This window comes from Propioniciclava soli (genome assembly GCF_014858005.1).
GTDB lineage: Bacteria > Actinomycetota > Actinomycetes > Propionibacteriales > Propionibacteriaceae > Propioniciclava > Propioniciclava soli.
In genome coordinates this window covers 113878-228044 of record NZ_JACYOT010000004.1, presented here as the reverse complement: position 1 = coordinate 228044, position 114167 = coordinate 113878, and the positions used below count along the sequence as shown (strand labels likewise).

Sequence of the window (114167 nt, the reverse complement as noted above, 5' to 3'; positions counted from 1 at the left end):
CGCGAACCGCGCCGCGCGGTCCTCGCACACGTCCCGCAGCCAGGTGACGAGGCGCTGCACCCGCTCCTCGTCGGAGCCGACGATGATGCTGCCCACGTGTGGCAGGTCCTCCAGCATCGCCAGGCCGCGCGAACCGAAGTCGAGCCCGTAGACGTGGCAGGGCCCACCCCGCACGGTGTATCCCGCCGCGATGGCCAGCGTCCGCAGCAGCGTCGACTTGCCGGAGCCCGACGCCCCGAACACCGCCATGTTGCCCTCCACGTCGGGGTGGAAGGCGATCGTCGGCTGGGCCTGGGCGTCCGCGTCGTCGGCGATGCCGAACACCAGGGCGTCGTCCCGGCGCCGGCTCGGCAGGGAGCCCAGCGCGTAGTGCGGCAGCAGATCGGGCAGCCACGGCTTGCGGGGCGCCGGCAGCTCGGCGCGCTCGTGGGCAGCGGTGATGGTGTCGACGATGCGCGCGATGTCGTTGGGCCCCAGGTCGTGGGTGCCCGGCTCGTCGAGGGGTTCGTCCGCGCTGAACGGCCGCTCCCACGGCACGGACCGGGAGAACCCCAGCTCACGCACCGCGATGTCGGGGGCCGCGACCACCTGGCCGGTGTGCCCACCCACGTAGCCGGTCTGGAACGTGATGAAGCGGCCCGGCCCTGTCTTCGAGATGGCCCGGCCGGGGGTGTCCTGGTCGAAGTAGGCGGCATTGGGGATGCCGAGGACGTCGGTGGAGTCGTCGATGTCCGCCACCCGCAGCGCCACGCGCAGGTTGGTGTTGGCCAGCAGGTTGCCCTTGATGACGCCCGCGGGGCGCTGCGTCGCGAGAATCAGGTGCAACCCCAGGGAGCGCCCCCGCTGGGCCACGTTGACGACGCCGTCCACGAAATCGGGCACCTCCTGCACCAGCGCGGCGAACTCGTCGACGATGATCACCAGGCTGGGCGGGGCCGCCGCCGGGTGGGTCTTCTCGAGGGTGACCAGATCCTTCGCCGCGTACCGGTGCAGCACCTCCTCGCGGTGGCGCAGCTCAGCGGCCAGCGAGGTGAGCGCCCGGCGGACGCCGTTGGAGTTCAGGTCGGTCACCAACCCCACGGTGTGCGGCAGGTCGTTGCACTCGGCGAAGGCCGAGCCGCCCTTGTAGTCCACGAGCAGGAACGTCAGTCGCTCGGGGCTGTTGGACGCCGCCATGCCCAGGATCCACGTCTGCAGCAGCTCCGACTTGCCCGAACCGGTGGTGCCGCCCACCAGGGCGTGCGGCCCGTCGGCGCGCAGGTCGAGCTGGTGCAACCCGCCGGCGTTGACGCCGAGCGTGGCCCGCAGCTGCGCTGGCTTGCGCGGCAGGACGGCGGGGGCGTACGGCCCCGAGAACACCGACCGGTTCTCCAGCCACCGCTCGACGACGAACGACGGTTCGTCCCCCAGACCGGTGCCGACCAAGTTCAGCCACGCCGTGCTGCGCGGCAGGTCGGAGCTGTCCTCCGACAGCCCCGTGATGTCCTCCACCGGCGCCAGCCCCCGCGCGAAGGACGCGGCGGCGTCCGCCTCGACGGTCTCCAGCCGCACCGGCGCCACCAGGTCCCCGGTCCGCAGGTAGCCGACGTCGCCGCTCGGGGCGTCGGTGACGTCCACGAACGTCCGGCACGCCGCCGGCAGCTGCGCGACCTCGGGCGCGACCCACACCACGTGGACGCCCTGCTGCCACCCCTTCTCGGCGAGCTCGGTCAACCGGGCGAACTCCACGGGGGCGTCGTGCTCGACGACGAGCACGAACACCGGCGTCTTGATCGCGACCGAGCGGAGGTTCTTGTCGGTCGCCCGGCCGGCGGCGAGCTCGGTCAGGGCCGACACGAGCTGCGTGGCCCCGCCGTCGGTGGCCGCCAGGTGGGGAACGTCGACCGGGCTGCGCGGGCCGTCGGTGTGCGGCAGCCACTTCAGCCAGTCCCAGTCGGGCGCGGTGCGCGCCGACGCCACCACGCCGATCGCCAGTTCCTCCGGGGAGTGCAGCGCCGCGGCCTGGACGACGAGCGCGCGGGCCAGCGCCGCCGCGACCGGCCGGGGGCCGGCGACGCCGACGCCGCCTTCCTGGGCGGGCTGGACGATGACCGGCACGTCGTGGACCTCGCGCACCGGTTCGAGCGCCGCGCCCAGCTCGTTGAACAGCTCGCGCGGCGCCTTCTTCGCGCTCGGCATCTCGATGACGCTGCGGTGCGGCACCGTCCCTGTACCCACGCGCAGTTCGGCCCAGCCGGGTGAGTCGGTCCGGCGCGACCACAGCAGCGGGCTGCGGTCGGACGCCGCCGCGACGCATTCGCCGGCCGAGGGATTCTCCAGCCGCCGGCTCATGATCTCGCGCTGGTTCGCCTGCCCGACGTCGTGACGCAGGGTGGCGATGTCGAAGCGGAAGAGCCGCAGCGCCTCCCGGTGGTCCCGCCGCCCGGAGGCGCGCGTCTCCAGCCAGTGCGCGATCATCATCAGCGGCATCATCATGATGAAGATGACGGTGATCCACGTCTGGGTCACGGCGAAGAGCACGGCACCCATCAGCAGCGGCACGAGCACCATCGCGAGGGGGAAGTGGTCCGGACGCGGCCGCTCGGGTGGCTCGGGGGCCTCGAACTTGTCCCCCGGAAAGATCTTCACCAGGCGCGGGGAGCGGATGAACGGCACGGCGCTGCCCTCGGCCCGCCCCTCGGCTGCCTCGTTGCGCAGCAGGCGCACCACGAAGTCGGTGTCGCCGACGCTCACCCGATCACCCGTGCGCAGGTGTTCCCGGACGGCGGGGGCGTCGTTGACGGCCATGCCGTTCGCCGAGCCGAGATCGGCGACCTCGACGACGTCGCTGACGTTCAGCCGCACGTGCTGGCGTGACACCATCGGGTCCGACAACCGCACCTGGCAGCCCCGTCCGCGACCCACGACGTTGGATCCGGTGTGGAGCGGGTGGTCGCGGCCGGCGTCCGGCCCCGCCACCACCCGGAGCACCGCCGCCGGCGCGCTGCGCTCGGCGACGAACTGGTCCCCCGCCCGGGTCAGCGACACCCGTTGGCCGGAAAGCAGGCCACTGTCGACGATGGGCAGGCTCGGGTCGAGGCCACGCCCCCGGGCACCGCCCAGCGAGAGCGTCAGGTCCGCGGGTGGCACGGCACCCTCGGGGGTCGCCGGATCGGCCACGGCCAGGAACTCGGCGACATCGTGCACCGTGGCGGTGCTGTCGCAGGTGAGGGCCACGTCGACGGGGTCGGTGGTGCCGCGGTCGAGCTGCAGGCGGAGCTTCACGGACGCCTCCCGGTGGGCGGGGTCTCAGGGGCAGGAGCGGACGGGGACGTGCGAACGCGGCGGGCCCGCGCCTCCTGGGCGAGCGGGACGAGCGAGCGGGGGTTGAGCGCGGTGGCCCACCGGCGCCACCAGGGCAGCCCGGCCACGGCGGCGGCGCGGGAGGCCATCACATCCTCCCAGTAGCCCGCCGTCGCGTCGGCGTCCGGTTCGGCCGAGCCGAACACGACCCGGTCCGCACCCTGCGCCAGGGCGACGGCCTCCGGCGAGCCCACGGCGCTGGCTTGCTGCAGCCGCGTGGCCTGCGCCGGCACGGTGGCGCCGAGATCGCGCGCCCGGTCGACGTACTCCATCCAGCCGCCGACGACGCGGGTCGACTCGGCGCCCCGGGTGCGGCGGCGGTGCCGCCGCCAGGCCTTCAACCCGAGGACGGCGATCGCGAACGCCAGGATCACCGCGAGCGGTGGCCCGACGACCCGGAGCACCGCGACGACCAACCCGAGCCAGTCGTAGGGCAGGTCGGGTCGCTCCAGCAGGTCGCCCGGCGCGCCGGTGTTGAACAGCGAGTCGAACGAACCGGGCGGCTGCACCGGCGCCGGCGGCGGCACGTTGACGGCCGGGCTCTGGTCGGTGGTGCGGGGCGGTGTGGTGTTCGGCTGCTTGTCGCGGCTCGGCGTGAACGTCTCGGTGGGTACCGTCACCCAGCCGCGGCCGGCGAGGCTGACCTCCACCCACGCGCGGACGTCGCGGCCGCGGATGATCTCGTCCTCGCCCACCGCGCCGCCCAGCACGACGCGGGCGGGGTAGCCCAGGGCGTTGAGCATGAGGGCGTAGCTGGCGGCGTAGTGCTCGTCGCTGCCCACCAACTCGGTGGTGAAGGTGCCGAGCCGCCCGAGCCCGTGGCCCGGCAGGTACTGCTGCTCCCCCGCCCGGGTGCCGTTGCTCCAGAAGCCGTCGGTGCGCAGCACCCGGGCGATCTCGGTGGCCCGAGACCAGGGGTCGCCGGCGGCCGCCCCGATCCGGTCCGCCGCCGGGGCCATCGCGTCGGTGAAGGCCGGTGGGACGACGACGGGCCCCTCGGGGGCGGGCAGGCCGTCCAGATCGGTGGGCAGGGCGACCGACGTGACCGAGATCTCGTCGCCCTCCTTCAACCGGTCGGGCACGACCCCCTGGCCGGTGCCGATGTTGTAGCGCACCGAGGCCCGGTGGTCGCGCGCGTTCTCTCCGGCGAACTGGATGTCGGTGGCCGGGCCGGCGGCGGGCAGCCACACGTTGAGGTCGCTCGTGGCGGCGTACCCGGCCAGCACCGTGATGAGCACGGTGTTCGTCGGCCGGTCCGGTGCGCCCGGGATCACCGAGCCGATGCGACGGAACCCGCTGCGCGGGTCGCCCGGCGCGCCGCCCGAGGCGCTCCACACCGTGCCGGCGTAGTCGTCCAGCACCGCCATGCGCACCAGCGAGCCCGGCGCCGCACCCGCCACCCGGAGCAGCGGCTCGTCGTACAGGCGCTGCCCGTCGGAGGAATACTTGCGGAAGCCGGCGAGCGGGGAGGGGAACTTCTCGACGTCCAACGGCGGCTGCACGTAGGTCCGCAGCACCACGCGCGGCGTCTGGTGCGGCCCGGGCAGCAGCGCCGCGACGCCGACGCCACCGGCGACCGCCACCGCCAGCAGCAGCGCCGCGCTCACCCACCGGGTGGTGCGCGCCATGCCGGTGCTGGCCAACGTGCGGCGCCGGCGCTCGCGCACGACGAGCCAGGCGAAGCCGAGCACGGTCGCGCCCACGCCCACGAGGCCGCGGTTCGCGCCCTCGAACGTGCCGACGAGAATGACCAGTGCCAGCAGGGCGACCGGCACCACCAGCGCGGCCCCGGGGGCGCTGGAACGCCGCGCCAGCAGATACCCGGCCACGCCGGCAACCAGCCCGCTCACCCACACCAGCACGACGTACGGCCCGTCGCCAGCCACGGGCGGCACCGTGGTGAGCAGGTCCTTCCAGCCGGTGACAGGCAGCGTGGTCAGGCCGGCGATCGTGGCCGGTGACGGCAGGACGCCGGCCACCAGATCCTCACGCAGCGCCACCGCCCCACCCAGCAGGTAGTTCGTGACCAGGGCCAGGCCGAACGCGACGGGCCACGGCCACCGCAGCCGGTTCGTGAGGTGGGCGAGGGCGGTGCCGAGCAGCAACGCGAGCGCGGCGACGGCGAGGTAGCGGCCCGAGCTGAACGTGGTGGCCAGCCCCAGGAAGGCGACGAGCCCCAGGGCGAGGCCGAACGCGGCGTCCACGAGGTCGTCCACGCCGGGCCGCAACAGCGTGAGCGTCTGCGACAGGGTGCGGCCGGACGTCGTGCTCGCGGCCGCACGCTCGCCGCCCGGGCGGATGACCTGCATCACTGTGTCACCCCGCCCAGCAGGACGAGCGGCAGGTCGGCCAGGTCGGCCAGGGTCACGACCGTGATGCCACCGGTGTCGCGCAGGGCCGGCTCCGCGGCGGCGTCCACCCGGACGACGACCATGCGCACCTCGGGCGCCAGGTGGGCCCGGGCGCGCTGCAGCGTCTCGAAGGGGGTGTGGGGGCCGGTGACGAGGACGACGGCGCTGACGTCGGGCGCGAGGGTGTTGAGCCGTGCGGTGGACGCCTGGAGCGTGGGCAGGCCGAAGTCGGCTCGGCTGTAGGTGTCGAGGGCGAGGTGGGGCGCCGGCGCGATGGCGGCGTGCTCGCCGCACACCACGGTGGTGTCCATCTCGTCGGCCAGCGCGCGGAGCGTCACGGACGCGCCGACCGACAGTGCGATCTCGAACTCCTCGGGGTCGGCGTAGGACGCCTCGGCGACGTCCACGACGATGGCGAGATGGGTGCGCCGCGTGTCGAGGAACTGGCGGACGAGGAAGGCGCTCGTTCCGGTCGCTCCGGAACGCTTCGCCGAGCTCCGCCAGTGGATGTAGCGGCGGTCGTCGCCCGGCACGTACTCGCGCAGGGTGTGGAAGGCGAGGTCGCTCATCGAGACGTCATTGGTGGTCTGGCCCTCGAGGTCGCGCAGCAGCCCGGCACCCAGCGAACCGAGCGCCACCGTGCGGGGGTGGACGAACAGCTCGATCCGCTCCGTCCACGCCAGCTCGCGGCGCAGAAGGCCGAAGGGGTCACCACGCTGGGTGCGGACGGGCCCGACGTCGATCACCCCGCGGCGCGAGGTGGGGATGACGACGAGGTCGTCGAACGCGCCACCGGGCCGCAGCGCCGGCAGGGTGAACCGGGCCGCGGACAGGCCGACCGGCACCTCGAGTCCGACGGGCAGCAGCGGCGTCCGGGCGACGTTCACCACGTGCAGGCGCCCGGCGGCCGACTCCCCCACCCCGAGCCGCACGGGGTCGAGCTCGAAACCGACCTCCAGCTGGGTGCGTCCGAGGGTGAACAGCACCGCCAGGCCGAGCAGGACGAGCAGGCTCGCGCCGAGGATGCGGAACTCCTGCCAGCCCAGCGCCCACCCCGCCACCAGGGCCCCGACGCCGAGGGCCAGGCAGGCCCAGCCCAGGCCCGACACGATCGTCAGGCCGCGGCGCAGCGCGGCGACCCCCGGCCGGGCGGCCTCGGCCGCGCGCGTGGCGCCCGTCGCGACGCGACGGGCCAGGGGCGCGAGCCGGGGCGGCAGGAGTGTGGCGGGCACGGGCTTCCTCAGTGGACGCGGTCGGCCGGGGCGGCGACGGCGGCGAACAGGTCGTCGATGACGCTCTCCGGGCTCACCCCGGAGAACTGCGCCTCGGCGTTCAGCAGGAGGCGGTGGCTCATGATCGGCACCGCCAGGTCGGCGATGTCGTCGGGGATGACGTAAGAGCGTCCCTGCGAGAGCGCCCACGTCTTCGCCGCGCGGACGTAGGCCAGGCAGCCGCGCACCGAGATGCCGAGTTTCACGTGGGTGTGGCGGCGGGACTCCTCCGCCAGGTGCCCGACGTAGGCGAGGATCGCCTCCTCCACGTGCACCTGGTTGGCGAACGCGGCCATCTGCGACACGGCGTTGGCGGCGATGACCGGCGCGACGTCGGCCGCCCTGTCACGGTTCGCGGCCTGGGCGAGCAGCTCCACGGTGACGTCGAGATCGGGGTAGCCGACCGAGCTCTTCATGAGGAAACGGTCCAGCTGCGCCTCGGGCAGCCGGTAGGTGCCGGCCTGCTCGATCGGGTTCTGCGTCGCGATCACCATGAACGGACGCCCCACGGCGTGGGTCTCTCCGTCGACGCTGACCCGGGACTCCTCCATCACCTCCAGCAGCGCCGACTGCGTCTTCGGCGAAGCGCGGTTGATCTCGTCGGCCAGCACGATGGTGGCGAACACCGGCCCCTGGTGGAACTCGAAGGTTTGTTCCTTCTGGTCGTACACCGTGACGCCAATGAGGTCACTCGGCAGCAGGTCGGGGGTGAACTGGATGCGGGTGTGCGTCCCGTCCACGGTCGCGGCGAGCGACTTGGCGAGCACCGTCTTGCCCGTGCCCGGGTTGTCCTCGAGCAACAGGTGCCCCTCGGACAGCAGACACGTCACGGCGAGCCGGATGACCCGTTCCTTGCCGCGGATCGCCACGCCCACGTTGCCGACCAGCTGGTCGAACGTCTGCGCGAACCACGTCGCCTGCTCGGCGGTGATGCTCATGAGTCCTCACTCCGTCTCCTCGATCAAGATTTACCACTTGACGCTGCCGATGACGCCGCCGCAGTTTGCGTAGACGTAGGTGTCGTAACCCGTGTACGGCGCGGGGGTACCGTCGTAGTTCCCCGTGAAGGTGTATCGCCAGCCAGTTCCCCCGCTGGCCAGATAGATGTGGCACTGATAGCTCTGGCCCTCGAACCCCGTCGTGGTGATGCCGATCCTCCGGCAGCCGCCTCCTAGGTAGTACCCGTTCGGGCACCCGTCAGGGAAGCCGACGTCAGGGCCCTGCCACACCCGGACCGTCTTGGGCGGGGGCGGAGGCGACCCGGTCGTGACCCGCTGCGTGACGGTGCGCGACTCGCGTCCGCCGGCGGGGTCGGACAGCGTCGCGGTCACCGTCACGGTGCGGTCGTACCCGACCTCGCGGGAGCCGACGCCGGCCCGCAGCGACCCGGCGCCCTGATCGCGCGCCGAGCCCCCCGCGTCGTCGGAGACGGTGAGCACGGCGGTGCGTCCGTTCCCGCTGCCGGTGGCCGACCAGGTGACGGTGTTGCCGCTGGCGCTGGCCTGCAGCGTGGGGGCACCGAGGGGGCCGTACGGCGTCGCCGAGACCGGGGCCGACTGGCTGCAGGCGTTGTTCTCGTTGCAGACCTTCAGGTACATCGAGTAGCCGGTGCCGTTGGTCAGCCCGCCGACGGTGATGCCGTTGAAGGAGGTCGACGAGGTCGCGCTCCCCGAGGCCATCGTGCGTGGACCGCCCGCGCCGTGGAGCGTCACGGTCGAGGTGGAGCCCCGCGAGGGGGGCACGGTGTAGGAGACGCGCAGGGTGCCATCGGCGCCCGTGGGCGTCGCCGTCCACCCCGCCCAGGCGGCCGGCTTGCCGGTGGCCCGGAACTGGGTGCTGACCGGCGCGGACGTGTGCGCCGCCCCCCCGGTGGCGTTCGTCGCGGTGACCGCATAGGTGTAGACCGAGCCATCGTAGGCCACCTGGTCTCCCAGCGAGGTGCCGGTGACGCCCGTCCACGTCCGCGCCCCGGCGCTGCCGCCCGAGCGCGTCACCGTGTACGTCACCGGACGCGGGCCCTGCGGGTCGGCCCCCGGCCACGACACCGTCACCTGCGCGCTCGACCCGAGGTCGCTCGAGCCCACACTCACCCCGGACATCACGGGACGCCCCGAGCTCTGTCCCGTCGTCGAGGTGGGCTCCTGGCTCGTCCCCGCGTTGTTCTGCGCCACGATCGTGAAGGTGTAGACGGCGTTGTTGTTCAGCCCGCTCACGACGGTGCTGGTCGACCCGCCGGGCACCGGCTGGCTCTGCCCGCCGTAGGTGATGACGTACCGCGTCACCGGGGAGCCGCGGTTGAGCGCCGGCTGCCAGGCGAGCGTCACCGAGCCGTCGGTGGGGTTGGACGCGGTGAAGCTCGGCACGCGCCCCGGCGCCTCGTCCGGAGTCACCGACGGCCCCGGGTCGCTCGGCTCCGACCAGCCGGCCCGATTCCGGGCCCGTACCTGGAAGCTGACGGGAACCCCGTTGGCCAGCCCGGTGATGTCGCAGCGCGTGGCGCGGCCGCAGTTCACCGTCTTGCCCCCGCCGGTCACCTCGTACTCCAGGATCGGCGCCCCGTTGTCGGCGGGCGGGCTGAACGTCACCGAGGCGGCCTCGCTGCGCAGTTGCATCGAGGGTTGCGGCGGAGCCATCTTGTCCGGCACGCCGAACACGGTGACGCGCAGGGTCGCCTCCACGTGGCGGTCGGTCCGGCCACGGTCGGCGAGGTCGCTCGCCACCACCCGGAACACCATGACGCCGTGCGAGCTCTCCCGCGGTGTGACGGTGAAGCGACTGCCCTGGAACGACGTGTCGGCCTCCATGCCGCCCACCCGCTCGAACGAGACGATCGTCGGCTCGGGCTCGGCCAGCGGCGAGGAGAGCTGAATGGTCTGGCTCACGGCCGTGCCGGCCTGCACGTCGGTGATGTCGGAGACCACCAGCCGCGGGCGCGGGGCGGCCACCACCTCGATGCCCATCTCCTTGGCGGTGTCGGGGAAGCCGTCGACCGCCACCCGCAGCACCCCCAGGTCCCCCGGACGCGCGTTCGAGCCGGCCACCACGGTGACGACCTGGCCCTGCGCCGTCGCGGTGACGTCGCGGACGCCCTCGGCCCAGTCCGCGGTGAACGCCAGGCCGGCCGCCTGGGCCGGGTCCGGCGTCCACACGCTGCAGATCGCCGCGATACGCAGGTCGACCGCCGGGCCACCCTGCACGAGCCGCTGCTGGAACGGCGGGCAGCGGAGCACCGGCGTGGCGGAGCCGACCTGGACGGGAATCGAGATCACCGCCGTCTGCGTGAGCGGGTCGTCGGGGCCGCCGTCGCGCACCTCGAAGGTGACCGCCGCGGGGCCGGAGTAGTCCTCCACCGTGGTGAGCGTCAGCCGCGTGTCGCTGTCGGGCGTCACCGTGACCTGCCCCGGTGAGGACGCGAGCGACTCGGCCACCGTGATCGTCACCGGGGTGCCGCGCGGGGCGCGGACGTAGTCGTTCACGTCGAAGGAGAAGGTGCTGTTGGGCGCCACCTCGATCTGGCTGCCGTCGACCAGGTGCGGGACGCCGCTGCCGCCGGCCGGCACGAACAGCACCGACGCCGACGACGCGCCCGTCGCGTCCGTGACCACGTAGGTCACCGCCTGGGGCCGTTCCCGCAACGGGATCGTCACCGTGCCCCCGTCCACCGTCGCCTCGGGGTTGCTCACCGCGCTGATGCGCATCGCCGACTTGGGCCCGTCGGGGTCCCACGTGCGGCGCAGGGCGTCCACGGTGGCGTTGACGCCGTCGGCCTCCGCGACCTCGTCGTAGGTGCGCGGCGGGTTGAGGTAGCCGTCCTGCGCGCGCACCGTCACCTGCGCCGCGGGCCCCACCCCGCCCGAGTTGCGCAGCGCGTAGGCGAACTGGGTGGGGGCGTCCGCACCGCGGGGCGTCCGGGCCAGGATCGGCCCGGCCGGACCACCCAGGGACACGCCCTCGGGCACCTCGTTGCCCATGTCCTCGAACGGGACGACCGTCGGCGGATCGACCTCGTCGAACATGTCATTGCTGAGCGCGTGCAACTGCACCTCGGTGTCGGGCGCGGCGATCACCGTGTCGGCCACGGCCACGGGCGCCTGGACGGCCCCGGGCTCGGTGATCGCGACGCGCACGAGGCCCGTCTCGGTGGCCCCGTGGGCGTCGGTCACGCGGTAGCGGAAGACGTCGGTGCCGCCGTTGCCCTCGCCCGGATAGGCCTGGTAGGTGAGCGCGTTGGGGCTGAACCCGAGCACGCGGCCCTTCGTGGGCGCGCTCGCCAGGCCGAGGACCGTCACCGTGTCGCCGTCGGCGTCCTGCCGCCACGGCTCGATCGGGATCTCGATGGTCTGCCCCGCGCTGACGCGGGCCTCGAGGTTCTGCGGCTGCGGGGCGGTGTTGGGGTTCTCCTCCGACGGAGCCGGGGTGACGGTGACATGCAGCACCCCCGTCTCCGGGGTGCCGGCGGGCGCCTGGGCCTGATACTCGACGCGCACCTGCCGCTCGGCCGCGAGCTCGGCCGGCGCCACATAGCGCACCTGGTCGTTGACGACGTAGGCGCGGCCGACGTCGCCCTGCTCCTGGCCCTGGGGCACGTTGGGGTCGATGACGCGCAGTTCGCCGCCCGGCAGGTCGGGCACGTTGCGATCCAGCTCCAGCGGCTCCCCCGACGTCGAGGAGTCGTTCTCGAGCACCGGCACGAGCACCGAATCCCCCACCCGGACCGTCGTGAAGTCGTCGTTCACCACCGCGGCGTCCTGCGGCGGGCGGGGCAGTTGGGTGACGACCACGCTGCCGGTCACCGGCTCCGAGAGGCCGTTCGTCATCGTGTACGTCACCACCTGGGTGGCGGGTGACAGCGTCTCGACGCGCGGCATGATCCGCAGCCATCGGCCCTTCAGAACGGCCACCTGCAGCTGCCCGCCGTCGGCCCCCGTGTCCTCCGGCACCGCGGCCAGCACCGTGAGCACCGAGCCGGTCGGGTCGGTGTCGTTGGCCAGCACGTCCACCATGACGCCCGCCTGGCCGCGCACCGTCACGTGGTCGGGGGCGGCGGTCGGCCGGCTCGGGCCGGGCTCGGCCATGTCGACGCGGATCTGGCCCTGCGCGAACTGGGCCGAGCCGAACTTCGCCGTGTAGTCGAGGAAGTAGGTGCGGGCCGCGGCGGCGGTCACCGTCACCTCGCCGGAACGCAGGTCGGTGTCGACGGTCAGGCCGTCGGCCCCCTGCACCGGCGCGGCCAGCTCGAGGACGGCCCGCGGGTTCAGCGGGTCGGCTCCGGGCAGGTCGTTGCCGAGCGGCGAGATGACCAGTGGCTTGCCCACCTCGCCGCGGACGGCGTCCGGCTGGGGGACGGGGGCGTCGCCCTCCGTCGCGCGATGGCCGAGCACCTTGACCTGCGCGACGCTCGGCACCAGCTCACCGCGTCCGTCGGACAGGTTGACCGCGAGCGGCACGAGGGTGGTGTCATCGGCGCGGTCGGCCGTGAACGTCACGCGGCCGTCGGTCGTGATGCCCGCCACACCGAGCGAGGGCGCCTCGACGCTGTGCACCGCCACGGGGTCGCCGTCGGGGTCGCGCCAGTCGGCCGTCACCGGCATGACGAGGGTGCCCCACGAGGCAACCGGATGGGTGCGCTCGGGCGCGCCGGGCCGCAGGTGGGGCTCACCGTTCTCGGCCTCGGAGCGCACGTCGACGGTCACGGTGGCGCTCGCCGACGTGCTGCCGTTGTCGATGCTGTACTGGAAGCTCGTGGCCGTGGCGTCGGACGGCAGGGTCACCAGCACCGTCTGGCCGTCGGGTGCCACCTGCGCGGACGCCCCCGACGACGGCTGGGTCACGCCCGTCACCGTCAGGATGCGGCCCAGCGCATCGGTGTCGTTGTCGAGCACGTGCGCGACGGTGGTGCGGCCGGGGCGGGCGCCGATCGTGTCCGGGTTGGCCGTGGGCGGCTCGTCCTCGTTGGGGCGCGCCTCCTGCTCCGGATCCCCGTCGTCGGTAGCGGGCAGCGGTTGGGCGTCGGTCCAGTTCTGGACGAAGCGCTGCTCCTCGAAGCTGTAGACCTTGCCGTCGGAGGTGTCGTTCAGCAGGATCAGCCCGTGGTTGGTGCGGAAGACCGGTGCCACGAGGGGTACCCCCTCCAGCCCGCCCTGCGCGACACCGGGCTCGCCGTCGCAGGAGCGGACGACGACGCCCGGCTCCCCCGCCCACGCGGCGAACGTGCAGCCGCCGAGCACCACGGGCACCGCCGGTGCGTTGCCGTTGCCGTCGGCCAGCGGGGCCAGCCCCGAGCGGTCGGCGGCGAACAGCCCGGACGCCGTCGCCACCGCCACCGTGTCGGCGGCCTCCGAGGCCCGCTGCAGCCGGGAGCGGGGGTCGGCGTCCACCGCGACGACGGCGCCATCGGGCAACGTCAGGGCGCCGGCCTCGGCGTCCAGCACCGCGACACCCTCGCCGACGGCCGCCACCTGCACCGCTGCGCGCGGCGCACCCTCGGCGTACTGGGGCTCGGCGAACGCGAGCCCGTCGGGCCGGAGGGTCACCGACCGGCCGTTGCTCGACACGGCGTGCACGACGCCGTCGACGCCGATGCTCAGCCCACCCTCCTGGCCCTGCACCGCCCCGGGGGCGGCCTCCCCCAGCTCGGCGACGACCTTCTGGTTTGCGTCCACGGCACCGAGGTCGACGGTGGTGTCGTCCTCACCGAAGCGCCCCGCCCACACGTTGCCGGTCACCGGGTCGAGCACCGCCACCGACCCGGCGCGCAGGTCCAGCAGCGAGGTCGGCGCCAGCGTGATGCCCCGCTCGATCTGGTGGGCGACCCCCGCGGCGTCCACGGGCGTCACCCGCCCCGAGAGCAGGTCGCGGGCCACCACGCGCGACTCGTCCTGCACCACGTCCAGGGCGAACGAACCCGCCCCCTGCGTGCCGCCCGCCGGCCCCAGCAGCCCATCGAGGGACTCCACTGACTTGTTGAGCCGGCCGTAGAGCGCCTCGGCGTTGTTGGTCACCCAGATGCCGGAGTCGTTGAGGTTGAGTTTGCGGACGGGGTAGCCCGGGGAGAGCAGCGCGAACGTCGCCAGCACCACCAGCACGGTGACGAAGGCGGCGGCGGGCAACCAGCGCGTTGGGGATTTCACGGTTCAGGTCCTCGGTCGGGCTCGGTCACTGTAACCCAGGCAGCAGGTCGAGGTCGTCGGCCGTCACGATCCGGGCCGCCATCGCGTATTCGACGAGCCGCGCCTTGCGCGAGGAGGCAAGCTTCGTCGGGCCGCCGTGGAGTCCGCGGACGCCGAGATCGGCCAGCTTGCTGCACACGTTGTCGAGCTTGCGGTTGAATTTCGTCACCGGCCACCCCAGCCGGGCCGCGGCGGCCGCCGACTGGGGCACCGCCCCCGCCCCGCGGTCGCCCCGGCGCAGCACGTCCTCGCACAGGGCGACGATCAGCAGCTTCTGGTCGGGCGTCAGGCTGACGCGTCCGATGGTCGTCGAGCCGTCGTCGGCCGGCTCGGGCTCGGGCCCGGTCGGCGTCAGCACGGCCTCGTCCAGGTGCAGCTCGAACTCATACGTCGTCGAGCCCGCCGTGAACCACACCACCGTGTCGCGGAACACGATCGGCATGGACGCCCCCGGCGCCAGCCAGGCCTGCACCCGGCCCTCGTCGTGGCTCACCGTCGCCGTCAACTGGGAGCCCACGTTGGTGAGCCACCACAGCTGGTGGCTGTGCACGAGCGACAGGAACAGGCGGTGCAGGAACGGGTTGTCGTCGTCGATGACGACGTCGGCCTCACGGCCGATCGTGAACGGCACCTCGGGGTCGGGGGTGTAGAGCTCGCCGCAGAAGTCGAGGGTGATCGTGGTCATGCGCAGGTCTCCTCGGGCCAGTCGCGGGTGAAGTGGCTGCCGTCGACGCGCAGCACCTTGACGGCGATGCAGGTCTCGGTGGGGGCGTCCAGGGTGATCTCGGGCACCTCGACGTCGCGGGGGGCGTCCTCGCCGCGCACCTGCACCAGAAAGGTGTCGCTGTCGAGGGGGTTGTCGTAGGTCCAGGCGAAGTGGACGCTCTGGTCGGCCCGCTGCCCGCTGACCACCGGCATCCCCGGCCGGGCCACCTGCCCCAGATCGGGACGCGGCGCGCTCGGGGTCGCCGTCGGCTCGCCCACCGCCTCGAGGCGGTTGCCCCCCACCGCCCAGAAGGCCACGACGGCCACCACCATCAGAGCCATCGCCCCCAGCGCCGCCAGCCCCCACCGGAATCCTGCGGCGCGGCGGCCCGCGCCGTCGTCCGCCGGGTCGGGCAGGGCGGCGTGGTCGTGGCTGGCCGGGCGGCGGTACGCCGTGTCCGGGTCGGGCTCGGGCGCGCGTTGGGCCGACCGGACGACGCCGCCACGCAGCAGCGTCGCGGGGTCGTCGTCCGGCGCGGTTCCCCCGCCAAGGGTTTCAGCGCGCTGGGTGGCAACGCGTTGCGCTGCGCCCTGCTGGGTGGCAACGCGCTGGGATTCGACACGCTGGGGTTCGACGCGCTGGGGTTCGACACGCTGGGGCTGGCGCAGGCGGGTGGCGTCGTCGCCGGGCCGCGGCGGCCGTTCCGGCGAGGTGACGCGCGTCGTGCCGTCGTCGGGTGCGGGCACGGCGGCGGCGTCCTCGGCCAGGACGATCTCGGTGCGGGCCAGGCGCAGCTCCTGCTCGATGGCCTGCAGCGAGCGCGCCAACGCCAACGCGGATGCCGGCCGCACGTGGGCGTCCTTGGCCAACGCGGTGCGCAGCAGCCGTTCCAGCGAGGTGGGGACGTCGGAGCGTCCGGTGGAGGGGGCGGGCACGTCGCGGATCCGCTTCATCAGCGCGTAGGTGGAGTTGTCCCCGCCCGGCACCTCGAACGGGGAGCGCCCCACCAACAGGTGCCACAGCGTCGCCGCCAGCGAATAGACGTCGGAGCGCACGGTGGCGGGCCCGGTCACGTAGAGCGTCTCGACGGGCGACCACGGCACGGACACCCCTGCGTCGTCGTCCACCTCGCTCACCTGCGCGGCAATGCCGAAGTCGGTGAGGCCGGGCGTGCCGTACTGGCTGGTCAGGATGTTGGCGGGCTTGATGTCACGGTGGAGGAGCCCGGAGCGGTGGGCGGTCTCCACCGCGGAGCTGATCTGGATGCCGATGCGCAGCACCTCGGCGACGGAGAACCGCTCCTTGCGGGCCCGCTCGGCCAGGCTCGCCTGCGGGTAGAACATCATGACGAGGTAGGGGTGCCCGTCGCCGGTCGTGCCGGCCGCGTACACCGGCACGATGTGGGGGTGCTCGAGCTGGGCCATGGCGTTCGCCTCGGCGGCGAAGCGGGCGGCGCGTCCCGCCGACAGCCCGGCCTCGCGCAGCACCTTGACCGCCACCTTGCGGGCCGGCATCGCCTGGGAATAGAGGTAGACGTCGGCATAGCCGCCCGAACCGAGTTTGTCGAGGAACGCGAGGCCGGGGATCTCGGGGGGCGGCAGGGTGGCGCTCACGGTTCCACCTCGAAGGTGAGGTCGAACACGCCCGCCAGGATCACCCGCGTCCCCGGCTCGATGGCCATCGCGTCGTGCGCCCGCAGCGTGACGGGCTCGGCACCGGGTAGCACGACCTCGGTGCCGTTCGTGCTGCCCAGGTCCGTGACCAGGACGTGCCAGTAGTCGAGCCGGATCGCGACGTGCTGGCCGGAGATGTCCCGCTCCGGGTCGGGGATCTTGACCAGGTTGGGCTGCTCGTCGCTCCACCCCTGCGGCAGACGCGGGTGCCGGCCGAGAATCGCGCCGCGGTCGAGTCGAACGGTGTCGCCGTTCGCCAGGCGCAGGACGCCGAGCGGCGGGCGGGGCACCTCGAACGGCTCCTGCGCCGCGAGCGCCTGCCCGCAGACGCGGCAGTTGCCGGCGTGAGCCGGGCTGAGGTGGCCTCGCGGACACCGCGCCGCGACGACGAGCGGGCCGGTCGCAGCGTGGTCCGGCAACTGGTCGCGGTCGACGGTGAGTTCCGGCGACGCCGCCGCCTCCGGTTCGACCGGCCCCGACCCCGAGGGTGGGGCGCCGACCGGCGCGGCGGGTGGGGCACCGACCGCCCGGTCGGGCGGCGCGGCGACCGGGGCGGCACCCATCTCCCACGGCAGGCCGGCGATGAAATCGGGCCGGCTCGGCACTCCCGAGGAACGGTTCGCGCTCTGCGGTGGGTCGGCGTCGGGGTCGTCCCCGACCGGAGTGGGAGTCGCGGGGGCGGGAGTCCCAGGGGCGGGAGTCGCGGGAGGGGGGAGCGGTGCCTGGTTCTCCGGCAGGTTGCCGGTGTGCGGGCTCGCCATGGTCTGCCCGGCGTGCTCGCCCCTGGCGGGCACACCCTTTACCGCACCGACGGACGCCGCCTCCCCCGGTTCGGTCCCGGGCACCTGGGTGGCGCCGAAGAGGTGGTCGAAGTCCGGAACCGGGCCGGAGGCGTCCTCGACCCCGGCCTCGTCCTGGCCTTCCGAGGCGTCCTCGACCTCCGACCCGTCCTCAACCTCCGGCCCGTCCTCAACCTCCGGCCCGTCCTCGCCGCCCGACGCCTCCTCGGCCCCCGATCCGTCCTCGACCCCTGATCCGTGCGGGGACTCGAGTCCGTCCTGGAGCTCGCTCGGGGAATCGGGGGCATCGGGCGCGTCCGCCGGTTCGACCGGCGGGGGCGCGGCGGGTAGGGAGGCGGCGGTGGCGACGGTGACGGACGCCGCCAGGACGACCCCACCGATCAACGGCAGGGTGGGGCCGTCGTGGTCCGCCACGGTGACGGTCGCGGAGTCGGCGCCGTCGAGAAAGCGGTTCTCCCACAACCCCACGGGGGTCACGACCCCCGCACCGGGGACGTCACCGCGGGCGCGGCCGCGCACGACGACGCGCACCCCGGCCGGCGTGGCCTCGGCGACGGCGAAGGTCGCGACGGTCCGCAGCCCGAGGCTGACGAGCACGTCGAGCACATCGTCGACGGTCGCCTCGGGGCGGGCGAGCGCGGCATGCACGGCTGGCACCAGCTCGTGGCCCGGGGCCAGCCCCAGCAGCGCCACGATGCGGCCGGCGCACACCGCCGTCGCGGTGCCCGGGACGTAGGTGAAGGACGCCATCAGCGCTCCTCCCCGTCCGACGCGCTGGTGGCCGGTCCGCGATCCCGCGGCTGGGTGTCGTCGTCGGCGGTGTCCCATTCCCCCTCGACGTTGACGACGATGGCGGTCACGTTGTCGCGTCCGCCATGCCGGACGGCCGCGTCGACGAGGGCGCGGGCCGCAGGCTCGGCGTCGGGGTGGGTGGCGAGGACGTCGGCGATCACCAGGTCGTCCAGCTCGGAGTTGAGCCCGTCGGAGCACACCAGGAAGCGTTCCCCGGGCGTCTGGGGCAGCAGCCACAGGTCGACCTGGGGCTCACCGGGCATGCCGAGGCTGCGCGTGATGACGTTGCGCGCCCGGTGGGTGCGGGCCTCCTCGGGCGTGATGACGCCCTCGAGCACGAGCTCTTCGGTCTCGGAGTGGTCGATGGTCGCGCGGGCGAGCTGCCCGGCGGCGGCGCGGTACACGCGGCTGTCGCCCACGTTGAAGATCGCCCAGTGCGGCTCGCCCGCCACCGTGACGACGGCGACGCCGGTCACGGTCGTGCCCAACCCGCGGGCGTCGTCGTGGCGGCGTCCGTGGGCCACGACCGCCCCGTTGGCGCGGGTGATTCCGGCCACGAGATCGGCCGGGCGCAGGTCGCCCTGCGCGTCCAGGGTGCGGAGCTCCTCGATGACCAAGCGGCTGGCGACATCGCCCGCGGCATGGCCCCCCATGCCGTCGGCGACGACCCACAACCGCTGCCCGGCGAACGCATTGTCCTCGTTCAGGCGTCGCACGCGCCCCACGTCGGTCGCGTGCGCACTCCGGATCGTGAGCATCGATCGTCCCTCTCCACCGCCCGGCGGCCCTGCCCTGGCCCGTCTTCGCCCCGAGGCTATCAACAGCCACCGACGAATTCGGCCTCCGCGCATGGGGAGGACTCCCCATGGGGCATTTGGACCCGAGGAAATGGCGCCATGGCGCCATTTCCTCGGGTCCAAATGCACCAACAGCGCTGCCGCCCCCAACAACTGCTGCCCGCGGCGTCGGGGATCCGCTAGCGGCGTCGGGCGAACCAGCGGCCCAGGAACTCCGTGCGGTAGGCGTCGAACTCGCCTCGGCCCAGCGCGTCCCGGATCGCGTCGACCAGGCGCACCGTGAACCGTTCGTTGTGGATCGTCGCCAGCGTCGAGGCGAGCATCTCCTTGGCCTTGAACAGGTGGTGCAGGTACGCCCGGGTGTAGTGGGCGCACGTGTAGCAGTCGCACCCCTCCTCGATCGGGCCGAACGCCCGCCTGCTCGCCGCCGTCAGGAGGTTGTACCGGCCGTCCGCGGTGTAGACCGCCGAGTTGCGCGCCACGCGGCTCGGGTTGACGCAGTCGAACGTGTCGGCCCCGTTTTCGATCGCGGTGAAGAAATCCTCCGGCTCGGAGATGCCCAGCAGGTGCCGGGGACGCTCGGGCCCCAGCTCGTCGGCGCACCAGCCGACGATCGTGCCCAGGTTCTCCTTCTCCAACGCGCCACCGATGCCGAAACCGTCGAACCCGCGCCCGTCCACCTCCAACTCGGCGAGACCGCGGGAGGCCCGGCGCCGCAGGTCTTCGTACTGCGCTCCCTGCACCACGCCGAACAGCGCCTGGTACGGCCGGTCGGCGCGGGCGTCGGTCAGCTCCCCGTGGGCCCGCAGGCAGCGCTCGGCCCAGCGGTGCGTCCGCTCCACCGAGCTCTCCTGATAGGCGCGGGTGTTCTTCAAGGTGGTGAGTTCGTCGAAGGCGAAGATGATGTCGGCCCCCAGCTCGTGCTGGACGCGCATGCTCACCTCGGGCGTGAAGCGGTGCCGGTCGCCGTTGAGGTGGGAGGTGAACGTCACCCCGTCCTCGTCAACCCGCGCCAGGCGCTCCTTGCCTGCGGCGATCACGTCGTCGTCGGCCACGCCGGCGGCGTCCATCGCGAGCACCTTGCGGAACCCCACGCCGAGGCTCATCACCTGGAAGCCACCCGAGTCGGTGAACGTCGGGCCGGGCCAGTTCATGAAGGCCCCCAGGCCGCCGGCGGCGTCCACGATGTCGGCGCCCGGCTGCAGGTAGAGGTGGTAGGCGTTCGCCAACACGGCCTGGGCCCCCAGCTCGGCGACCGACTCCGGCAGGACGGCCTTCACCGTCGCCTTGGTGCCCACCACGACGAAGGCCGGGGTGCGGATCGTGCCGTGGGGGGTGGTGATGACGCCGGTGCGGCCGCGCCCGTTGGGCAGCTCCGCTCCGCGGGTGAAGCCGAAGGCTGCGCTCACTTCGCCTTGCCCACGCGGCGCTGCAACGCCTGCAGCTGCGCGACGGCCACGACGCCGGCGCTGGAGGTGCGCAGCACGGCGTCGCTGATCAGCACCTGCCGCCCGCCCGCGGCCTCGAAGGTGGCGATCTCCGCGTCGGTCAGCCCACCCTCGGGCCCGACGATCACGAGCACGTCACCCTCCTCGGGCACCGCGACGCGCGGAAGCGGCGCGCTGGCACCCTCGTGCAGGATCAGCGTGAGGGCCACCTCGCGTGCCAGCTCGGCCAGCTCGCGGGTGGTCATGGGGGCGGCGATGATCGGGACGCGGAGGCGCCGGCTCTGCTTGGTGGCCTCGCGCGCCGTCGAACGCCACCGGCCGGCCTGGCGCTCCTCGCGGTCGGGCGACCACTTCACGACGGAGCGGGACGCCTGCCACGGGATGATGCGGTCGACGCCCACCTCGGTGAGCATCTCGACGGCCAGCTCGGCGCGGTCGCCCTTGGCCAGGGCCTGGGCGACGATGTAGCGCACCGTCGGTGCCTGGGCGGTGAGCACCTCGGCGACCTCCAGGGTGACGGACGCCTTGTCGGTCGCGGTCACGGGGCCGCGAATCGCGGTGCCCGCCCCGTCGGAGACGACGATCGTCTCCCCCACGCGGATGCGACGGACGGCCGCCGCGTGACGCCCCTCGTCGCCACCCAGGGTGAACGTGTCACCGACCCGGCAACGGGTGAGATCGGCGAGGAACAGCGCCTCGGTCATCGTCTCGGGTTCCTCTCGCGTCGGTGTCTGGGTTCGTTGGGTTCGACCTCAGCCGTCGAAGGCGTCCTTCAGGCGGCTGAAGAAGCCCTTGGGGCCGCGGTCCACCGTCGCCTCGGGCCGGTTCTCGTCGCGGGCCGTCGCCAGTTGGCGCAACAGCTCGCGCTGGTGCTCGTCCAGCGACGTCGGGGTCTGCACCAACAGGGTAACCCCGAGGTCGCCGCGGCCGGCGCCACGCAGGCGCGGCACGCCGCGGCCGTCCAGCACCAGCCGGGTGCCCGACTGGGTGCCGTGCGGCACCTCCAGCTTCACCCGCGCGTCGGCGGCATCGGCACCCTCTACCTCGGCGTCGATCGTGTCGATCCACACCTCGGTGCCCAGCGCCGCCGCCGTCATGGGCAGCTTCGCGACCATCTCGAGGTTGTCGCCGTCCCGACGGAACACCGGGTGCTGGCTCACCGCCAGCTCCACGTACAGGTCGCCGGCCGGTCCGCCGCCGGGCCCGACCTCACCCTGGGAGTCGAGGTGCACCCGGTTGCCGGTGCTCACCCCGGCGGGAATCTTCACGTTGATCGTCCGCGTGCTGCGGACGCGGCCCTCCCCGGAGCACTCGCCGCACGGGTTGGGGATGACCGTGCCGTAACCCCGGCACGTCGGGCACGGCTGCACCGTGCGGATGTCGCCGAGGAAGCTGCGCTGGACGCTCTGCACGTCGCCCTGCCCGTGGCAGGTGCTGCAGGTGACCGGCTCGCCGCCGTCCGCCGCACCGCGGCCGCTGCACGAGGGGCAGACCACCGCCGTCTCGACCCGGACCGGCTTGGTCACCCCGAACGCGGCCTCGGCCAACGACAGCGAGAGGCGGACGAGGGCGTCCTGGCCCTTGCGGACGCGGCTGCGCGGGCCGCGCTGACCCTGCGCGCCGAACATGGCGTCGAACAACCCGCCGACGTCGAAGCCGCCCGCGCCACCGGGGAAGCCGAAACCACCCATGCCGCCGGCCCCGCCCCCGCCGCCCGAGCGCAACGGGTCGCCGCCCAGGTCGTACATCTGGCGCTTGGAGGAGTCCGACAGCACGGCGTACGCCTCGCCGATCTGCTTGAACGTCTCCGCGCTCGCCGGGTCGTCGGCCACGTCCGGGTGGTACTTCATGGCGAGCTTGCGGTACGCCTTCTTGATCTGCTCGCTCGATGCGTCCCGGGGCACACCCAGGACCTCGTAGTAGTCGCTCAACGTCGTCCTTCTCGGGTATCAGCCTTCGGCCAGGAAGCGGCCCACGTACCGCGCGACGGCGCGCACGGACGCGATGGTGGACGGGTAGTCCATGCGGGTGGGGCCCACGATGCCGAGGGTCGCCCACACGTCGGAGTCCGCACCATACGCCGACGCCACCACGGACGTCGACTGCAGGGGTGCGTAGGCGTTCTCGTGACCGATGCGCACGGTCACGTCGTTCGGGGTGCTGGTCTCCCCCAGCAGGCGCAGCAGGACGACCTGCTCCTCCAGCGCCTCCAGCACCGGCTTCACGGTGGTCTCGAACTGGTCGCCGAACCGGGTCAGGTTGGGGACGCCGCCGACCACGACGCGCGTGCTCGCGTCGGCGCTCACCATCTCCAGCGCGGCGGCCGTGACGGTGGCCGCCAGTGGCCCGAGCGTCGGCGGTAGGGCGTCGGCGAAGGTCGCGAGGCGTTCTACGGCCTCCCGCGGGGACGCGCCCAGCAACAGCTCGACGAGTCGCGCCCGGACGAGCGCCAGGTCGGCGTCGTCCACGTCGCCCAGCAGGATCGGCCGCTGCTCGATGCTGCCCGTGCTGGTGACCACCATGGCCAGCCCGCGGTCGGGCCCGAGCCGCACGATCTCGACGTGGCGGATGGTCGAGGTCGTCAGCACCGGGTACTGCACGATCGCGACCTGCCGCGTCACCTGCGCCAGCAGCGCCACCGTGCGGCGCACCACGTCGTCCACGTCGAGCGCGCCCGAGAGGAACGTCGTGATGGCCCGCTTCTCCGCCAGCGTCAGCGGCTTGACCGCGGCCAGCCGGTCGACGAAGAGGCGATAGCCCTTGTCGGTGGGGATGCGGCCTGCCGAGGTGTGGGGCTGGGTGATGTAGCCCTCGTCCTCCAGCACGGCCATGTCGTTGCGGACGGTCGCCGGGCTCACGTTGAGGCTGTGGCGCTCGACGATGGCCTTCGAGCCCACGGGCTCCTGGGAGGAGACGTAGTCGGTGACGATGGCACGCAGGATCGCCAGCTTGCGGTCGTCCAGCATGTCGCCCCCTCTCGTGACCCCTCGCGGTGTCCGTGCCGCAGGCCCGCCCCGGGTCGGGGCTGGCACTCGCGCGCAGTGAGTGCCAAGCTTACGCCACCCTCGCGGTGGCGCCGGTTACGCTGGCCGCCGTGCCTGCGTCCACCCCGTCCCCCGCCGCGCTCCTGGGGGCCACGACCGCCGTCTTCGGCGCCCCCGTGGCCGCCGCCGCGTTCGGACGCCTCAGCTACGGCGACGCGTTCTGGTGGGTGTGGCTGGTCGCGGTCGTGACCGGCGGGTGGGCCCTCGTCACACTGACCGCCCGGCGCGCTGCCGGCGTCACCCGCATCTTCCTCGTGGCCCACCTGCTCATGTTCCTCGGCATCCCGGCCGTGCTGTACGGCTGGCTGCTGGGGCGGCAACTGCCCCCCGTGCAGGCGCCGGTCCTGCTCGTGGCACTCGGGGTCGCGTGGGTGGTGCTCCACGGCTGGGCCACGCGGCCCGACCGGCTCGGCCCGCCGGGTTTCGCCGGCACCCCGATGACCACGGGTGCCCTGGTCGCCCTCCATCTGCGGCCCTACCCGCGCGTCGTGGTCGTCTACGCGGCCGTCTTTCTCGCCCTCGCCGTCCCCGGCGTGGCGCACTTCGACGCCGCGGCCGCCGACCCGGACGCCGCGCGGCCCGCCACGCTGGCCCTGCTGGTGGGGTCGGGACTGCTCGAGCTCCTCCTCGCGTCCGTTCGGATCGGACGCGGCCGCCGGCTGTCCGGGCGGCCGGGGCCGGACGCCACCTCGGTAGGCTGAGCGGATGCTGTTCAGCCTGGGCCCCTTCATCCCGGTCGCCGACCGGGTGTTCGTCGCGGTCGCCGAACCCGAGGCCGTGAACATCGGCCTGGTGGTGGGCACCACGGGCGCCCTCGTGATCGACACGGGCAGCACCCCTGCCCAGGGTGCCGCGATCCTCGCCGCCGCGCGGGCCGTCGCCGGCGACGTCCCCGTCACCCACGTCGTGGTCACCCACGCCCACGTCGACCACCACGGGGGCCTGGGCGGTTTCGCGAGCGTGTCGTCCCATGCGCATCGCGGCCTGGCCAGCGCCATCGCTCGCACCGGTGAACAGCACGACCTACTGCGCGATCTCGGCCTCACCGCGGACGACCTCGTCGCACCCACCCACACGTTCTCCCTCGCCACCACCCTCGATCTGGGCGACGCCCACGCCGAGGTCGTCCACTTCGGGCGCGGGCACACCGACCACGACGCGGTCGTGATCGTGCCCGCCCGCAAGGTCGTGTTCGCCGGCGACCTGCTGGAGCAGTCGGCGTTTCCGTCCGTCGGGGAGGATTCCTTCCTGGCCGAGTGGCCCCGCACGCTGGACGGCACGCTCGGCACCCTGCGCCGCGACACCGTCATCGTGCCCGGGCACGGCAGCGTGATGGACCAGAGCGGGGCCTTCATCCAGCGCGCCGAGCTGGCGTGGCTGGAGTCCCAGGCCGGCACGCTGTGGGACGCCGGCACCGCCGCCGCGGACGCCTGGCCCACCACCGACGAGTGGCCGCTCACCCGCCAGGAGGCCGAGGCGGCCCTGACGGTTCGGTTCGCCCAGTACGCCGCGGCCGGACGCCCCCGCGCCCGCACGCTGCCCCTGCTGGGCCGCTGACGCGGAAGCCGCCCCTGGTGGGCCGCTGACGCGGAAGCCGCTCCTGCCGGGTCGCTCAGGTGCCGGCCGTCAGCGCGTCGCCGCGTGCTCCTGCAGGGCAGCGAGCACGTCGTCGCCAGCAGCGGCCAGGAGGTATCGGCCGTCCTGCCCGGGACGCCACGGCGGCTCGGCACCGGACGAGGCCGCCACACCGCCCAGCTCGGTGAGCATGAGCGTGCCGGGCAGGTGGTCCCACGCGTGCTGGCTGGTGTAGACCAGCGCGTCCACGTCCCCCTCCAGCAGGCGCGGGTAGTCCACCGCACAGGCGCCGCGTGTGCCCGTGAACTGCAGGTCGGGGTGGCCGTCGCCACGGAAGCGCTTGCGCGTCGCCACGCGCCACGGCCGGTCGGGGGGCGTCAGGGCGGGCAGGGCCACGCCGTTGCGCGTCACTCCGGCCCCCTTCTCCACGGCGTACATCTGTTGGTGCACGGGCTGCCAGATCCAGGCTCGCGTGGCCTCACCGTGGCGGGTCTCGGCGAGCATGACGCCGAAGTCGGCGTGCCCGTGGGCGAAGTTGCGCGTGCCGTCGACGGGGTCGATGACGAAGGCGTGCGCCGCGCCCGGGAGGCCCGCGGGGAGGTCGGCGTCGGCGAAGGTGGCCTCTTCGCCGATGATGACAGCGTCGGGGAAGGCCTCCGCCAGGGTGCGGGCGATCTCGACCTCGGCCTCGCGGTCGGCGATCGTCACGAGGTCGCCGGGGCGCTTCTGGTCGATCTCGTGCTCGGCGAGCGTCCGGAAGCGGGGCAGGATCACCCGTTCGGCGACGTCGACGAGCAGGTTCTCGATCGCGGTGGCGTCCATCAGGAGTCCTCATCGATGTGGTCGGCGGTGACGAAGTCGATGAGTTTCTCGACCTCGGTGAGCAGGCGCGGGTCCAGGTCTTGCCAACCCCGCACCTGGCGGAGGATCGCTTGCCACGCGGCCGCGATGTCGGCCTGGGTGGCGTGCGGCATCCCGAGCGCGTCGCAGATGCCGTGCTTCCACTCCATCGTGCGCGGGATGTCGGGCCAGCGCGCCAGGCCGACGCGCTCAGGCTTGACCGCCGCCCAGATGTCGACGTATTCGTGACCGGTGACGAACACGTGCTCACCGCTGACCTGCGCGACGATGCGAGATTCCTTGCTGCCGGGCACGAGATGGTCCACCAGAACGCCGAGGCGCCGGCCCTGCGCGGGGGCGAACTCGCGGACGATGGCGGTCAGGTCGTCGATGCCGCCGAGGTACTCCACGACGACGCCGACGTGGCGCAGGTCCGCGCCCCACACCTTCTCGATCAGCTCCGCGTCGTGGCGTCCCTCGACGTAGATGCGGCTGGGCAGCGCCACCTTCGCGCTGGCCGTGGGCCCGACGCGCGAGCCGGACGCCGTGTGCGTCCGCGCGTGTTCCTGGGCACGATCGCGCGCCGTCGGCGTCCGCACCGGCGGCGTCAGGTCAATGGGCTTCCCGTCCAGCCAGAAGTTGGGGCCGAACGGGAAGCTGCGGCGCTTGCCCTTGCGGTCCTCCAACACGACGACGCCGTTCTCCCAGGTCACCACCGCGCCGACGAAGCCGGAGGTGGGCTCCTCGAGCACCATGTTCCTCTCCACGGGGGTGCGCGCCGCCGTCGGACGGTTCGCGCGCTGCCAGCCCTTGGCAAGCACGTCGGAGGAGTATCGGTTCACGATCCACCAGCCTACGGCGCGCCACCGACACTCCGGCCGGGGACCCACCGGGCGAGCCGCGATGCTCGGGCCACCGCAGGGGCGCGGTTCGCCAGCGCCCGTGCTGGAGTAGGGTGCGGCCCATGGGTTCTGGCCCTGATGACACCCCCGCGCTGGTCGCCCGGCGCTCGTCAACGAAAGGTGAATTCTGGTGCTCGCTGTCGAGTGGTGGTGGCTCACTGCCCTGATCTTCGGTCTGGACCTGCTGCTCGCCCTCGCCGAGGGCACGTCCGCTGCTGAGCGCCCCGGTTTCCGCGTGCTGCGGTGGGCGGGAAGGTTCGCGGCCGCCGCAGTGATCCTGGGGATCGGCCTGGTTCTCCAGCCCACCGGGCTGTGGTGGTTCGTCATGGTTGCCTTCGTCTTGGCGGAGGGAACGATCCACTGGTTCCTCCGCCGACGCCAACCGCTCGTGACCCCCGCGGCGGGCTGACCAGCCCTCAGTCCAGCAGCTCGCGCACGACCGCGTCGGCCAGCAACCGGCCGCGCGGGGTGAGCGTGAGGCGTCCGCTCTCGCTGGCGCGCAGCAAGCCGCGCGCTTGCAGCCCCGGCACCCGCCGGCGCTCGGACGCGGTGAGCACAGCGGCGTCCAGCCCGTCGGCGATGCGGATCTCCAACAGGACGCGCTCCTCACGCCGCTCCTCGGCGGTGAGCACCTCCCGGGCCGCGGCCGGGCTTTCGCCGGCGGCCAGCCGGCTCGCGTAGGTGGCCGGGTGCTTCACGTTCCACCACCGGACGCCGCCCGCGTGGCTGTGCGCGCCCGGACCCACGCCCCACCACGTGTGACCCCGCCAGTAGGCGAGGTTGTGCCGGCACGCGTGCCCGGGTCGCGCCCAGTTGCTGATCTCGTAGGGCTCCAGTCCGGCGGCGGTCAGGCGGTCGTCGACGAGTTCGTAGCAGTCGGCCTGGGTGTCCAGGTCGATCTCCTGGAGCCGGCCGCGGCGGATGTCGGCGGCCATCTTGGTGCCCGGCTCCAGCGCGAGCGCGTAGGCGCTGATGTGGTCGGGCTCGGCGGCGAGCGCCGCAGCGACGGACGCCTCCCAGTCGGCCAGGGTCTCCCCCGGCGTCCCGTAGATGAGGTCGAGGCTGACGGACGCGAAGCCGGCCTCCCGCGCCCAGCCGACGACCGCGGGCACGCGCCCCGGCGTGTGCCGACGGTCGAGCTTCGTCAGCACCGACGGCACGGCCGACTGCATGCCGAACGAGATGCGGTTGAACCCACCCTCGCGCAGCTCCCGCAGGTAGGCGGCGTCCACCGACTCGGGGTTGGACTCGGTGGTCACCTCGGCTCCGTCGGCCAGCGGCCACACCGCACGCACGGCGTCCAACAGGCCCACGAGCTCGGACGCCGCCAGGAGCGTCGGCGTTCCGCCCCCGAAGAACACGGTCTCCACAGGCGGTACGTCCGGCCCCAGCAGGCGACCGGCCAGCGCGAGTTCGGCGCGCACGGCGTCCAGGTAGGCGGCGCGGGACGCCCCGGGGGCGGCGCCCAGCTCGGCGGCGGTGTAGGTGTTGAAATCGCAGTAGCCGCAGCGCGTCGCGCAGAAGGGCACGTGGACATAGACGCTGAGCGGCGAGGTGGCGACCTCGGCGAGCGCGTCGACGGGTAGTGCGCCATCGATCGGCGCGGGCTCCCCGTCGGGGAGGCTCGGTGTCACGGCAGGGCGAACGGCAGGTCGAGGCCGTCCAGGGCGTGCTGGCAGGCGCAGTCGCCGTCCGGCATCGCCGCGAGGGTGCGCAACAGCAGCCGCTTGAGGCGCTCGATGTTGCCGGCGAAGACCTTGAGCACGTCGGCGTGGGTGACGCCCTCCTCGCCCTCCAGGCCAGCGTCGGCGTCGGTCACGCAGCAGACGGTCGAGAAGCAGAGGGCCAGCTCGCGCGCGACGGACGCCTCGGGCATCCCGGTCATGCCGACGACGGACCAGCCGGCCGCCGAGTGCCACTGCGATTCCGCTCGGGAGCTGAACCGCGGGCCGTTGATGACCACGAGCGTGCCGCCGTCCACCAGCGGGGTGTCGTCGGAAGCGGATGCGAGCAGCGCCTGGCGGCCGCGCGGGCAGTACGGATCGGCGAACGGCACGTGGACGACCGGCCCCTCGGCCTCCCAGACGGTGTGGCCGGGGCGGTAGGTGCGGTCGACGACCTGGTCGGGCACGACGAAGGCGCCCGGTGCCAGGTGGCGCTGCAGCGCCCCGACGGCACACGGGGCCAGCACCTGGCGGACGCCCACCGCCCGCAGCGCCCAGAGGTTGGCGCGATAGTTGACCTTGTGCGGCGCGAACTGGTGCCGCTCGCCATGGCGGGGCAGGAAGGCGACTCGGCGCCCCTCGACCTCACCGATCGTCAGCGGCGCCGACGGCGGCCCGAACGGTGTGTCGACCTCGACGCGCTCGGCGTCGTCGAAGAACGAGTAGAAGCCGGAGCCACCGACGATGCCGATCTCGGCCGTGGCGCTCACAGCTGCCCGGCCAGCGCGCCGTCGCGCCACGCACCGAGCACGGCGTTCCAGCTCGACACGGTGATCTCGCTGACCAGACCCGCCTGCTGGAAGGGGTCGTGCGCGAGGGCCGCGGCGGCATCGTCCGCGCTGCCGGCGCGGAGCAGGATCAGAGCGTCGAACGGACCGTCCCCCTGCGTGGGCCCAGACAGCAGAATGATGCCCTCGGCGGCCAGCCCGCCGAGGAACTCCCGGTGGCGGGGCCGGATCTCGTCGAGGGCAGCGGCGTCGTCGACGTAGGTGTAGGTCACGGCATACAGGCTCATGGATTCCATCCTACGGGCGGACGCCGACCCGCTTGAGCCGGCCTCGCACACTGGAGGCATGAGCCACCCCGTCCCGACGCACCCCCCGCTCGCCGCCCGGCCGACGAGGGAGGGGGCAAGCCTGTTCATGCTCGGCTGGGTCGCATTGCTGTGGGTGCTGGAGATCGTCGACCAGCTGTTCCCCTTCCTGGGCCTGGACGCCGCGGGCATCACCCCGCGGGACCCGGGTGACCTCTACTCGGTGTTCACCGCCCCGTTCGTGCACTACGGATTCAGCCACCTGATCGCCAACACCGTGCCGTTCTTCGTGCTCGGCCTGCTGATCCTGCTGTCAGGCGTGCGGACGTTCGTGGTGGCCACGGGGGCGTCCGTGCTGGCCTCCGGGCTGGCCGTCTGGCTGCTGTCCGCCCCGGGCACGCTGACGGCGGGGGCGTCCGGCGTCGTGTTCGGCTGGTTGGCGTTCGTGCTGGCCCGCGGCCTGTTCACGGCCAACCTGAATCACCTGCTCATCGGCGTGGTGGTGTTCGCGATCTACGGCGGCGTGCTGTGGGGCGTCTTCCCGACCGCGCCGGGGGTGTCCTGGTTGGGCCACCTCGGCGGCGCGATCGGTGGCGTCCTGGCGGCGTGGTGGCTCTCACGCCGAGGCAACGACCAGTCGGCGATCCCCCAGGCCTGAGGCGCCGGCCCGGGTCCTCAACGTCCACCCTGCGGGGGGATCAGCCGCGGAGGGCCTCGATGTCGGGCGGCAGGGTTGTCCACTCCCAGTCCTTGACCCACACCCCATTGCTCTGCACCACCCGGGCGGTCCCGATGTCGCTGGAGAGCAGCCACAAGACGTCCTCGTCGGACTGCCATGCCACGCCGAGCGGATGCGCACGCACAAGGTAACGCTCGTCGTCGGCCCAGACAATGGTGCCCCCCGCGTCCTTGATGACCGGGTGCACCCTTGCGTCCGATCCCGCCCCCTCGGACGCGAACTCCGCCGTGAACTGGCCCGACGGCGAGACGCGCTCTCCGTCCTCGGGCACCAGGGTCGAAGCGTTGCTCTGGCACCCGCTCAGTGTCAGCCCCAGCACCGCCGCCCCCAGCGACGCGGCGCCGACGAACACGGCCCGGCGGGAGACGGGGCGGGGCACTACTTCTTCTCCCGCGACTCGCCCGTGCTGAGCGCGGCCACGAAGGCCTCTTGGGGCACCTCGACGCGTCCGACCATCTTCATGCGCTTCTTGCCCTCCTTCTGCTTCTCGAGCAGCTTGCGCTTGCGGGTGATGTCACCGCCGTAGCACTTGGCGAGCACGTCCTTGCGGATGGCGCGGATGGTCTCCCGGGCGATCACGCGCGCCCCGATCGCGGCCTGCACCGGCACCTCGAACTGCTGGCGCGGGATGAGCTCGCGGAGCTTCTTGGCCATGGCCACGCCGTAGGCGTAGGCCGCGTCGGTGTGCACGATGGCGCTGAAGGCGTCCACTGGGTCGCCGTGCAGCAGGATGTCGACCTTGACGAGTTTCGCCGACTGCTCGCCGGCCGCCTCATAGTCGAGGCTCGCGTAGCCCTTGGTGCGGCTCTTGAGCTGGTCGAAGAAGTCGAAGACGATCTCGGCGAGCGGCAGGGTGTAGCGGAGCTCCACCCGGTCCGACGACAGGTAGTCCATGCCGGTCTGCGTGCCGCGGCGCTGCTGGCACAGCTCCATGATCGTGCCGATGTAGTCGCTGGGCGTCAGGATGGTCGCGTTCACGACCGGCTCCCACACCTCGGCGATCTTGCCCTCGGGATACTCCGAGGGGTTGGTGACGGTGTGCTCGGTGCCGTCCTCCATGACGACGCGGTACACGACGTTCGGCGCCGTGGAGATGAGGTCGAGGTTGAACTCGCGCTCCAGCCGCTCGCGGACGATCTCCATGTGCAGCAGCCCGAGGAAGCCGATGCGGAACCCGAAGCCCAGCGCCCCGGAGGTCTCGGGCTCATACGTCAGCGCCGCGTCGTTCAGCTGCAGCTTGTCCAGCGCCTCGCGCAGCTCGGGGAAGTCGGCCCCGTCGATGGGGTAGAGCCCCGCGTAGACCATGGGGTTGGGGTGTTTGTAGCCGCCAAGTGCCTGGCTCGCCGGGCGCTGCGCCAGCGTCACCGTGTCGCCGACGCGGGACTGGCGGACGTCCTTCACCCCGGTGATCAGGTAGCCGACCTCACCCACGCCCAAGCCCGAGGACGGCAGCGGCTCGGGGCTGATGACGCCGACCTCCAGCACCTCGTGGGACGCCTTGGTGCTCATCATCGTGATGCGGTCGCGGTGCTGGAGCGCGCCGTCGACCACGCGGACGTAGGTGACGACGCCGCGATAGGTGTCGTACACGGAGTCGAAGATGAGGGCGCGCGCGGGGGCGTCCACCTCACCGGTCGGGGCGGGCACGGTGGCGACGATGGCGTCCAGCAACTCGCGGACGCCCTCCCCCGTCTTGCCCGACACGCGGAACACCTCCGACGGGTCGCAACCGACGAGGTTGGCCAGTTCCTCGGCGTACTTCTCGGGCTGCGCGCTCGGCAGGTCGATCTTGTTGAGCACCGGGATGATGTGCAGATCGGCACCCATCGCCAGGTACAGGTTCGCCAGCGTCTGGGCTTCGATGCCCTGCGCGGCGTCGACGAGCAGAATGGCGCCCTCGCACGCCTCCAGCGAGCGGGACACCTCGTAGGTGAAGTCGACGTGGCCGGGGGTGTCGATCATGTTCAGCACGTGGTCGGTCTCAGCGACCCGCCACGGCATCCGCACGGCCTGGCTCTTGATCGTGATGCCGCGCTCGCGCTCGATGTCCATCCGATCGAGGTACTGCGCACGCATGGACCGCTCGTCAACCACGCCGGTGAGCTGGAGCATGCGGTCCGCCAGCGTCGACTTGCCGTGATCGATGTGCGCGATGATGCAGAAGTTGCGCAGGATCGCGTTCGGCGTCGCCCCGGGCTGCGGGCTCATGCGGCCTCCCTCTCGAGCTCGTCGTGCTTCGCTGGCATCGCGTCGGCCGGCGGGCGGCCGGCCTTGGACAACACGACGCCGCCCCGACCGGTCAGTCGGAGCGACGTCGGGAAGCTGCGATCAGAGCGACGCGGCCGTCGTGGCGATGGCCGACTTGCGGTTCGCCGCCTGGTTCTTGTGGATGACGCCCTTGCTGGCCGCCTTGTCGAGCTGGCGGCACGCCACCTTGGCGTACTCCTGCGCCTTCTCGGTCTCGCCGGCGGCAGCAGCCTCGCGGAACTTGCGAATGTGCGTCTTGAGGGACGACTTCACGGCCTTGTTGCGCAGGCGCGCCTTCTCGTTCGTGAGAATCCGCTTCTTCTGGGACTTGATGTTCGCCACAGGGCTTGCCTTCGTTTCTGCTGATGGTCGAGGGTTGCGCCCACAATGGGCGCGATGACCCAGCCTAGCAGCGCCCCCGGCGGCCCCCAAATCGCCGGGTCAGCGGCCCATGCCTGCCTCGGGACGCCTCCCCCGCTGCGCCGCCACCCCGATCACGAGCTGCTCCAGTGCGAAGGCGGGGTCGGACGCGGCGCCCTTCACGGCGGCGTCCGCCCGCGCCACGAGTTGCAGGGCGGACGCCAGCCCGCGCGGCGTCCAGTCGCGGGAGTGCCGCGCCAGGTCCTTGACCTTCCACGGCGGCACCCCGACCTGCTGGGCCACCTCGGCGTCGCGGACGCGCGCACCGGCGAGATCGCTGTAGCGCCCCTGGCTGCGCAATGAGGACGCCAACGCGCTCGTCACGAGCACCGGCGGCACGCCGGTCTCCAACGCCCAGCGCAGCGCACCGAGCGCCTCGTCGCGCCGCCCGGACATGACGTGGTCGGCCACGGTGAAGCTCGTCACGTCGGCCCGACCGGCGAAGTAGCGGTGAACGTCGGTCTCGCTGATGTGTCGGTCGTCGGAGTCGGCGATCAGCTGGCGCACCGCCGCGGCCACGCCCCGGGTGTCGCCGCCGATCGCCTCCACCAGCGTGGCCGCGGTGGGGGCTTCGAGGCGTCCGCCGAGCGCCCGGGCTTCGGCGACCGCGAACTGGGGCAGCTCCCAGGCCTTGATCGTCGGGCAGTCGCGGGTGGCGACCTTGGCCTTCTTCAATCGATCGAGCAGTCCCTTGCCCTTGTTCCCGCCCGGGTGGACGAGCACCAGGGCGAGCTCATCACTCGGCTGCGTGGCGAAGGAGGCAACGGTGTCGACGAGGTCGTGGGCGAGGTCGGCAAGGTCGGTGACCACCACGATGGTGTCGCTGGCGAACAGCGACCCCCCGGTCACCTCGGCGAGGCGTCCGGCGTCCAGGTCAACCGCCGACACCCGGTTCACCGAGGCACCCGGCCGCTCGACCAGCGCGTCGCGGACGAGGGCGTCCACCGCCCGCTCGGCGAGCAACGACTCCGGCCCGACGACCAGCACGACCCGGCCGAACACGTTCGTCACCTCCACCGCACCCACCTCCTGCGCCTGCGCATCTGCTGGGAGCCAGCATGCCAGCCGCCACCGACAACGCCCGCGTCGGAACGGCCCACGCCGACTCCCCTGCCGCAGTGTCGGGGGCCGGCGTTAGGGTGGGTGTCACCGAACGAAGGAGACCCCCCATGGCCAGCAAGGACGACATTCGCCGCATCGCCGAGGAGAACGACCTCAGCGAGGCGGCCGTCGCGGAGCTCGACCGGGCGCTGGGGCGCGGCAACCGGCGCCAGGCCCAGTTCAGCCACCCCGATCTCGGCGGATCCGGGCAGTGGATGGCCGGCGGCATGACGCAGGTCGGCGACATGTTCAACAACGAGCTGAAGGCCAAGGTGGACGCCGCGTGCTCCGCCCTGTCCTCCCTCGGCACGGGCAAGAACTCGGACTCCGACAACGGTGCCGAGGCCCACCCCGACCAGCACGACGACCAGAACGACGACGAGAAGGAAGGCACGGAGATGGACATGAACATGGACATGGACATGAACATGGACATGGACATGGACATGGGCGGCTCGGACTGGTGGCCGGAGGACCTGGGGAGCCCCGCGTCCAGCGGCGGCCAGAACGACTCGGGCTACGCCGTGTTCCCGGAAAAGAAGCGGCTCGCGGTCAAGTCGGGTGACGACGTCAAGGTCTACGACACGGCCGATCACGACATCACCGGCGTCTCCCAGCAGCAGGGCTCGATCGAGGACACGACGTTCTCCACCTCCGGCGGCGACACCGTCCGCGCCGGCGATCTGGACGAGGTCTGACGCGCCGACCCCCGGCGCCCGATCCTGGGAGCCGGGGCCCGGGGCGGCCAGCACCCGCTGCTAGCATGAGCGGGTAAACGCATTCCCACCGGAGGTCACTGATGTCCCCGCTCCCCCTCGCGCAGGTCGGCGTCCGCGGTTTCGGCCGCATCCACCTGGAGCGCATCGCCCGGCTCGAGGAGCAGGGGCGGGTGGAGCTGGTGGCCACGGCCGACCCGGGTGGCCCGCTGGTCGGCAGTGACCTTCACTGGTACGCGAGCCTGACCGATCTGCTGGCCGAGCACAGCCCGGCCATCGCGAGCCTGGCGACGCCCATCGGCACGCACGCGCCGCTGGCCACCGAGGCCATGCGCGCCGGGGCGCACGTCATGCTCGAAAAGCCACCGGTGGCATCGCTCACGGAGTTCTGGCAGCTGCTGCGCGCCTGCAAGGAGAACCAGCGCGTCGTGCAGATCGGGTTCCAGAGCCTGGGGTCGGCAGGCATCGCGCGGATGCAGCATCTGCTCGCCGGGGACGCGCTCGGCGAGGTCACCGCGATTGCCGTTCGCGGCGCCTGGGTGCGTGACCGGGCCTACTACGCCCGCTCGCCGTGGGCCGGCAAGCGCACCGTGGACGGCCGGCGCATCGCCGACGGCGTGGTCACCAACCCGCTGGCCCACTCGATCGCCACGGCATTGAAGATTGCCGACGCCACCCGCCTGGATGACATCGTCGCCATCACGACCGAGATGTACCACGCGCACGCCATCGATGCCGACGACACCTCCTTCGTCCGGCTCGACCTGGCCGACGCACCCCCCATCTGCGCCGCGCTGACGCTGTGCGCCACCGAGCAGGTGCCGCCCACCGTCACGCTGGTCGGGACGCGTGGCGCGGCGCGCTACTCCTACACCACCGACGAGCTGTGGCTGACGGTGGACGGGGAAGAGACCCACGAGACCTTCGAGCGCACCGACCTGCTCGAGAACCTCGTCGATCACCTGACCGCCGACGCCGATCTGCTCGTGCCGCTCGCCGACACCGTCGGGTTCATGTGCGTGCTCGAGGCGACGCAGGACCGGCCGGCGCCCGTGCAGATTGCCGAGGAGCACCTCACCTGGGTCGGTGACGGCGCCGAAGGGCACCCCGTCATCACCGACATCGAACGCTGGCTCGACACGGTGTTGGCGTCGGGCGTCGGGTTCGCCGAGGCGGGCGCGCCGTGGGGCGACCCGGCCGCGGTGGCGCGGTGGCAGCACCGGACGCCGCTGGCGGAGCTGAGACTGGGCGACGCCGTGGTGGCCGAGTACGCGGACGGCTCCGACATCATGGACCTCTCCTCCCCGCGGCCCTACCTGCACCCGATCCGGACGCTGGGCGGGGTGATTGTCAGCGACACCCACCCCGTCGACCACGACTGGCACTGCGGCCTGTCGCTCACGATGCAGGACGTCAACGGCGTCAACTTCTGGGGCGGGCGCACCTATGTGCGGGGCCGGGGCTACACGTGGCTGGGCGACCAGGGCCGCATCGAGCACCGCGCGTGGCTCGAGCGGACCCCCGGCCGGTTGCGCGAGGAGCTCGCCTGGGTCGGGCCGATCCTCGAGCCGCTGGAGGACGCCATCGACCCGGTCGAGGTCCGCGAGACGCGCGAGCTCACCTGGACGCAGGCCGACGATCGCACGTGGCTGCTGGACGCCGACCTTGCGCTGGACGCCGTGACCCCGGATCGCATCACCCTGGGCGGGCCAGGCACGAACGGGCGCACCGACGCGGGCTACGGCGGCTGGCAACTCCGCCTGCGCCGCAGTGACGACGTCCGCATCACCAGCCCGCTGGGCGAGGGCGCGGAGGCCGTGTACGGGCAGGCGGCCGCCTGGGTGGCGTGGCGCTCGACCTTCATCGGGCGGCCTGTGACGCTCGCGATGGCCCACCTGGACGCCGACGCGGCGGCCTCGGACCGCTGGTTCGTGCGCCACGGTGCGTTCGACGGCATCGGAACGGCGCTGGCGTGGTCCGACGAGCTGACGCTGCCGGTGCGGCGTCGCTACCGCCTCGTCGTCGCCGACGGCCACCTCACCGAGGACGCACTGGCCGCCTGGCTGCCGCGATCCCTAGGGTGAACGCATGAAGCGCGTGTATCTCATCCGCCACGGCGAGGCCGAGTTCACCGGCCACGGCCGCGGCGACCACGGCCGGCGGCTCACCGAGGAGGGTCACGAGCAGGCCCGGACGCTCGGCGAACTGCTGGCGGAATCCGGCATCCAGGTGGTGCTCACCTCCACCGCCGACCGGGCCGCGGCGACGGCGTCCGGCCTGGGGTTGGGCGAGGTGCGCCCGATCGAGGAGCTCTACAACGCCTTCACCCCAGCCCTACTGCGCAGCCTCGCCACGTTGGACGACGACGTGCACACCGCCGCGGTGGTGGCCCACGCCCCCGGCATCCCCGCGCTCGTCGACGAGCTCAGCGGCGATGATCCCGACCCCCAGGCCGCCGACCTCATCCGCCACCACTTCGGCACCGCCACCTGTGCCGGGATCGAGTTCTCCGGCTCGTGGGCCCACCTCGACCGGCCCCGCCTGTTCTGGGCCGCCCGAGGCTGAGCCACACGGGGGTGAGCGCTGGCCGAACCCTCGCCGCGCCAGCACCGTTCTGCTAGCATGCAGGAAAGCGCTTCCCACTGTTGAGAGGTCACCATGGACGCCCGCCTGTCCCCCCTCGTCGAGCACGTTCTCGTCCCCGTCGTCGTCATGGATGATGCCGCCCGGGCCCCTGGCCTGGCGCAGGCCCTCGTGGCCGGCGGGTTGCCCGTCGCCGAGGTCACGTTCCGCACGGCCGCGGCCCGCGACGCCATCGCCGCCATGGCGCAGGTGCCCGGCATGATCGTCGGCGCCGGCACCGTCCGGACCCCGGAGCAGGCCGAGCAGGCGGTGGCCGCCGGCGCGACGTTCATCGTCTCGGCCGGCCTCAGCGAGAAGGTGGTGCGCCGCTGCCAGGAACTCGACGTGCCCGTCCTGCCCGGCACCGCCACGGCCACCGAGATCCAGCAGGCCACCGAGCTGGGCCTCGACACGGTCAAGTTCTTCCCCGCCGAGACCGCAGGGGGCGCGGCCGCGGTGAAGGCGCTCGCGGCGCCCTACCCCGACATCAGCTTCGTCCCGACCGGCGGCATCGGCCCGAAGAACCTCGCCGACTACCTCGCAGTGACGTCCATCGTGGCTTGCGGTGGCTCGTGGATGTGCCCGCGGGACGCCGTCGCCGATGGCCGGTTCGACGAGGTGGAGCGCCTCACCGCCGAAGCCGTCCAACTCGTCCGTTCGATCAAGGAGGCCTGAGCCATGGCCCTCACCCTGCGTCCCGTGGAGGACTGCACGTACGACGTCGTCGCCCTCGGCGAGGTCATGCTCCGCCTCGATCCCGGGGCCGGCCGCATCCGCACCGCGCGCTCCTTCGACGCGTGGGAGGGCGGCGGGGAGTACAACGTGGCCCGGGGGCTCTCGCGCTGCTTCGGCCTGCGGGCCGGCGTCGTGACCGCGCTGGTCGACAACGAGGTCGGACGCCTCGTCGAGAACCTGATCCTGGCCGGCGGCGTCGATGCCCGCCACATCGTGTGGCGCGACTCCGACGGCATCGGCCGCACCGTCCGCAACGGCCTGAACTTCACCGAGCGTGGCTTCGGCGTCCGCGGCGCGGTCGGCGTCTCCGACCGGGGCAACACCGCGGCCAGTCAGCTCGCCGCCGGCGACGTGGACTGGGACCACCTGTTCGGCGAGCTCGGCGTCCGCTGGCTGCACACCGGCGGCATCTACGCCGCCCTGAGCGAGACCTCGGCTGACACCGTCATCGCCGCGGTCAAGGCTGCGAAGAGGCACGGCACCGTCATCAGCTACGACCTCAACTACCGCCCGAGCCTGTGGAAGTCGATCGGCGGCCAGGCGAAGGCGCAGGAGGTCAACACCGAGATCGCGCAGTACATCGACGTCATGATCGGCAACGAGGAGGACTTCACGGCCAGCCTCGGCCTGGAGATCGAGGGTGTGGACGAGCACCTCACCGACCTGGAGATCGACAGCTTCGCCGCCATGATCACCGACGCGGCGCAGGCCTACCCGAACTTCCAGGTGATCGCGACCACGCTGCGCGGGGTGCGCTCGGCCACCGTGAACGACTGGTCCGCCATCGCCTGGTCGGCCGACACGGGCGTGCTGGAGTCGACCAAGCGGCCCGGCCTGGAGATCTTCGACCGCGTGGGCGGCGGCGACTCCTTCGCGTCCGGCCTCGCGTTCGGCCTGCTGGACGGCCAGCCGCTGCAGACCGCGTTGGAGTACGGCGCCGCGCACGGCGCGCTCGCCATGACCACGCCCGGTGACACGACCATGGCCTCCAAGGCCGAGGTGCTCAAGCTCGCCGGCGGCGGCTCGGCGCGCGTCGACCGCTGACCGTCACCAGCCCCCCGAAAGGACTCACCCATGAGCAAGGCCATGAGCAAGGTGGCCCTCGTCACCGGCGGCAACCGCGGCATCGGCCGCGGCGTCACCGAATCGCTGCTGCAGGCCGGCTACCGCGTGTCCATCATGGCCACCCGCCCGGCGCCCGTCGACGTGCTCGCCGAGCTGGGTGAGACCGGCGAGGTCCGCTACACCCAGGGCAGTGTCGCCGAGCTGGCCTCCCACGAGCGCTACGTCGAGGACACGCTGGCCGACTGGGGCCGCATCGACGTCCTGGTCAACAACGCGGGCGTCGCCCCCTCCGAGCGCAACGACATCCTCGTCGCCACCCCGGAGAGCTACGACCGCGTCATGGAGATCAACCTGCGCGGTCCCTATTTCCTCACCCAGCGGGTCGCGAACGTGCTGGTCAACCAGCCCAAGGAGGGCGAGGGAGTCCGCGGGACGATCATCAACGTCAGCTCGATCTCGGCCGAGGTGGTCAGCACCAACCGGGGCGAGTACTGCCTCTCCAAGGCCGGGGTGGCGATGGCGACGCGCCTGTGGGCCGTCCGGCTGGCGCCCGAGGACGTTCTGGTCTACGAGGTGCGCCCGGGCGTGATCGCCACCGACATGACGGCCGGCGTCACCGAGAAGTACAACGCGTTCTTCGCCTCGGGAGCGGTGCCGATGCCCCGCTGGGGGCAGGCGTCCGACGTGGGGGGCGCGGTCGTCCAGCTGGCCGCCGGCGCGATGCCGTACACCACCGGCGACGTCATCAACGTCGATGGCGGCATGCACCTGCCGACCCTCTGAGCGAAGGAGCCACCGATGGACCAGTCCGCCTGGATCGACGAGCACGCCACCGGGCACGTCGCGGTCGACGGCCAGCAGATCCCGGTCGTCAGCGCCAACACCGTCGTCGTCGGCACCGGCGCGGCGGGGTTCTGCGCCGCCGACCGGCTGGTGATGCTGGGCCAGCGCGACGTCGTCATGGTCACCGACAAGCGGCGCGCCGGGGCGTCCCGCAACGCCGGCTCCGACAAGCAGACCTACTACAAGTTGACCCTGTCGGGCGCCGAGCCGGACTCGGTGCGGGAGATGGCCGACACGCTGTTCTCCGGTGGCTCGATGGACGGCGACATCGCCCTCGCCGAGGCCGCGTGGAGCCCGCGGGCGTTCTTCCACCTCGTGGAGTCGGGCGTGCCGTTTCCGCACAACGCGTCGGGTGAGTACGTCGGCTACAAGACCGACCACGACCCTCGCCAGCGCGCGACGTCGGTCGGGCCCTACACGTCGCGGACGATGGTCGAGCGCCTGGAGGCGAAGGTCGACTCCGCCGGGGTGCCGGTGCTGGATCTGTGCCGGGTGGTGGATCTCGTCGTCGAGGACGGCCGCGCCGTCGGGCTGTTGTGCGTCCGGCTGGACGTGAACGAGGACGCCCCCAGCCGCTTCCTGCTGCTGCGCTGCACGAACCTGGTGTACGCCACGGGCGGCCCGGCCGGCATGTACGCCGACTCGGTGTACCCCAACGGCCAGTGGGGCGCGAACGGCGCCGCGCTGCGCGCCGGCGTCCACGGCAAGAACCTGACGGAGTGGCAGTTCGGGCTGGCGTCGGTTCGCCCGCGGTGGAACGTATCGGGCACGTACATGCAGGCGTTGCCACGGTTCGTGAGCACGGACGCGGACGGCAACGACCCGCGGGAATTCCTCACCGACTTCCTGCCCGACTACGGCGATCAGCTCACCCGCATCTTCCTCAAGGGCTACCAGTGGCCCTTCGACGTGCGCAAGGCGCCCGAGGGCAGCTCCTTGGTCGACCTGCTGGTCTACCAGGAGACGAAGCTGCGCGGACGCCGCGTGTGGCTCGACTTCCGCTCCAACCCGGTGCAGTCGGACTTCGATGCAACGCAGCTCTCCGAAGAGGCCTACCGGTACCTGGACGCCACCGGCGTCGTGGGGCTGGGCAATTCGACGCCCATCCAGCGCCTTCAGCACATGAACCGGCCCGCGTACACCTTCTACCTGGAGCGCAACCCGGGTGTGGACCTGGAGACCGACATGCTCGAGGTCGCCGTGTGCGCGCAGCACAACAACGGCGGCCTCGAGATCGACCAGTGGTGGCACTCCAACGTCGAGGGGTTCTTCCCCGTCGGGGAGGCAGCCGGGGCGCACGGCGTCTACCGGCCGGGCGGGGCGGCGCTCAACTCGGGCCAGGTCGGCGCGACGCGGGCGGCGTCCTACATCGCGCAGGCCCGCCGCGACGACCCGATCGGGTCGGACGCCTTCGCCGCGGCCGCCCAGGGGGTGGCCGAGCGGGCGGTGGCGCTGCTGGCGTCGGCGAGCCAGCGGGCCGCGGACGACGAGGACACCACCGACGCGGTGTTGACCCACATCCGCCGCGTCATGAGCGACAAGGCGGGCGTGGTGCGCTCGAAGGCGTCGGTCGCCGAGGCGCGCGAGGAGCTGTCGGCGCTGTGGCGCGACTACGAATCGACTATCGCCGCGGACGCCGGGAGCCGCCGGTCGGTGAGCCGGCTGTTCCTGATCCGCGACATCCTGACGAGCCAGTACGTCTACCTCCACGCGATGGAGCACTACGTCGCCACCGGTGGGCTGTCGCGCGGATCGGTGCTGTACTCCGACCCGGACGGCGACCTGCCCCGCCTGGACGCGCGCGTCACCGAGCCGTTGCCCGAGCTGTTCCGGCTGCAGCTGGACGTCGGCGCCCTCGACGACGTCATCCAGGTGACGCGCTGGGACGGCGCGGGTGAACCGACCTTCGATTGGCGCGCGCGGCGCCCGATCCCGGAGCAGACCGAGGCCTTCGAGAACACCTGGCGCAGTTACCGGGAGAACAAGAACATCGGCTGAGCCGGGCGCCCCGGGCGTCGGAAAATGTCAGACCCGCCTGCGAGGCTGGAGCCATGAACGCACCGGTCCTTCGCAGCGTCGCCGACGCCGCCGCTGCGCTCGCCCACGCCCAGGCCCAGGTGCGGGCCGGCGAGGTGGCGACGTGCCTGGCGATTGCCGCCCTGTGCGACCTGCACCGGGTCGACGAGACCGTGCTGGTCGCGGGGGCCGAGCGGTGGGTGCCGGGCGGCGCGGACGGCACGCCCCGGATCGGGGAGTTCGTCGCGGCGGAGATCGCCGGGCTGGTGGGGGTGAGCGTGGGTTCGGCGTTCGGCCAGATCGCCCGGGTGCTCAACCTGCGGCACCGCCACCCCACCCTGTGGGCGCTGGTCCTGCAGGGCGACGCGCGGCCCCATGAGGCGTTCCGGGTGGCGGACGCCGCCGCGGACGCCGGCCTGGACGCCGCCGCCTGCGCGCGGTTCGACGCGATGTGCGCCCACGCGCTGGTGTTGCAGCCCTGGCCGCGCATCAAGGGCCGGGTCGACCAGTGGATCCTGCGCGCCGATCCCGCCCAGGCCGCGCGTCGCGAGCGCGCCGCTGCGAAGCGTCGGCATGTGTCCGTGGGCACGATCGAGGCCGGGCACGTCGCGCTGTGGGGTCAGTTGGACGCCGCCGACGGCATCGCCCTGGACGACGCCCTCACCCGCATCGCCGGCACCCTGCCCGGCGACGACCTGAACCACCGCCGAGCCGACGCCCTGGGCGTCCTGGCGCGTGGTGTCCTGGGACAGGATCCGCTGCCGCCGCGCAAGGCCGACCTGGTGGTCCGGCTGGACGCCGCGGACATCGCCGAGGGCGGCGTGGCGGCCGTCGAGCGCTGGGGCCACGTCCTGCTCCCCCGCCTCACGCGGATCTTGGCGGGCTGCACCGTGCGCGTCCGCCCGGTGGTGGTGCCGGGCGATGGGGCCGTGGACTCCTACCAGGTTCCCGAGGCCATGCGCCTCACCCTGGCGACGCGCAACCCGGTCGACGTGTTCCCCTGGGGCACCCGGCGCGCCGACGCCTGCCAGGTGGATCACACCGTCCCCTACGAGGCGGGCCGGCCCGGCCAGACGCACCTCGCCAATCTCGGGCCGCTGTCGTCCTACACCCACCGGGTGAAGACCCACGGCGGCTGGAAGCTCGACCAACCCCGCCCCGGTGAATACCGCTGGCGCTCTCCGCTGGGGTACGAGTACGCGGTGACGGCGGCCGGCACGATCCGGATCGGCCGGCCACCGCCGGCCCAGGTGGAGTGGTGGTACCGGGAGTCCCCCTTCGAGGACCCGCCCGAGTCGCCCAGCAATTTGGTGTCGGCGTCAACGGACGCAAGAGACCTGACCTCTGCGCAGGCGATCGTCAGCCCCTTGGGTCCACCCATGAACGGTGCGACGGGTTCAGTCAGCGCGCCGCCCGGCGCGGTCAAGTCCGACGCACCCTCACCGCAGATTCCCTTGCCGCTCGGCGGCTGAGCCGACCTCAGCGCCTTGCCGCAGCCCCACCTCGCGGGCCATGATCGACCCATGACCCTGCTCACCGCGCCCACCCAACGGGGTGGAGCGTCCGTCAGGACGGCGACGCTGCCCGGTGCGCTGCGCGCGCTCGGCCAGGCGTTGGCGATGGTGCTGACCCTGGCGCCGTCGGCCTGGGCGGTGGTGCTGCTGGCCGGCGGACACGCGGTGCGCGAGTTCTGCGCGGGCCGGTCGTGCACGCCCGCCGAGTTGGCCCCGTCCGGATTCGTGGCGTGGCAGAACCAGACGTTGGCAGCGCTGTCCGGGCCGTTCGAGCGGGTGTGGTGGCTGTACGCGACCTCCCTCATGATCGGCGCGCTGATCACGGCCGCCGCCGGGTGGCTGGCCATCGGTTTGGCCATCACCCTGGGCGGGCTGCGCACCCGGCGTTGGGTCGCCATCATGGGCGCCCTCGGCCTGCTGGCGCTCCTCGGCGCGTTCTGGCTGACCACCCCCCAGATCGCCTGGGTCAACCTGTACCTCGAGTGAAACCCCTGGCTCACCAGGGCACCTGAGCACCTGAGCACCTGGCCACCTGGGCACCTGGGCACACCCTCAGGCATTTGGACCCGAGCAAATGGCGCCATGGCGCCACAATCTCGGGTCCAAATGCCCGGTGGTGGGCCCAAATCCCCCTCACCTCGCCAGCCGCATCAGGGCAGGCACCCTGCAGGCGGCACCCCGGACGCAGCACCGCCCCACCGGGATCCGACGGGGCGGTGCTGTTGGCCGTCACGGCGAGGGTCAGCGCACGTAGGGCTCCAGGTGGCGGATGAAGTGCGTCCGCATCACCTCGTACAGCTCGTCCTCGTGGGCGCGGAGGACGTCCTTGATCTCGTCGCCGTACTTCTCCAGCGTCGCGCCGTAGCCGACGTGGAGCACCTGGCGGGAGTCCAGCGCGGTGACGAGCTCGTCGGCGTCCTCGCGCTTCGGGTTGGACGGGATCTTGGTGACGTCGCAGCTCAGGTGGTAGCTGTGCCGGTTCTCCTCGAGGGACTCCAGCGAGAGCTGCAGCATCTCCAGCAGCAGGTTCGGGTCGTGCCGGGCGATGACGCGCAGCGCCTCGACCCAGCTCGTCCCGGCCGTCTTCATGTGCGACGCCCCGGCCGTGGCCTCGGCGAACAGCGGGTAGATCGAAAACTTGTCCGACCCGGAGTGCAGCGACAGCTTGTACGGGCCGAGCGCGCGGGCGATCTCGGCGTGCTTGTCGAAGTTCTCCTTCAGCTTGTCCAGCGGCCCGATGTACTCCACGCCCTTCTCGAACTGCCCCACCCAGCGCGGCGCGAAGCTCACGAGCTCCACCCCGAGGCGCTGCAGCTCCATGACCAGCACGACGTGCTCGACGTACGTGGTCGGCTTGTCGGTCTCGTCGATGGCGAACTCGAACTCGTGCGGCACGTCGAGACCCTTGACGTGCGTGATGAGCTCCATGCCCCGCGTGAGCGCGGGCCCGGCCTTGACCGCCGCGCGGACGACCTCCGCCTCGTCGAGCACCAGCGGGCCCGACTCCAGCTCCACCGTCGTGCCGGCGTAGCGCTTCACCAGATCCTCGACCGAGGTGTCCACGGCGGACAGGTCGAGCGACTCGGCCTTGCTGCGCAGGGTGGCCTCGTCATCGTCGTGGGCGGCCATGTCCATCTCGTCACCCGGGTCGACCGTGAAGAACACGAAGCCCGCCTCGGCGCACGCCGTGAGGGACTCCTCGATCTTCTGGTGGTCGGCGTCCGCGCCGACCGGCCCCGTCCAGCCCGCCTGGAAGGCACCCCAGGTGGCGTCGTCGATCACGTTGCGCGGCGTCCGGCCGCAGCGACCCATCTCGCGGGTCGACTGCTGGGCGAACACCGGGTTGATGGTGCCCACCTCCTTGAACGCCAGCACGTGACCGGGCGTGCAGAGGCCGAGCCGGTCGCCGGTGCCGGCCGTCATCTCCAGGCCGAACAGCTGCGGCGTCAGCCACGGCAGCGCGGCGCGAACCGCCTTGGCGTTGTCCGGGGTCACCGGTGCGCGGAACGCACCCGCGTCGGCCGAGCCTTCGAACGTCTCCAGGACGTCCGCCTCGGCCCCTTCGATCACCAGTTCCTTCGTGCCGTCGGCGTCCTTCTCGAGCCAGAAGGTCGCGCCTTCGTGCTCGACCCGGGAGTCGGGGTATGCGGTGCTCATGGGTTCCTCTCTTCGGTGCTGTCCATGGTGCGGGAAATCGTGGGGGGCAGTGTGGCGTGCAGGTGCTCGGTGGCGTCCCGCTGCAGCGCCCGCGTGAAGACGTGGTCGGTGTCGGCCCACACGGGCGTGTACGACCCCGGCCCCGCCGCGAACGCTTGGTGCAGCGCGGCATCCGCGTCCCGCTGCCCCTGCAGCGGGAACAGGCGGTCACGGGCACAGTAACCCACCAGGACGTGGCGCGCCGGGTTCGTGGCGAGCAGACCCACGAGATCAGGCCCGGACGCCAACCCGCGCGTGTGCAGCAGCCAGGAATGCCCCACGTGGTCGGGGTAGAGCGACGCCAGCGTGCACATCATCGCGACGACGACGACGCTGGCGATCCCGTCGTCGAGAGCGGCCAGCAGCGCCGCCCGCCCACCCCCGCCGGAGAACCCCAGCACTCCGACCGGCCCGGGTGCGCACAGCGTGCGCAGCACGGCCAGCGACGTGAGGTCGTCGTGGGCCACCATGCCCGCCCAGGATGTGTCGAACAGCGCGCACGCCTTGGCCACGAGGTGCTCGTGCTCACGGGCGGCCGCGTCATAGGCCTGCGGGTCTCCGACGCCGAGGTCGAAGCGGCGCGCCCCCCACCCGAACGCGTCGGGCGCCAGCACGGTGAACCCGGAGCGAGCCAGGTCGGACGCCACCGCGGCCCCCTCCTCGGCCTGCTCGCGGTAGGCCAGGACGTGCGCGGGCACACCGGGCAGGTCGACCATCCGCTCCGCCCCGAGGCTCTTGATGCCGCCATGGCTGTGCAGGGCGAGCACCCCCGGCCGGGTCGCGGGGTCGGCGTCCACGGGGTGGAGCAGCCAGGCCGCCAGATCGGGCCCGAAGCCGACCGACCAGCGCAGCCGCACGGCCCGGACGCCGTCGCGCACGTGCACCTCGCGGGAGCGGACGCCGCCCCCCTCGGGGGCACCGCCAACCACCACGTCCGGCGGCGTCGGGATGCCGAACAGCGCGCCGAACTGGCCCGGGAGGTGCGGCGTCCGGCCCGCGTGGTCGGGCCAGTCGTCATACCCCCCGAACGCCGCGGGTGAACTCATCGATTCGGCGCCCGGCTCAGCGGGACAGGTCGAGCCCGAGTTCCGCCGGGGTGACGGCGCGGCCGCTGGCCAGCGACTCGTTGCCGCAGATCCCGACGGCGATGGCGCGCAGCCCGTCGATGTAGTCCGAGGGGCGGCCGAGCGGGTCGTCGCCGGGGCCGTTGAACACGTCGGAGAGCAACAGGGCGTCGCCACCCCCGTGGCCACCGGTGCGCCGCGGGATCTCGACCTCCTCCGAACCCTCGAAGTGCAGCTGCACGGTCAGGTGTTCACCCTTGTCGCGGCCGCCGATCTCCTCGGCCATCGCGGACGGGTCGACGACCACCTTGCCGCCCTCGTCGATCTTGATGCGGGCGCGCTCGACCACCTCGAGTTCGGCCCGGCCCAGGGTGCCGTTGACGGCGACCCGGTAGCCCTCCCACGGGCTGTGGGCGTTGAGGGCGTAGCTGAGCGTCGGCCCGCCGGCGTAGTCGACGATGACGGCGAGGTTGTCCTCGGTCGTGACGCCGGGGCCGAAGACGTCCTGGTCGCGCAGATAGCCGTCGTGGTGCTCGTTGTCGAGGTAGAGCGCCTTGAGCCGAGGATCGTCGCGCAGGTCGAGTTCGAACGGGCCGTGCTCCCCGTCGTGGGTGCCGCGCTCGGGGCGCGGGGCCAGGCCGCGGGCGTCCGCGTTCTCGGCGCCATAGAACTTGACGCCACCCGAGGCGTAGACGCGGGCCGGCACGTCGGCCAGCCACCAGTTGACGAGGTCGAAGTGGTGGGAGCTCTTGTGGATGAGCAGGCCGCCGGAGTTCTCCTTGGCCCGGTGCCAGCGGCGGAAGTAGTCGGCGCCGTGCGCCGTGTCGAGCACCCACTCGAACGTGACGCTCAGCACGTCACCGATCCGGCCGGACGCGATGACCTCCTTGAGCGCGGAGTTGCGGGGGCTGTAGCGATAGTTGAACGTGACGACGACCTGCCGGCCCGTCTCGCGCACCGCGTCCGCAATGGCGTTGGCGGAGTCAGCGTTGATGGTGAGCGGCTTCTCGACCACGACGTCGACGCCAGCGTGCAGGCAGCGCACGATCATGTCGGCGTGGGTGTGGTCGGGGCTCGTCACGATGACCCGGTCGAGTTGCTGCTCGGCGATCATCTGCTCGACGGCGTCCGGGGTGTAGGTCGCCAGCGCGTCCGTGGCGTAGCCGTACTCCTGCGTCATGCGCTGGGCGTGGAACGCCATGCGGCCGGGGTTGATGTCGGCGAGCGCCACGAGCACGGCGGCGTCGCTGTGGTCACCCCCGATCGCGTCGGTGTACATCTGGGCGCGGTGACCGGCTCCGATGAGGCCGTAGCGCTGCATGGGGAATCCAACTCCTAGGGCAAGAGGGTGATGGGTGAACGATGTGGGGGGACGGAGCGGGGCCGGGGCGGCCGCGGGGGCCGCCCCGGCTCCGAACTCACTTGATGCCGGTCGTGGCGATGCCGCGGATGAGGAACCGCTGACCGAACAGGAAGGCGAAGAAGACGGGCAGCAACGACACCAGGCTCATGGCGAACATGGCTCCCCAGTTCGAGCCTCCGGTCGAATCCAGGAAGCCCTTCAGTGCCACCGGCACCGTGAACATCTGGGGCGACGTGAGGTAGATCAGGGCGGAGAAGAAGTCGTTCCAGCTCCAGATGAAGGTGAAGATCGTCGTCGTCGCGATGGCCGGCACCATGAGGGGCAGGATCACGTTGAAGAAGATTCGGAAGTGGCCGCACCCGTCGATCAGGGCCGCCTCGTCGAGTTCCTTCGGCAGGCCACGGATGAACTGCACCATGAGGAAGACGAAGAACGCCTCGGTCGCCAGGAACTTCGGCAGGATCAGCGGCCAGAAGGTGTTGATCCAGCCGAACTGGGCGAAGACGATGTACTGCGGCACGATCAACACGTGAATCGGCAGCATCAAGGTGAGCAGCATGATCGAGAAAAGGATGCTGCGGCCCTTGAACTTCAGCCGTGCGAAGGCGTAGGCCGCCAGGGAACAGCTGACCACGTTGCCGATGATCGACCCCAGGGCGATGATCGTCGAGTTCCACAGGTAGCGCGAGAACGGGTGGTTCAGCGCATTCCAGCCCTCGGCATAGTTTTCGACCCGGAACGTGGTCAACCACAGGCTCGTGTCACGGAAGATCTCCGCGGTCGGGCGGAAGGAGCTGACCACCATCCACAGCAGCGGGTAGATCATGACGATCGCCGCGAGCACCAGCAGGATGTGCTTGATGACGCTGCGCGCCGTGCTGGAGCCGCTGCGTGTCCGGCGCTCCGTCACCGTGTTCTCATCGGACGCCGCCGCGGCGGCGAGCTGGACGTCGGGGGTATTGGTCTCAGTCATCGTAGAACACCCAGTACTTGGAGACGGCGAAGTTGATGGCGGTGAAAATCCCAATGATGATCACCAGGAGCCACGCCATGGCGGAGGCGTAGCCCATCTGGAAGTTCGTGAAGCCCTGCTGGTAGAGGTACAGGGTGAAGAACATCGTCGAGTCCGCCGGGCCACCCGTGCCACCCGAGACGATGAACGCCTGGGTGAATGCCTGGAAGGCGCCGATGATCTGCAGCACGAGGTTGAAGAACACGATCGGGCTGAGCAGCGGCAACGTGATGGTGCGGAACTGGGTCCACTTCGACGCGCCGTCCACCGACGCCGCCTCGTAGTACATCGTCGGAATCTGCCGCAGGCCCGCCAGGAAGATGATCATGGGCGAGCCGAAGGTCCACACGTGCAGCAGGATGATCGTGCCCAGCGCGGTGCTCGGGTCGGCGATCCACCCCGGGGGGTTCTCCACAACGAGACTCTGCAGGAGCTGGTTGACCAGGCCGGTCGTGCCGAACATCTGGCGCCACAGCAGGGCAATGGCCACCGAGGAACCCATCAGGGAGGGCAAGTAGAAGACCGAGCGGTAGAAGGCCAGGCCCTTCATGCCCGTGTTCAGCAGCACGGCGATGGCGAGCGCGAGGATGAGCTGCAGCGGCACACCCACGACGACGTAGGTGAAGGTGACCACGAGGGAGTTCAGCAACCGGGGGTCGTTGAACATCCGGATGTAGTTGGTGAGGCCCGTCCAGGTGGGTCCGGCGAGCAGCGGATAGCTGGTGAAGGAGAGGTAGAGGGACGCGAGCATCGGGCCGATGGTGATGACCACCAGACCGATGAGCCATGGCGTCAGGAAGATGTAGCCGGCTTTGTTGTCGCGGCTCTCGTCCTTCTGACGCTCCCCGTGGGCGAGTTCGCCGATGGCACTCATGGATGGGACTCCCGGGCTTCAGGGGGTTGCAGGGGCGGGGGCGGGGGCGGCCCGGCGTGCGGGCCGCCCCCGTCGTGGCTCAGGCTCCGGCCTGGACCTTCGAGGTCAGCTCGGTGGTGAGCCCCTCGGCTGCAGCTTGCGGTGTCATGCGCTCGAGGATGACTTCGGTGCCCCAGCGGCCGAGCTCGATGTCGGCGCCGCCGACCGGCGTGACCGTCATCGGGTCGCCCAGCTCGGATTCGATGGATTCGAGGTACTCGACGATCTTGGCGTCGGACGCCTGGAGATCGGGGCGGACCGCCTCACGCACATCAAGGTTGGCGGGGACGCCGCGCTCGACGCCGAGGATCTTGCCGGCGTCCACGTCATTGGCGAGGAAGTTGATGAACTTGACGACGGCCTCCTGGTTGCCGGTGCGCCCCGAGGCGGACCACAGCATCGATGCCTTGTACCACAGCTCGTGGTCGCCGTCACCGTTCATCGACGGCGGCCGCAGGATCTGCAGGTCCTGGCCCGAGGCGTTGTCGAACGCCTTGACCTGGTTGGACCAGTAGTAGAACAGGCCGAGGCGGTTGGTCGCACCCATGGTCTGGTCGACCGGCTTGGTGAGTTCCTCCGACGCGACGGACGCCGACGGGAACGCCCCGCTCTGCTGCAGGTCGAGCCCCTGCTGGAAGAACTGGCCGAGGGTCTCGGCGTCGAAGGCGACGCCATCCTCGTTGAACTCATCCTGGCCCTGCTGGCGCAGCCAGACGCGCATGATCGGCTCGACCATCATGTAGTTCTGCGAGCCGACGGCGCCGTCGGACGAGCCCTCGGTGATCGCCTGCGCGGTCTGGGCCAGGTCGTCCCACGTCCACGTGGTGTCGTCGGGGATCGCGACGCCCGCAGCCTCGAAGACCGCCGGGTTGGCGATGACCGTGGGAGAGTTGATGCCGGCGTTGATGCCGAACAGGCCGGAGCTGAGGCGTCCAGTGTCCACCGTGCCGGGCGCGAAGCGGCTGACGTCCACCCCGGCCGCCTCCAGGTCGAGCAGCGCGCCGCGCTCGCCGTATTCCGCGATGTACTTCTCGTCCATCTGGATGACGTCGGGGGCATCACCGGCGGCCATCTGCGTCGCCAGACGATCCCAGTAACCGCTCCACTCGCCCGGTTCACCCTGCACGTCGATGTCGGGGTTCTGCTCCTCGAAGAGCGCGATGACCTCTTCGGTGAGCCGGTTGCGGGTGTCGTTGCCCCACCAGCTGAACCGGATCACGGTCTGGCCCTGATCGTTCGTGGTCGGGGCCCCGCCGCCGGCGGCACAGCCCGTCAGGGCGAGGCCGATGGTCACGACACCTGCCGCGACCTTGTTCATCATCTTCATGCGGCCCTCCTTGGCCTCTCGTGGATCCCAACCACCACGGGCGGGAAGCGCTTACCGAGAGCGTAAGACGTGGCTGGCGCCAGGTCAAACACCGTGACCTTATCGTTACGCGGCGTCGCCCGGGGAGGATTCGGCCGGCCCCTGCCCGCCGAGGGCTCCACCCCACGCCCGCCCGGGAAAGCGCTACCATCACCCTCGTCCGCGCCCGTTCGCCCCGACCGGCGCGCACCACGGTGAGGAAGGACGGCGCAGCGATGGGACGACGCACCCCCGGATCGGCCCCGACGCTGAGCGACGTCGCCCAGCACGCGGGCGTGTCGCTCGCAACCGCCTCGCGCGCCATCAACGGCAGCCAGACCCGCGTGGTCGGCGAGGAGTTGCGCGAGCGCGTCCTCGCCTCGGCCCGCGCCCTGGGCTACGCCCCGGACGCCAACGCCCAGGCCATGGCGCGGGGCACGACCCGCGCGGTCGGCGTCATCGTGCACGACCTGACGGACCCCTACTTCGCGGCCGTCGCGGACGCCATGAGCCGCGCCGCGACCGAGCGCGACCTGTTCCTGACGCTGGCCACCACCGGTAACCACGTCGAGCACCTCGCCGAGGTCGTCGCCCAGCTGGACACGCTGCGCGTCCGCGCGATCGTGCTGGTGGGTGGCCGCTGGAAGGCCAACCAGCCCACCGCCGACCTGCTGAGCGCGGTCGACCGCTACGTGAGCCGCGGTGGACGCGTGGTGACGATCGGCATGGAGGTGCCGGGGGTCGACTCGGTAAACGTCGACAGCGAGGACGGTGCGCGCCAGCTCGCCCGCCACCTGCACCGGTTGGGCTACCGCAGCCCGCTCATCCTGAGCGGCCCCGAGCTGCACTCCACCGCGGTGACGCGCAGCGCCGCGTTCGTGCGCGCATTGGCCGACGAGGGCATCGCCGTGCACCCCGATCACCTCATCTCCAGCGACTTCACGCGCACCGGGGGCGCCATCGCCATGCGCATGGCGCTCGAGGCCGGCGTCGACGTCGACGTGGCCATTGCGATGAACGACGTGATGGCACTCGGGGCGATGGCCGAGGCGCGGGCGAACGGGGTCGCGGTGCCGCAGGAGTTGGCCTTCACCGGGTTCGGTGACATCCCGTCGCTGCAGGACGTCATCCCCTCGCTGACCACCGTCCACATTCCCAGCTCCAGTCTGGCCACCCTGGCGTTGAACCTCGCCCTGGACGGCCCCGGCGACGGAACGGGGGACGTCACCGTGCCGGTCATGCTCGTCGCCCGCGATTCGACACCCGAGCGGGCGGGCTGACGCGGCGGGGACGGGCGACACCGCGGCGTCCCTGTGGTAGTCAAGGACGTATGCGCGATTCCCGGCACGGGACCGCATCGGAACAGAGGAGATCTCCCATGCGACGTCGCACCTTCCTCGGCGCTCTCGGTGGGCTGGGGCTTACCGGGGCCCTCGCGGCCTGCGGAACTGGCACCACCGAGCAGGTCACCGAACCGATCGACGAGAACACCGAGGCCGAGCTCGAGCTGGCCTACTGGGATCGCAACCAGTCGGTGACCGTCGAGGCCCTGATCGCGAGCTTCACCGAGCAGCACCCCGGCATCACCGTGACCCCGGCCCTCACCGGGCCCACCGACTACTGGACGCGGCTGCGCACCCAGGCCGAGGGCGGCAACCTCCCCGACGTGTTCTGGATGAGCGGCCTCCACGTGCAGCTCTACGCCTCCAACGGCATGCTCGCCCCCGTGCCGGACGACGTGGACTTCGGCGTCTTCCCGCAGGCGATGACCGATCTGTACACGATGGACGGCGTCCGCTACGGCATCCCGAAGGACTACGACACCATCGCGTGTTGGGTCAATCAGCGACTGGTCGAGGAGGCCGGCGTCACGCTGCCCGACCCCGAAACGTGGACGTGGGAGGAGTTCGGCGAGACCACCCGGGCGATCGCCGCGGGGCTCGGCGACCGCGCCCGCGCCGTCGTCACCGATCTCAACATCGGCGGCCAGCAGAACTGGTACAACACCGTCGCCCAGGCGGGCGGCTACATCATCCGTGACGGCCGGTCGGGCTACGCCGAGCCCGACACGATCCGCGGGCTGGAGTTCTGGTCCAACCTGGTGGCGGACGGCGTCGTGCCGCACCCTCGGGAGATCGCCGACAACCCGCCGCAGACCGCGTTCATGTCCGGGTTGGCCGCCATCCACCACACCGGCTCCTGGGAGACGCCCGCGCTGCTGGCGGACTACCCCGACCCCGGCGAGTTGGTCGTCGTGCCGCTGCCGCGGGACCGCGAGCGGGCCTCCACCATCCACGGCCTGGCCTACGTGGTGGCGGCGAACTCGGCGAACCTCTCCGCGGCGTCGGCGTTGCAACGGCACATGACCTCCGAGGAGGCGGGGCGCACCGACGCCGCCAACGGCACCGCGATCCCCGCCTGGGCCGGCACCGCGGAGTCGTGGCACGAGGTCAAGCCGGAGTGGAACCTCAGCGTGTTCACCGACGCCGCGGAGAACTACGCCGTCCCCTACCCCGTCTCGCGCAACACCGCCGCCTGGAACCAGCTGGAGGCCGATCTGCTGACGCCCGCCTTCGCCGGCGATGTGCCCATGGCGCAGGCGGCCGAGCAGTTGGCCCAGCAGATGGACGAGTTGCTCGCCGCGGAGCGCTGATGGCGCGGCGCCGGGGCCCCCACCGCGCCGGGGCATGGCCGTGGGTCTTCATCGGCCCGCTGCTCGCCGGGGTGGCCGTGTTCTACTACTATCCCATCGTCTCCAACGCCTGGACCTCACTGACCCAGTCGGGGGCGTTCGGCACCAACCAGCGGTTCGTCGGCCTGGACAACTACGCCGGCCTCGTCGATCGGGGCGACCTCGGGACCGCGGTGCTCAACACCCTCGGCTACACCCTCATCGTCCTGCTGGGGGTGCCGCTGTCGGTGATGGTGGCCGCCATGATCGAGCTGCCCGGGCTGCGGTTCGCGCCGCTCTACCGGGCCCTGTTCTTCATGCCGTACCTGGCGATGCCCATGGCGATCGCGCAGGTGTTCCGCCTGGTGTTCAACGGCGACTTCGGCCTGGTCAACCAGGGGTTGCGGGCCCTGGGAGTGAACGCGTCGCCCTACTGGCTCACCACGCCGGGCTTCGCGCTGGTGGCGGTGGCGCTGTTCGGGTTGTGGTCGTCGATCGGCTTCAACGTCATCATCTGCTGCGCCGGCCTGAAGGGCGTGCCGCGCGAGCTGTACGAGGCGGCGTCCCTTGATGGGGCCGGGCCCGTGCGACAGTTCTGGGCCGTGACCGTGCCGATGCTGACGCCGTCGATCTTCTTCCTGACCGTGATGCAGACCATCGCCGGCTTCCAGCTCTTCGACGCGCTCTTCGCCCTGATGGGTGCGAACAACCCCGCCATGCCGCAGACGAGGTCGCTGGTGTACCTCTTCTACCAACTGGGCTTCGTGGTCAACGACCGGGGCTCGGCCGCCGCGGTGGCCATGGTGATCCTCGTGTTCGTCGCGGCGGTCACCGCCGTCCAGTTCTGGGGCCAACGACGGTGGGTGACCTATGCCTGAGACCACACCGAAGCGTTCTGGACGCCGGCGGCGTCCGCGCCACCTGCTGGTCCATGCCGTGCTGCTGACCGGCGGGCTGGTGATGGCGTTCCCGTTCGCGTGGCAGCTGCTGATGTCCCTGGCGACGAACGCGGAGATCCAATCCGTACCTCCCCAGCCCATCCCCTCACGGCTGCACGTCGAGAACTACGCCGCGGTGTTCGACCGGCTGCCGTTCCTGCACCAGTTCGGCGTCTCCGTGTTCATCACGGTGGTGCGCACCGCCGGCCAGCTCGTGCTGTGCTCGATGGCCGGCTACGCGTTCGCCCGGATGCGGTTCCCGCTGCGCGGAGTGCTGTTTGGGCTGCTCCTGGCGATCCTGATGATCCCCTCGCAGGCCTACATCATTCCCCAGTACGGCATCGTGCAGGCGTGGGGCCTGCTGGAGACCCCGTGGGCGATCGTGCTGCCTGGGATGTTCTCCGCGTTCGGGACGTTCCTGATGCGCCAGCAGTTCCTGAGCCTGCCGGTGGAGCTCGAGGAGGCCGCCCGGCTGGACGGCTGCAACCCGTTCCAGACCTTCTGGCGCGTCATGCTGCCGCTGGCGTCGCCCGGGCTGTTCGCCGTCGGCATCACGACGGTGTTGTACTCGTGGAACGACCTGCTGTGGCCGCTCATCGTCACGACGCGGGAGACCTCCATGCCGCTCAGCGTCGGCATCGCCACCCTGCAGGGCCAGCACACCACGGACTACGCCGTGCTCATGGCAGCGTCCGTCATGGCCATGGCGCCGATCTTCCTGCTGTTCCTGGCGATGCAGCGCCGGGTCATCGAGGGGCTCGCGACGTCCGGGCTCAAGGGCTGACGCCGGACGCCTCCGCGTCCGTCGGGGCGTCGCCCGGTCAGCCGACGAAGAGGCAGAACGGATGGCCGGCGGGATCGGTCATGACGTACAGCGGCTCCTCGGCGTCATTGGAGCGATCGAGGCGGACAGCCGCACCCAGGGCGACGGCACGGTCGCGCTGCTGGACGAGGGCGTCGGCATCGGGAACCGTCATGTCGAGGTGGAGCTGCATCGGGACGCGCGCGTCCGGCCACGTTGTGGGCTCGACCGCGGCCAGCTGGAAGGCGAGCTGCGGCCCCCCAGCAGGGTCGCGCAGCACGAGCCAGTCGGCATCGTCGGGCTGGCCGTGCGCTGGCGGTTCGTCACCGGCGCGGTACTCATAGCCGAGCAGGGCGCGGTAGAACTCGGCCAGCTCACGCGGGCGCGGAGTGTCGAGCACCGTCTGGACGAGCCTCGGATGGTCACTCATGGGGGCAGCCTACGCAGTCAACGGGGCCTGGGGCCGCTGTGACGTTCGGGGACTCGCCATCCTGACCATCAAAAGCGGCCACCAACCCATCACCGAACCGCTGCCCTAGGCCCACGGTGGGCTTCGATCCCACGTCAAATGCATCCCGAGTTGGGATTCACTCGGTAGCATGTTGGAGATGAGTACCCAGATCGCCATCCGCCTCCCCAACGACATGGTCGCCTTCCTCGACAAGGCAGTGGCCCAAGGCAAGGCACCCAGCCGCGCTGCGCTGGTCAGCTCCGCGCTGGAACGCGAAATGCGCCGCCAAGCCGCCGAACAGGACGCCGCCATCCTTCGCGAGCGGGGCAGCGCCCACGACCTCGACGACCTGGTCAACTGGTCCACCAGCCGGCTTGACCTCCCCGACTGATGTGCGCGAACTCTGCTTGGCGCGCCTCGACAAGACCCGACCCGTCGTGATCCTGACCCGCGAAGCCGCACGACCGGCCATGACGAATGTGACCGTCGCCCCGATCACCTCAACCATCAAAGGCCTGAGCAGCGAGGTACCCATCGGTGCACACAACGGCTTGGACCACGACAGTGTGATCTCCTTGGACAACACCCTCACCATCCCCACCAAGCTCCTCGGACGCACCATCGGCTTCCTGACCTCCGAGCAAGAAGCACTCCTCGCTCGGGCCGTGGTCCTCGCCTACGATCTCGACCTGCCCGTGCACGACGCTTGATCGACCTCCAACGCGACATCGACGCCAAGGCCACCGTCACGAAACAGTAAACGCGCTCGGTGCTGCAGGCCGGAAAGTTCAAGGCCCCGGTCGGCGAGACTGGTAGCCACCCACCATGCGGGAGCGCCGAGGACGCGGAACCTCTGACGCCTCATCGTCAAGCCACGAACCATCACATCCAGGGAGCAGGCGCAAAGTCGGGCTCTGAACGACTGCTTCACCCCTCATCGCCCCAGCCGAGCGCTCTGGCCGGTGTGGCAGCCGTGGCCGTGACAGGCACCAATTGCGGCGGGATCGCCCACGCTGCCTGCGGCATGTGCGGTTACTGACACCTAGGGAGTGAGCCGTGAGCGACGTCCCACGTATATCGGTCACCCACCCACCCGCCCGGCTCGGAGATCGAGCCCAGATAACGGAACCCCAGCCGGCGGGCCACCGACGACGACGCCTTGTTGGCAGGATCGCACCGAATGATGAAGCGAACAGCAGGAACTTGGGACAGCGCGAGCCGCATCGCTTCGACAACCGCGGCCGTGGCGTAACCATGCCCCCACCGCAGGTATGAAGAGCCCTCAAACGCGCCCACCCCGGCTGGTCCCAAGCAGAGCTGGCCGCCAGGATCGCTCCGACGCCCGCCAGGTCTCCGCTACGAGAACTCCAAGGTCGCCCCCGGCCTCGAAGCCGTCATCCGCATAGCCCAAGTCCTCAACGTCTCCGTCGACTACCTGCTCATCGACGACGCCGAGCGCCGGCCCCTCAACGCTCCCAGCAGCCACGTCGACGCCCGCCTGGCCCAATCTCGACCAACTCACCGACGAAGAGCGCGCCACCATCACCAACGTCATCGACGCCCTCGTCACGAAAGCCAAGCTCCTACTCATCACCGGCGAGCCGGCTGACCTACGGCAGGACGACTCCCTCGCCGACCGTTTGGTCGTACCAGACCTCGAACGTGGCACCAGGCGTCACGTGAACCCGGGCGAGGTCGTTCCAGAACAGCAGGTCGTCACGAAGCTGGCCGTCGGACTGCTCGTCGAGCTCCTCAATGATCGCGCCGAACATGTCGCCGTCCTCGTGCTCGCCCGCCTCGGGGAAGCGAAACATCGCGCTGCGCGACCCCTCGCGGAACACGCCCGCCACCACCCGAGTCCGGCCCGGCTCATCGAGCCGGACCTGGACATCGGCCCGATGGCCGGCCGTCACGTCACTGCGAGCCATGTGAAGCTCAGGTTGATCTGTCACGCAGGATCTTCACGAAGTACTCGACGCGTTCGTTGGGGCGCACGGAGTTGAGACGTGCGGCTTCGGCGTCAGCAGCCGTCGGATCTTCGTGCCAGCTCATCAGGGCTACACACTGCTCAGGCGATGCGCCCTCGTGGTCGGTGTAGCGCACGACAACGGCCACCTCTCGCGAATCATGGGCCATGGACGAGGCCCCCGATCAACTCGCCAGTTCGCGGGGTCCACACATTGCCGTTCGGACCGAAGGAGAGGTTGAAGTCGGCCGGCAGGTTCTCGTCGCGCTTGATCATGCGGATCTGCTCGCGGAACTCGATCCGCGTGACCCCATGGTTCTGGCTCAACCCCGAGAAGGCGTAGTTCGCGTCCTCGGTGAAGTTCCGAACCGCGCTCGTCGGTAGGTCGGAGATGTTCGTGCAGCCCGTGTTGTGGACCAGCACCGAGTCGTCACCGGCGAAGTACGTGTGCAGCCCCGCGATCGTGAGGTTGTACGCGGTCAGGTCCTGCTCGCTGACGCCCATGCTCGCGACCGTCCGGCGCGAGCCCTCGGCCGCGACCATGACGTCGCCGGACTGCAGTTCGATCGCGTCGACCCATTCGTCCCGGCTCTTGACCCAGAACGGGTGATGGTCGGTGGCATCGATCGTGGTGCCGTCGGCGAGCGGGACCGCGACCATGCTGTGCAGTCCGCCGTGGCGGATCAGGTCGACGGCCCTCCGCGGCCCGCGCTCTCCGGTGAGCGGGTCACTTGCCATCACCTTGTCGCCGAGCTTGACATCCTTGATTGGCTTCTTCGAACCGTCGGCCATGAGCACCAGCGTCTCGCCGCTGAAGCTGTTGGGCAGACAACTCTGCGCAGCTCGGCGTCCGCTGTTTGCGGCAACTTTGCTCGGCTCCAACGGCGAAAGAAGCCCCGCCGTGGCCCCGTCCCGCGCCAGGCTCATCGATGTCCCACTCTCAGCCTGCTCAGGCAGCACGGGGTGGTCGTAGGTGTAGATCACGGAACGCAATGTCCCGGCCGGACGCGCCAAAGCGCCGTACGACCTACGATCGACGGCGTGATGGGTGGAGTCAGCGTGGCCCGCTGCGGACGGGCCACGTTCGCTGGCGCTCGCGGTGCCGGGTGCGTTGGAAACGGCGCGTCGTAGCTGTAGCTCCCCACACTCACGTCAGGCCTTGTGACAGCGCCAGCGACAGACGCACCGCTGAGCCACGCAAGAAGCATGGAGGCCAGCGCCCCCGCGCAAGCACTGGCGCACGTCCAAAGCGAACGGGTCATAGGTTCCGCAACCATCCCTCGCTGTAATAGGTGACATTGGCCGGCGCCAGAGCCCGCTCGATCTCGTCCGCAAGCGCGATGCCTCTGGCGTCCAACCTTTCGATCGATCGGGCGAGCGACCGTCGCTGCCTGAGGTCGAGCGGAACGATGACTTGGTACTCGGAGTTCCATGCGATGAGGCGCGCGACCAAGTCATCGGACAATCCAGCGAGGTCGATCACCATCTGCCCGACAGCGTGATCACGGAGCGACGGCTGCATGTAGTCCGCGCTTAGCGTGAGATACCTCCTCACCGAACGACCACTCGATCCGGAGGCGGCCAACTAGTTGGCGGCGAATCCGTGTACCAGGCTTGCTCCAGCCCGAACAGCCGTCCCGCACGCAACCACACGAGCAATTCACCAACCAGCTGGTCGCCGTCGTAGACGAGGGCCTCAACGGGGGTCGGGCCATCTGGCAGATCGACCGCTGGGATACCGGGCGGCACCTCGACATCCAGCATTGTCGCCGAGTAGCGAACAACAGTTGCGTCTTCGGCCTGCTCCAACAGCTTGCTCGAGCTCTCGGCGAGTGGCGAAATCACGTGCTCGATCAACCGCACCATGTCCGTGGGGAGGCGGTCTCCTTGCATCAGCTCGTTCATGGCGTGAAGGCCGTTCCGATACGCGGAATGCCATCGACGATTGCGCCACGGATGACGACGGTCTGGCCTCCGATGGGATCGAGGCCTAGCTTCTCCAGGTCCACCTTGACTCTTGCCACCAAGCTCTGGCAGCACCGATCGACTTCGGCCCGGTCGGCTGTCGCGCTGACGGCGTCCGGAGCAAAGATTGAGCTAAACGTCCAGCCCGAAGAGGCACGACGGATGGCGAGCGAGCCGACCTCGTCGTAGGACATCGAGTCGAACTCGAAGTCGCCGAGGTTCGGGTCCCGAAGCCAGATCAGCAAGCTCCGGGCAAGTTCGACAACAGGGAAGCCTGGCTCGTCGTAGATGCTCACGTCGTACTCCAGCAGGCGGAAGTGAGCGTCGAGAGCCACCAGGTAGTCAGTCTGAGTGGCCCCCCTCAGCTCGTCGCTGTTCAGGTGGTCGTAGGTCATCTCCATGGTGGTCACCTCTCGGCACGTCGATAGTAGAGGCCGAGATCGACGTCCGAACCTCCATGGTGGGTTCCCCGCGCTCGGCTGCCACCCAGCACGACCGCCTCAAAACCGGGCACACCAACCAGCGCATCCACCATGTCCTGGAGCCGCTGGTGCGTGATCACCCAGACAGTCTTGGCCAACCACCGTCGGTCGACAACTGCACTGGGACATGGCCGACTGCACGCTCATCGGTAGCTGAGGATGTACGCCACCGCACCAGCGGACATCCGGTCAAGCCCGCAGCGTGGTACTCCCACATCCCGACGGGAAAGGTCCCAACTCCCTGCGAGATGCTCCGAACTGGTAGCGCCTCGTCGCGACCAGCAGGACGGGTCTGGACCAACCCAGCATGAGCCCTGATACCACGGTGGTAGCGTGGAGGGCATGGCCATGACCCTGCGTTTGGAACCCGGCGACGACGAAGCGCTCACCCTGCTCGCCCGAACCGACGGCGTGAGCAAGCACGAAGCGACCGTGCGCGCCATCCGCGAGGCAGCCGCCCGCCACGTGCGGGAGGACAAGGTGCGGCAGCTCTCCTCAGCCGCCAGGACCCGCTACGCCGACCTTCTGGATCGCCTCGGACAGTGATCGAATACCTCACCCTTGAAGACCTCCTCACACTTGTCGAAGACCTTAACGTAGGACCTATCCGCGACATCGGCCTCCTCGACTCCGCAGCCCACCGACCCCAGGTCACCGTGTTAGGCCGCGAGGCCTACCCCGATATCGACACCAAGGCCGCTGTGCTGTTGGAATCCATCGTCAATAACCACGCCCTCGTCGACGGAAACAAACGCTTGGGCTGGCTGGCAGCGGTCATCTTCTACGGCCTCAACGACATCACCCTGGACGCCCCCGATCACGGCGCCTACAACCTCGTCATCGCCATCGCTGCGGGACAGACCACCCACGCCGACGCAGCGCTTGCGTTGAAATCCTGGCACTGATTCCCGAGCCTGCGGACACGAATGAAGCCCGCTGGATGGTGGGAGGCGAGATGGTTGAGCACCTACCTCAACGGTCTACACATGTACGCCGACGAGATGGGACGCCAAGTGGAAGCATCGCACTTCTGCATCCATCTGCGCCACGCGCCGGATCCCGAGGTGCTCTCGGGAGCCAACTCGTGGGAGAGTGGTCGCGCTGTGCAGACCCGGCTGCAGGAGCTGGACTTCACGAGGTAAACCTGGCAGGCCCCAGGTGCCGCGTACCACAGACCTCAAGCAGTGGCGCAAGGAGCTATCCCGGCGTCCTAGCCATGGGCGACCGAGCAAGCCCTCAGCCGCCCGCACGTTGGGTGGTGAGTTCAAGGCGTCCCTCCACCCGGGCCACCCCCAACGACCCCTGCAGATCAGTCCGCGCCACCACCGCCCCCGTCCCAGCCACCGCGTCCAAGGTGCGTGCAGCCGGATGGCCGTAACCGTTGCCCTCCCCCACACTCACCAACGCCACATCCGGCGACGCCGCCGCCAAGAACGCCGGATCCTGCCGCCCACTCCCATGGTGCGGCACCAACAACACATCCACATCCAACCGCTCACCCAACCCCAACCGTGCCCCCTGCCCACCCGTCTCCGCGTCCCCCGCCAACAACACACTCACCCCACCCACCTCCACCCGCACCAGCAACGACGCATCGTTCTCCCCCGACGACTCCCCCTCACCCGCCTGCACCAACCCCACCGCGTCCAGCCCCGGCGACGCCAACACCTCCACGCGCGCCTCACCCACCAGCCACGACTCCCCCGCCCGCGCCGTGTGACGCTCCACCCCCAAGGACTCCACCAACGCATCACCCGACGCAGGCGTCCGCACCGCCGACGTCACCACTACCTGCGGCCCCAAACCCGACAGCGCCGACACCCCACCCACATGGTCAGCGTGCAGATGCGTGATCACCACCAACGGCACCGACCTCACCCCCAAACCCGCCAAACACGTGCCCAACGCCGCCGGATCCGGCCCGGCATCCACCACCACCGCCGCACCCCCGCCCGCATTCACCACCGTCGCATCACCCTGACCCACATCACACACCACCACCGCCCACTCCTCCGCCGGCCACCCCGGCGTCACCGGCGTCCACGCCAACGACACCACCACCAACGCACCCAACGGCACCGCCAACCACCACCGCGCCAACACTCGCGGCGCCACCACCACGACCAGCACGCAGATCACCAACACACAGCCGAGCGCCACCGGAGTCGCCGGAAACGGCAGCGCCGCCCCCGGCAACACTGCCCCCAACCGCGCCACCCACGCGATCGCCTGCGCACACCAGCCCGCCAACCACGCCGCCCCCACCGCCACCCCAGGCACGAGCGGCGCCGTCACCGCCGCGACCACCCCCAACACCGTCGCCGGACCCACCAACGGCGCCACCACCACATTCGCCAACACGCCCACCACGCTCACCCGACCCGCCAACCACACCACCACCGGCTCGGTCGCCACCTGCGCCGCCAACGCCACCGCGACCGCCTCCCCCGCCCACCGCGGCAACCACACCCCCAGAGCGTCGGTGAACCGACGCCCCCACCACAACAACCCGAACGTCGCCAGCACCGACAGCCAAAACCCCACCGACCGTGACAACCACGGATCCACCAACACCACCACCAACACCGCCGACGCCAGATACCGCACCCCCCGCCCCTCCGCAGCACCCCGCCCCAACCCCGCCAAACCCACCAACCCCATCGCCGCCGCCCGCACCACACTCGGCTCCCCCAAACACACCGCCACAAACGCCACCACCCCCGCCACCATCACCCCCGTCAACACCCGACCCCGCGCCCCCACCCACACCGCCACCGCACGCACGAACACCAACAACAGCGTGAGATTGGCGCCGGACACGGCGGTCAGGTGCGTCAGACCGGTGACGCGAAACGGCTCGGTCAGCTCCTCGGTCATCCCCGACACGTCGCCGACCACCAAGGCTGGCACCAGAGCGCGGGCGTCCGGGGAGAGCGAGGCACACGCCTCCCGCAAGCCTGCCCGGATGCGGTTCACGCCGGCATCCACCGGGCCGGGAGGTGCTGTGAGCCGCGGAGGCTCGCGAGCGCGCACGACGACAAGGGCGGCCTCTCCCGGGGTTCCGGGAGCGAGCCGAGCCTCGGCGGCGACGAGTGAACCCACCGCCAGTCCCTCCCACTGCGCGGCCAGATCCCCCGAGGCCACGACCTCCACCGGCAGACCCGTCGCCCACGCCCCGCCGCGGGCCTCCACCGCGATCAGGGTCGCGGACCCCACCCACAGCGGGGGGCGGACGCCGCGCTGCGGCCAGGAGCGCGCGGAACCCACCAGCCGAACCTGGACCGCCGCGGTGGCCTCCTGCTGGGCCAGTTCCAGGACCGGCCCGTGAGTCAGCCCGCCCACCCGCAACGCCCCCACCGCTCCGAACAGCAACGCCACCAGGCCCAGCCCCACCCAGAACCAGGCGTGCCGCGCCGCCCCGACGAGCACCACGGCGGTGGCGACTCCGGCCGCAGCGATCCACCACCACGCATCGGCCGACGTCGCCACGCCCATGGCGGCCCACCCCGCGGCGGCGAGCGCCAGAGGGCGGACGTCGCGGCGTCCGCGGGCGGGGGCGGCGTCGCGGCGCGCCTGATCAGACGCCGAGCGCAGTTCAGACACGGACATGGGGCGCAATCCGCGCGTAGGTCTTCTCGCCGATGCCGTCCACCTCGCGCAGCTCCTCGATGCGGGTGAAGCGACCCCGCTCCTCGCGCCACGCCAGAATCGCCGCCGCGGTCACCGGCCCGACCCCCGGCAGCGTCTCCAACTGCGCGGCCGTCGCGGTGTTCAGGTCCACGGTGGCCGACGCCCCCGCCCCACCCGCAGCCCCGGACGCCCCACCCGCAGCCCCGCCGCCGGTGGCGTCCCCGCCCCGCACCTCACCGCCCGGGTCGTCCCGGTCGCCGACGACGACCTGGGCGCCGTCCACCACGACGGCCGCCAGGTTCAGCTCGCCGGGCCGTGCACCCTCCGCGAGGCCGCCCGCCGCGGCGAGTGCATCCTCCACACGGGACCCGACGGGGAGGGAGACCACCCCGGGCGTGACCACCGCGCCCACGACATGGACGCGGATGGTCTGCTGGGGTGTCGGTGCGGCATCGGGCGAGGAGGCGGCGTCCGCACTCGGAGCGGGGGTGGGCGCTTCACTCACCACCGGCGAGGGCACGGCCGTCGCGATCGGCACCGTGCGCGCGCCGAAGAGCACCCAGACCGCCCAGATCATCCCGATGAGGCCGACGGCTGCCACGACGGCCACGTGCTCGCGTCCGAAGGTGAGCCACCGGGGCACACCGCCGCCGGCCTGCTGCGCGGGGTTCGTGCCTTCGGTCGACCCGGCAGCCCCCTCCGACCCTCGCCGCGGCGGCGGCTCCGCGGCCTCACGCCGGGGCGGTCCCGCTCCCGTCGCGGCGTCCATCCGCGCGGCGGCTCGGTGTGCCCGGGGTGGGGCGGTCGCTTCCCCAGCGGCGGGTGCTGGGCCGCGCGCGGATTCCACCCCCTCCCCGTCCGCATCCGCATCCGCAGCGGACCAGCCCGCCAGCTCGGCGAGCCGTGCGCTCACGACGTCACTGAGAACCGGCCGGTGCTGCGAGGGTCGAGGGGTCACACCCTCACATTCGGCCGCGCCACCCCGGATCGGTCACCGGGTCTCGAACCTGTGGACAGTTCACGTCCGGTCTCCACAGGGCGGGTCCGCCGACGTCCCCGTTCGGGTGGCGAGACCCGGCAACCGGCGCCCACAATTGTGCGCACCGTGACGGCGCTGGCACACTGGCCGGGTGCTGCGTCGACTGGCCCTGGTGATTGCTGTGGCGTCCGCCGTGGTGGGCGCCGCGTTCGTCGTGCTGCAGCTGTTTCCCACCGCGCAGTACCTGCACCGGGGGTTGGCCATGCTCGCCGCCTTCACGCCCTACGGCGTGTTGGTGTGGCTGCTGGTCATCGCGTTGGTGCTGGCCGCGGCGCGCGGACGCGCCAGGCTCTGGGCGATCCCTGCCGCGCTCGGGGCGCTGCTGCAGCTGGTGTGGGCGTGGGGCTACCTGCCGGGGCCGGCACCGGCAGCGGAGGGCTCGCCGCTGCGGGTCGCGTCCTTCAACACCTACTTCGGCCAGGCCGACCCGGACGCCACGGCCGCCCAACTGTCCGCGAGCGACCCGGACATCATCGTGCTGCTCGAGGTGGGCGAGGAATTCATCGAGACCCCGGCCATGGCCGCGCTGCTGGACGGCTACCCCCACCGGGGCGGGTTGCCCACCCCCCGCAGAGCCACGCCCATCAACACCCTTGTGGCCGCCCGAGAGCCCCTGGAGCTGATTGGCCGCTCGGCCTGGACGGCGAACCACCTCGTGCTCGGCACCACCACCGCGGACGGCGAACCGGTCACCTTGATCGCCGCTCACCCCTCCAACATGATGCAGGGCGTGGCGAAGTGGCGGCGCGAGGCGTCGCAGCTCACCGACGACGTGGCCGCCCACGTCGACGACCCCCTGCTCGTCATCGGCGACCTGAACACCACCCGCGAGGGCGCCACCTACCGCGAGATCACCGCACCGGGCCTCGTCAACGCCGCCCAGCAGGCCGGGGCGGGGTGGCAGCCGACGTTCTCCGGATCCCGCCGCCTCCCGGCGCTCATCGCCATCGACCACGCGTTGGTCAACGACCAGGTGGCGGCAAGCCACTTCGAGACCTTCGCGGTGCCGGGCTCGGATCACCGGGGCATCATCGTGGACGTGACCGTCCGCCCGGCCGGGTGACCCTGCGAACCACCCGACCGCAACGATCTCACGCACCCGGGACGATGCTCACCATCTTCGGCGCCCGGACGATGACCTTGGCCACCGAGCGTCCGTCCAGCGCCCGCTGGACGCCGGCGTCCGCCAGCGCGGCCGCCTCGGCGTCGGCGTCCGAGATGTCCGGGGCGACATCGAGCTTCGCCCGCACCTTGCCCTGCACCTGGACGACCATCGTGACCGACTCCTGCACCAGCAGCGCGGGGTCGGCGTCCGGCCAGGTCGACCGGGCCACGGAGGGCTCCTGGCCCAGCAGCTCCCACATCTCCTCGGCCAGGTAGGGCGCGACCAGGCTGAGCGCCTGCGCCACGAACTCGGCCGCCTCGCGCACCGCCGGGTCGGCCGGGCCGCAGCCGGTGTCGATGGCCTTGCGGGTGGCGTTGACCAGCTCCATGATGCGGGCCACGACCACGTTGTAGCGCTGCGACTCCACCGCCTCGGTGATCTCCGCGATCGAGCGGTGCGTCTGCCGGCGCACCGCGGCGTCGCCGGACGCGGCGTCCACCCCCGGTTCGGACGCGACGTCGGCCGCCAACCGGTACGCGCGCTGCAGGAACTTGCCGGTCGAGCTGGGCGACATGGCCGCCCAGTCGATGTCGTCCTCCGGCGGGCCGGCGAAGACGATCGCGGTGCGGATGGTGTCGACGCCGTGGATGTCGATCTGCTGGCCGAGATCGACGCCGTTGCCCAGCGACTTGCTCATGGCCTTGCCGCCGTTGATCACCTGGCCCTGGTTCATCAGCCGCGTGAACGGCTCGGTGAACTCGATCAGGCCGGCGTCGAACAGCACCTTCGTGAAGAACCGGCTGTACAGCAGGTGCAAGATGGCGTGCTCGACCCCGCCGACGTACTGGTCGACCGGCGCCCAGCGCCGCGTGGCAGCCACGTCGAAGGCCGCGGCGTCGTCGTTCGGCGAGCAGTAGCGGAAGTAGTACCACGACGAGTCGACGAAGGTGTCCATCGTGTCGGTGTCCCGCTCGGCCGGCCCGCCACACGTGGGGCAGGCGACCTCGCGCCACGCGCGCGCCGCCTCGGACGCCAGCGGGCTGGTTCCCTTGGGCGCCAGATCCGCACCGCGCAGATCCGGCAACCGCACCGGCAGGTCGGCCTCCGGCACCGGCACCTCACCGCAGGCCGGGCAGTGGATGATCGGGATCGGGCAGCCCCAGAACCGCTGGCGGCTCAGCAACCAGTCGCGCAGACGGAACGTCACCGCGGCCCGGCCCGTGCCGTCGGCCTCCAGCTTGGCGTTCATGGCGGCGACGCCGGACGCCTTGTCCGTCAGCCCGTCCAGCAGCTCGGAGTTCACGTAGCGGCCGTCACCGGCGGTCGCGATGCCGGATGCGGCCGGATCGTCCTCGCCGGTGTCGATCACCTGGCGCACGTCCAAGCCGAACGCGCGGGCGAAGTCGAGGTCGCGCTGGTCGTGGGCCGGCACGGCCATGATGGCGCCGGTGCCGTAGTCGGCCAGCACGTAGTCCGCAGCCCAGATGGGCAGCTTGGTGCCGTTCACCGGGTTCACCGCGTAGGCGCCGGTGAAGACGCCCGACTTGGGCCGGTCGGTCGACTGCCGCTCGATCTCGGTGGCGGCCTTCGTCTGCTCCAGGTACGCCTCGAAATCGGCCCGGTACTCCTCGGTCACCAGCTCGGCGGCCAGGGGGGCGTCCGGGGCGACGACGAAGAAGGTCGCGCCGTACAGCGTGTCCGGTCGCGTGGTGAAGACGGTCAGCGGCTCGTCGCGTCCCTCGACGGCGAAGTCGACGTAGGCGCCCTCGGAGCGGCCGATCCAGTTGCGCTGCATGGCGAGCACCCGGTCGGGCCAGTGGCCCTCCAGCGGCGCCATGTCGTCCAGCAACCGCTGGGCATAATCGGTGATCTTGAAGTACCACTGCGTCAGCTGACGCTTGGTCACGGCCGCGCCGCAGCGCTCGCAGGCGCCGGCGACGACCTGCTCGTTGGCCAGCACCGTCTGGTCGGCCGGGCACCAGTTGACGTAGGACGCCTTGCGGTACGCCAGCCCGCGCTGGTGGAACTGGGTGAACAGCCACTGCGTCCACCGGTAGTACTCCGGGTCGGACGTGTGCAGCCGCCGCGTCCAGTCGAAGCTCAGGCCGTACCGCTTGAAGGACGCCGCCTGGGTCTCGATGTTCGCGTAGGTCCACTCCGCCGGGTGCGCGTTGCGTGCGATGGCGGCGTTCTCGGCGGGCAGCCCGAAGCTGTCCCAGCCGATCGGGTGCATGACGTCATAACCGCGCAGCAGCCAATAGCGCGCCGCGATGTCGCCCATGACGAACGCCTCGGCGTGCCCCATGTGGAGGTCGCCCGACGGGTAGGGGAACATGTCGAGCACGTACTTCCGCTCGGCGGACCCGTCGTCGCGTGCGACGAACGTGCGGTCGGACTCCCAGAACTTCTGCCAGCGCTCCTGCGCGGCAGCAGCGTCATAGCTGCGGGCGGACTCCATGGTGCGTGCTCTCCTAGCGGTGGGTTCGGTGCGTGGCCGGCCGGACATGAAAAAACCCCCGGCTGCCGAGGCAGGTCAGGGGCGCCGCGACACCTGCGGGTGTGCGCGGCTAGCCGAGAAGTCGCGAGCGGCTCACTGCGTGATCCATGCGGGTCAGCATAGCCCACGCGGGCCCGGCAGCCTCGCCACCCGTCCCCCGTCGATCAGGTGCGGTCCGGACGCCCGCGCCCGGCCCCTCACCCCTGCGGCCCCCTCCTCACCGTCGCCCCGCGGCCCGGGGACGCCGCCGGCCCGCCCGCGGCGTGGCAAGCCGCGTGACCGTGGCCATCGGCACCGCACCGGTGCCGTCTCCCACGACCTGGGCGAGCAGATCGACGCGCTGCCAGCCCTGGCGGGCCTCGGGGGCGCGCGCCACGGCCGAGCGCACCCGCTGACGCACCGCCGGCCATTCCGAGGGTGGCCAGGCTTCGGCGTTCGCCTGGTCCAGCACCCCCATCCACAGCGGGTCTGCGCGGATGTTGGTCATGCGCTCCAGACACACGACCTGGAGGGCACCCTGGCCCGTCACCCACGCGGCGATCCCGAGCGCCGCCAGGGCGAAGCCGTCGCAGCGGGGAGCCGAGCCCCGCACGACGGCCGCCCACAGGTCGCGCCGGGCTGCGGCGTTGGCGCGCGTCGTGGAGAGGATGGCCTCGTCGAGGAATCCCGGTGCGTGGCTGGCCATCGTCAGCACCACCGCCTCCTCCAGCGTCGGCGAACCGCCCTCGGTGTCGAAGCGGGCCAGCAGTTCGCGTCCCCGGGCGACCATGTCGACACCGTTCGCGATCGCCGCGCCCACCGCGTCCAGGGCTGCCGCGAGGGCCTCCTCGCTCCAAGTGGGGTCCAGCTGCGCGTGGAGTTCCTCGCGCGAGCCGAGCACGGCCATGCCCGCGAGGGCCCCCTGCACCGCCGCGCGACCCGCGACGGCGTCGTACGGCTCCCCCTCATCCCCGGGGAACAGATAACAACGCTCCCCGTCGGCGAGGACGAGCGTCCGCGGCAGCTCGGGGAAGGCCGCGTCCATCGTGAGCAGCGCCTCCCAGCCGGCCCGGGCCTCGGGGGTGTAGGCGACCACCACGTAGGTCGCCGTGGGGAACCGGGCGAACACCGGCACGAGTTGCCACCGGGGAGCCTGGTCGGCAGCGGCCAGGTCGAAACGGACCGTCACCTCCACGCGGTCGCGCTCCAGCACGACCAGGACGAGGGATTCGACGGGTTGGAAGCCGAGGAGGCTGGGGACGATCTCGACGAGGTCGCCCACGGAGTGCAAGGAGAGCAGTTCGGGTGTCGTGGTCACAGCTGTCACATTCGGACGCGCCCGCACCGATCCGTCACCGTCCACACCCTTGACGCAGTTGTCCACAGGGATGGCCGTCGCCACTGGTGCGGCGGTGCCCTCGGGTACCGTGACGCCATGACGCAGCAATGGCGAGACCCGAACGCGCGGCGTCCGGTTGACATCAACGCCTACGCCCCGCCGCGACGCAGCGGGGCCACGCTGTGGCTGTTGCTCGTGGGGGCCGTCGCCGTCGGCGTGGTGCTGGCCGCGCTGCTGTGGCGCCCCGCCCCGCCGGAGGCCGCACCCACCGCCTCGCCCACGGCGCAGGCGTCCAGCAACCTGCCCGGCATGCCGTTCACCATGCCCGCCTCGCCGGACGACCAGGGCCGCTGGGAGGTCCTGGGTCACACCTGGACCGGGAATGCGGTCGACATCCGGGTGCGTGTGACCTGCGATGCAGGCTCGATCAGCTACGGGTTCGTGGCCTTCAGCAATGCGGGCACCGACGTGTACGAGCCGGCCGCCGGCGCTCCTGACCCCGAGATCGGCTCGGGGAGCCTGGCCGCCGGCGGCTCCGTGGAGGGCAACATCCGCATCCTGCTGCCGCGCGGTGATGCCACGTTGATCCTCACCACCAGCGGCGGGCAGCAGATCTCCGCGCTCCCCGTCCCCGGCTGACCGCCGCGACGATCCGCGGCACCACGACGAACCGTGCGCCGCGATTTCGCACTGCACCCCGGGTTGGGGTAACGTTCTTCTTCGTTCCGCACCGGAACATTGGGGCTATGGCGCAGTTGGTAGCGCGCTTCCATGGCATGGAAGAGGTCAGGGGTTCGAATCCCCTTAGCTCCACCGTCAGTGACGAGCTGAGCCCCCAACACGCGCTAGCGGGTTGGGGGCGAGTGTGTTCTCGGGGCTCCTCATCGTCGCAGGGCCCACCCACGCGACCTCCGATGGGGACTGCGGCGGATGCCGGGGGGGTACCAGCAGGGTCTGCCACCGAGCGCGGGAACGACCTAGCGTGGCAGCACGAGCGTCGACCGCTGAGGAGAAACCGCATGAGCATCCTGGACGAGACCTACACCCTGGGCAACGGTGTGAAGATCCCCAAGCTGGGGCTGGGCACCTGGTTCATCGACGACGACCGGGCCGCCGAAGCGGTGCGCGCCGCGATCGACATCGGCTATCGCAACATCGACACCGCCCAGGCCTACGGCAACGAGCGCGGCGTGGGCGAGGGCGTCCGGACCGCCGGAGTCCCCCGCGAGGAGCTGTTCGTGTCCACGAAGCTGGCCGCGGAGATCAAGGATCACGACGGTGCGGCCGCCGCCATCGAGGAGTCGCTGCGGACGCTTGGCCTGGATCACATCGACCTCATGCTCATCCACGCCCCCCAGCCCTGGAACGACTTCCGGGGCGGCGACTACGCCGAGGGCAACCGGCAGGCGTGGCGCGCCCTGGAGGAGGCACACCGGGCGGGCACGATCCGTGCGATCGGCGTGTCCAACTTCCTGCAATCCGATCTGGAGTCCTTGCTGGACGGCGCGACGGTCACTCCCCACGTGAACCAACTGCTCGTGCACGCGGGCAACACCCCGAGCGCCTTGCTCGCGCACTGCGAGGACGCGGGCATCCTCGTCGAGGCGTACTCACCGATCGCCCACGGCGAGATCCTGGAGAACGCCGAGGTGAAGGCCCTGGCTGAGCAGTACGGCGTCACCCTGCCGCAGCTGTGCATTCGCTACACACTGCAGCTGGGCACGGTGTCGTTGCCGAAGACCGCAAACCCAGAGCACATGCGCTCCAATGCGGAGGTTGACTTCGAGATCTCCGAGGAGGACATGGCGACGCTGGAGGGGTTGCACGCCCGGGACTACGGCGACTCCAGAGCGTTCCCGGTCTACAGCGGGAAGTGACAGGAACGGGCCGTCGACTGATTCGGTCGACCCTGGGCGTCCGACTGCGCCCACTGGCACGATGGACGCATGCCCGACACCGATGACGCGCGTCCCCCGCAGGCGAAGGCGCCAGCCACCCAGTTCTTCGGCGCCGAGGCCTTCGCGCCCACCGACCACACCGAGCTGCGTTGGCTGGGCATGGCCGGTTGGCTGATGAACAGCCGGGGCACGACCCTGATGCTCGACGCGCTGCTCGGCGGTTTCGACATGCCCGTCATGATCGACTTCCCGATCCGCCCCGAACAGGTGCCCCACCTCGACGCCTTCCTCGCGACCCACTCCGACGCAGACCACTACAGCGTCTGGACCGCCGAACGCGTCGCCGACGTGACGGCGTCCTACCACGGCACCCGCCACGTGGGATCCCTGATGACCGACGCGGGCCTGCCCGCCCAGGGCCACGACGTGGGTGACACCTTCAGCGTCGGCGACCTCCGCGTCACCCTCACCCCGGCCGACCACGCGTGGCAGAACGAATTCCCCGGCAGGTACGACCGCGTCTTCGCTCCCGAGGACTGCTGCGGGTTCTGGATCGAGACTCCCGATGGCAACCTGTGGGCTCCGGGCGACTCACGCCTCATTCGCGAGCACCATCTGACGATGCCCGCACCGGACGCACTGTTGTTCGACTTCTCCGACTCGAGCTTTCACTTCACGCTGGCCGGCGCCGTCGAGATGGCCAACGCCTACCCCGACGTGCCGCTCCTGCTGCACCACTGGGGGTCGGTGGACGCGCCCACATGGTCACCCTTCAACGGCGACCCAGCATCGCTGCAGGGCCGCGTCGTCAACGAGGACCGCATCCAGGTGCTGGCACCCGGCGAACCGTTCCGCCTCACGCGCCGCTGAGCAGCCGCCCCCTCCGCGTGGGGCTCAGGCGTCCACGAGCGCGCGGGCGGGCAGGGACGCGACCCCGTTCACCGGACGCCGCAGGTCTTCGAGCGCCTCGAAGCCGCGCCACGCCATGAGACTGACGACGACCATCTCGCCGAAGTCCTCCAACGTGCCGAAGACGGCCGCCGAGCCGGTCAGCCCGAGCCCGTCGGCCATCGCGTGCACCAGATCGAAGCCCACACCGACGACGCCGAGGGCGACGATCAGGATCGCGAACTCGCGCGACACCGCCCGCCAGTGCGCCGGGGCGCCCCGCCACGCCAGCACGAGGCCACCCACCACGACGAGCCCGGCGAGCGCGAAGAACAGCAGCTCGCCCAAGTCCTGGCCACGGAGCCCCAGCACGTCGGGCAGGCCCAGCCCGTCGGTGAGGGCCGTGCCCATCTTCTCGTGGACGCCGAACGCGTCGTCGAGCAGGAAGTAGCCGAACAGCACCGCCCAGGGCAGGTACCGCAGCGAACGGGTGAGCCAGGTGCAGCCGAGCATGGCCGCCCCCAGCCAGACGTACTTGATGTAGTTGAAGAACTCGGCGTGACTCCGGTCCTCACTCAGGTTGAACATGATGTCGTCGACGCCGGGGACGGTCTCCTGGGCCACGTGGATGGCGAGGAACACGAGATCCGCCAAAACCAGGGCCCCCAGCAGCAGCACGAAGCGATCGGTGGGGCGGCTCAGGGCCAGGCGCGGCATCGCTGCACGCGTCGGGCCGGGGGCGGCGATGGAGGTTGCGGTGGGGAACGGGGTGCGGTGGCGACGCTGCTCGGGCATGAGGAGTCCTTCGACGGGAGGTCGTGATCGAGGACGATCGCCACCGGCCGGGCCGTTGACGTCGGGGGCGTCCGACCCCCACCCTACGACAGCGTTCACCCGTTGTTCACCTTGTGGAAACCCGGTTGCCACCTCCGGACCCGCCTGCACGCGCCCTCCTTTTTCATCATTGGGCGCCGCGGTGAGCGAGGCCGGAGGCGCGTGCTAGCGTCGGGCCGGACGCGCCGGGAGCGCGCGCCCCCACCACCACCGAAGCGAAGGGGCTCCATGGGCTGGCTCGTCCTCATCGCCTCCGGGGCGCTGGAAGCCGTCTGGGCGGTGGCGCTCTCGGCCTCGCGTGGGCTGACGCGGCGGCGTCCGACCCTGCTCTTCCTCGGGGCGATGACGCTCTCCATGGCGGGCCTCGCGTATGCCATGCGCGAGATCCCCACCGGCACGGCGTACGCCGTCTGGGTCGGCATCGGCGCCACCCTCACCGTGCTCGTCGGTCTCGCGCAGGGCCTCGAACGCCTGACACTCGCGCGCGTCCTGCTGCTGGGCCTGCTGGTCGGCTGCGTCGTCGGGCTCAAGGTGGTGAGTTGAATTGCCGTGGCTCGTGCTGCTGCTCAGCGCCGTCTGTGAGGCGGTGTGGGCCACCGCGCTGGGGGCGTCCGACGGCTTCAGCTCCCCGGCGCCGACCGCCGTGTTCGCCGTCTTCGTGACGCTGAGCATGCTGGGCCTCGCATGGTCGCTGCGGCACATCGGCGTCGGCACGGCGTATGCGGTCTGGACCGGGGTGGGCGCCGCGCTGACCGTCACCTGGGCGATGGTCACCGGCGCCGAACCCGCCGACCCCCTCCGCATCGCCTTCATCGCCGGCATCGTCGGGGCGGTGATCGGGCTCAAGTTCCTGGCCGGTCACGACTCCCGCGACGAGGCCACCGCGTTGTAGGTCACGATCCGCCAGCGGTCACCCGGCTCCACGATCGTCCACGAGCAGTTCCACAGCCCGGCCAGCGCGAACGAACCGGCGAACCCCAGCCCCGTGGCCAGGGCCAGCCCCACGCGCAGGCTGAGCCCGTGGCCGACCACCACGGTGGTCTCGCCCGGGTGGGCGTGCGCCAGCTCGGCGAGGACGCCGGCGACCCGTTCCCCCGCCTCCGTCGCGGTCTCGCCGTCATCCGATCGCCGGAAGTCCTCCCCAGCGGCCAGCTTGTCGTGGAACCACGGGTGCGCCGCGGCGATCTCGGCGATCGTGCGGCCCGACCAGGTGCCGACATCGATCTCCCGCAGCCGCGGGTCGGTCGTGACCTCCACGCCGGACGCCGCCGCGACGGCCCTGGCCGTCTGCTGGGCTCGCCCGAGGTCGGAGGCCACGATGCGGGCGGGCCGCAGAGCGGCGACGCGCGACGCCATCGCCTCGGCCTGGGACCGACCCACCCGGTTGAGCGGAATGTCCTGATGCCCCTGGAACCGCCCGGCGGCGTTGGAATCGGTCTGCCCGTGCCGGACGAGCACGAGACGGGTGGGCGCGGCGTCCACGAGTCAGGCGGGCGCGGCGTCCAGCTCGAGCGCGATCGCCGGGCAGTCACGCCACAGCCGCTCGAGGGAGTACAGCTCGCGCTCCTCGGCGTGCTGGACGTGGACGATGACGTCGCCGAAGTCGAGCAGCACCCACCGGCCCTCCAGCGCGCCCTCGCGCCGGATCGCCTTGGTGCCGGCCCGGAACAGCGCCTCCTCGACACCGTCCACGACGGCACCGACCTGGCGCTCGTTGCTCGCCGTCGCGATCAGGAAGACGTCGGTGATCGCCAGCCGGTCGGTGACGTCGAAGGCCACGATGTCGGTCGCCAACTTGTCCGCCGCCGCCTGCGCGGCACGTCGGGTGAGCTGGAGGGCCTCGTCGGTCGCCGCCATGGAACTCCTTGTGGATCTACGGGTGGGACACCGCGTCGCGGTACAGCCCGCGCTTGGTGATGTACTGAACGATACCGTCCGGCACGAGGTACCACAGGGGCAGCCCGGACGCCTGCCGCTCCCGGCACGCGGTGGAGCTGATGGCCATGGCGGGAATCTCGAGCAGCGTCACCTTGTCGGCCGGCAGGTGGGAGATGTCCCGCTGGTCCAGGTCGACGCCGGGGCGGGAGACCCCGACGAAGTGGGCCAGGTCGAACAGTTCCTCGCTCCCCCGCCACGTGAGGATCTGGCTGAGGGCGTCCGCACCCGTGATGAAGAACAGCGACGTCTCCGGCCCGCGCAGCCGGCGCAGGTCGCGCAGCGTGTCGACGGTGTAGGTGTCGCCGGGCCGGTCGATGTCGACCCGGCTCACGGAGAACCGGGGGTTCGAGGCGGTCGCGATGACCGTCATCAGGTAGCGGTCCTCCGCCTCGGAGACCTGCTTGTCGGCCTTCTGCCATGGCCGCCCGGTGGGCACGAACACCACTTCGTCGAGGTCGAACCGCGCCCCGACCTCGGAGGCCGCCACCAGGTGGCCGTGATGGATGGGGTCGAACGTGCCGCCCATGACGCCGAGGCGCCACCGGCCCTGGTGCTCGCCCGCAGCGAGGCGGGGGCTCACTGGGTGTGCGGGCGCCCGGAGCCGTACCCGACCGTGATGGCCATCAGCGTCAGCAGGATGCCGAACGCGACGAGCGCGATGATGATCGGCTCGGTGTGGTCGGCCGCGTGGGCCGCAGTCTCCAGCAGCGTCATGCGCGGGAGCATACCGGGTCGGACGCCCTCACCCGCGCACCTGACCCGATCCGATGAGCACGTACTTCGTCGAGGTCATCTCAGGCAGGGCCATCGGGCCGCGGGCGTGGAGCTTCTGGGTGCTGATGCCGATCTCGGCGCCGAACCCGAACTCACCGCCGTCCACGTACCGGCTGGAGGCGTTGACGAGCACTGCGGCGGCGTCGACCTCGGCGGTGAAGCGCTCGGCGACGGCGAGGTTGGTGGTGACGACCGTCTCGGAGTGCCCCGTGGAGTGGGCGCGAATGTGGCGAAGCGCCGCGTCGAGGTCGGGCACGACGTCACAGGCCAGGTCGAGGGTCAGGTACTCGGCGTCGAACTCCCCCTCGGTGGCCGGCACGACCGCCGCGGAGAACTCCTGCACCGCGGGCGTCCCGTGCACGGTGACGCCCGCCTCGGCGAGTGCCTGCAACGCCCGCGGCAGGAAGGTGGGGGCGGCGTCGGCATGGACGAGGAGGGTCTCCAGGGCGTTGCAGACACTCGGGCGCTGCGTCTTGGCGTTGAGGAGGAGGGCGAGGGCGACATCATGGTCAGCCGCCGCGTCGACGTAGAGGTGGCAGTTGCCGGTGCCGGTCTCGATCACGGGCACCTTCGCGCCCTCGACGACGGCGTTGATCAGCCCCGCCCCGCCGCGCGGGATGAGGACGTCGACGAGCCCACGGGCGGCCATCATGGCAGCGGTCACCTCGCGGCCGCCCTCGACGAGCTGCACGGCGTCGGCGGGCAGGCCGGCGCGGGTCACCCCGGCGCGCAGCGCGGTCACGAGGGCCCGGTTGGACTCCAGCGCCGAGCTGGAGCCGCGCAGCAGCGCCGCGTTGCCCGACTTGAGGCAGATGCCGGCCGCGTCGGCGGTCACGTTCGGCCGGGCCTCGTAGATGATGCCCACGACGCCGAACGGCACCCGCACCTGGCGCACCTGCACCCCGTTGGGGTTGGTCCAGCCGCGCACCACGTCGCCCACCGGGTCGGCCAGCCCCGCGAGCTGGCGCAGGCCGTCGGCCATCGCGGCGATGCGCTGGGCGTCGAGGCGCAGGCGGTCGACCAGCGCCGGCGCGGTGCCTGCCTCTTGGGCGCGGGCGACATCGGCGGCGTTCGCGGCGAGCACCTCGGTGCGCGCGTCGAGCAGGGCCTCAGCCATGGCGTGCAGCGAGGCGTCCTTGAGGGCGCGCGAAGCGGTGGCGAGGCTGCGCGCGGCGTCCTGGGCGGCGGTGGCCTGGTCGGCGAAGCTCATGGGGCTCATGCTAGGCCCGCCCCAGCCCGGCCGGGTCACCGCGCCCACGTGACGAAAACTCGACACTCGGTGGCATCTGGTGGTTCCGAATCTTCAGTGGGACTGATGTTGGTGACCATCGAGTGTCACTTTTTCATCGGAACCCCACCCAGCAGCAGCGCGCCACGGCCCCGAGCTCCCGCTCAGCGCACCGTGATGTCCTGCCAGGCCGCCCGGCCGCCGAACGCATTCACGCCCACCCGCCCGCTCCCGTAGGCGGCGTCGGTCATGGTCAGCACCTCCCGGCCGTCCACCCACGCGGTCAGCCGGTCGCCGCGCGCCTCGACCTCCACCCGGTGGCTCACCCCCGGTGCGAGCAGGACGCTGGCCTGCGCCAGCACCCCGGTCTCCTCGTCCACCCGGCCCCCCTCGAGCTTCATGACCCGCACGGCGTGTAGGTTGGGGTCGAAGTTCACCAGGTAGCCCGACCGCAACGCCGCGTCGGCGCGCACGACGACCGACCCGGCGCCGCTGACCCCGAGGTCGGCGCGGTCGCGGCGCGTGAGCTGCCCCGGCCACGGTGGGGTGCCGAACCGGACGGTGGCGCCGACGCGCACATCGGCGTAAACGCTGCGGCCGAGAGCCGTCGAGTCGCGGTCGAACGTCGTCGAAAGCCCCGCCCCGCTGGGCCCCCAGACGCCGCCCCCCACCACGTCGAAGGCCCCCAGTTCGGAGCGGTCGAGGCCCGGGAACTCCGGCTCGGCCACGCTGACGCCGCTCCGCGGCACGGTCGCGCTCACCGGGGCCACCTCCATGCGCACCAGGCGCGCCGAGCCTCCCGTGACATCGAAGGTGAGCCCGTCGGAGGCCGCATCGGGGAACACCTGCGCGGTCATGGCGACCGTGCCGTCGGCGCTGAACACCTCCACGGAGGCGGTGTCGACCCACCCCGTGATCCGCACCCGCCGCTCCGCGCCGACGCGCTCCACCGGCCACGCGGCCTGCGCGGTGCCCTCCACCGGGTCGGCGAACCACCGGGTGAAGGACGCCTCCCCCGCCATGGTCCGGTCCAACCGCAGGCTGGCGTCCGAGGCCCGCCACAGCAGCTTGGTTGCCTGCCCGGCGCCCGTACGGACGCCCAGGGTGAACTCGCTCGCACCGTCGGCGTCGGGCACGGCGATCTCCGCCGTGAAGCGATGGGCCGTCCCCGACCAGTTGGCGAGCGGGTTGGGCTGCCCGGGAGCGACCCACGTGTCGGACAGGGTCGTGGCGGGGCCGAGCAGGGCCGACACCTCTGCGACCGGGCGCTGCGTCAACCGCAACCCGACGCCGGGGACGTCGGTGAGGCCCACCTCCCGGGGCAGACTCAACTGACCGCGCCAGCGCCCGGTGGGCTCGCCGAAGGCGTAGTCCCAGTTGCTCATCCAGCCGATCATCACCACCCGGCCGGCCAGGCCGGCGAAACTGACGGCCGCGTAGTAGTCGCGGCCCTCGTCGGCACGCAACACCACCTCCGCCGGCGTGTCGGGGTGGAACGACCCGTCGAACGTCCCGGTCACATAGCGCGCCGCCGAGCCGTGGGTCTCCCGCACCGCGCCGGTGCTCCACCACAGCACCCACCGGCCCCCGCCCGGCTGCCCCGGGGCCGCCACCCACATCAGGTCGGGGCACTCCATGACGCCGCCGTCGAGCCAGGAGCCGTAACCGAAATTCGACAGGTGATCCCAATGGAGCAGATCTGTCGACCCGTAGAACCGCAGATGGTCACCCCCGCTCACCACCATCACCCAGCGGCCGCCCGCCGCGTCCCAGCGCACCTTCGGGTCCCGGAAGTCCCAGTCACCGTCCGGCCCGCCGGGGTTCGGCACGATGACGCCGTCCACCAGCTGCCAGGTGCGCCCCCGGTCGACACTCGTGGCCGCGCGGATCTCCTGGTTGCCCCCGGGTGCGTCGGTGTCGAAGCTGGTGTAGAACGCCACCAGGCCGCGTCCGCCGCCGAACAGGCCCGTCACGTCGTGCTCGTCGACGACGGCCGAGCCCGACCACGCGTCCCCGAAGTCGTTCTGGTCGAGCGCGATCGGGAGCGGCCGCCAGTGCACCAGGTCGGTGCTCACGGCGTGGGCCCACCGGCCGGCGTCCTGGTGGAAGAGGTGGTACTCCCCGTCGAGGAACACCAGGCCGTTCGGGTCGGAGGTGCCCGAGGCGGCCTGGGAGTAGTGGTAACTCGGACGGAACGGCTGCGCCCACGCCTGGTCCGCCCGATCCAGACGGAGCTGGGCCAGCCGCCCCTGACCGCCGACGACCTCGAGACGCACCCGGCCCCCGGACGCCGCCACAGCGGGCTCGTCGCGCACCACCCGGCCGTCCACCTGGAGCTCCAGCCGCCCTGCGGCCCGCCGCAGCTGCACGCGCACCACCCGGCCGGTCGGCACCTCGGGCCGCACCACCTCCTCCCCCACCCCGATCACCAGGCGCGCGCCTGCGTCCAGCGTGGCGTCGAGGGCCAGCTCGACGTCGGCCCCGACGTCCTCGGATGTGAGGGCGCCCTGGCCGGCGATGCCGTCGATCACCGTGCGCCAGTGCCCCTCGGTGGGCGTCCAATCGACGTTGCTGACCAGCCCCCGCAGGGTCACCCCGCTGAAGCCGACCGACCCGCTCCAAGCGCCCACGCCGACGAACCCGTCCGCCACGCTGGCGTCTCGCGCCACGATCACGGGCACGCGACCATCCGGTTCGATGAAATCCGTCTGCCACCGGACGCTGATCTCATCCCCCACGGCCCGCAGTGTCACCCCGTAGGCCCGGCCCACCTCGATGGCCGTGCGACGGACGCCGAGCGTCGCGTTGTCCGACACCCGGTAGAGCCGCAGCCGACCACCGTTCGGATCGATGTCGACCGCGTACCCCCTGGTGGCATCCGGATCGGTGCGCACGAGCAGGGTTGCCACGGCAAACCTGTCGCGCACCTGGACGGTGGCGGAGGCCTCGCTCTCTGAGGCGAGCTCGTCGGTCGCGATCAACCGTGTGTTCGTGCCGGGCGCCGCCGTGCCGCTCAGCCCCGTGCTGGTGGCCCGCCACCCGGCACCGCCGTGCCACCCGGCCAGCGAGGAATGCACGCTGCGGGCGCCGACGTCGCGGAACGTCGCCCGGCCGTTCCAGACGTGGAGCCCGACGTGGCCGGCCCGATGGGCCGTGTCGCTCGCCCGGAGCAGGGTCACCCCGTCCAACACCACCTCCAGGCGGGGTCCGTCGGTGCGCACCGCGAGCCGGTGATCGACCCCCAGGGACACCGCGGCGTCCGTCACCGCCAGGTCGCGCCCCCCGTCGAGGTCGAACAGCCGCACCCGGTGGGAGTGGGGATCCACGGTCGCCGCATACCCGGTCGTTCCGTCCGCCGACGCCCGCACCACCAGGGCGGCCGCGGTCAGGGGCGCGTCCGGCTCGATGCGGATGGTCGCGACGGCCTGGGCGGTCGGCGCCAGACGCTGCTCCGAGATCGCGATGGCGTTGGCGTCCACCCCGGACGCGCCGCGCCAGGCCCCGTCGTCCAGCCGCTCCCACACGCCCGTGCGACGCGCCGGATCCGGCACCGGGCTCACGTCCGCGAGGTCGAACAGGTCACCGGGAGGCCCGGCGACCGCCGGCGCCGTCCAGACAGTCGTGACCAGACATCCGAGCACCAGGGCCAGGGTGAAGCGTCGCACAGGGACCTCCGCAGCAGTGGGGAGTGGGTGGGGAGTGAGTGGGGCGGGAGCAGTGGGAGCGGCAGGATCAGGGCAACAGCACGCGCTCCCCGGGCAGGGCGTCGCCCAGACGCCAGGCCTGCGCCCGGTGCACGTGGGCCCCGCGGGACGCCCACCGCACGCGTCCGGCCGTCCGGGTCGGGTACACGCGCGCCGCGAGGGCACTGCCGGCGACGAACACCTCGATCGCCGAGGCGTCCACCAGCACGCGCAGCGTCACGCGGCCGGACGCCGCCACCTCCCCGCCGAGCACCGTCGCCTCGACATCGGCGTCGCGCGACGAGCGGGACCGGTCGAGGAGCAGCTGCGTCGGTGTGAGCCGGATGACCGTCTCCTCGTCCCCGGCGCCCAGAACGCCGAGCTCCACCTCGCCGTCGGCGTCGAGCGTCAGGTCGATCTCGAGGTCCAGCCGGTCACCGGCCACCGCGTCGAAGGCGCACTCCTCGGCGCGCAGGTGGGCGATCTCGGGGGCCGGGCCCACCCACAGCCGCTCGTCGCGCCACTCGAGGACGCGGGGCAGCGACATGACGCCGGCCCAGCCGACCCGCTCGCACGCCCCGTCCGAGCGTGCCTCCTGCATCCAGCCGAACTGGACGCGGCGCCCGGCCTCGTCGGTGAACGACTGGGGCGCGTAGAAGAAGCGGCCCCCCAGGTCGAGCCGGATCAACGTCTCGGGCTCGAAGCGCTCCCCGGTGTAGCGGCCCACCCACGCCAGCGGGTGCAGGGTCAGCCCGTTCTCCCAGGCGGAGAACGCCAACACGTCGCGTCCGGTGTCGGACCCGAGCTCGCCCGGGCCGACGTGGAAGAGGTCCACGCACTCCCACATGCTGGCGGTGAACCAGGGGTCCTCGGGGGTGCCGTGGGGTGGGGCCGTGAGCACCGGCCCCACCTCGTGCCACGTCACCAGGTCGTCCGAGACGTACTGCCACGCGGCGCCGTGGCCCTCGGTGGTGCCGGTGCCGATCAGCTGGCGCCACTGCCCCTTCCACCGAAACACCGTGTGGTCGCGGAACTCGGCGCGCGTGCCGGCCGGCTTGGCCGCGATGACGGGGTTCTCGGCCAACGGCAGCCAGGTGCGCAGATCGGCGGATCCGACCGCGACGCACGGCAGCTGCCCGTCGCCGCGATGGCCGGAGTACACGATCGTCGGGACGCCCCCGTCGTCCACGAGGACGCCGGACCAGCAGCCGTCCGCGTCCGCGCCGTCGCCCGGGGTGAGGGCCACGGGCTCGTCGCGCCAGTGCACGAGGTCGCGGCTGACCGCGTGGCCCCAGTGGATGCGGTGGTGGAAGGCCCCCATGGGGTTGTACTGGTAGAAGAGGTGGTAGGTCCCGTCCCACTGGCACAGGCCGTTCGGGTCGTTGAGCCAGGCGGCCGGCGCGGTGAAGTGGGCCCGCGGGCGCAGGGGGTCGGCGGTCGCGCGCTGCAGCAGGGTCACGGCGTCCACGAGGCTCGTCATGCCGCCACCCCGTCCCGATCTGCACCGAGGACGCCCCCGGCGGCGGCTGCGTCCGTCCCCCCGGCCGTGAGGGCGTTGGCCCCGCTGGTGGCCCGGGGCCGGTAGAGGTGGCAGCGGGCCCAGTGCCGATCGGCCGGATCGCCGACCTGGTGGTGGACGGGCTCCGTGGCCGAGCACGCCTCGTCGCCCCCCTCGAAGGGGCAGCTCTCCGCCGCCAACACCCGGCGGCGCAGCGCGGCGCGGGCGTAGGGGTCGAACGTGCCGGCACGCTCGGGGTCGGGGACGGCCGAGACCAACAGCTCGGTGTACGGGTGGGCCGGCTGGGCCAGCAGCGCCAACGACTCCCCCGACTCGACGATCTCGCCGGCGAACATCACCGCGGTGCGGTCGGCGAGGTAGCGGGCGCTGGCCAGGTCGTGCGTGATGTACAGCATCGAGATGCCCTGCTCGTCGCGCAGCCGGCGCATCAGGTTCAGCACGCCGATCCGCACGCTCACGTCGAGCATCGACGTCGGCTCATCGGCGAGGATCACCTGCGGCCTCACCGCGAGGGCGCGGGCGATGGCGACGCGCTGGCGCTGCCCTCCGGACAGCTCGTGGGGGTAGGAGTGCAGCATGTCGGGCTCCAGACCCACCGTGAGCATGAGTTCCTCGAGCAGGGCCGCGGTCTCCTGCTCACCCCGGGTCACGTGGTGGATCTCGAGGGGGCGCCGCAGGAAGTGTTCCGTGCGGTGCACCGGGTTGAGCGACCCGAACGGGTCCTGGAACACCATCTGGACGCGGGAGCGGTACCCGCGCGCACCGCCGGCGACGCGGTCGGTCGGCGTCCCCTCCAGCAGGATGCGCCCGGCATCGGGCCGCTCCAACCGGGCGATGCACCGGGCCAGCGTCGACTTGCCCGACCCCGACTCCCCCACGAGCGCGACGATCTCGCCGGCCCCCAGCTCGAGGTCGACGTCGGTCAGCGCGGCGACGCTGGTGCGGCGGAACAGGCTCCCCCCGCGGAACGTCTTGCTCACCCCCTCGACGGACAGCACGGCGTTCATGCGGACATCTCCTTCTCGAAACGGACGCGGTCGGCGTCCGACAGCGGCGCGGCCCAGCGGCCGGGAGCGACCTCGGCCAGGTCACCGATGTCGCGGAAGCGGACGCCCTCCGCGAGCCCGGCGAGGGGGACGCGGGGGCCGGTCAGGGGCGGGAACGCGTTCATCAGCGCGCGGGTGTAGGGGTGGACGGGGTGGTGCATGAGCGCGGCCGAGGGGCCCTGCTCCACGAAGCGTCCGGCATACATGACGGCCATCTGGTCCGACAGCTCGACCATGAGGCTCATGTCGTGGGTGATGAACAGCACCGAGAAGCCCAACTCGGCCTGGAGCTGCGCGATCTGCGCCATGATCTCCTGCTGCACGACGACGTCGAGCGCCGTGGTGGGCTCGTCGAGGATCAGCAGGCGGGGGCGCAGCGCCACCGCCATGGCGATCACCACGCGCTGGCGCATGCCGCCGGAGAGCTGGTGGGGGTAGCTCCGCAGCCGGGCGCGGTCGATCTGGACGAGGTCGAGCAGCTCGCCGGCCTGGGCGCGGGCGCTGCGCCGGGTGCATCCGGTGTGCTCGGTGAAGATGTCGCCCATCTGTTCGCCGATGGTCAGCACCGGGTTGAGGGAGTTCATGGCCGACTGGAACACCATGGACACCTGGCTCCACCGGAACCGCCGGAGCTCGGCCGCGGACAGCCCCAGCACGTCCTGCCCGCCGAAGCTGATCGATCCGGCGTCGATGCGGGCGGGGTAGGTCAGCAGGCGCATGACGGCGTTCGCGATGGTCGACTTGCCGCAGCCCGACTCGCCCGCGAGCCCGAAGATCTCGCGCTCGCGGATGCTGAAGCTGACGTGGTCGACGGCCGTCGTCGTGCGGACGTCCCCGGTGTACGTGACGACGAGGTCGCGCACCTCCAACACTGGCCCGCTCATGCGCGTCCCTCCTCGCGTCGGCCGGTGCGTCCGGCGTGCTTGACCTTGCGGAGCCGCGGGTTGGTGACCTCGTCCACCGCGTAGTTGATCATGGCGAGCGCGAACGCGACCGCGGCGATCGCGAAGCCGGAGGGCACGAACACCCACCACGCGCCGGTCATCAGGGCGCCCTCATTGCCCGCCCAGTACAGGTTCGTCCCCCACGAGACCCGGGAGATGTCACCCAACCCCAGGAACTCCAGGCCGGCCTGCGCGCCGATGGCCCCGATCACGCAGCCGAGCAGCGTGCCCATGACGATGGACGCCATGTTGGGCAGGATCTCCGCGACCATGATCCGCCAGGGCCGCTCGCCACTCACCTGGGCGGCGGCGACGTAGTCCTTGGCCTTGATCGACAGGGCCTGCGAGCGCAGCACGCGGGCCGAGCCCGCCCAACCCGTGAGGACGAGCACGAGGATCACCGTCGTCAGCCCCGGGGGGAGGAAGGCCGCGAGGATCACGAGGAGCGGCAGGGAGGGCACAAGCAGGAACACGTTGGTGACGAGCGAGAGCACCTCGTCGACCACCTTGCCGAAGAACGCGGACGCGAGCCCGACGCCCACGCCGAGCACGGTCGCGAGGATGCCGACGGTGAAGCCGACGAACAGCGAGCTGCGGGCGCCGTGCAGGGTGAGCGCCAGCACGTCCTGGCCCTTCGCGGTGGTGCCCAGCCAGTGGGCGGCGGACGGTTCCTCACCGATGGCCCCCGTGATCCGCATGGGATCCCCCGGTGCGAGGACGGGTGCGAGCAGCGCCAGCGCGATGAAGAGCAGGACGACGCCGGCCCCGAACGTGGCCTTCCGATTGGTGAGCAGGCCGTGGACGAAGCTCCGGTTCGGACGCCGGACGGCTGGCCGCGTGACGGCGGGCACGGCGTCCTCGCCCGTCTCGGCGCGGAGGCCGTCGATGGTGGGGGCGGTGGTCATGGTGATTCTCCCCTCAGGAGACCCGCACGCGCGGGTCGAGGCGGACGTAGACGATGTCGACGAGGAAGTTCGCCACGAGCACCGCCGAGGTGATGATGAGGAACAGGCCCTGCATGAGCGGGTAGTCGAGGCCCTGGACGGCGGCGAGGAGCTGATAGCCGACGCCGGGGTAGGCGAACACCGTCTCGGTGAGCAGCGCGCCACCCACCACGAAGCCGAGGCTCATGCCGAAGCTGGTCACCGCAGGGAGCATGGCGTTGCGGGCGGCGTAGCGGAAGATGATGCGGCTCGGACGCAGCCCCTTCGCCTGGGCCATCGTGATGTAGTCCTCGGAGTTCGTCGCGATCATCGTGTTGCGCATGCCGAGCATCCAGCCACCGATCGACACCAGCACGATGGTCAGGGCGGGCAGGAACAGGTGCGTGGCGACGGAGCCCAAGAACTCCGGCGAGAGGCCGGGTTGCAGACCGTCGTCGAAGGCGTGGCGGATCGGGAACCAGCCGAGGGAGAGGCCGAACACCCACAACGCGCCCATCGCGAGCCAGAAGTAGGGGAAGGAGCCGACGAAGATCAGCACCGGCGGGAGGAACGAGTCGATCCAACCGCCGCGGCGCCACGCGGCGACGATGCCGAGCAGGTTGCCGACGAGGGCGGCGATGACCAGCGAGGTGCCGCCGAGCAGCAGCGTCCACCCGATCTGGGAGCCGATCACCTCGACGACGGGCGTCGGGAAGCGTGAGATGGACACCCCCATGCGGCCGTGGATCATGTCGTCGAGGTAGCTGACGTACTGCTGCCACAGCGGGCGGTCATCCAGGCCGAACAGGCGTTGCAGCTGGACGATCTGGTCGCTGGAGAGCTGGTTGGTGGAGCGGGCCATCATGCGCGACACGGGGTCGCCCGGCATGAAGCGGGGCAGCATGAAGTTCAGGGTGACCGAGACCCAGAAGGCCACCAGGTAGAAGCCGAGTCGCCGGGTGAGGTAGCGCATCCGGTCATCTCCTTGTCGAGCTGAAGAGGGTGTGGGGGTGGGGACGGGCGGGCCGCGGGCGGGGGCGTCCGGGCGGGGCGGGCGTGGCGTCCGGGCAGGGCGCCACGCCCGCGGTGATCAGCTCAGCGGGGCTCCAGCGTGGTGAGCACCAGCACGGTGGTGGGCGCCCGGGTGCCGAGGGTGGCGTACGGGTCGTCCGCGGTGGGCCAGCCCACGAAGCGGGAGTCGTTGTAGGCACCCCACTCCGGCCCGGGGAACAGCGGGATCGTCGGGAGCTCCTGGCCGTACAGGGCCTGGAGGTCGTCCACGATCTCGTGCTGGGTCTCCTCGTCCTGCGTGGCGGCGAACTGGTCGAGCAACGCCTGGGCATCGGCGGATCCGAAGCGGCCGTAGTTGTCGTGGGTCTGCTCGCCGACCGGCTTGACCTTCGTCGGGCTCATCAGGTTGAGGTAGTACTGGTAGGGCGTCGGGTCATTGGATGACCAGACGATGCCGGAGTCGAAGTCGCCGGTCTCATAGCCGGCGACGACGGCCGACCAGTCGGGGGCGTCCACGGTCATGGTGATGCCGACGTCGGCCAGGTTCTGGCTGATGACGTTGGCGACCGACACCCAGTCCGACGACGTCGACCCGACCGAGAAGTCGAAGGTGAACGGGCTGCCATCGGGCAGCGTCCGCTGGCCGTCGGCGCCCTTGGGGTAGCCCGCCTCGTCCAGCAGGGCGTTGGCGGCGTCGACGTCCCGTTCGATCCAGTCGCAGGAGTCCTGCAGCGACGCGTCCTTCCAGGTCTCGTAGCTGCCCGACAGGCCGGTGCAGTCGGCGGGCTCGGTGTAGCCCGACATGCCGACGGAGACGATCTGCTCGCGGTCGATGGCCATGGACAGGGCCTTGCGGACGTTGACGTCGTTGAAGGGCGCCTTGGTGGTGTTGACCATGAAGTTGATCATCGAACCGGTGGGCGGGAACCAGTAGTGGCGGTGCTCCGGGTCGCGCGAGATGAAGGTGCGCTCGATGTTCGGGATGTACTGCGGCGCCCAGTCCACGTCGCCGTTGGCGGCGGCCAGGTTGGCACCGTCGTTGCCGGCGAAGGCCAGCATCTTGATGCCCTCGATGTGCTGGGCGTCGGGCTGCCAGTAATGCGGGTTCTTGCCGAGGGTGAAAGACTGGGCGGCGAAGTTGGTGATCTCGGTGTAGGGCCCGGTGCCGACCGGCGTCTCGTTGGTGGCCTTCGCCGGATCCTCGATGGCCTCCCACACGTGCTTGGGCACGATGGGCATCTGGCCGATCTCGTAGAGGGCCGGGGAGTAGTCCCGCGAGAACGTGAAGACGACCGTGTGGGCGTCCGACGCCGTCACGGAGTCGAGGTACTCGAACCCACCCATGATCTCCTTCTGGAGCTCGAAGGTGTAGGCCACGTCGTCGGCGACGAGCGGCTCGCCGTCGGACCACTGGACGCCGTCGCGCAGGGTGAAGGTCAGCGTCCGGTTGTCATCGGAGGCAGCCCACTCGGTGGCGAGCCAGGGGACGGTGTTGCCGGCCGCGGGGTTGTAGATGAGCATCGACTCGTGGATCGCCTGGGTCGTCATGGGCGCGGCGTTGGGGCTGAACGGGTTGAAGTTGCGCGTGAAGGTGCCCATGTCCTCGCGCGGGATCGTCAGCAGCGCGGTCGCGTTGTCGGCAGCGGGTGTCGAGGCGCTCGTGGTCGCGGTGCCGGACGCGCAGCCCGAGAAGGCGAGCGTGCCGGCCAGCACGGTCGCGGCGACGCCCAGAAGGGCTCGGCCGGGCCGCCGACCCCGGGACGGGTGGTGTGTCATGATGATGCTTCCTTCCTGAATCGCGGACGCGATGGGTGGGTGTTCGTCGGGCCGATGGGAGTCAGACCGACGAACGTTCGAGCAAGGAACAGGACACCGTCTGCAAGGACGGCACCTCCTCCCCTTGGATGAGAGCCGTCAGGGTGGCGACCCCGGCGGCTCCCATTTCTTCGAAGGGCAGCGCGACGGTCGTGAGGGCGGGCCTCAGGTACGCGCTGACCAGTTCCTGGTTGTCGAAGCCGGTGACGGCGAGGTCGCCGGGAATGGACAGACCACGCTCCTTGATCGCGTCGTAGGCACCCATGGCCATGCGATCGTTGCCGCAGAAGAGGGCGGTCGGGCGCTCGGCGCGGTCGAGCAGACGGTTCGCGGCGTCATACCCACCGAGGGCGGTGGCGTCCCCGCCCGTGACGAGGGTGGGCTCGAACGGCAGACCGGCCGCCTCGAGCGCCCGGGTGTAGCCACGCAGGCGCCCCTGCCCGGCGGGGATGTCGTCCTCGAACGTGATGAAGCCGATGCGGGTGTGGCCTGCGGCGACCAGCCGCTGCGTGGCCACCACCCCGCCGCCGACCTCGTCCGGGACGATGGAGGGGAACTCGCCGGCGGCGTCGAAACAGTTCACCAGGACGGTGGGAACCTCCCGGGCCACATCGGGGACCGTGATGGCGCGGTGCCAGGTCGCCGCCAGCAGGAGCCCCTCGATGCGCTGCTCCAGCAGCTTCTCGATCTGCACCGTCTGGTCCGCCAGCCCGGCGGCGTCGGTGACGTTGTCGTCGGTGGAGGCGATGAGCAGGTATTTATGGTCGGCCCAGGCGCGATCCTTGGCGCCCTTGATGACGTTCACCGCGAAGGGCGCCGTGACGATCTCGGTGAGCAGGCCGATCCAGTCCGAGCGCTGGGACGCGAGAGCGCGGGCACCGGCGTTGGGGCGGTAGCCGAGAGTGGACACGGCCTCCAGGACCCGGGTTCGGGTCTCCTCCGGAATGCCGGCCTGACGCTTGTTGAGGACGAAGGAGACGGTGGTGCGGGACACCCCGGCGGCGGCGGCGACGTCCGCCATGGTCACGTCGCTGCGGACCTTGCTGGCCATCATCACCACTCTCCTTCGAGGGACTAACGCGCTTCAGTAACTCGCGTTAGGAAGTCAACGCCTGCGGGACCACCTGCGTCAAGATCCAGAAAGTTAGGAAACCCTAAGTTGGGTGGGCGCGGAACGCTGACGGGGATGGTGGTTGTGGTGGCGGCGGTGGTGGTGGGCCGCTGCGACTGCGGCTGCGGTTGCGGCTGCGGCTGCGACGAGAATGCGACACTCGATCGCGGAAACGACCTCCCAAAACCAGTGCGGCTGATGTTGGTCAGAACCGAGTGTGGGGTTTTCGTCGCACGGGGCGGGCAACCCGTGACCCGACCCGCACCGGCTCGGCCCCGATGCTGCGGCGGCCTCACCCCGAGGGGGTACCCACCCTGTCGTTCGCGCCGCCACCCTGTCGTTCGCGCCGCCACCCTGCCCCTGCCGTCACCCCCCTGCCCTCGGCCCACCACCCTGCTGTTGCGACGGCAGGGTGGTGGACGTCCCGCAGGGGGGCGGACCCAACAGCAGGGGGGCGGGCCGAACGGCAGGGTGGCGGGCCGAACAGCAGGGGGGCGGACCGAACAGCAGAGGGGCGGGCCGAACGGCAGGGGGGCGGACCGAACAGCAGAGGGGCGGGCCGAACGGCAGGGAGCGATCCAAACGGCCGGGCGGCCGGACAGCGGGCCGCCGCCCACGGCGTCCCGGGCTGCCGAGACACACGGGCCCCCGGGGGAAGCCCTCCAGGGCGGCGCGAACCGCGCGCAGCCTCGCCCGGGCTCAGCCCCGGAACCGCTTGCGCAGGATCAGCGCGTCGCGGTGGACCAGCTCCCGGTCGAAGCCCGCGCCGCGCTCGGCCACGAGGTCCCGGGTGGAGCGGCCCAGGACGCCGGGCAGGTCGGCCGCGTCGTAACTGCTCAGCCCGTGCCCGATCAGCTCGCCGGCCGCGTCCACCATGCGGATCGGATCACCGGCGTGGAAATCACCCGAGAACGCCGTGACCCCCGCCGGCAACAGGGACGCCTTGCGCTCCACGACGGCCCGGACGGCTCCCGCATCGAGCACCACCTCACCGGCTGTCCGCGACGCGTACGCCAGCCAGAGCAGCCGCCGCGAGCGACGCCGCCCCGAGGCGTGGAAGTAGGTGCCCACCGGCTCCCCCGCCAGCGCCGGCGCAACCGCGTCCGCAGAGGCCAGCACCACGGGGACCCCCGCGTGGGTGGCGATCTTGGCCGCCTCCAGCTTGGTCGTCATGCCACCGGTGCCGACGTGAGCGCCGCCTCGCGAGGTGTCGACCGCCAGGTCGTCCACCTCCGGCACGTCATCCAAGCGGCGCGCCCCCGGCCGCGCCGGGTGGTCGGTGTAGAGCGCATCGACATCGCTGAGCAGGAACAGCGCGTCCGCCCACACCACGTGGGCCACCAGGGCCGCCATCTTGTCGTTGTCACCGAACCGGAGCTCGTTGGTCGCCACCGTGTCGTTCTCGTTCACGACCGGCACGACGCCCAGCTCCAGCAGCCGCGTGAACGTGCGCTCCACGTTGCCGTAGGACGCCTTGCGCGCGATGTCCTCCACCGTCAGCAACACTTGCCCCACGCGCAACCCGTGGGCGGCGAACAGCGCCGTGTACCGCGCCAACAGCAACCCCTGCCCCACCGACGCCGCCGCCTGCTGGCTCGCCAGATCACGCGGCCGGTCGAGCAGCCCGAGTGGCTCCAGGCCGGCGGCCACGGCACCCGAGCTGACGACCACCACCTCGGTGCCGGACGCCCTCGCCGCGGCGATCGCGTCCACCAGCGCGTTCATGTGCCGCGCGTCGGGGTGACCCGCCGCGTCGGTGATGGAGCTGCTGCCGATCTTGACGACGATGCGTCGCGCGGCCGCGATGTCGGGGCGGACGCCGCCGGTCACGCCTCGACCCCGTCGTCGGTGACGCGCCAGCTCTGCCGCGGGTCGCGCGCCACCCCCTCCGCGGCGGCCTTCGCGGCGTGGTACTCCGCGTCGAGGTCGCGCCGACGCCGCACCGACGCACGTTCCCCGTGCAGCCGCTCGTCGTCACCCCGGCGGGCCAGGATCTCCGCGCCGGAGCCGACCTGGGGGGCGAAGTCGAACACCACCGGGTTGTCCCCCGCGCCGATCGCGACGGCATCACCCTCGCGGGCCCCCCGGTCGAGCAGCGCGTCCTCGATGCCGAGCCGGGTGAAGCGGTCGGCGAGGTAGCCGACGGCCTCGGGATTGCCGAAGTCGGTCTGCTTGACCCACCGCTCGGGCTTGGCCCCTTCGACCCGCCACACGAAGCCGCCCTCCCCGTCACCCATCTGCCGAATGGTGAATTCGGGGCCGCCCGCGACGGGCGTGGGACGAATCACGATGCGCTCCGGCGCGGGCGCCGGTGCGGCCGCGCGGCGTTCGTCCACCAGAGCTGCCATCGCGAACGTCAGCGCCTGCAGTCCCTCGCTCGACTTCGTCGAGATGCGGAACACCCGCAACCCGCGGGCCTCCAGGTCAGGCTGCACGATCTCGGCGAGCTCGGCGGCGTCCGGGATGTCGATCTTGTTGAGGGCGACCAGGCGCGGCCGGTCCTCCAACCCGCCGTGGGCGGCGAGCTCGGCCTCGATCACGTCGAGGTCGGAGACCGGATCGCGCCCCGGCTCGTAGGTGGCGCAGTCGATCACGTGGACGATGGCCTGGCAACGCTCGATGTGGCGCAGGAAGTCGTGGCCCAGCCCGCGGCCCTCCGAGGCACCCTCGATCAGCCCCGGCACGTCGGCCACGGTGAACGTGGTGGAGCCGGCCACCACCACCCCCAGGTTCGGCACCAGCGTCGTGAACGGGTAGTCGGCGATCTTGGGCCGGGCCCGGCTGATCGCGGCGATCAGGCTCGACTTGCCAGCGCTCGGGAAACCGACGAGCCCGACGTCGGCGAGCACCTTCAGCTCGAGGGTGATGGTGCGCTCCTCGCCCTCCTCGCCGAGCAGGGCGAAGCCGGGTGCCTTCCGCGCGGAGGTCGCCAGCGCGGCGTTGCCCAGGCCGCCCCGCCCACCGGCCGCGATCACAGCCTCGGCACCCTCACCGATGAGATCGGCGAGCACCTGGCCGGTCTCGGCGTCGGTGACGATCGTGCCGTCCGGCACGGCGAGCACGATGTCCTCACCGTTCGCACCGGCCTTGTGGCCGCCCTCCCCGGGCTGGCCGTTGGTGGCGCGTCGCTGCGACTGCCGGTGGTAGTCGACGAGCGTGGTCAGCCCCTCGTCCACCCGCAGGATCACCGAGCCGCCCTGTCCGCCGTTGCCGCCGTCCGGACCCCCGAGCGGCTTGAACTTCTCGCGGTGGACGGACGCGCAGCCGTGGCCGCCGTTGCCGCCGGCGACGCGCAGCGTCGCCTGGTCGACGAACGAGGGAATGGCCATGGTCAAACTCCATTTCGATGGCGGTCGGGAACCCGCCGATCCTATCGGTCGGCGGCGCCGGGGCGACGAGGGGGGTGGCTCAGCGACCGCGGAACGCGTCGGTCTCGCGTCGCTGCTTCTTGGTCGGACGCCCCGCGCCCCGCTCGCGCGTGGCGACCCGGCCGCCCATCTGGGCGATCGGCGGGGGCTGCGCCGGCGTCTTGTCGAGATAGGCCCGCTGGGCGACGGACGCCCCGACGCGCTTCACCAGCGTCGGGTCCAGCACCTCGAGCACCCGCTCGGTGTGATCGTCCCCGCGGACGCGGATCGTCTGGCCCTCGACGACGAGCGCGGCGGGCTTGGCGGGAGCGTTGTCGACCCGGACGTGACCGCCCTTGATGGCCGCGGTCGCCAGCGAGCGGGTCTTGTAGACCCGCACCGACCAGAGCCAGGCGTCGAGGCGTCCCATGCCCCCACTCTAGGCGGGGCGGCATGCGAGCCGGACCCCCGGGGACGCGACGAGGGGCGGCCCCGTCCGGGACCGCCCCTCGCTACAGAATCTCAGCGGTGCGTCACTGCGCGTCGGCGAGCGCCACGTTGACGACCTTGCGGCCGCGCCGGGAGCCGAACTCGACCGTGCCGGGCTTGAGCGCGAACAGGGTGTCGTCGCCGCCACGGCCGACGTTGTCGCCGGGGTGGAAGTGGGTGCCGCGCTGCCGGACGATGATCTCGCCCGCGCCGACGACCTCGCCGCCGAAACGCTTCACGCCGAGGCGTTGCGCATTGGAGTCGCGCCCGTTGCGGGAGCTGGATGCGCCCTTCTTGTGTGCCATGTCAGTTTCCTCAGCTCTCGATGCCGGTCACCTTGACGCGGCTGTAGCGCTGGCGGTGACCCATGCGCTTCTTGTAGCCGGTCTTGTTCTTGTACTTGAGGATGCGGATCTTGGGGCCCTTGTGCTCCGCGAGCACCTCGGCCGTCACCGACACCTTGCCCAGCGCGGACACGTCGGTCGTGACGGCATCGCCGTCGACCAGCATCAGCGGGGTGAGGTTGACGGTGCTGCCGATCTCGGCGTCGACGATCTTGTCGACGGTGAGAACGTCTCCCACAGCAACCTTGTGCTGGCGTCCGCCGCTGCGCACAATCGCGTACACGCCTGACCTACTCTCTAGCGATTAGCTTGTCCGATGAGGGTGCGGGAGGCGACGAGTGGACTCGTGCCCGCGCACGCACCGAAGGTCCATCCTACGCGGCGGGGCAGAGGAGGGCAAACCGAGCCGATGTCGGCGCCGGACGCCCCGCCCCACGCCGACACCCTGCCGCCCCTCTACTGCCCCGACTCCGCTACTCCCCGGCTGCCAGGAAGGCCAGGACAGCCCGGACGCGCCGGTTGTCCTCGTCCGGCCCCAGCCCGAGCTTGGTGAACACTGCGGCGACGTGCTTGCTCACCGCGCCGGGCGACAGCACGAGTGATTCACCGATCTGGGCGTTCGACAGACCACGGGCCATCAGATCCAGCACCTCGCGCTCCCGCGGCGTCAGCCCGGCCAGCCGGGAGGGCGTCCGCTGCACCAGCCGTGCCGCCACGTCGGGGTCGACCACCACCCCGCCCGCGGCCACGATGGCCAGCGAGCGCAGGAAGTCGGCCACGCGCGCCACGCGGTCCTTCAGCAGGTACCCCAGCCCTCCCACACCGCCCGACGGCACCGACCCGGCGTCCGAGGAGCCAAAGAGCTGGTGGGCGTACTCGGGTGCCACGTACTGGCTCACCACGAGGATGCCGACCTCGGGCCAGCCGCGGCGGATCGCCAGGGCGGCGCGCAGGCCGTCGTCGGTGAGGTCGGGCGGCATGCGCACGTCGGTGACCACCACGTCGACCTCCCCGGAGCGGTGGGCCATGACGGCCAGCAGCTCGGTCGCGCTCGCGGCCTGGCCCACGATCGCGTGGCCCTGCCGCTCCAACAGCCCGGCCATCCCCTCGCGCAGCAGCGCCGAGTCGTCGGCGACGACGAGCCTCATGTCTCCTCCTCCCCCGGGGTCTGCCCCGAAGACAGCAGCAGGGGGACGCGTGCGGCAACCGTCGTCGGGCCGCCGGCCGGGCTGGACACCGTCAGGGTGCCGCCGAACGCCTCCAACCGCGCCCGCAGGCCGGCCAGCCCCCGGCCGGGCACGACGACCGCCCCGCCCGGGCCGGCGTCCACCACCGTGACGTGCAGGTGGTGGTCGGCGGCCGCCACGATGCTGATGTCGGCGTCCCCGGCGTGCTTGACCGCGTTGGTCAGCGCCTCGGCCGCGAAGAACCACGCGGTGGACGCCACCCCGCGCGGCAGGTCGGGCAGCGGGTGGGGCACGCGCAGCACGATCGGCCGGTCGCGGCGCGACAGCCGGGTGACGAGCTCGGCGAGCCCCGCCTCGAGCCCCTGCTCGGCGAGCAGGCGGGAGTGGACGCCCGCCACCGTCTCGCGCAACGCGGCGAGGGCGGCGTCGGCGTCGTCCTGCGCCGCCGCGAGCAGCCCGGACGCCTCGGCCGTCCGCCCCTGCTCCACCGCGAACGCGGCCTCGCCCACCTTCATGGAGGCGGCCACCAGGTACTGCTGCGCTCCGTCGTGCAGGTCGCGCTCGATGCGCGCCCGCTCCAGCTCGTAGGCGTCCACGATGGCGCGGCGCGAATCGGTGAGCCGGCGGACGGCGTGGGCGTGATCCTCCCCCGCCAGCGCGGCCACGCCGGACGCCTCCAGCGCGGACGCCGCGACCCGGCGCGTCTTCACGATCTCGAGCCAGACGACGCCGGCGATGGTGCCACCGAGGAGGATGAGCCCGACGATCACGCCCGGGGTGGTCACCCCGAAGGCCGCCACGCCCACCGGCGTGACCACCAGCCCGCCCACCACGGCGACCCCGATCTGGGCGACGCACAGCCCCCAGCGGGGTCGGACGGTGGTGCGCATGGCCGCCAGCCTACGATGGGGCCGGTGAATGGATGGTGGAGCTGGCTCCACCCCGGTTCGGGTGCTGGCCCCCTGGGCGGCGGCCCGGCGCGGGGGTCGAATAATGCCATGTTCGATGCACCCATGCCCGATGCACCCACGTCCGACGCCCGGACCATCGCCCCTCCGCCCGCTCCCACCGCCCACCCCGCGGCCCCAGCCTCCCCCCGCCGCCGCGACGCCCTGGTCGCCTCCGGTCTCGTCCACCGCTTCGGCCAGGTCGTGGCCCTCGGCGGGGTGTCCCTGACGATCCCGGCCGGCCAGTCCGTCGCCGTGATGGGCCCGTCGGGGTCGGGCAAGTCGACGCTGTTGCACTGCCTGTCCGGCATCCTCACCCCGGACGCCGGCGAGGTCACCCTCGGCGGCGGACGCGTGAGCACCCTGCGGGACGCCGATCGTTCCCGCCTGCGCCGCGAGCGTTTCGGCTTCGTCTTCCAGGACGGCCAGCTCATCGGCGAACTGCCCGCCCGCGAGAACGTCGCCCTGCCGCTGCTGCTGGCCGGCATGGGCCGCGCCGCAGCCCTCGCCCACGCCGACAGCTGGCTGGAGCGCCTCGGCGTCGGGGGCGACATGCGCCTGCGGCGTCCGGGTGAGCTCTCCGGCGGGCAGGCGCAGCGCGTCGCCATCGCCCGCGCCCTCGTGCACGACCCGGCGGTGATCTTCGCCGACGAGCCGACCGGCGCGCTCGACCAGGCGACCGGCCACGAGGTCATGCAGATCTTGACCACCACCGCGTCCATGGCCGGCGCGACGCTCGTCGTCGTCACCCACGACCCGCACGTCGCCCGGTGGTGCTCACGCCTCGTCGAGATCCGCGACGCCCTCGTCCACAGCGACACCCTCGCCACCAGCACCCCCCTCCCCACCACGGGGACGGCCCTGCCGCGGCAGGAGGACGCGCGATGAGCACCCTCACCTGGACGGCACGACTCGGCCTGGCGACCCGGCTGGCTGGAGCCCGGCTCCGCGACACCGGCGGAAGCGGCGCCCTGGATCTCTTCGCCGTCGGCGCCAACGCGGTGACCGCCTGGTTGTCGTTCGTCGTGGCGTCCGGCACCTGGATGTTCGTGCAGCGCCGTGCACAGCCGCCGGCCTGGCTCACCACCCTCGACGATGCGGACGCCGCGATGGTCGTGCCCACGACCCACGTCATCCTCGCCGCGATGGCCTGCGCGCTGCTCGTCTGGCCCATCCTCTCCTTGGGTGGCGCCGCCGCCCGCCTGGGGGCCCGGGGCCGGGCGCGGCGGCTGGCGTCGCTGCGCCTGGTCGGCATGACGAGCGGGGAGATCGTCTCCATGAGCGTCGTCGAGAGCCTCGTGCAGGCCGCGGCCGGCGTGCTGCTCGGTGCGCTGGCGTGGACGGCCAGCCTGCCGCTGCTCGGGTTGCTCACCTTCCAGAACACCCCGGTCGCCCCCGCCGAGCTCGCGATGCCGTGGTGGCTGTGGCTCGGCGTCGTCGCCGTCCTGCTCGCGCTGGCGGCGGCGTCCACGGCCCTGGGCCTGACGCGGGTGCGCATCTCACCGCTGGGCGTCTCGCGCCAGGCCACCCCGCCGGCCCTGCGCGCCTGGCGGCTCGCCGCCCTGGCGGCCGGCGTGTTCGTGATCGCCGCGCTCGGCGGCGTGATGCAGGCGCCGCTCGGCGCCCTGGTCATGGGGCTGGTGTTCGCCGGCATGCTCGGCATCGCGATCGGGCTGGTGAACCTCTTCTCCCCCTGGTTGCTGCAGCTCATCGCCCGGCTCGGCGTCCGCACCGGGTCGCCCGCCCGGCTGCTCGCGATGCGCCGCATCGTCGCCGACCCCCGCTCGGCGTGGCGCAACGTCAGCTCGCTGGCCCTGCTCGGGTTCCTCGTGGGGATGATCGCCACGATCCCACTGGGCACCGATGCCTTCGGGGGCCTGGACAGCCTCAACGAGATGCTGCTGGCGGATCTGCGTACCGGGGCCGTGCTCACCCTGGCCATCGCGCTCGCGCTCGGGTCGGCGTCCACCGCGCTGGCGCAGAGCTCGGACGTGGTCGATCGGGCCGACGAGCTGGTGGCGCTGGACAAGATGGGCGTCCCGCCCGCCTTGGACGCCACCGCCCGGCGCCACCAGGTGGCCCTGCCGCTGCTGGCGACGCTGGTGCTCTCGCTGGGGCTCGGCGTGGCGGCCGCGCTGCCGCTCGTGCAGTCCCTGCCCCGCATGGCGGTGCTCGGGCCCTCGTCGGTGGCGATCCTGGCCCTGACCGTCGTCGGCGCGCTCGCCCTGAGCCTGCTGGCCGCGGAGTCCACCCGGCCGCTGCGGCGACGCGTCCTGGGCGCCCGCGTCCGGCGCAACGACTGACGCGCTACCCGACGAGGCGGTCCACGAACGCCGCGACGGCCGCCACAACCGTCGGCGTGGCTCCGCGCGGGAACGAATGGGTCGCGCCCGGCACCACCACGAGCTCGCGCGCCCCGGCGTGGTCACCGCGCAGGGCGGACGCCAGCTCGTCGGGCGAGCCGAACGGGTCCCGGGCCCCGGACACGAGCAGCACCGGCGCCCCCACGGGGGTCAGCTCGGCGAGCCGGGAGGCGTCCGGACGGCCCGGCGGGTGGAGGGGGAAGGACAGCGCGACGACGCCGGCGACGTCGGGCGTCCAGGTGCGGCAGGCGATGCGGGCACCCGCGCTGCGCCCGCCGGTGAACAACGGCACCCCGGGGTGGGCCGCACGGACGGCGTCCACCCCGGCCTGCCAGAGCGGGTCGGACGCCGGCGGCCGCGGCCCCACGGTCCGCCCGGCCACGCGCCAGGGCAGCTCGAACCGGGCCACGCCGATGCCGCGGCCGGGCAGCGCGTCGGCGAGGGCGTCAAGGTCGGGCGTCGCGATCTGCCCCGAGTGCCCGCCGCCGAGCAGCAGGACCGCCCGGGGGTCGCCCGGCGCGGCGATGTGCAGCCGGCCCTCCCCCGCGGACGTCGCGACGGGCGCGAATGTTTCAACCATGCAAACGATGATGCATGACGGGGTTGCTGCCGACACAATGGTGTCTCCCGTTCTGCCCAGCGTTTCAGAGAAGGACTCGATGACCACGCGCACGCTCACCATCGGCGCCAGCTTCCGGCATGTAGCCCAGCTGCCCACCCCGACGCTCGCCATGATCGAACACAAGCACGACGAGGTCGAGACGCTGTCGAGCGGGTGGACGACGACGCCGGACATCGAGATGACCGACTACACCGACCTGTACGGCAACGTGGGCAAGCGGTTCATCATGCCGGCCGGCGAGTCCGTCTATGAGTACCGGGCCGTCGTGAAGGTGCCCGACGCGGTCGATGAGGCGGACCTCGACGCCCCACAGCTCGACGTGGCCGACCTGCCCGAGGACGTGCTGCCCTACTTGTGGCCCAGCCGTTACTGCCAGTCCGACGTGCTCGGGCGCGACGCCTGGAACCTGTTCGGCGACATGGAGCCCGGTTACCGGCGCTGCATGGAGATCTCGAACTTCGTCCACGAGCGCGTGCAGTACCGCACCGGCTCGACCATGTCGTGGTACACCGCCGTGGACGCCTTCAACAACGGCTATGGCATCTGCCGCGACCTTGCCCACACCTTCATCGCCCTGTGCCGGGCCATGAACATCCCCGCGCGGTACGTGTCGGGGTACCTGCCCGACATGGACGTGCCGCCGCTGCCCGTCGAGATGGACTTCCACGCGTTCACCGAGGTGTACCTCGGCGACCGGTGGTGGACGTTCGACCCCCGCCACAACGCCCGCCGCAAGGGCCACATCGTGATCTCCCGGGGTCGCGACGCCGTCGACTGCGCCCTGGCCACCACGTTCGGCAACCCCTGGCTGAAGCGCATGATCGTCACCACCCACGAGTCCGACGAGCAGGGCAACCTGCTCGAGCTCGACGGCCAGGGGCGACCCGTCCAGGGCTGAGGCCCGCCGCCGCGCCGCGGGATGGGATGCTGAGCGGGATGGGATGCTGAGGCCCATGGACTTCTGGAACCTCTACGACCACGGCTTCGTGCGGGTCGCGTCCGTCACCCACCCGATGCGGTTGGTCGACCCCCACCACAACGTGGCGGCCCTGCTGGCCCAGGCGCGTGAGTTGGCGGACGCCGGCGTGGCGGTCGCGGTGTTCCCCGAGCTCGGCCTGGTCGGCTACTCAATCGAGGACCTCCTGTTGCAGGACGCGGTGCTGGACGCCGCCGAGGCGGCCCTGGCCGAACTGGTCGCCGCCAGCGCCGACCTGGGCACCGTGCTCGTCGTCGGTGCGCCGCTGCGGAGCCGCCATCGGGTGTACAACTGCGCGGTGGTGGTGCACCGCGGGCGGGTGCTGGGCGTCGTCCCGAAGGTGTACCTGCCCACCTACCGGGAGTTTTACGAGAGCCGCCAGATCGGCTCGGGCGCGGAGGTGCCCCCCAAGATCGACGTCGCCGGGCAGCGGGTACCGTTCGGGGCCGACCTGCTGTTCGCGGCGTCCGACGTGCCGCACTTGGTGCTGGCGATCGAGGTGTGCGAGGACCTGTGGGTGCCCGTGCCGCCGGCCGCCGAGGCCGCCTTGGCGGGCGCCACCCTCATCGCCAACCTGTCGGGCTCCCCCATCACCGTCGCCAAGGCCGTCGACCGGCACCTGCTGTGCGCCTCCGCGAGCTCGCGCTACCTCGCCGGTTACGTCTACGCCGCCGCCGGTGAGGGCGAGTCGTCGACCGATCTCTCCTGGGACGGGCAGACGATGGTGTACGAGAACGGCGCGCTGCTGGCCCAGTCCGAGCGGTTCCCGGCCGGGCCACGGGCGTCCGTCGCCGACGTCGACGTCGCCACCCTCCACCAGGAGCGGCTGCGGCAGGGCACGTTCGACGACAACCGCCGCGTCCATGCCGACCGGGTGGGCGCCTACCGCACGGTCGACTTCGAGCTCGGACGCCCCACCGGCGACCTCGGCCTGCGGCGTCCGCTGGCCCGCTTCCCGTTCGTGCCGGCCGACGACGCCCGCCTGGCGCAGGACTGCTACGAGGCCTACAACATCCAGGTCTCCGGGCTGGAGCAGCGGCTGCGCGCCATCGGCCAGCCGAAGATCGTCATCGGGGTCTCCGGGGGCCTCGACTCCACGCACGCCCTGCTGGTCGCCGCGCAGGCGATGGACCGGATGGACCGGCCGCGCACCGACATCCTCGCATTCACCATGCCGGGCTTCGCGACGTCGGACCACACCAGGAACAACGCCACCGACCTGGCCCACGCCCTCGGCGTCACGTTCGAGACCCTCGACATCGTGCCCGCCTGCCGCGCCATGTTGGAGCAGATGGGCCACCCGTTCGCGTCCGGCGAGCCGGCCTACGACGTCACCTTCGAGAACGTGCAGGCCGGCATGCGCACCGACTACCTGTTCCGCATCGCCAACCAGCGCGGCGGCATCGTGCTCGGCACCGGCGACCTGTCGGAGCTGGCGCTCGGCTGGTGCACCTACGGCGTCGGCGACCAGATGAGCCACTACAACGTCAACGGCGGCGTGCCCAAGACGCTGATGCAGCACCTGATCCGCTGGGTCATCGCCTCCGACATCTTCGGCGACGACGCCGGCGCGGTGCTGCAGTCGATCCTCGACACCGAGATCACCCCCGAGCTCGTGCCCGTCTCGGAGGGGGAGACGCCCCAGTCGACCGAGGCCACGATCGGCCCCTACAACCTGCAGGACTTCAACCTCTACCACGTGCTGCGCCATGGCATGACGCCGTCGAAGATCGCGTTCCTCGCCCACCACACGTGGTCGGACGCCGACGCGGGCGCCTGGCCGGGCGGCTTCCCCGACCACAAGCGCGTCGCCTACGACCTGCCGACCATCAAGCAGTGGCTCGAGGTGTTCTGCCGCCGCTTCTTCGGGTTCGCCCAGTTCAAGCGCTCGGCGCTGCCGAACGGGCCCAAGGTGGTGCGCGGCGGCTCGCTCAGCCCGCGGGGCGACTGGCGGATGCCCTCCGACACGAGCGCAGACCTCTGGCTCGACGAGCTGCGCCGCAACGTCCCCGACCGCTGAGGCCGACCAGCCCGGCTGCCCAGGCGAAGGGCAGGCTCAGGCGAAGGGCCAGCCGGTCACCAGGCCCGGGGCCCGGCCGGGCTCGAGGAAGTGCTCGGTGCCCATCATCGCCGCGAACGCCTCGGGCGGCATCGAGAGCAGCTGGGCGGCGTCCTCCTGGCTGGCGTGGCAGGCCAGGGCGGCCCGCTTGACGTCGAGCTGACCGGTGACGTCGACGGCCCAGTGCAGCTCGGCCTCCGGGGTGCCGATCGGGTTGCCGTCGTCGGCCGGGGCGTCCACGTCCCACGTCCCCTCCTCCGGCAGCAGGCCCTGCTCGCGCGCCACCGTCATGAGGCGGCGCAGCAGGTCGCGGTTCAGCGAGACCTCCAGGTAGCGCGGCCGCCGCGCGGCGAGCTCCACGGCGTGACGCGCCACGCGGTGCACCATGAGGTGGTCGGGGTGGCCGTAGCCGCCGTGCCAGTCATAGCCGATCACGGCGTCGGCGTCCTCGTCGTCGAGCACGTCGGCCACCTGCCGGGCGACGGCGTCGGCGTCCGCCACCCACAGTGCCCCCTCGGCGGTGTTGGTCGGCCAGCCGTGCATGCCGGAGTCGCGGTGACCGAGCCACACGATCCGATGGGTGCCGACCGCCTCGGCGGACGCCTCCGCCTCGGCCCGCCGCCGGTCGGCCAACGCGTGGTCCCCCAGATCGTCGGGCGCCGAGCCGTGGTCGCCGTTGGTGGCGTACACGCAGACGACGCGGTCGCCGGCGGCGACGGCGCGCGCCATCGTGCCCGACGTCTGGGACGCCTCGTCGTCGGGGTGGGCATGGACGAACACCAGGGTGGCCATGGCTCTCCTTCGTCAGGGACGCAGCGGGCGTCCGGTGTGGTCGACGGGGTGGGTCACGAGCAGCCGGATCCCGTCCACCAGCGGCCACACGGCCCCGAGGCCACAGGTGGCCCAGCTCACCACGATCTGGGTGAGGGCCAGCTTCGTGTCACCGAGGTAGAGCCGCCCCGCCGCGAAGGGGGCCAGCAGCACCTGCAGCAACCCGGCCACGGCGCGGCTGCGATCGGAGAACGGGACGCCGGTGCGTCCGTCGAGGCCGTACGGTGCGTTGGCGCGGGGCGCCGCGCGCGGCACCTCGGGCCCGGCCACGCCGGGCACCGCGCCGGGTGGCGGCGCAGGATCGTCACCGGCCGCCTGGCCGTGGTGGGCCGCGGGGCGGGGATCGGGCATGGCGACTCCTCGGTCGTGGCCGCGACGGCTGCGCGGACGCTGGCACTGTACCCGCCCGGGTCGAGCCGGGGTGACCTCGGCTGGGTTCGTCTGCGCCTGCGTGGAATCCTTGGGGCGTGGAACTGATGGCCCTGACCGCCGGCGACGAGCTGCGACGCACCCGGCTGCGGCGCATGAAGGGCGTGGCGCTCGGCCTGCTGGTGTTCGCCGCGGTGATCTACCTGGCCACCCTGCCGCTCGACCACAGCGGCGGGTGGGGTTACGTCAACGCGATGGCCGAGGCGGGCATGGTGGGCGCGCTGGCCGACTGGTTCGCCGTCACCGCCCTGTTCCGACACCCGCTCGGCATCCCCATCCCCCACACCGCCCTCATCCCCCGCAAGAAGGACGAACTGGCCGGCAGCCTGCAGTCCTTCTTCGCCGACAACTTCCTCACCGAGGACGTCGTGCGCGAACGCGTCACCGACGCCGGGCTGGCGGCCCGGGCGGGCGCGTGGGCGCGCGAGGACGCCAACGCCCAGCGCCTGGTCCGCGAGGGCGTGCGCATCGCCGGGGTGCTGCTCGACCGGGTCGACGACGACGCGGTGGCCACGCTGGCCAGCGACGTCATCCTGCCCCGCCTGGCCCGCGAGCAGGTCGCCCCCATCGCCGGCACGCTGCTCGACGGTGTTGTCACCGACGGCTCCCACCGCGGGCTGGTCGACCTCGCCGCCCGCGAGATCCACACCTGGCTGACCAAGCACCCGCAACGGTTCGCGGCCATGATGCGCGATCGCGCGCCGAAGTGGGCGCCGGACTTCGTCAACCAGCGCGTCGTGTCGGTGCTCTACTGGCAGGCCGTCGACTGGGCCGCCTCGGTGCGCGACAACCCCGAGCACCCCACGCGCGCGGCGCTGGACGACCTGCTGCTCCGCGTCGCGGACGATCTGCAGCACGACCCGGCCGTGCAGGCCCGAGCCGAGGCGCTCAAGGATCGGCTGCTCGGCCACCCGCACACCGCCGCCACGGTGGTGTCGCTGTGGGGCAGCCTCAAGCGCACCTTGGCCACCGCGCTCGACGACCCGGACTCCGGGGTCCACACCCGCGGGGTCCGGCTGGTGCAGCGTCTGGCGGACGCCCTGGAGCACGACGCGGCGCTGCAGGAGCGCGTCGACGGGGCACTGGCGGACGCCGCCGGTTTCGCCGTGCGCACCTACGGCCGCGAGCTCAGCTCGGTGATCAGCCACACGATCCAGCGCTGGGACGGACGCCAGGCCTCGCGCCGCATCGAGCTGTACGTCGGCCGCGACCTGCAGTTCATCCGCATCAACGGCACCATTGTCGGCGCCCTGGCCGGCCTGGTGATCCACGCGGTGAGCCAGCTGATCGTGTGAGATCACCCGACCCTTCGCCGGAGGTGGCGCGCGTGGCAGGATCGGTGCCGTGACAGGCCCTGAACGCACGCGCACGCTCGTCCAAGCCGGCGCCGTCGGCGTCCTGCTCGTCGGCGTCACCGCGGTGCTGCTCGGCCGCGAGAACGCCACCCAGGGCTGGCTCGTCGCCGGGGTCGGCACGGTCGCCGTCGTCGCGCTGCTGCTGTGGCAAGGCCGTGTCGGGCTGCACACCCCGTGGTCGACCGCGCGCAGCCGCGTCGCCCCCGGGCACGCCGTGGTGCTGTGGAAGCCGGGCTGCACCTTCTGCGAGATCCTGCAGCGCGCGCTGCGGCGCGACCCGCGGGTCACCTGGGTGAACGTCTGGGTGGACGAGGCCGCCAACGCGGTGGTGCGCGAGCACAACGCCGGCAACGAGGTGACTCCGACCGTGCTGGTGGGGTCTCAGGTGATGGTCAACCCGACCGCCGACCAGGTGCGCGCCGCCCTCGCGGGCACGCCGGACGCCCCACCCACGCTCTGAGTGGTTCAGCGGGGTGGTTCAGCGGGGTGGCTCAGCGGGCGAGCTCGGCACCCAGGGCGTAACTGACCAGCCAGTGGGTGGCCATGAAGTTCTGACCCACCACGTGGTCGGCCACCGCGGCGGCCTGGGTGTTGGCCGCCGACCGGAGGCGCGCGGCGCGCTCGGGCGGGAGGGCGCCGTCCGGCAGCAGCCGGGTCAGCGTTCGCAGGTGCCAGGCCCGCGACAGCGCGAGGCCCAGCAGGTGCGCGGCCTTGCCGTCACTCGGGTCGGTGGGGTGCGGCACGCCCAGCAGCGGGTCCTCAGCCGAGCCGAGGCCGGGCAGGAACGCGGCCAACCAGTCCGCGAACTCGGCGGCCGGCAGCACCCGGGCCACCAGCGTCGCCTCGCACAACGCGGCGGAGAGGAAGTCGTGGCCGCCCGGCTCCCAGGCGACCGGGTAATCGGTGTCGGGCACGAAGTGGCGGCGGACGAACCCGTCGATCGCCGCCACGACGTCGGGACGCCCCAACGCGCCGGCGGCGTCGCGGAGCAGCCCGAGGGAGAAGGCGGTGTTGTCGTGGGCGCCGGTGCGGACCGGGTGGTCGAGCGTCGTCATCCACGGGCCGAGGTGGGCGAACACGGCGTCCGCGACCGGCTCCAGCGCCGCCGACCACCGTTCGGCGTGCGGGTGACCGGACTCAGCGCACACCTGGGCCAACCGCGCCACCCACGCCCAGCCGTAGGGGCGCTCGAAGCCCGGACGCCGCCGCACCAGCTCGGCCTCGACGGCCGTGCGGGCGGGGTCGAGCCGCTCGTCGAGCAGCGCCACCAGCGCCGTGCGCGTGGGGGCGGCGAGGGCGTCCGGGGCCACGTCCAGCAACGTCACGCCGGCGGCGAGCATGTGGACGCAACTGTGCCAGTCGAAGCTGCCGTGGAACGCCGGGTTGAGCCGCTGCGGGCTCGCGTCAACGTCCTCGGCCGAGGTGACGACGTGCTGGGACGCCCACGGGTACGTCGTGCGCACCGCGGTCACCCCCGTCTCGGCCCATGCCGGGGCGCGGGCGGCCAGCTCCGGCGAGGCGGTCACGCCCCGCCGTCCGAACCGCCCTCCGCCGCGCCACCCTGGCCGGAACCACCTTGGCCGGAGCCGCCCTGGGAGGAGCCGTTGCCCTGGTCCGCCTGGTCGTTGCTGCCATTGCCGTCGGAACGTCGGTTCCGGCCGCCGCGACGGTTGCCGTTGCCGCCGCCGCGGCGTCCCTCCCGGTCGCCGCCGTCGGCCTGGGCCTGCGTGGCGACGGGGGCGTCGTGCACGTGGTAGCCACGGGCCGAGCAGTGTTCGCAGGGCACCGTGAACGCCTCGTGGAGACCGGTGCCAATCTTCTTGCGGGTCATCTGCACCAGGCCCAGCGAGGTGACCTCGGCCACCTGGTGGCGGGTCCGGTCACGGCCCAGGCACTCCACCAGGCGGCGCAGCAGCAGCTCACGGTTGGCGGGCAGCACCATGTCGATGAAGTCGATCACGATGATGCCGCCGATGTCGCGCAGCCGGAGCTGGCGGACGATCTCCTCGGCCGCCTCCAGGTTGTTGGAGGTGACCGTGGCCTCCAGGTTGCCCTGGGTGCCGGTGAACTTGCCGGTGTTGACGTCGATGACCGTCATCGCCTCGGTGCGGTCGATGACCAACGAGCCGCCGGAGGGCAGGTGCACCTTGCGCTCGAGCGCCTTGCTCACCTGCTCGTGCACGCGGAAGACGTCGAAGACGTCGCCCTCGGCCTCACGGTCCCACCGCCGCAGGCGGTCCTCGAGGTGCGGGGCCACGTGCGTGACGTAGGCCTCCAGCATCTCCCACGCACCGTCGCCGTCCACGATGAGCTTGCTGAAGTCCTCGGTGAACAGGTCACGGACGATGCGCACCGTGAGGTCGGGCTCGGCGTAGAGCAGCTGCGGCGCGCTGCCGGACTTCTTCTTCTCGATGACCTCCCACTGCGCCTTGAGGCGGCTCACGTCGCGGACGAGCTCCTCCTCGGACGCCCCCTCGGCGGCGGTGCGGACGATCACGCTGGCGTCCGAGTCGACCGCCTCGTCGAGGATGCCCTTGAGGCGCTGCCGCTCGTTGTCGGGCAGCTTGCGGGAGATGCCGGAGAGCTGACCACCGGGGCAGTACACGACGTACCGGCCCGGGATGGAGATGTGCGCCGTCAAACGGGCGCCCTTGGCGCCGACCGGATCCTTCGTCACCTGGACGAGGATCGACTGCCCGCTCTTGAGCACCTTCTCGACCTTGCGGTCGTCGCCGGTCACGCCGAAGGAGTCCCAGTCGACCTCACCGGCGTAGAGCACGGCGTTGCGGCCGCGGCCGATGTCGATGAACGCCGCCTCCATGGAGGGCAGCACGTTCTGCACCCGCCCGAGGAAGACGTTGCCGATCAACGACGCCGAGCTGTCCCGGTCGACGTAGTGCTCCGCCAGGACACCGTCCTCGAGGACGCCGATCTGGGTGTACTCGTCGGTCTGGCGGATCAGCATTTGCCGTTCGACGGACTCCCGGCGGGCCAGGAACTCCGCCTCGGACAGCACGGGCGCCCGCCGGCGGCCGGCCGCACGCCCCTCCTTGCGCCGCTGGCGCTTGGCCTCCATGCGGGTCGATCCCTCGATGCCCGTGATCTCGTCGGACGCCGAACCCGACCCGCGGCTGCGGCGGGGCTCCCGGACCTTGACCACGACGTCGACGCCGTCCTCGTCCTCGGTGCCCGTGTCCTCACCGCGGCGCCGGCGCCGACGCCGACGCCGACCCGGAGAGCCGGCACCGGTTTCGTCTCCCTCGGGCCCCTGCTCGTCCTCGGACTTCTCCTCGGGCTCGCCGGGTCCGTCGCTGCCGGGGTCGGAGTCAGAGTCGTCGGAGGAGTCGTCGTCGCCCTCGGAATCGTCTCCCTCGTCGGAGCCACTGCCCCGACGCCGGCGACGGCCACCCCGGCGGCGACGCCGGCGACGCGGCGATCCCTCGCCGCTGTCGTCGCCCTCATCGCCGTCCGCGTCGTCGTTCTCGTTCCCGTCGTCGTCCGCATTCGCGTCGGCGTCGGTGTCGTCCTCCGTGGGGGCCTCGTCGTCGCGCCCGTCACGGCGCCGCTCGTCGGCGCCGCCGTCGGGCTCGGGGTCGGCGTCGCGGGTCGGCTGACCACCGAGCGCCGCGGCGAGGTCGTCGAGCGCGGCGGCCACGTCGGCGGGGCGGGCGTCCTCCTCGGACGCCTCCGCCTCGCCCCGGCGCGACGGCCGACGGCGCCGGCCACGCGACGGGGTGTTCCGCTCGGTGTTCATCAGCGCGTCGATGGCGCCGTCGATCTCGTTGTCGTCCTCGGCGTCGAGGATGGCCTCGAGCTCGGCGGGCACCTCCTGGGCGTCCGCCGGGGTGCCGACCTCCGCGGCGCCGTCGGCGGCCTGCTCGCCAGCGGCCTGCTCGTCGGCGGGGTCCTCGTCGGCGGCCGGGTCGCCCGCCGATTCGACCTGGGGTTCGGGACCGTCGTCGGAGGCCTCGTCCGGCGTGACGTCGACGACGACCGATTCGGTCGGCGCGGCATCCCCCGTGTCCAACCGCGGGGAGGATTCGCCGACGACCTCGACCTCGGTCGTTCCCTGCACCTCGGTCCACTCCACCTCGACGGCGTCGGGCTCGGCGGCCGGTGCGATCTCGGCCGGTTGCGCTGTGGTCTCGATGGCCTTCGGCGGGGTCTCGATGGCCCTCGGCGGGGTCTCGATGGCCCTCGGCGGGCCGGCGGGGCGGCTGGCCGCACGGCGGCGGCGCGGGGCGCGCTGCGGGGCGTCCTGCTGGGGGTTCTGCTCCTCGCCGTTGGCGGGGTTGATCGGTGTGTCCGAATCGAGCATGTGCTCTCCTCACACGGTGGGCGTGCCACCGTCGGTGTGGTCACCGCACCCGAAGGTGGGCGACAAAGCCTGGTCGGGCGCTGCCGCGGTCGAGCACTCTCGTCGCGGCCTGCGTCCGGGTCGACCGCGCGGTTCGCGGCCCAACCTGTCAGGGCCATGATGCCACACCCCTGGGGGCGAGGGACACCTCAGCGGCCCGGGCGCGTCTCGAACGGGCCGACGATCCGCTCGCCGTCCCACTCTCCCTGGGCGCGGCGGGTGAGCACCGGCACCACTCCGGCAGCGAATTCATCGTCCCGGTTCCGCAGGGCCGTCACCACGTCGTCGGGCCGCACCAGCGGCGTCCCGTGGGCCGAGATGAGCTCCAGGCCCTCCGGATCCGCCGTCAGCCGCACCACCGCGGCGCGCGCGTCGAAGGTGCGCACCCCGTTCTTGGTCATGCGCTCGACCGGGGCGGCGTCGGCCGCCAGGAACTCCGCCACCACCCGGGCGAGGACTCCCGGATCCGCGCCCGGTAGGTCGATGCGCCAATGCGAGGCCGTCAGCCGCTCGGCCAGCCCGCCGGGCACCGCCTCGGCCACGTCCACCACGGCCAACCCGTCCGGCAGCGCCGCAGCGAGGGCGGCGCCGACGGCGTCCGGATCGCGCCGCTCGCTCAGGCCGATCTCCAGGTACTCCGCCACACTGGCGGCACCCGTGGGCGCGGCGTTGGCGAACGACACCCGCGGGTGGGGGTTGAAACCGGAGCTGTAGGCCATGGGGACGTCGGCTCGGCGCAGGGCGCGCTCGAAGGCGCGGCTGAAGTCGCGGTGGCTGGCGAACCGGGCACGCCCCCGCTTGGCGTAGCGGACGTGCAGCTTCTGCACCGGCGGGGCCTGCTGTTCGGGTTGCTGGCGCGGGGTCACAGGCCCGCAGCGTAGCCGGTGCCGTCGACGTGCGACGACAAGGGGCGGGACGCCCCCCCGCGGCGGCCATCACGCCGCTAGCGTGCTGCCCCACCGGACGCCAGCACTCAGCGACGCCACCCGGCCCGCGCCCACCACCGAAAGGGGCCGTCCATGTTCGAGACCGCCGTCACCTGGCTCGTCGGGGTGCTGTGGAGCACCCCGATGTTGTTCCTCGTCCTGGGGGTGGGCATCTGGTTCACGATCCGGCTCGGCGTGCCGCAGCTGCGGCGCATCCCCGAGATGCTGCGCTATCTGGTGGGCGGCGGCGACTCCACCCGCGGCGTCTCCTCGTTCCAGGCCTTCGCCATGGCGCTCGGCGGACGCGTCGGCGTCGGCAACATCGCCGGCGTCGCCACGGCCATCAACGCCGGCGGCCCGGGGGCGCTGTTCTGGATGTGGATCACGGCCACCATCGGTGCCGCGATCGCGGTCGTCGAGTCATCGCTCGCGCAGGCGTACAAGGAGGAGATCAACGGCGAGTACCGCGGCGGGCCCGCCTACTACATCGAGCGTGGCCTGGGTTGGCGGTGGTTGGCGGTCGCCTACGCGATCGCGGCGTCGCTGGCCTTCGCGGTCACCGGCCCGTCGATCCAGTCGTTCAACATCGCCACGTCGGCGCAGGCCGGCCTCGGCATCGACCCGGTGGTCAGCGGTGTCGTCGTGGCGGCGCTGTTCTGCGCCGTCATCTTCGGCGGCCTGAAGCGCATCGGCACCGTGTGCGGCCTCGTGGTGCCGTTCATGGCGGCCGCCTACATCCTCATCGGCCTGGTGATCGTGGCCCTGAACGCGCCCGCGATCCCCGGCATGATCACCCACATCTTCGCGGCCGCCTTCGGCGCCGATGCGGCCTTCGGCGGCATGCTCGGCGCGGCGATCATGTGGGGCGTGCGCCGGGCCGTCTACTCCTCCGAGGTCGGCATCGGCTCCGGCGCGCAGGCGTCCGCCGCCGCCGAGGTGAGCCACCCGGTCAAGCAGGGCCTGGCGCAGGGCTTCTCGGTCTACGTCGACACCCTGTTCGTCTGCACCATGACCGGCCTGATGATCCTCGTGACCGACAGCTACAACGTCGTCGGTGCCGACGGCGTCACGCTGATCGCCGAGTACGCGCCGGGCCTGGAGGCCGGGCCGGCCTACACCCAGGCCGCCATCGACGCCGTCTTCCCCGGCTTCGGCTCGGTGTTCATCGCGATCGCCATGTTCTTCTTCGCGTTCACCACCCTGTTGTCCTTCGGCTTCTACGCCGACACCAACATCGCCTACCTCATGCGCGGCCGCCGGGGGGAGCGCGCCGTCGTCACCGTCGTCCAGCTCGTGCTCGCCGGCTCGATCGTGCTGGGCGCCTTCCGCTCCTCCGAGCTCGCCTGGGCGATCGCGGACGTCGGCGTGGGCCTGTTCGCGTGGATCAACCTCATCGCGCTCGTGCTGCTGAGCCCGAAGGCCATCACGATCTACGCCGACTACGAGCGGCAGCGCAGGGCGGGTCTGGACCCGGTGTTCGATCCGGACGCCCTCGGTCTGCGGGGCGCACTCGTGTGGCGCGAGGTCGCGGCGCGGCGGACGACCGCCCCCACGGACGCCGACCCCGGGAGGTAGGCTCGGGCGGCGTGTCCGACATCACCTATCGCACCTTCGACATCCCCGACGCCCTGACCGACGAGCTGCGCGGCTGGTACGACGCGGTCGGCCTCGGCTTCCATCAGAAGCAGGGCTCCGACGAGGCGGCCGGCCGGTGGCGCGAAGAGGTCAGCCGCGACGGCTGGCGACTCGACGGCGCCTACGCGCCGGCCTCGGAGCACTCCCTGGGGGCGCACATCCCCGTCGCCACGTTCGCGACCACCACGCAGAGCATCAACACCGGCGGCGGGCACGTCGAACCCGCCTGTTTCATCACCGACGTCACGGTGCGCACCACTCACCGGCGCCGCGGCCTGCTGAGCCACCTGATGGGCGCGGCGTTGCGCCGCGCCCGCGACGAGGGGCTGAGCCTGGCCGCCCTGACGGTGACCGAGGGCGGCATCTACGGTCGCTTCGGCTTCGGTGTCGCCACCCAGCACCGCAGCGCCGAGATCGACACGGGGCTCCGGTTCGGCCTGGTCGCCCCCGTCGAACCCCGGGTCGAGATGATGCCGAACGACGCGAGCGTCGCCGTGCGCCGTGCCGTCTTCGACCGCTTCCACGCGACCCATCGCGGCTCGCACCAGCGGCTGGCCTTCTACGACGCCCTGCTGTCCGGGGCGTGGGACTGGGACTCCGACGGCCCCAACAAGGCCATTCGCTCGGCGGTGCACCTCGACCCGTCCGGCCAGCCGGACGGCGTGCTGTCCTACGAGATCGACGAGCAGTCCTCGGCGGTCAAGATCCGGGACCTGCTGGCACTGGACGCGGGTGCCGAGCTGGGCCTGTGGCAGTTCATCGCGGCGCTCGACCTGGTGGAGAAGGCCACCCTCCGACGGCTCTCCCCCACCTCTGCGCTGCCCTGGGCCCTCACCGATCCGCGGGTGCTGAAGGTCACCGGCGTCGAGGACTTCACGTGGCTGCGGGTGCTCGACCCGGCCGCCGCGCTGGCCGTGCGGGCCTTCGACGCCGACGGCGAGATCGCCCTCGAGGTGGTCGACCCGCGCGGGATCGCGTCCGGCACCTGGCGCGTCGCGGCGCGCGCGGGGCACGCCGAGGTCATGCCGGCGACCGAGGCGGCCGTCCAGGTCGACATCCGCGCCCTGGGCAGCCTCTACCTCGGCCTGGCGGACGCCCGCACGTTGGCCGCGGCCGGGCTGGTCCACGGACCGGCCGCGGACGTGGCGGCCCTGGCGCGGCTCTTCCGCACCGACGGGCCGCCCCACAACACCTCCGGCTTCTAGGCGAGCGCCGGGTCGGCCTCCTGGATCCGGGTCACCTCGTCGCGACCGGGCGCGTACGCCCCGTTGCGGCTCACGGTGATGCCGGACGTGATGACGGCCCGGTGCAGCGCCGGCTGGACGTCGGACCAGCTCGCCGCGGCGAGCCGCTCCCGCGCCTCGACCGAACCGAGCAGGCCGGCGTCCAACAACCCGGAGACGAGCCCGGCCATGAAGGAGTCGCCGGCGCCGACGGTGTCGCCCACCTCGACGGTCATCTGGTCCAGGTGCAGCATGTCCCGGTTGCCCGCCAGCCGCGCGTAGGCGCCCCACGGGCCGCGGGTGACGACCACCAGGGCGGGCCCCGCGGTGATCCACCGGCGCATGACGTCCTCCACCGGCTCGTCGGGGTAGAGCCACGCGATGTCCTCGTCGCTGGCCTTCACCACGTCGGCGAGCCCCACGAGCTCCTCGATGCGGCCCAGCACGTGCTCGGGCGTCTCCATGAGGGCCGGCCGCACGTTGGGGTCGTAGGAGACGGTGGCGTGTTCCCGGGCCCGGCGGGCCACCGCCACCACCGCGGTGCCGCCGGGCTCCAGCGTCGCCCCGATGCTGCCGGTGTGCACGTGGCCGTACGGCGTGAGGTCGCCCAGCTCGGGGACGTCCCACTCAACATCGAACTCGTAGGTGGCCCGGCCGTGCTCGTCGAGCGTGGCCTGCGCCACGGTGGTCCGGGTGGCGCCGTCGGTGCCGGGCACCACGTCCACGCGGGCGTCCGCCGCGAACGTCGCGAGCCGGTCGCCGCGCTCGTCGCGGCCCCACCACGCGCAGATCGCGGCGGGGCGTTCGAGCGCGGCCACACCCGCGGCCACGTTCAGCAGGCTGCCGCCCACGTGCTCCTGGGTGGGCTGGTCGGCGCGGCTCACCACGTCGATCAGCGCCTCACCGAGGCACAACACGGCCTTGTGTTGGTCTGACATCAGTGTCCTTTCGCAGCGAGGGGGTCCCCGGTGTCGCGGGGGTCGTGGGTGAGGCCCAGCTTGGCCTCCATCTCCTCCAGCGGCACACCCTTCGTCTCGGGCATCACGCGGAGCACCCAGACGAGCTGGCCCACCATGAACACGAAGAAGATGGCGAAGGCCACCCCGCCGCCGAGGGCGCCGATGACCGGCGGGAAGAACGTCGAGGTCAGCCACGCGAACACCCAGTGCGTCAGCGAGCCGAGCGACTGGCCGCGGCCGCGGATGCGGTTGGGGAAGATCTCG

General features: G+C 71.9%; 106 protein-coding genes and 1 tRNA gene (2 of these 107 only partly in view). 37 read left to right on the top strand and 70 right to left on the bottom strand.

The genetic code is table 11. The features are described 5' to 3' along the window. From IFY26_RS03865 to hrcA, 13 genes are all read right to left on the bottom strand, one after another. Window positions 1–3264 carry the 5' portion of an FtsK/SpoIIIE domain-containing protein gene (locus IFY26_RS03865; protein WP_232547678.1) on the bottom strand. The gene continues 1155 nt to the left of window position 1, outside the view, so the window shows 3264 of its 4419 coding nt (coding positions 1–3264); its start codon is at window positions 3262–3264; its stop codon lies off the left edge, out of view. After that, a complete protein-coding gene (locus IFY26_RS03860; RefSeq protein WP_232547677.1) occupies window positions 3261–5651 on the bottom strand; it encodes a transglutaminase-like domain-containing protein in 2391 nt (796 codons plus the stop codon). Before IFY26_RS03860 ends, IFY26_RS03865 begins: the two co-directional genes overlap by 4 nt. Then, the gene (locus tag IFY26_RS18085) at window positions 5651–6925 is read right to left on the bottom strand and encodes a DUF58 domain-containing protein (RefSeq protein ID WP_232547676.1); all 1275 of its coding nucleotides are present in this window, start codon (window positions 6923–6925) and stop codon (window positions 5651–5653) included. The genes IFY26_RS03860 and IFY26_RS18085 overlap by 1 nt, the downstream gene beginning before the upstream one ends. 8 nt (window positions 6926–6933) lie before the next feature. Next, window positions 6934–7902 carry an AAA family ATPase gene (locus IFY26_RS03850; RefSeq protein WP_232547675.1) on the bottom strand — a complete coding sequence of 323 codons (969 nt, stop codon included), beginning with the start codon at window positions 7900–7902 and terminating at the stop codon, window positions 6934–6936. Window positions 7903–7932: 30 nt separating this feature from the next. Continuing rightward, window positions 7933–14094, bottom strand: coding sequence for an Ig-like domain-containing protein (locus IFY26_RS03845; RefSeq protein WP_232547674.1), 6162 nt, complete (start codon window positions 14092–14094; stop codon window positions 7933–7935). A gap of 25 nt (window positions 14095–14119) precedes the next feature. Continuing rightward, complete coding sequence (locus tag IFY26_RS03840) at window positions 14120–14818, bottom strand: hypothetical protein (RefSeq protein ID WP_232547673.1); 699 nt, start codon at window positions 14816–14818, stop codon at window positions 14120–14122. Then, entirely contained in the window at window positions 14815–16452 is a 1638-nt protein-coding gene (locus IFY26_RS03835) for a serine/threonine-protein kinase (protein ID WP_232547672.1), read from the bottom strand. The genes IFY26_RS03840 and IFY26_RS03835 overlap by 4 nt, the downstream gene beginning before the upstream one ends. Continuing rightward, window positions 16449–18062 (bottom strand): FHA domain-containing protein, encoded by a 1614-nt coding sequence (locus tag IFY26_RS03830; protein WP_232547671.1) that lies wholly within the window; start codon window positions 18060–18062, stop codon window positions 16449–16451. Before IFY26_RS03830 ends, IFY26_RS03835 begins: the two co-directional genes overlap by 4 nt. Then, the gene (locus IFY26_RS03825) at window positions 18062–18862 is read right to left on the bottom strand and encodes a PP2C family protein-serine/threonine phosphatase (RefSeq protein ID WP_232547670.1); all 801 of its coding nucleotides are present in this window, start codon (window positions 18860–18862) and stop codon (window positions 18062–18064) included. Before IFY26_RS03825 ends, IFY26_RS03830 begins: the two co-directional genes overlap by 1 nt. Window positions 18863–19080: 218 nt before the next feature. Further along, the gene (gene tgt, locus IFY26_RS03820; protein WP_232547669.1) at window positions 19081–20310 is read right to left on the bottom strand and encodes a tRNA guanosine(34) transglycosylase Tgt; all 1230 of its coding nucleotides are present in this window, start codon (window positions 20308–20310) and stop codon (window positions 19081–19083) included. Beyond that, a complete protein-coding gene (locus IFY26_RS03815; protein ID WP_232547668.1) occupies window positions 20307–21053 on the bottom strand; it encodes a 16S rRNA (uracil(1498)-N(3))-methyltransferase in 747 nt (248 codons plus the stop codon). Before IFY26_RS03815 ends, tgt begins: the two co-directional genes overlap by 4 nt. Before the next feature lie 48 nt (window positions 21054–21101). Further along, window positions 21102–22280 carry a molecular chaperone DnaJ gene (dnaJ, locus tag IFY26_RS03810; protein ID WP_232547667.1) on the bottom strand — a complete coding sequence of 393 codons (1179 nt, stop codon included), beginning with the start codon at window positions 22278–22280 and terminating at the stop codon, window positions 21102–21104. Window positions 22281–22298: 18 nt separating this feature from the next. After that, window positions 22299–23315, bottom strand: coding sequence for a heat-inducible transcriptional repressor HrcA (hrcA, locus tag IFY26_RS03805; protein ID WP_232547666.1), 1017 nt, complete (start codon window positions 23313–23315; stop codon window positions 22299–22301). Window positions 23316–23443: 128 nt separating this feature from the next. On the opposite strand from hrcA, the gene IFY26_RS03800 reads away from it, so the two are divergent. Next, the gene (locus tag IFY26_RS03800; RefSeq protein WP_232547665.1) at window positions 23444–24094 is read left to right on the top strand and encodes a hypothetical protein; all 651 of its coding nucleotides are present in this window, start codon (window positions 23444–23446) and stop codon (window positions 24092–24094) included. A 4-nt stretch (window positions 24095–24098) separates the two neighbouring features. Next, window positions 24099–24950, top strand: coding sequence for an MBL fold metallo-hydrolase (locus IFY26_RS03795; protein WP_232547664.1), 852 nt, complete (start codon window positions 24099–24101; stop codon window positions 24948–24950). Window positions 24951–25019: 69 nt separating this feature from the next. Here the strand turns inward: IFY26_RS03795 and IFY26_RS03790 are convergent, their stop codons facing one another. Both IFY26_RS03790 and IFY26_RS03785 read right to left on the bottom strand, forming a co-directional pair. Next, window positions 25020–25790, bottom strand: coding sequence for an inositol monophosphatase family protein (locus IFY26_RS03790; protein ID WP_232547663.1), 771 nt, complete (start codon window positions 25788–25790; stop codon window positions 25020–25022). Next, on the bottom strand, window positions 25790–26653 hold the full coding sequence (locus IFY26_RS03785; protein ID WP_232547911.1) for a DUF3097 domain-containing protein: 864 nt from the start codon (window positions 26651–26653) through the stop codon (window positions 25790–25792). Before IFY26_RS03785 ends, IFY26_RS03790 begins: the two co-directional genes overlap by 1 nt. 187 nt (window positions 26654–26840) lie before the next feature. On the opposite strand from IFY26_RS03785, the gene IFY26_RS03780 reads away from it, so the two are divergent. Next, window positions 26841–27119 (top strand): hypothetical protein, encoded by a 279-nt coding sequence (locus IFY26_RS03780; RefSeq protein WP_232547662.1) that lies wholly within the window; start codon window positions 26841–26843, stop codon window positions 27117–27119. Window positions 27120–27126: 7 nt separating this feature from the next. Here IFY26_RS03780 and hemW read toward each other — a convergent pair whose 3' ends face one another. The 3 genes from hemW to IFY26_RS03765 are packed head-to-tail and all read right to left on the bottom strand — an operon-like array spanning window position 27127 to window position 29449. Next, window positions 27127–28344, bottom strand: coding sequence for a radical SAM family heme chaperone HemW (gene hemW, locus IFY26_RS03775; RefSeq protein WP_232547661.1), 1218 nt, complete (start codon window positions 28342–28344; stop codon window positions 27127–27129). Beyond that, window positions 28341–29144, bottom strand: coding sequence for an S-methyl-5'-thioadenosine phosphorylase (locus tag IFY26_RS03770; protein ID WP_232547660.1), 804 nt, complete (start codon window positions 29142–29144; stop codon window positions 28341–28343). Before IFY26_RS03770 ends, hemW begins: the two co-directional genes overlap by 4 nt. After that, complete coding sequence (locus tag IFY26_RS03765; protein ID WP_232547659.1) at window positions 29141–29449, bottom strand: YciI family protein; 309 nt, start codon at window positions 29447–29449, stop codon at window positions 29141–29143. The genes IFY26_RS03770 and IFY26_RS03765 overlap by 4 nt, the downstream gene beginning before the upstream one ends. A gap of 127 nt (window positions 29450–29576) precedes the next feature. On the opposite strand from IFY26_RS03765, the gene IFY26_RS03760 reads away from it, so the two are divergent. Continuing rightward, the gene (locus IFY26_RS03760) at window positions 29577–30125 is read left to right on the top strand and encodes a rhomboid family intramembrane serine protease (RefSeq protein WP_332836147.1); all 549 of its coding nucleotides are present in this window, start codon (window positions 29577–29579) and stop codon (window positions 30123–30125) included. A gap of 40 nt (window positions 30126–30165) precedes the next feature. On the opposite strand, the gene IFY26_RS03755 is transcribed toward IFY26_RS03760, so the two are convergent. From IFY26_RS03755 to holA, 4 genes are all read right to left on the bottom strand, one after another. Continuing rightward, window positions 30166–30585: a hypothetical protein gene (locus IFY26_RS03755; RefSeq protein WP_232547657.1), complete on the bottom strand. Its 420-nt coding sequence runs from the start codon at window positions 30583–30585 to the stop codon at window positions 30166–30168. Next, complete coding sequence (gene lepA, locus IFY26_RS03750; protein ID WP_232547656.1) at window positions 30585–32414, bottom strand: translation elongation factor 4; 1830 nt, start codon at window positions 32412–32414, stop codon at window positions 30585–30587. The genes IFY26_RS03755 and lepA overlap by 1 nt, the downstream gene beginning before the upstream one ends. 120 nt (window positions 32415–32534) lie before the next feature. After that, window positions 32535–32795, bottom strand: coding sequence for a 30S ribosomal protein S20 (gene rpsT / locus IFY26_RS03745; protein WP_232547655.1), 261 nt, complete (start codon window positions 32793–32795; stop codon window positions 32535–32537). A 99-nt stretch (window positions 32796–32894) separates the two neighbouring features. Continuing rightward, the gene (gene holA / locus IFY26_RS03740; protein ID WP_232547654.1) at window positions 32895–33890 is read right to left on the bottom strand and encodes a DNA polymerase III subunit delta; all 996 of its coding nucleotides are present in this window, start codon (window positions 33888–33890) and stop codon (window positions 32895–32897) included. Between the two features lie 152 nt (window positions 33891–34042). Here holA and IFY26_RS03735 point away from each other — a divergent pair, with 152 nt between their 5' ends. The 9 genes from IFY26_RS03735 to IFY26_RS03695 all read left to right on the top strand — a co-directional run bounded on the left by IFY26_RS03735 (window position 34043) and on the right by IFY26_RS03695 (window position 43971). After that, window positions 34043–34672: a hypothetical protein gene (locus IFY26_RS03735; protein WP_232547653.1), complete on the top strand. Its 630-nt coding sequence runs from the start codon at window positions 34043–34045 to the stop codon at window positions 34670–34672. A gap of 101 nt (window positions 34673–34773) precedes the next feature. Then, window positions 34774–36774, top strand: a complete 2001-nt coding sequence (locus IFY26_RS03730; protein WP_232547652.1) for a DUF6807 family protein — start codon at window positions 34774–34776, stop codon at window positions 36772–36774. A gap of 4 nt (window positions 36775–36778) precedes the next feature. Beyond that, window positions 36779–37255, top strand: coding sequence for a SixA phosphatase family protein (locus IFY26_RS03725; RefSeq protein ID WP_232547651.1), 477 nt, complete (start codon window positions 36779–36781; stop codon window positions 37253–37255). A 93-nt stretch (window positions 37256–37348) separates the two neighbouring features. After that, complete coding sequence (eda, locus tag IFY26_RS03720) at window positions 37349–37987, top strand: bifunctional 4-hydroxy-2-oxoglutarate aldolase/2-dehydro-3-deoxy-phosphogluconate aldolase (protein ID WP_232547650.1); 639 nt, start codon at window positions 37349–37351, stop codon at window positions 37985–37987. A gap of 3 nt (window positions 37988–37990) precedes the next feature. Beyond that, window positions 37991–39091 (top strand): sugar kinase, encoded by a 1101-nt coding sequence (locus IFY26_RS03715; protein WP_232547649.1) that lies wholly within the window; start codon window positions 37991–37993, stop codon window positions 39089–39091. A 30-nt stretch (window positions 39092–39121) separates the two neighbouring features. Further along, window positions 39122–39895: a 3-ketoacyl-ACP reductase gene (locus IFY26_RS03710; protein WP_232547648.1), complete on the top strand. Its 774-nt coding sequence runs from the start codon at window positions 39122–39124 to the stop codon at window positions 39893–39895. A gap of 15 nt (window positions 39896–39910) precedes the next feature. Then, complete coding sequence (locus IFY26_RS03705; protein ID WP_232547647.1) at window positions 39911–41953, top strand: FAD-dependent oxidoreductase; 2043 nt, start codon at window positions 39911–39913, stop codon at window positions 41951–41953. 53 nt (window positions 41954–42006) lie between these two features. Then, a complete protein-coding gene (locus IFY26_RS03700; protein ID WP_232547646.1) occupies window positions 42007–43443 on the top strand; it encodes a 13E12 repeat family protein in 1437 nt (478 codons plus the stop codon). Between the two features lie 51 nt (window positions 43444–43494). After that, window positions 43495–43971, top strand: coding sequence for a hypothetical protein (locus IFY26_RS03695; protein WP_232547645.1), 477 nt, complete (start codon window positions 43495–43497; stop codon window positions 43969–43971). Window positions 43972–44226: 255 nt separating this feature from the next. Here the strand turns inward: IFY26_RS03695 and IFY26_RS03690 are convergent, their stop codons facing one another. The 6 genes from IFY26_RS03690 to IFY26_RS03665 form a co-directional block, all read right to left on the bottom strand. Then, a complete protein-coding gene (locus IFY26_RS03690; protein WP_232547644.1) occupies window positions 44227–45642 on the bottom strand; it encodes a tagaturonate epimerase family protein in 1416 nt (471 codons plus the stop codon). Then, on the bottom strand, window positions 45639–46727 hold the full coding sequence (locus IFY26_RS03685) for a dienelactone hydrolase family protein (protein ID WP_232547643.1): 1089 nt from the start codon (window positions 46725–46727) through the stop codon (window positions 45639–45641). Before IFY26_RS03685 ends, IFY26_RS03690 begins: the two co-directional genes overlap by 4 nt. Window positions 46728–46743: 16 nt before the next feature. Continuing rightward, window positions 46744–48066 carry a Gfo/Idh/MocA family oxidoreductase gene (locus tag IFY26_RS03680; RefSeq protein ID WP_232547642.1) on the bottom strand — a complete coding sequence of 441 codons (1323 nt, stop codon included), beginning with the start codon at window positions 48064–48066 and terminating at the stop codon, window positions 46744–46746. A 97-nt stretch (window positions 48067–48163) separates the two neighbouring features. Further along, the gene (locus tag IFY26_RS03675) at window positions 48164–49081 is read right to left on the bottom strand and encodes a carbohydrate ABC transporter permease (protein WP_232547641.1); all 918 of its coding nucleotides are present in this window, start codon (window positions 49079–49081) and stop codon (window positions 48164–48166) included. Further along, a complete protein-coding gene (locus IFY26_RS03670; RefSeq protein ID WP_232547640.1) occupies window positions 49074–49994 on the bottom strand; it encodes a carbohydrate ABC transporter permease in 921 nt (306 codons plus the stop codon). The genes IFY26_RS03675 and IFY26_RS03670 overlap by 8 nt, the downstream gene beginning before the upstream one ends. Before the next feature lie 79 nt (window positions 49995–50073). Then, entirely contained in the window at window positions 50074–51360 is a 1287-nt protein-coding gene (locus IFY26_RS03665; RefSeq protein ID WP_232547639.1) for an ABC transporter substrate-binding protein, read from the bottom strand. Window positions 51361–51614: 254 nt separating this feature from the next. Between IFY26_RS03665 and IFY26_RS03660 the strand changes: the two genes are divergently transcribed. From IFY26_RS03660 to IFY26_RS03645, 4 genes are all read left to right on the top strand, one after another. Beyond that, window positions 51615–52658: a LacI family DNA-binding transcriptional regulator gene (locus IFY26_RS03660; RefSeq protein WP_232547638.1), complete on the top strand. Its 1044-nt coding sequence runs from the start codon at window positions 51615–51617 to the stop codon at window positions 52656–52658. Between the two features lie 98 nt (window positions 52659–52756). Further along, window positions 52757–54031, top strand: a complete 1275-nt coding sequence (locus IFY26_RS03655) for an ABC transporter substrate-binding protein (RefSeq protein ID WP_232547637.1) — start codon at window positions 52757–52759, stop codon at window positions 54029–54031. Then, window positions 54031–54927 carry a carbohydrate ABC transporter permease gene (locus tag IFY26_RS03650; protein ID WP_332836142.1) on the top strand — a complete coding sequence of 299 codons (897 nt, stop codon included), beginning with the start codon at window positions 54031–54033 and terminating at the stop codon, window positions 54925–54927. The genes IFY26_RS03655 and IFY26_RS03650 overlap by 1 nt, the downstream gene beginning before the upstream one ends. Continuing rightward, window positions 54920–55771, top strand: a complete 852-nt coding sequence (locus tag IFY26_RS03645; protein ID WP_232547636.1) for a carbohydrate ABC transporter permease — start codon at window positions 54920–54922, stop codon at window positions 55769–55771. The genes IFY26_RS03650 and IFY26_RS03645 overlap by 8 nt, the downstream gene beginning before the upstream one ends. A 37-nt stretch (window positions 55772–55808) precedes the next feature. Here the strand turns inward: IFY26_RS03645 and IFY26_RS03640 are convergent, their stop codons facing one another. Continuing rightward, window positions 55809–56219 (bottom strand): VOC family protein, encoded by a 411-nt coding sequence (locus IFY26_RS03640; protein ID WP_232547635.1) that lies wholly within the window; start codon window positions 56217–56219, stop codon window positions 55809–55811. Between the two features lie 178 nt (window positions 56220–56397). Between IFY26_RS03640 and IFY26_RS03635 the strand changes: the two genes are divergently transcribed. Together IFY26_RS03635 and IFY26_RS03630 are read left to right on the top strand one after the other, a co-directional pair. Next, entirely contained in the window at window positions 56398–56631 is a 234-nt protein-coding gene (locus IFY26_RS03635) for a ribbon-helix-helix domain-containing protein (protein ID WP_232547634.1), read from the top strand. A 1-nt stretch (window position 56632) separates the two neighbouring features. Then, complete coding sequence (locus IFY26_RS03630) at window positions 56633–56950, top strand: type II toxin-antitoxin system PemK/MazF family toxin (RefSeq protein WP_232547910.1); 318 nt, start codon at window positions 56633–56635, stop codon at window positions 56948–56950. Between the two features lie 322 nt (window positions 56951–57272). Here IFY26_RS03630 and IFY26_RS18360 read toward each other — a convergent pair whose 3' ends face one another. From IFY26_RS18360 to IFY26_RS03595, 8 genes are all read right to left on the bottom strand, one after another. Then, window positions 57273–57536, bottom strand: a complete 264-nt coding sequence (locus IFY26_RS18360) for a GNAT family N-acetyltransferase (protein WP_416046547.1) — start codon at window positions 57534–57536, stop codon at window positions 57273–57275. Beyond that, entirely contained in the window at window positions 57523–57795 is a 273-nt protein-coding gene (locus IFY26_RS03625; protein ID WP_232547633.1) for a hypothetical protein, read from the bottom strand. Before IFY26_RS03625 ends, IFY26_RS18360 begins: the two co-directional genes overlap by 14 nt. A 55-nt stretch (window positions 57796–57850) precedes the next feature. Continuing rightward, window positions 57851–58168, bottom strand: a complete 318-nt coding sequence (locus IFY26_RS03620; RefSeq protein WP_232547632.1) for a hypothetical protein — start codon at window positions 58166–58168, stop codon at window positions 57851–57853. Window positions 58169–58365: 197 nt separating this feature from the next. Continuing rightward, on the bottom strand, window positions 58366–59190 hold the full coding sequence (locus tag IFY26_RS03615) for a Hint domain-containing protein (RefSeq protein ID WP_232547631.1): 825 nt from the start codon (window positions 59188–59190) through the stop codon (window positions 58366–58368). Window positions 59191–59464: 274 nt separating this feature from the next. Then, window positions 59465–59692 carry a hypothetical protein gene (locus IFY26_RS03610; protein WP_232547630.1) on the bottom strand — a complete coding sequence of 76 codons (228 nt, stop codon included), beginning with the start codon at window positions 59690–59692 and terminating at the stop codon, window positions 59465–59467. A gap of 65 nt (window positions 59693–59757) precedes the next feature. Further along, entirely contained in the window at window positions 59758–60111 is a 354-nt protein-coding gene (locus IFY26_RS03605) for a hypothetical protein (RefSeq protein WP_232547629.1), read from the bottom strand. Continuing rightward, on the bottom strand, window positions 60108–60572 hold the full coding sequence (locus IFY26_RS03600; protein WP_232547628.1) for a DUF7878 domain-containing protein: 465 nt from the start codon (window positions 60570–60572) through the stop codon (window positions 60108–60110). Before IFY26_RS03600 ends, IFY26_RS03605 begins: the two co-directional genes overlap by 4 nt. A gap of 5 nt (window positions 60573–60577) precedes the next feature. Then, a complete protein-coding gene (locus IFY26_RS03595) occupies window positions 60578–60733 on the bottom strand; it encodes a nucleotidyltransferase domain-containing protein (RefSeq protein WP_232547627.1) in 156 nt (51 codons plus the stop codon). Between the two features lie 262 nt (window positions 60734–60995). On the opposite strand from IFY26_RS03595, the gene IFY26_RS03590 reads away from it, so the two are divergent. Genes IFY26_RS03590 through IFY26_RS03580 form a run of 3 tightly spaced genes read left to right on the top strand, consistent with a single transcriptional unit; the run spans window position 60996 to window position 61795 of the window. After that, window positions 60996–61199 carry a CopG family transcriptional regulator gene (locus IFY26_RS03590; protein WP_232547626.1) on the top strand — a complete coding sequence of 68 codons (204 nt, stop codon included), beginning with the start codon at window positions 60996–60998 and terminating at the stop codon, window positions 61197–61199. Then, window positions 61196–61558: a type II toxin-antitoxin system death-on-curing family toxin gene (locus IFY26_RS03585; RefSeq protein WP_232547625.1), complete on the top strand. Its 363-nt coding sequence runs from the start codon at window positions 61196–61198 to the stop codon at window positions 61556–61558. The genes IFY26_RS03590 and IFY26_RS03585 overlap by 4 nt, the downstream gene beginning before the upstream one ends. A gap of 54 nt (window positions 61559–61612) precedes the next feature. Further along, complete coding sequence (locus IFY26_RS03580; protein WP_232547624.1) at window positions 61613–61795, top strand: DUF1264 domain-containing protein; 183 nt, start codon at window positions 61613–61615, stop codon at window positions 61793–61795. A gap of 94 nt (window positions 61796–61889) precedes the next feature. On the opposite strand, the gene IFY26_RS03575 is transcribed toward IFY26_RS03580, so the two are convergent. Both IFY26_RS03575 and IFY26_RS03570 read right to left on the bottom strand, forming a co-directional pair. Next, complete coding sequence (locus IFY26_RS03575; RefSeq protein ID WP_232547623.1) at window positions 61890–64262, bottom strand: ComEC/Rec2 family competence protein; 2373 nt, start codon at window positions 64260–64262, stop codon at window positions 61890–61892. Further along, window positions 64249–64926 (bottom strand): ComEA family DNA-binding protein, encoded by a 678-nt coding sequence (locus IFY26_RS03570; protein WP_232547622.1) that lies wholly within the window; start codon window positions 64924–64926, stop codon window positions 64249–64251. The genes IFY26_RS03575 and IFY26_RS03570 overlap by 14 nt, the downstream gene beginning before the upstream one ends. A gap of 487 nt (window positions 64927–65413) precedes the next feature. Between IFY26_RS03570 and IFY26_RS03565 the strand changes: the two genes are divergently transcribed. Further along, window positions 65414–66385, top strand: coding sequence for an endonuclease/exonuclease/phosphatase family protein (locus IFY26_RS03565; protein ID WP_232547621.1), 972 nt, complete (start codon window positions 65414–65416; stop codon window positions 66383–66385). 28 nt (window positions 66386–66413) lie between these two features. Here IFY26_RS03565 and leuS read toward each other — a convergent pair whose 3' ends face one another. Both leuS and IFY26_RS03555 read right to left on the bottom strand, forming a co-directional pair. Beyond that, window positions 66414–68885 (bottom strand): leucine--tRNA ligase, encoded by a 2472-nt coding sequence (leuS, locus tag IFY26_RS03560; protein ID WP_232547620.1) that lies wholly within the window; start codon window positions 68883–68885, stop codon window positions 66414–66416. Window positions 68886–69141: 256 nt separating this feature from the next. Next, a complete protein-coding gene (locus IFY26_RS03555; RefSeq protein WP_232547619.1) occupies window positions 69142–70221 on the bottom strand; it encodes a DUF4192 domain-containing protein in 1080 nt (359 codons plus the stop codon). Window positions 70222–70338: 117 nt separating this feature from the next. Here IFY26_RS03555 and IFY26_RS03550 point away from each other — a divergent pair, with 117 nt between their 5' ends. From IFY26_RS03550 to IFY26_RS03535, 4 genes are all read left to right on the top strand, one after another. Beyond that, window positions 70339–70881: a hypothetical protein gene (locus IFY26_RS03550; RefSeq protein ID WP_232547618.1), complete on the top strand. Its 543-nt coding sequence runs from the start codon at window positions 70339–70341 to the stop codon at window positions 70879–70881. Between the two features lie 101 nt (window positions 70882–70982). Then, a tRNA-Ala gene (locus tag IFY26_RS03545) sits at window positions 70983–71055 on the top strand. A gap of 206 nt (window positions 71056–71261) precedes the next feature. Continuing rightward, window positions 71262–72119: an aldo/keto reductase gene (locus IFY26_RS03540; RefSeq protein ID WP_232547617.1), complete on the top strand. Its 858-nt coding sequence runs from the start codon at window positions 71262–71264 to the stop codon at window positions 72117–72119. A 69-nt stretch (window positions 72120–72188) separates the two neighbouring features. After that, entirely contained in the window at window positions 72189–73010 is an 822-nt protein-coding gene (locus tag IFY26_RS03535; RefSeq protein WP_232547616.1) for an MBL fold metallo-hydrolase, read from the top strand. A gap of 24 nt (window positions 73011–73034) precedes the next feature. Here the strand turns inward: IFY26_RS03535 and IFY26_RS03530 are convergent, their stop codons facing one another. Beyond that, window positions 73035–73823 carry a hypothetical protein gene (locus IFY26_RS03530; protein ID WP_232547615.1) on the bottom strand — a complete coding sequence of 263 codons (789 nt, stop codon included), beginning with the start codon at window positions 73821–73823 and terminating at the stop codon, window positions 73035–73037. Window positions 73824–74090: 267 nt separating this feature from the next. On the opposite strand from IFY26_RS03530, the gene IFY26_RS03525 reads away from it, so the two are divergent. Both IFY26_RS03525 and IFY26_RS03520 read left to right on the top strand, forming a co-directional pair. Next, a complete protein-coding gene (locus IFY26_RS03525; protein ID WP_232547614.1) occupies window positions 74091–74405 on the top strand; it encodes a DMT family transporter in 315 nt (104 codons plus the stop codon). A gap of 1 nt (window position 74406) precedes the next feature. Further along, the gene (locus IFY26_RS03520; protein WP_232547613.1) at window positions 74407–74754 is read left to right on the top strand and encodes a DMT family transporter; all 348 of its coding nucleotides are present in this window, start codon (window positions 74407–74409) and stop codon (window positions 74752–74754) included. On the opposite strand, the gene IFY26_RS03515 is transcribed toward IFY26_RS03520, so the two are convergent. The 20 genes from IFY26_RS03515 to IFY26_RS03420 form a co-directional block, all read right to left on the bottom strand. Next, window positions 74721–75344 (bottom strand): histidine phosphatase family protein, encoded by a 624-nt coding sequence (locus IFY26_RS03515; RefSeq protein ID WP_232547612.1) that lies wholly within the window; start codon window positions 75342–75344, stop codon window positions 74721–74723. The two genes, IFY26_RS03520 and IFY26_RS03515, sit on opposite strands and share 34 nt — an antisense overlap. 3 nt (window positions 75345–75347) lie before the next feature. Continuing rightward, entirely contained in the window at window positions 75348–75719 is a 372-nt protein-coding gene (gene rsfS, locus IFY26_RS03510; RefSeq protein WP_232547611.1) for a ribosome silencing factor, read from the bottom strand. A gap of 16 nt (window positions 75720–75735) precedes the next feature. Continuing rightward, window positions 75736–76380, bottom strand: a complete 645-nt coding sequence (nadD, locus tag IFY26_RS03505) for a nicotinate-nucleotide adenylyltransferase (RefSeq protein WP_332836141.1) — start codon at window positions 76378–76380, stop codon at window positions 75736–75738. Further along, on the bottom strand, window positions 76377–76514 hold the full coding sequence (locus IFY26_RS03500) for a hypothetical protein (protein ID WP_232547610.1): 138 nt from the start codon (window positions 76512–76514) through the stop codon (window positions 76377–76379). Before IFY26_RS03500 ends, nadD begins: the two co-directional genes overlap by 4 nt. A 28-nt stretch (window positions 76515–76542) precedes the next feature. Continuing rightward, window positions 76543–77784, bottom strand: a complete 1242-nt coding sequence (locus tag IFY26_RS03495) for a glutamate-5-semialdehyde dehydrogenase (protein WP_232547609.1) — start codon at window positions 77782–77784, stop codon at window positions 76543–76545. A 182-nt stretch (window positions 77785–77966) separates the two neighbouring features. Next, window positions 77967–81467 carry a glycoside hydrolase family 32 protein gene (locus IFY26_RS03490; RefSeq protein WP_232547608.1) on the bottom strand — a complete coding sequence of 1167 codons (3501 nt, stop codon included), beginning with the start codon at window positions 81465–81467 and terminating at the stop codon, window positions 77967–77969. A gap of 67 nt (window positions 81468–81534) precedes the next feature. Further along, on the bottom strand, window positions 81535–82965 hold the full coding sequence (locus IFY26_RS03485) for a glycoside hydrolase family 32 protein (protein WP_232547607.1): 1431 nt from the start codon (window positions 82963–82965) through the stop codon (window positions 81535–81537). Further along, window positions 82962–84011 carry an ATP-binding cassette domain-containing protein gene (locus tag IFY26_RS03480; protein ID WP_232547606.1) on the bottom strand — a complete coding sequence of 350 codons (1050 nt, stop codon included), beginning with the start codon at window positions 84009–84011 and terminating at the stop codon, window positions 82962–82964. The genes IFY26_RS03485 and IFY26_RS03480 overlap by 4 nt, the downstream gene beginning before the upstream one ends. Next, on the bottom strand, window positions 84008–84934 hold the full coding sequence (locus IFY26_RS03475; RefSeq protein WP_232547605.1) for an ABC transporter ATP-binding protein: 927 nt from the start codon (window positions 84932–84934) through the stop codon (window positions 84008–84010). The genes IFY26_RS03480 and IFY26_RS03475 overlap by 4 nt, the downstream gene beginning before the upstream one ends. Continuing rightward, entirely contained in the window at window positions 84931–85899 is a 969-nt protein-coding gene (locus IFY26_RS03470) for an ABC transporter permease (protein WP_232547604.1), read from the bottom strand. The genes IFY26_RS03475 and IFY26_RS03470 overlap by 4 nt, the downstream gene beginning before the upstream one ends. 13 nt (window positions 85900–85912) lie before the next feature. Beyond that, a complete protein-coding gene (locus tag IFY26_RS03465) occupies window positions 85913–86890 on the bottom strand; it encodes an ABC transporter permease (protein WP_232547603.1) in 978 nt (325 codons plus the stop codon). 122 nt (window positions 86891–87012) lie between these two features. Beyond that, window positions 87013–88704: an ABC transporter substrate-binding protein gene (locus IFY26_RS03460; protein WP_232547602.1), complete on the bottom strand. Its 1692-nt coding sequence runs from the start codon at window positions 88702–88704 to the stop codon at window positions 87013–87015. A 61-nt stretch (window positions 88705–88765) separates the two neighbouring features. Next, a complete protein-coding gene (locus IFY26_RS03455; protein ID WP_232547601.1) occupies window positions 88766–89797 on the bottom strand; it encodes a LacI family DNA-binding transcriptional regulator in 1032 nt (343 codons plus the stop codon). Between the two features lie 756 nt (window positions 89798–90553). Further along, complete coding sequence (gene proB / locus IFY26_RS03450) at window positions 90554–91684, bottom strand: glutamate 5-kinase (protein ID WP_232547600.1); 1131 nt, start codon at window positions 91682–91684, stop codon at window positions 90554–90556. Continuing rightward, window positions 91681–93183, bottom strand: a complete 1503-nt coding sequence (gene obgE, locus IFY26_RS03445) for a GTPase ObgE (RefSeq protein ID WP_232547599.1) — start codon at window positions 93181–93183, stop codon at window positions 91681–91683. The genes proB and obgE overlap by 4 nt, the downstream gene beginning before the upstream one ends. 79 nt (window positions 93184–93262) lie before the next feature. Then, complete coding sequence (locus IFY26_RS03440) at window positions 93263–93631, bottom strand: RNA-binding S4 domain-containing protein (RefSeq protein ID WP_232547598.1); 369 nt, start codon at window positions 93629–93631, stop codon at window positions 93263–93265. A gap of 103 nt (window positions 93632–93734) precedes the next feature. Then, complete coding sequence (gene rpmA, locus IFY26_RS03435) at window positions 93735–93995, bottom strand: 50S ribosomal protein L27 (protein ID WP_232547597.1); 261 nt, start codon at window positions 93993–93995, stop codon at window positions 93735–93737. A 10-nt stretch (window positions 93996–94005) separates the two neighbouring features. Then, on the bottom strand, window positions 94006–94317 hold the full coding sequence (rplU, locus tag IFY26_RS03430; protein ID WP_232547596.1) for a 50S ribosomal protein L21: 312 nt from the start codon (window positions 94315–94317) through the stop codon (window positions 94006–94008). 190 nt (window positions 94318–94507) lie between these two features. Beyond that, window positions 94508–95182 carry a response regulator transcription factor gene (locus IFY26_RS03425; protein WP_232547595.1) on the bottom strand — a complete coding sequence of 225 codons (675 nt, stop codon included), beginning with the start codon at window positions 95180–95182 and terminating at the stop codon, window positions 94508–94510. Then, window positions 95179–96111: a sensor histidine kinase gene (locus IFY26_RS03420; protein WP_232547594.1), complete on the bottom strand. Its 933-nt coding sequence runs from the start codon at window positions 96109–96111 to the stop codon at window positions 95179–95181. Before IFY26_RS03420 ends, IFY26_RS03425 begins: the two co-directional genes overlap by 4 nt. Window positions 96112–96267: 156 nt before the next feature. Here IFY26_RS03420 and IFY26_RS03415 point away from each other — a divergent pair, with 156 nt between their 5' ends. Further along, entirely contained in the window at window positions 96268–97056 is a 789-nt protein-coding gene (locus IFY26_RS03415; RefSeq protein WP_416046551.1) for an ABC transporter ATP-binding protein, read from the top strand. Then, a complete protein-coding gene (locus IFY26_RS03410; protein ID WP_232547592.1) occupies window positions 97053–98471 on the top strand; it encodes an FtsX-like permease family protein in 1419 nt (472 codons plus the stop codon). The genes IFY26_RS03415 and IFY26_RS03410 overlap by 4 nt, the downstream gene beginning before the upstream one ends. Before the next feature lie 4 nt (window positions 98472–98475). On the opposite strand, the gene IFY26_RS03405 is transcribed toward IFY26_RS03410, so the two are convergent. Continuing rightward, on the bottom strand, window positions 98476–99111 hold the full coding sequence (locus IFY26_RS03405) for an alpha/beta hydrolase family protein (protein ID WP_232547591.1): 636 nt from the start codon (window positions 99109–99111) through the stop codon (window positions 98476–98478). Window positions 99112–99190: 79 nt separating this feature from the next. On the opposite strand from IFY26_RS03405, the gene IFY26_RS03400 reads away from it, so the two are divergent. Further along, the gene (locus tag IFY26_RS03400) at window positions 99191–100051 is read left to right on the top strand and encodes a transglutaminase-like domain-containing protein (RefSeq protein WP_232547590.1); all 861 of its coding nucleotides are present in this window, start codon (window positions 99191–99193) and stop codon (window positions 100049–100051) included. 55 nt (window positions 100052–100106) lie between these two features. After that, window positions 100107–102149, top strand: a complete 2043-nt coding sequence (locus IFY26_RS03395; RefSeq protein WP_232547589.1) for an NAD(+) synthase — start codon at window positions 100107–100109, stop codon at window positions 102147–102149. Window positions 102150–102185: 36 nt separating this feature from the next. On the opposite strand, the gene IFY26_RS03390 is transcribed toward IFY26_RS03395, so the two are convergent. Both IFY26_RS03390 and IFY26_RS03385 read right to left on the bottom strand, forming a co-directional pair. Beyond that, window positions 102186–102980, bottom strand: a complete 795-nt coding sequence (locus IFY26_RS03390; RefSeq protein ID WP_232547588.1) for a PIG-L deacetylase family protein — start codon at window positions 102978–102980, stop codon at window positions 102186–102188. Between the two features lie 12 nt (window positions 102981–102992). Beyond that, entirely contained in the window at window positions 102993–103370 is a 378-nt protein-coding gene (locus IFY26_RS03385; protein WP_232547587.1) for an NINE protein, read from the bottom strand. A 125-nt stretch (window positions 103371–103495) separates the two neighbouring features. Here IFY26_RS03385 and IFY26_RS03380 point away from each other — a divergent pair, with 125 nt between their 5' ends. Continuing rightward, a complete protein-coding gene (locus IFY26_RS03380; RefSeq protein WP_232547908.1) occupies window positions 103496–104743 on the top strand; it encodes a DUF445 domain-containing protein in 1248 nt (415 codons plus the stop codon). A gap of 49 nt (window positions 104744–104792) precedes the next feature. Next, entirely contained in the window at window positions 104793–105263 is a 471-nt protein-coding gene (locus IFY26_RS03375; protein ID WP_232547586.1) for a glutaredoxin family protein, read from the top strand. A gap of 31 nt (window positions 105264–105294) precedes the next feature. Here the strand turns inward: IFY26_RS03375 and IFY26_RS03370 are convergent, their stop codons facing one another. The 3 genes from IFY26_RS03370 to IFY26_RS03360 all read right to left on the bottom strand — a co-directional run bounded on the left by IFY26_RS03370 (window position 105295) and on the right by IFY26_RS03360 (window position 110026). After that, a complete protein-coding gene (locus tag IFY26_RS03370; RefSeq protein ID WP_232547585.1) occupies window positions 105295–106329 on the bottom strand; it encodes a DUF2891 family protein in 1035 nt (344 codons plus the stop codon). Beyond that, on the bottom strand, window positions 106326–109121 hold the full coding sequence (locus IFY26_RS03365) for an Rne/Rng family ribonuclease (RefSeq protein ID WP_232547584.1): 2796 nt from the start codon (window positions 109119–109121) through the stop codon (window positions 106326–106328). The genes IFY26_RS03370 and IFY26_RS03365 overlap by 4 nt, the downstream gene beginning before the upstream one ends. A 188-nt stretch (window positions 109122–109309) precedes the next feature. Next, window positions 109310–110026 (bottom strand): TIGR03936 family radical SAM-associated protein, encoded by a 717-nt coding sequence (locus tag IFY26_RS03360; RefSeq protein WP_232547583.1) that lies wholly within the window; start codon window positions 110024–110026, stop codon window positions 109310–109312. A gap of 153 nt (window positions 110027–110179) precedes the next feature. On the opposite strand from IFY26_RS03360, the gene IFY26_RS03355 reads away from it, so the two are divergent. Both IFY26_RS03355 and IFY26_RS03350 read left to right on the top strand, forming a co-directional pair. Continuing rightward, window positions 110180–111661 (top strand): alanine/glycine:cation symporter family protein, encoded by a 1482-nt coding sequence (locus tag IFY26_RS03355; protein ID WP_232547582.1) that lies wholly within the window; start codon window positions 110180–110182, stop codon window positions 111659–111661. An 11-nt stretch (window positions 111662–111672) separates the two neighbouring features. Beyond that, complete coding sequence (locus tag IFY26_RS03350; RefSeq protein ID WP_232547581.1) at window positions 111673–112926, top strand: GNAT family N-acetyltransferase; 1254 nt, start codon at window positions 111673–111675, stop codon at window positions 112924–112926. Here the strand turns inward: IFY26_RS03350 and IFY26_RS03345 are convergent. Both IFY26_RS03345 and IFY26_RS03340 read right to left on the bottom strand, forming a co-directional pair. After that, window positions 112923–113882 (bottom strand): PfkB family carbohydrate kinase, encoded by a 960-nt coding sequence (locus tag IFY26_RS03345; RefSeq protein ID WP_232547580.1) that lies wholly within the window; start codon window positions 113880–113882, stop codon window positions 112923–112925. The two genes, IFY26_RS03350 and IFY26_RS03345, sit on opposite strands and share 4 nt — an antisense overlap. Next, window positions 113882–114167 carry the final stretch of a sugar porter family MFS transporter gene (locus IFY26_RS03340; RefSeq protein WP_232547579.1) on the bottom strand. 1124 nt of this gene lie beyond the right edge of the window, so the window shows 286 of its 1410 coding nt (coding positions 1125–1410); its start codon lies off the right edge, out of view — the gene reads right to left on this strand; it ends in the stop codon at window positions 113882–113884. The genes IFY26_RS03345 and IFY26_RS03340 overlap by 1 nt, the downstream gene beginning before the upstream one ends.

Bases quoted from the DNA above. Each gene is read 5' to 3' on its own strand.
- lepA (WP_232547656.1), bottom strand. From the start codon at position 32,414: ATGAGCCCGCAGCCCGGGGCGACGCCGAACGCGATCCTGCGCAACTTC.
- IFY26_RS03815 (WP_232547668.1), bottom strand. From the start codon at position 21,053: ATGACCGAGGCGCTGTTCCTCGCCGATCTCACCCGTTGCCGGGTCGGT.
- IFY26_RS03600 (WP_232547628.1), bottom strand. From the start codon at position 60,572: ATGGAGATGACCTACGACCACCTGAACAGCGACGAGCTGAGGGGGGCC.
- IFY26_RS03410 (WP_232547592.1), top strand. From the start codon at position 97,053: ATGAGCACCCTCACCTGGACGGCACGACTCGGCCTGGCGACCCGGCTG.
- IFY26_RS03460 (WP_232547602.1), bottom strand. From the start codon at position 88,704: ATGACACACCACCCGTCCCGGGGTCGGCGGCCCGGCCGAGCCCTTCTG.
- IFY26_RS03405 (WP_232547591.1), bottom strand. From the start codon at position 99,111: ATGGTTGAAACATTCGCGCCCGTCGCGACGTCCGCGGGGGAGGGCCGG.
- IFY26_RS03700 (WP_232547646.1), top strand. From the start codon at position 42,007: ATGAACGCACCGGTCCTTCGCAGCGTCGCCGACGCCGCCGCTGCGCTC.
- IFY26_RS03400 (WP_232547590.1), top strand. From the start codon at position 99,191: ATGACCACGCGCACGCTCACCATCGGCGCCAGCTTCCGGCATGTAGCC.
- IFY26_RS03660 (WP_232547638.1), top strand. From the start codon at position 51,615: ATGGGACGACGCACCCCCGGATCGGCCCCGACGCTGAGCGACGTCGCC.
- IFY26_RS03610 (WP_232547630.1), bottom strand. From the start codon at position 59,692: ATGGTGATCGACCTCGCTGGATTGTCCGATGACTTGGTCGCGCGCCTC.
- IFY26_RS03380 (WP_232547908.1), top strand. From the start codon at position 103,496: ATGGCCCTGACCGCCGGCGACGAGCTGCGACGCACCCGGCTGCGGCGC.
- IFY26_RS03640 (WP_232547635.1), bottom strand. From the start codon at position 56,219: ATGAGTGACCATCCGAGGCTCGTCCAGACGGTGCTCGACACTCCGCGC.
- IFY26_RS03715 (WP_232547649.1), top strand. From the start codon at position 37,991: ATGGCCCTCACCCTGCGTCCCGTGGAGGACTGCACGTACGACGTCGTC.
- IFY26_RS03480 (WP_232547606.1), bottom strand. From the start codon at position 84,011: ATGAACGCCGTGCTGTCCGTCGAGGGGGTGAGCAAGACGTTCCGCGGG.
- IFY26_RS03440 (WP_232547598.1), bottom strand. From the start codon at position 93,631: ATGGGACGCCTCGACGCCTGGCTCTGGTCGGTGCGGGTCTACAAGACC.
- IFY26_RS03650 (WP_332836142.1), top strand. From the start codon at position 54,031: ATGGCGCGGCGCCGGGGCCCCCACCGCGCCGGGGCATGGCCGTGGGTC.
- IFY26_RS03850 (WP_232547675.1), bottom strand. From the start codon at position 7,902: ATGAGCATCACCGCCGAGCAGGCGACGTGGTTCGCGCAGACGTTCGAC.
- leuS (WP_232547620.1), bottom strand. From the start codon at position 68,885: ATGGAGTCCGCCCGCAGCTATGACGCTGCTGCCGCGCAGGAGCGCTGG.
- rpmA (WP_232547597.1), bottom strand. From the start codon at position 93,995: ATGGCACACAAGAAGGGCGCATCCAGCTCCCGCAACGGGCGCGACTCC.
- IFY26_RS03730 (WP_232547652.1), top strand. From the start codon at position 34,774: ATGTCCCCGCTCCCCCTCGCGCAGGTCGGCGTCCGCGGTTTCGGCCGC.
- IFY26_RS03860 (WP_232547677.1), bottom strand. From the start codon at position 5,651: ATGCAGGTCATCCGCCCGGGCGGCGAGCGTGCGGCCGCGAGCACGACG.
- IFY26_RS03395 (WP_232547589.1), top strand. From the start codon at position 100,107: ATGGACTTCTGGAACCTCTACGACCACGGCTTCGTGCGGGTCGCGTCC.
- IFY26_RS03365 (WP_232547584.1), bottom strand. From the start codon at position 109,121: ATGCTCGATTCGGACACACCGATCAACCCCGCCAACGGCGAGGAGCAG.
- IFY26_RS03590 (WP_232547626.1), top strand. From the start codon at position 60,996: ATGGCCATGACCCTGCGTTTGGAACCCGGCGACGACGAAGCGCTCACC.
- IFY26_RS03605 (WP_232547629.1), bottom strand. From the start codon at position 60,111: ATGAACGAGCTGATGCAAGGAGACCGCCTCCCCACGGACATGGTGCGG.
- IFY26_RS03525 (WP_232547614.1), top strand. From the start codon at position 74,091: ATGGGCTGGCTCGTCCTCATCGCCTCCGGGGCGCTGGAAGCCGTCTGG.
- IFY26_RS03425 (WP_232547595.1), bottom strand. From the start codon at position 95,182: ATGAGGCTCGTCGTCGCCGACGACTCGGCGCTGCTGCGCGAGGGGATG.
- IFY26_RS03470 (WP_232547604.1), bottom strand. From the start codon at position 85,899: ATGACCACCGCCCCCACCATCGACGGCCTCCGCGCCGAGACGGGCGAG.
- IFY26_RS03680 (WP_232547642.1), bottom strand. From the start codon at position 48,066: ATGCAGCGCTACGGCCTCATCGGAGCCGGTCACCGCGCCCAGATGTAC.
- IFY26_RS03675 (WP_232547641.1), bottom strand. From the start codon at position 49,081: ATGACTGAGACCAATACCCCCGACGTCCAGCTCGCCGCCGCGGCGGCG.
- IFY26_RS03695 (WP_232547645.1), top strand. From the start codon at position 43,495: ATGACCCTGCTCACCGCGCCCACCCAACGGGGTGGAGCGTCCGTCAGG.
- IFY26_RS03420 (WP_232547594.1), bottom strand. From the start codon at position 96,111: ATGCGCACCACCGTCCGACCCCGCTGGGGGCTGTGCGTCGCCCAGATC.
- IFY26_RS03535 (WP_232547616.1), top strand. From the start codon at position 72,189: ATGCCCGACACCGATGACGCGCGTCCCCCGCAGGCGAAGGCGCCAGCC.
- IFY26_RS03765 (WP_232547659.1), bottom strand. From the start codon at position 29,449: ATGAGCCTGTATGCCGTGACCTACACCTACGTCGACGACGCCGCTGCC.
- eda (WP_232547650.1), top strand. From the start codon at position 37,349: ATGGACGCCCGCCTGTCCCCCCTCGTCGAGCACGTTCTCGTCCCCGTC.
- IFY26_RS03825 (WP_232547670.1), bottom strand. From the start codon at position 18,862: ATGCTCACGATCCGGAGTGCGCACGCGACCGACGTGGGGCGCGTGCGA.
- IFY26_RS03725 (WP_232547651.1), top strand. From the start codon at position 36,779: ATGAAGCGCGTGTATCTCATCCGCCACGGCGAGGCCGAGTTCACCGGC.
- IFY26_RS03530 (WP_232547615.1), bottom strand. From the start codon at position 73,823: ATGCCCGAGCAGCGTCGCCACCGCACCCCGTTCCCCACCGCAACCTCC.
- IFY26_RS03665 (WP_232547639.1), bottom strand. From the start codon at position 51,360: ATGAAGATGATGAACAAGGTCGCGGCAGGTGTCGTGACCATCGGCCTC.
- IFY26_RS03550 (WP_232547618.1), top strand. From the start codon at position 70,339: ATGACGCAGCAATGGCGAGACCCGAACGCGCGGCGTCCGGTTGACATC.
- IFY26_RS03620 (WP_232547632.1), bottom strand. From the start codon at position 58,168: ATGGCTCGCAGTGACGTGACGGCCGGCCATCGGGCCGATGTCCAGGTC.
- IFY26_RS03635 (WP_232547634.1), top strand. From the start codon at position 56,398: ATGAGTACCCAGATCGCCATCCGCCTCCCCAACGACATGGTCGCCTTC.
- rsfS (WP_232547611.1), bottom strand. From the start codon at position 75,719: ATGGCGGCGACCGACGAGGCCCTCCAGCTCACCCGACGTGCCGCGCAG.
- hrcA (WP_232547666.1), bottom strand. From the start codon at position 23,315: ATGCTGGACGACCGCAAGCTGGCGATCCTGCGTGCCATCGTCACCGAC.
- IFY26_RS03355 (WP_232547582.1), top strand. From the start codon at position 110,180: ATGTTCGAGACCGCCGTCACCTGGCTCGTCGGGGTGCTGTGGAGCACC.
- IFY26_RS03465 (WP_232547603.1), bottom strand. From the start codon at position 86,890: ATGCGCTACCTCACCCGGCGACTCGGCTTCTACCTGGTGGCCTTCTGG.
- IFY26_RS03625 (WP_232547633.1), bottom strand. From the start codon at position 57,795: ATGACGTTGGTGATGGTGGCGCGCTCTTCGTCGGTGAGTTGGTCGAGA.
- IFY26_RS03575 (WP_232547623.1), bottom strand. From the start codon at position 64,262: ATGTCCGTGTCTGAACTGCGCTCGGCGTCTGATCAGGCGCGCCGCGAC.
- IFY26_RS03485 (WP_232547607.1), bottom strand. From the start codon at position 82,965: ATGACGAGCCTCGTGGACGCCGTGACCCTGCTGCAGCGCGCGACCGCC.
- IFY26_RS03500 (WP_232547610.1), bottom strand. From the start codon at position 76,514: ATGACGCTGCTGGAGACTGCGGCCCACGCGGCCGACCACACCGAGCCG.
- IFY26_RS03390 (WP_232547588.1), bottom strand. From the start codon at position 102,980: ATGGCCACCCTGGTGTTCGTCCATGCCCACCCCGACGACGAGGCGTCC.
- IFY26_RS03830 (WP_232547671.1), bottom strand. From the start codon at position 18,062: ATGGCGTCCTTCACCTACGTCCCGGGCACCGCGACGGCGGTGTGCGCC.
- IFY26_RS03345 (WP_232547580.1), bottom strand. From the start codon at position 113,882: ATGTCAGACCAACACAAGGCCGTGTTGTGCCTCGGTGAGGCGCTGATC.
- IFY26_RS03655 (WP_232547637.1), top strand. From the start codon at position 52,757: ATGCGACGTCGCACCTTCCTCGGCGCTCTCGGTGGGCTGGGGCTTACC.
- obgE (WP_232547599.1), bottom strand. From the start codon at position 93,183: ATGGCCATTCCCTCGTTCGTCGACCAGGCGACGCTGCGCGTCGCCGGC.
- IFY26_RS03455 (WP_232547601.1), bottom strand. From the start codon at position 89,797: ATGATGGCCAGCAAGGTCCGCAGCGACGTGACCATGGCGGACGTCGCC.
- IFY26_RS03385 (WP_232547587.1), bottom strand. From the start codon at position 103,370: ATGCCCGATCCCCGCCCCGCGGCCCACCACGGCCAGGCGGCCGGTGAC.
- IFY26_RS03540 (WP_232547617.1), top strand. From the start codon at position 71,262: ATGAGCATCCTGGACGAGACCTACACCCTGGGCAACGGTGTGAAGATC.
- IFY26_RS03790 (WP_232547663.1), bottom strand. From the start codon at position 25,790: ATGGACGCCACCGCGATCGAGAACCTGCTCGTCGACGTCGCCGAACGG.
- IFY26_RS03705 (WP_232547647.1), top strand. From the start codon at position 39,911: ATGGACCAGTCCGCCTGGATCGACGAGCACGCCACCGGGCACGTCGCG.
- IFY26_RS03685 (WP_232547643.1), bottom strand. From the start codon at position 46,727: ATGAGTTCACCCGCGGCGTTCGGGGGGTATGACGACTGGCCCGACCAC.
- IFY26_RS03645 (WP_232547636.1), top strand. From the start codon at position 54,920: ATGCCTGAGACCACACCGAAGCGTTCTGGACGCCGGCGGCGTCCGCGC.
- IFY26_RS03710 (WP_232547648.1), top strand. From the start codon at position 39,122: ATGAGCAAGGCCATGAGCAAGGTGGCCCTCGTCACCGGCGGCAACCGC.
- IFY26_RS03670 (WP_232547640.1), bottom strand. From the start codon at position 49,994: ATGAGTGCCATCGGCGAACTCGCCCACGGGGAGCGTCAGAAGGACGAG.
- IFY26_RS03840 (WP_232547673.1), bottom strand. From the start codon at position 14,818: ATGACCACGATCACCCTCGACTTCTGCGGCGAGCTCTACACCCCCGAC.
- IFY26_RS03760 (WP_332836147.1), top strand. From the start codon at position 29,577: ATGCTCGGCTGGGTCGCATTGCTGTGGGTGCTGGAGATCGTCGACCAG.
- IFY26_RS03735 (WP_232547653.1), top strand. From the start codon at position 34,043: ATGGCCAGCAAGGACGACATTCGCCGCATCGCCGAGGAGAACGACCTC.
- IFY26_RS03795 (WP_232547664.1), top strand. From the start codon at position 24,099: ATGCTGTTCAGCCTGGGCCCCTTCATCCCGGTCGCCGACCGGGTGTTC.
- IFY26_RS03690 (WP_232547644.1), bottom strand. From the start codon at position 45,642: ATGAGCACCGCATACCCCGACTCCCGGGTCGAGCACGAAGGCGCGACC.
- IFY26_RS03495 (WP_232547609.1), bottom strand. From the start codon at position 77,784: ATGAGCTTCGCCGACCAGGCCACCGCCGCCCAGGACGCCGCGCGCAGC.
- IFY26_RS03475 (WP_232547605.1), bottom strand. From the start codon at position 84,934: ATGAGCGGGCCAGTGTTGGAGGTGCGCGACCTCGTCGTCACGTACACC.